This is a genomic window from Kineosporia succinea, assembly GCF_030811555.1.
Taxonomy (GTDB): Bacteria; Actinomycetota; Actinomycetes; order Actinomycetales; family Kineosporiaceae; genus Kineosporia; species Kineosporia succinea.
This window is the reverse complement of record NZ_JAUSQZ010000001.1, coordinates 5168384-5282579: the sequence shown is the minus strand read 5'-3', so window position 1 is coordinate 5282579 and position 114196 is coordinate 5168384. Positions and strand designations below refer to the sequence as shown.

Annotated in this window: 108 protein-coding genes, 1 pseudogene and 1 riboswitch (2 of these 110 cut by a window edge); of the genes and pseudogenes, 45 read left to right on the top strand and 64 right to left on the bottom strand. The window is 70.9% G+C overall.

From position 1 onward, the window contains the following. The 4 genes in view from J2S57_RS22970 to J2S57_RS22955 are tightly spaced (at most 15 nt apart) and all read left to right on the top strand, a layout consistent with a single transcriptional unit that may run on beyond the window. On the top strand, nt 1-18 hold the 3' portion of the coding sequence (locus J2S57_RS22970; protein ID WP_307246422.1) for a hypothetical protein. The gene continues 546 nt to the left of window position 1, outside the view; 18 of the gene's 564 nt are visible here — the last part of the coding sequence; the start codon falls outside the window, past its left edge; the stop codon is at nt 16-18. A gap of 4 nt (nt 19-22) precedes the next feature. Beyond that, nucleotides 23-1228 (top strand): cytochrome P450, encoded by a 1206-nt coding sequence (locus J2S57_RS22965; RefSeq protein ID WP_307246420.1) that lies wholly within the window; start codon nt 23-25, stop codon nt 1226-1228. Nucleotides 1229-1243: 15 nt separating this feature from the next. Beyond that, nucleotides 1244-2317: a cytochrome P450 family protein gene (locus J2S57_RS22960; RefSeq protein WP_307246418.1), complete on the top strand. Its 1074-nt coding sequence runs from the start codon at nt 1244-1246 to the stop codon at nt 2315-2317. 2 nt (nt 2318-2319) lie between these two features. Continuing rightward, complete coding sequence (locus J2S57_RS22955; protein ID WP_307246416.1) at nt 2320-3255, top strand: condensation domain-containing protein; 936 nt, start codon at nt 2320-2322, stop codon at nt 3253-3255. Nucleotides 3256-3348: 93 nt separating this feature from the next. Here J2S57_RS22955 and pflA read toward each other — a convergent pair whose 3' ends face one another. Continuing rightward, nucleotides 3349-4155, bottom strand: coding sequence for a pyruvate formate-lyase-activating protein (gene pflA, locus J2S57_RS22950; protein ID WP_307246414.1), 807 nt, complete (start codon nt 4153-4155; stop codon nt 3349-3351). Beyond that, the gene (gene pflB, locus J2S57_RS22945) at nt 4152-6410 is read right to left on the bottom strand and encodes a formate C-acetyltransferase (RefSeq protein ID WP_307246412.1); all 2259 of its coding nucleotides are present in this window, start codon (nt 6408-6410) and stop codon (nt 4152-4154) included. The genes pflA and pflB overlap by 4 nt, the downstream gene beginning before the upstream one ends. Nucleotides 6411-6608: 198 nt before the next feature. On the opposite strand from pflB, the gene J2S57_RS22940 reads away from it, so the two are divergent. After that, nucleotides 6609-6914 carry a hypothetical protein gene (locus tag J2S57_RS22940; protein WP_307246410.1) on the top strand — a complete coding sequence of 102 codons (306 nt, stop codon included), beginning with the start codon at nt 6609-6611 and terminating at the stop codon, nt 6912-6914. Between the two features lie 15 nt (nt 6915-6929). Here the strand turns inward: J2S57_RS22940 and J2S57_RS22935 are convergent, their stop codons facing one another. Next, complete coding sequence (locus tag J2S57_RS22935) at nt 6930-7640, bottom strand: VOC family protein (protein WP_307246408.1); 711 nt, start codon at nt 7638-7640, stop codon at nt 6930-6932. Between the two features lie 403 nt (nt 7641-8043). Between J2S57_RS22935 and J2S57_RS22930 the strand changes: the two genes are divergently transcribed. Next, on the top strand, nt 8044-8403 hold the full coding sequence (locus J2S57_RS22930; RefSeq protein ID WP_307246406.1) for a PRC-barrel domain-containing protein: 360 nt from the start codon (nt 8044-8046) through the stop codon (nt 8401-8403). Between the two features lie 38 nt (nt 8404-8441). Here J2S57_RS22930 and J2S57_RS35410 read toward each other — a convergent pair. Next, nucleotides 8442-8719, bottom strand: a pseudogene (locus J2S57_RS35410) (DUF4235 domain-containing protein). A gap of 230 nt (nt 8720-8949) precedes the next feature. Between J2S57_RS35410 and J2S57_RS22925 the strand changes: the two are divergent. Continuing rightward, the gene (locus J2S57_RS22925; RefSeq protein WP_307246404.1) at nt 8950-10176 is read left to right on the top strand and encodes an MFS transporter; all 1227 of its coding nucleotides are present in this window, start codon (nt 8950-8952) and stop codon (nt 10174-10176) included. Here the strand turns inward: J2S57_RS22925 and J2S57_RS22920 are convergent. The 3 genes from J2S57_RS22920 to J2S57_RS22910 form a co-directional block, all read right to left on the bottom strand. Then, nucleotides 10127-11614 (bottom strand): PepSY-associated TM helix domain-containing protein, encoded by a 1488-nt coding sequence (locus tag J2S57_RS22920; RefSeq protein WP_307246402.1) that lies wholly within the window; start codon nt 11612-11614, stop codon nt 10127-10129. The genes J2S57_RS22925 and J2S57_RS22920 overlap by 50 nt on opposite strands. An 87-nt stretch (nt 11615-11701) precedes the next feature. After that, a complete protein-coding gene (locus J2S57_RS22915) occupies nt 11702-12463 on the bottom strand; it encodes a M56 family metallopeptidase (RefSeq protein WP_307246401.1) in 762 nt (253 codons plus the stop codon). After that, nucleotides 12460-12825: a BlaI/MecI/CopY family transcriptional regulator gene (locus J2S57_RS22910; protein WP_307246399.1), complete on the bottom strand. Its 366-nt coding sequence runs from the start codon at nt 12823-12825 to the stop codon at nt 12460-12462. Before J2S57_RS22910 ends, J2S57_RS22915 begins: the two co-directional genes overlap by 4 nt. Nucleotides 12826-12984: 159 nt before the next feature. Further along, nucleotides 12985-13112: riboswitch (cobalamin riboswitch) on the top strand. Nucleotides 13113-13185: 73 nt separating this feature from the next. Between J2S57_RS22910 and J2S57_RS22905 the strand changes: the two genes are divergently transcribed. From J2S57_RS22905 to J2S57_RS22890, 4 genes are read left to right on the top strand one after another with little or no spacing between them, the layout of a single operon-like run. Further along, nucleotides 13186-13890 carry an energy-coupling factor ABC transporter permease gene (locus J2S57_RS22905; protein WP_307246397.1) on the top strand — a complete coding sequence of 235 codons (705 nt, stop codon included), beginning with the start codon at nt 13186-13188 and terminating at the stop codon, nt 13888-13890. A 1-nt stretch (nt 13891) separates the two neighbouring features. Continuing rightward, nucleotides 13892-14215 (top strand): energy-coupling factor ABC transporter substrate-binding protein, encoded by a 324-nt coding sequence (locus J2S57_RS22900; RefSeq protein ID WP_307246395.1) that lies wholly within the window; start codon nt 13892-13894, stop codon nt 14213-14215. Then, the gene (gene cbiQ / locus J2S57_RS22895; protein ID WP_307246393.1) at nt 14212-14958 is read left to right on the top strand and encodes a cobalt ECF transporter T component CbiQ; all 747 of its coding nucleotides are present in this window, start codon (nt 14212-14214) and stop codon (nt 14956-14958) included. Before J2S57_RS22900 ends, cbiQ begins: the two co-directional genes overlap by 4 nt. After that, nucleotides 14955-15770, top strand: coding sequence for an energy-coupling factor ABC transporter ATP-binding protein (locus J2S57_RS22890; RefSeq protein WP_307246391.1), 816 nt, complete (start codon nt 14955-14957; stop codon nt 15768-15770). The genes cbiQ and J2S57_RS22890 overlap by 4 nt, the downstream gene beginning before the upstream one ends. Here J2S57_RS22890 and J2S57_RS22885 read toward each other — a convergent pair. The 3 genes from J2S57_RS22885 to J2S57_RS22875 are packed head-to-tail and all read right to left on the bottom strand — an operon-like array spanning nt 15754 to nt 18630. Beyond that, complete coding sequence (locus tag J2S57_RS22885; RefSeq protein ID WP_307246389.1) at nt 15754-16512, bottom strand: ABC transporter ATP-binding protein; 759 nt, start codon at nt 16510-16512, stop codon at nt 15754-15756. The genes J2S57_RS22890 and J2S57_RS22885 overlap by 17 nt on opposite strands. Next, on the bottom strand, nt 16509-17480 hold the full coding sequence (locus tag J2S57_RS22880; RefSeq protein WP_307246387.1) for an ABC transporter substrate-binding protein: 972 nt from the start codon (nt 17478-17480) through the stop codon (nt 16509-16511). Before J2S57_RS22880 ends, J2S57_RS22885 begins: the two co-directional genes overlap by 4 nt. A 34-nt stretch (nt 17481-17514) precedes the next feature. Further along, nucleotides 17515-18630, bottom strand: a complete 1116-nt coding sequence (locus J2S57_RS22875; protein WP_307246385.1) for a FecCD family ABC transporter permease — start codon at nt 18628-18630, stop codon at nt 17515-17517. 177 nt (nt 18631-18807) lie between these two features. Between J2S57_RS22875 and J2S57_RS22870 the strand changes: the two genes are divergently transcribed. After that, on the top strand, nt 18808-21171 hold the full coding sequence (locus J2S57_RS22870; RefSeq protein WP_307246383.1) for an arylsulfatase: 2364 nt from the start codon (nt 18808-18810) through the stop codon (nt 21169-21171). A gap of 3 nt (nt 21172-21174) precedes the next feature. Here the strand turns inward: J2S57_RS22870 and J2S57_RS22865 are convergent, their stop codons facing one another. Both J2S57_RS22865 and J2S57_RS22860 read right to left on the bottom strand, forming a co-directional pair. After that, the gene (locus J2S57_RS22865; protein WP_307246382.1) at nt 21175-21594 is read right to left on the bottom strand and encodes a TlpA family protein disulfide reductase; all 420 of its coding nucleotides are present in this window, start codon (nt 21592-21594) and stop codon (nt 21175-21177) included. Nucleotides 21595-21626: 32 nt separating this feature from the next. Continuing rightward, complete coding sequence (locus J2S57_RS22860) at nt 21627-22496, bottom strand: hypothetical protein (RefSeq protein ID WP_307246380.1); 870 nt, start codon at nt 22494-22496, stop codon at nt 21627-21629. Between the two features lie 181 nt (nt 22497-22677). Between J2S57_RS22860 and J2S57_RS22855 the strand changes: the two genes are divergently transcribed. Beyond that, on the top strand, nt 22678-22935 hold the full coding sequence (locus J2S57_RS22855; protein ID WP_307246378.1) for a hypothetical protein: 258 nt from the start codon (nt 22678-22680) through the stop codon (nt 22933-22935). 168 nt (nt 22936-23103) lie between these two features. Continuing rightward, a complete protein-coding gene (locus tag J2S57_RS22850) occupies nt 23104-24132 on the top strand; it encodes an NAD(P)-dependent alcohol dehydrogenase (protein ID WP_370882501.1) in 1029 nt (342 codons plus the stop codon). Here J2S57_RS22850 and J2S57_RS22845 read toward each other — a convergent pair. Continuing rightward, nucleotides 24119-24655, bottom strand: a complete 537-nt coding sequence (locus J2S57_RS22845; protein ID WP_307246372.1) for a DUF4334 domain-containing protein — start codon at nt 24653-24655, stop codon at nt 24119-24121. The genes J2S57_RS22850 and J2S57_RS22845 overlap by 14 nt on opposite strands. A 158-nt stretch (nt 24656-24813) precedes the next feature. On the opposite strand from J2S57_RS22845, the gene J2S57_RS22840 reads away from it, so the two are divergent. Beyond that, nucleotides 24814-25254 carry a MerR family transcriptional regulator gene (locus J2S57_RS22840; protein ID WP_307246370.1) on the top strand — a complete coding sequence of 147 codons (441 nt, stop codon included), beginning with the start codon at nt 24814-24816 and terminating at the stop codon, nt 25252-25254. Between the two features lie 155 nt (nt 25255-25409). Here J2S57_RS22840 and J2S57_RS22835 read toward each other — a convergent pair whose 3' ends face one another. Beyond that, on the bottom strand, nt 25410-26246 hold the full coding sequence (locus J2S57_RS22835) for an oxygenase MpaB family protein (RefSeq protein WP_307246368.1): 837 nt from the start codon (nt 26244-26246) through the stop codon (nt 25410-25412). Nucleotides 26247-26366: 120 nt separating this feature from the next. On the opposite strand from J2S57_RS22835, the gene J2S57_RS22830 reads away from it, so the two are divergent. Beyond that, nucleotides 26367-26918: a GNAT family N-acetyltransferase gene (locus tag J2S57_RS22830; protein WP_307246366.1), complete on the top strand. Its 552-nt coding sequence runs from the start codon at nt 26367-26369 to the stop codon at nt 26916-26918. A 10-nt stretch (nt 26919-26928) separates the two neighbouring features. Here the strand turns inward: J2S57_RS22830 and J2S57_RS22825 are convergent, their stop codons facing one another. The 3 genes from J2S57_RS22825 to J2S57_RS22815 are packed head-to-tail and all read right to left on the bottom strand — an operon-like array spanning nt 26929 to nt 28837. After that, a complete protein-coding gene (locus tag J2S57_RS22825) occupies nt 26929-27342 on the bottom strand; it encodes a MarR family winged helix-turn-helix transcriptional regulator (RefSeq protein ID WP_307246365.1) in 414 nt (137 codons plus the stop codon). 35 nt (nt 27343-27377) lie between these two features. Next, on the bottom strand, nt 27378-27791 hold the full coding sequence (locus tag J2S57_RS22820; protein WP_307246363.1) for a hypothetical protein: 414 nt from the start codon (nt 27789-27791) through the stop codon (nt 27378-27380). A 44-nt stretch (nt 27792-27835) separates the two neighbouring features. Continuing rightward, entirely contained in the window at nt 27836-28837 is a 1002-nt protein-coding gene (locus J2S57_RS22815) for a nucleoside hydrolase (protein ID WP_307246361.1), read from the bottom strand. Between the two features lie 190 nt (nt 28838-29027). On the opposite strand from J2S57_RS22815, the gene J2S57_RS22810 reads away from it, so the two are divergent. Beyond that, nucleotides 29028-29411 (top strand): tautomerase family protein, encoded by a 384-nt coding sequence (locus J2S57_RS22810; protein ID WP_307246359.1) that lies wholly within the window; start codon nt 29028-29030, stop codon nt 29409-29411. A gap of 222 nt (nt 29412-29633) precedes the next feature. Here J2S57_RS22810 and J2S57_RS22805 read toward each other — a convergent pair whose 3' ends face one another. After that, nucleotides 29634-30332 carry a class I SAM-dependent methyltransferase gene (locus J2S57_RS22805; RefSeq protein WP_307246357.1) on the bottom strand — a complete coding sequence of 233 codons (699 nt, stop codon included), beginning with the start codon at nt 30330-30332 and terminating at the stop codon, nt 29634-29636. 39 nt (nt 30333-30371) lie between these two features. Continuing rightward, entirely contained in the window at nt 30372-30755 is a 384-nt protein-coding gene (locus J2S57_RS22800) for a YchJ family protein (protein WP_307246355.1), read from the bottom strand. Between the two features lie 116 nt (nt 30756-30871). Between J2S57_RS22800 and J2S57_RS22795 the strand changes: the two genes are divergently transcribed. Both J2S57_RS22795 and J2S57_RS22790 read left to right on the top strand, forming a co-directional pair. Then, nucleotides 30872-31699: an LLM class flavin-dependent oxidoreductase gene (locus J2S57_RS22795; RefSeq protein ID WP_307246353.1), complete on the top strand. Its 828-nt coding sequence runs from the start codon at nt 30872-30874 to the stop codon at nt 31697-31699. Between the two features lie 2 nt (nt 31700-31701). Then, a complete protein-coding gene (locus J2S57_RS22790) occupies nt 31702-31878 on the top strand; it encodes a hypothetical protein (protein ID WP_307246351.1) in 177 nt (58 codons plus the stop codon). 469 nt (nt 31879-32347) lie between these two features. Here J2S57_RS22790 and J2S57_RS22785 read toward each other — a convergent pair whose 3' ends face one another. Then, a complete protein-coding gene (locus J2S57_RS22785) occupies nt 32348-33253 on the bottom strand; it encodes a YwiC-like family protein (RefSeq protein ID WP_307246349.1) in 906 nt (301 codons plus the stop codon). A 114-nt stretch (nt 33254-33367) separates the two neighbouring features. Here J2S57_RS22785 and J2S57_RS22780 point away from each other — a divergent pair, with 114 nt between their 5' ends. From J2S57_RS22780 to J2S57_RS22750, 7 genes are all read left to right on the top strand, one after another. Then, entirely contained in the window at nt 33368-33778 is a 411-nt protein-coding gene (locus J2S57_RS22780) for a nucleotide triphosphate diphosphatase NUDT15 (RefSeq protein WP_307246346.1), read from the top strand. Between the two features lie 66 nt (nt 33779-33844). Beyond that, nucleotides 33845-34921 carry a lactonase family protein gene (locus J2S57_RS22775; protein WP_307246344.1) on the top strand — a complete coding sequence of 359 codons (1077 nt, stop codon included), beginning with the start codon at nt 33845-33847 and terminating at the stop codon, nt 34919-34921. Between the two features lie 199 nt (nt 34922-35120). Next, nucleotides 35121-36038 (top strand): helix-turn-helix transcriptional regulator, encoded by a 918-nt coding sequence (locus tag J2S57_RS22770; RefSeq protein WP_307246342.1) that lies wholly within the window; start codon nt 35121-35123, stop codon nt 36036-36038. 140 nt (nt 36039-36178) lie between these two features. Continuing rightward, complete coding sequence (locus J2S57_RS22765) at nt 36179-38233, top strand: serine/threonine protein kinase (protein WP_307246340.1); 2055 nt, start codon at nt 36179-36181, stop codon at nt 38231-38233. 307 nt (nt 38234-38540) lie between these two features. Beyond that, nucleotides 38541-39227, top strand: a complete 687-nt coding sequence (locus tag J2S57_RS22760) for a 7-carboxy-7-deazaguanine synthase QueE (RefSeq protein WP_307246338.1) — start codon at nt 38541-38543, stop codon at nt 39225-39227. 43 nt (nt 39228-39270) lie between these two features. Further along, entirely contained in the window at nt 39271-39906 is a 636-nt protein-coding gene (locus tag J2S57_RS22755; protein ID WP_307246336.1) for a hypothetical protein, read from the top strand. Between the two features lie 2 nt (nt 39907-39908). Continuing rightward, entirely contained in the window at nt 39909-40814 is a 906-nt protein-coding gene (locus J2S57_RS22750; RefSeq protein WP_307246334.1) for a metallophosphoesterase family protein, read from the top strand. A 176-nt stretch (nt 40815-40990) separates the two neighbouring features. On the opposite strand, the gene J2S57_RS22745 is transcribed toward J2S57_RS22750, so the two are convergent. The 3 genes from J2S57_RS22745 to J2S57_RS22735 form a co-directional block, all read right to left on the bottom strand. Next, the gene (locus tag J2S57_RS22745; RefSeq protein WP_307246331.1) at nt 40991-42076 is read right to left on the bottom strand and encodes a DNA glycosylase AlkZ-like family protein; all 1086 of its coding nucleotides are present in this window, start codon (nt 42074-42076) and stop codon (nt 40991-40993) included. A 21-nt stretch (nt 42077-42097) separates the two neighbouring features. After that, nucleotides 42098-43459: an FAD-binding oxidoreductase gene (locus J2S57_RS22740; protein WP_307246329.1), complete on the bottom strand. Its 1362-nt coding sequence runs from the start codon at nt 43457-43459 to the stop codon at nt 42098-42100. A 77-nt stretch (nt 43460-43536) separates the two neighbouring features. Then, nucleotides 43537-45732: a malate synthase G gene (locus tag J2S57_RS22735; RefSeq protein ID WP_307246327.1), complete on the bottom strand. Its 2196-nt coding sequence runs from the start codon at nt 45730-45732 to the stop codon at nt 43537-43539. A gap of 264 nt (nt 45733-45996) precedes the next feature. Here J2S57_RS22735 and J2S57_RS22730 point away from each other — a divergent pair, with 264 nt between their 5' ends. The 3 genes from J2S57_RS22730 to J2S57_RS22720 all read left to right on the top strand — a co-directional run bounded on the left by J2S57_RS22730 (nt 45997) and on the right by J2S57_RS22720 (nt 49358). Beyond that, entirely contained in the window at nt 45997-47337 is a 1341-nt protein-coding gene (locus J2S57_RS22730; protein ID WP_307246325.1) for a M15 family metallopeptidase, read from the top strand. A 72-nt stretch (nt 47338-47409) separates the two neighbouring features. After that, on the top strand, nt 47410-48786 hold the full coding sequence (locus J2S57_RS22725; protein ID WP_307246323.1) for an MFS transporter: 1377 nt from the start codon (nt 47410-47412) through the stop codon (nt 48784-48786). A gap of 221 nt (nt 48787-49007) precedes the next feature. Beyond that, a complete protein-coding gene (locus J2S57_RS22720) occupies nt 49008-49358 on the top strand; it encodes an RNA polymerase-binding protein RbpA (RefSeq protein WP_307246321.1) in 351 nt (116 codons plus the stop codon). A 1347-nt stretch (nt 49359-50705) separates the two neighbouring features. Here the strand turns inward: J2S57_RS22720 and J2S57_RS22715 are convergent. The 13 genes from J2S57_RS22715 to J2S57_RS22655 form a co-directional block, all read right to left on the bottom strand. Further along, entirely contained in the window at nt 50706-51254 is a 549-nt protein-coding gene (locus tag J2S57_RS22715) for an FxsA family protein (RefSeq protein WP_307246319.1), read from the bottom strand. Between the two features lie 53 nt (nt 51255-51307). After that, nucleotides 51308-52087, bottom strand: coding sequence for a polyprenol monophosphomannose synthase (locus tag J2S57_RS22710; protein WP_307246317.1), 780 nt, complete (start codon nt 52085-52087; stop codon nt 51308-51310). Between the two features lie 20 nt (nt 52088-52107). After that, nucleotides 52108-53796: an apolipoprotein N-acyltransferase gene (gene lnt, locus J2S57_RS22705; protein WP_307246315.1), complete on the bottom strand. Its 1689-nt coding sequence runs from the start codon at nt 53794-53796 to the stop codon at nt 52108-52110. Nucleotides 53797-54236: 440 nt separating this feature from the next. Next, nucleotides 54237-54728, bottom strand: coding sequence for a 3-aminobutyryl-CoA ammonia lyase (gene kal / locus J2S57_RS22700; protein ID WP_307246313.1), 492 nt, complete (start codon nt 54726-54728; stop codon nt 54237-54239). A 19-nt stretch (nt 54729-54747) separates the two neighbouring features. After that, entirely contained in the window at nt 54748-55482 is a 735-nt protein-coding gene (kamE, locus tag J2S57_RS22695) for a lysine 5,6-aminomutase subunit beta (protein WP_307246311.1), read from the bottom strand. Beyond that, nucleotides 55479-57050: a lysine 5,6-aminomutase subunit alpha gene (gene kamD / locus J2S57_RS22690; RefSeq protein ID WP_307246309.1), complete on the bottom strand. Its 1572-nt coding sequence runs from the start codon at nt 57048-57050 to the stop codon at nt 55479-55481. The genes kamE and kamD overlap by 4 nt, the downstream gene beginning before the upstream one ends. Nucleotides 57051-57776: 726 nt before the next feature. Continuing rightward, nucleotides 57777-58706, bottom strand: a complete 930-nt coding sequence (locus tag J2S57_RS22685; RefSeq protein ID WP_307246307.1) for an LLM class flavin-dependent oxidoreductase — start codon at nt 58704-58706, stop codon at nt 57777-57779. A gap of 279 nt (nt 58707-58985) precedes the next feature. Next, nucleotides 58986-59159 carry a hypothetical protein gene (locus J2S57_RS22680; protein WP_307246304.1) on the bottom strand — a complete coding sequence of 58 codons (174 nt, stop codon included), beginning with the start codon at nt 59157-59159 and terminating at the stop codon, nt 58986-58988. Between the two features lie 11 nt (nt 59160-59170). After that, nucleotides 59171-59764, bottom strand: coding sequence for an alpha/beta fold hydrolase (locus tag J2S57_RS22675; protein WP_307246302.1), 594 nt, complete (start codon nt 59762-59764; stop codon nt 59171-59173). Further along, on the bottom strand, nt 59764-61089 hold the full coding sequence (locus J2S57_RS22670) for an LLM class flavin-dependent oxidoreductase (RefSeq protein ID WP_307246300.1): 1326 nt from the start codon (nt 61087-61089) through the stop codon (nt 59764-59766). The genes J2S57_RS22675 and J2S57_RS22670 overlap by 1 nt, the downstream gene beginning before the upstream one ends. A 30-nt stretch (nt 61090-61119) precedes the next feature. Next, nucleotides 61120-62130, bottom strand: coding sequence for an LLM class flavin-dependent oxidoreductase (locus tag J2S57_RS22665; RefSeq protein ID WP_307246298.1), 1011 nt, complete (start codon nt 62128-62130; stop codon nt 61120-61122). A gap of 40 nt (nt 62131-62170) precedes the next feature. Continuing rightward, the gene (locus J2S57_RS22660) at nt 62171-62371 is read right to left on the bottom strand and encodes a hypothetical protein (protein WP_307246295.1); all 201 of its coding nucleotides are present in this window, start codon (nt 62369-62371) and stop codon (nt 62171-62173) included. After that, nucleotides 62368-62532 (bottom strand): nitroreductase family protein, encoded by a 165-nt coding sequence (locus J2S57_RS22655; RefSeq protein ID WP_307246293.1) that lies wholly within the window; start codon nt 62530-62532, stop codon nt 62368-62370. The genes J2S57_RS22660 and J2S57_RS22655 overlap by 4 nt, the downstream gene beginning before the upstream one ends. A 342-nt stretch (nt 62533-62874) precedes the next feature. On the opposite strand from J2S57_RS22655, the gene J2S57_RS22650 reads away from it, so the two are divergent. The 3 genes from J2S57_RS22650 to J2S57_RS22640 are packed head-to-tail and all read left to right on the top strand — an operon-like array spanning nt 62875 to nt 66181. Continuing rightward, complete coding sequence (locus J2S57_RS22650; protein WP_307246291.1) at nt 62875-64395, top strand: alpha/beta hydrolase; 1521 nt, start codon at nt 62875-62877, stop codon at nt 64393-64395. Beyond that, the gene (locus J2S57_RS22645) at nt 64392-65522 is read left to right on the top strand and encodes a sensor histidine kinase (protein ID WP_307246289.1); all 1131 of its coding nucleotides are present in this window, start codon (nt 64392-64394) and stop codon (nt 65520-65522) included. The genes J2S57_RS22650 and J2S57_RS22645 overlap by 4 nt, the downstream gene beginning before the upstream one ends. Continuing rightward, nucleotides 65519-66181: a response regulator gene (locus J2S57_RS22640; protein ID WP_307246287.1), complete on the top strand. Its 663-nt coding sequence runs from the start codon at nt 65519-65521 to the stop codon at nt 66179-66181. Before J2S57_RS22645 ends, J2S57_RS22640 begins: the two co-directional genes overlap by 4 nt. Here J2S57_RS22640 and J2S57_RS22635 read toward each other — a convergent pair. Together J2S57_RS22635 and J2S57_RS22630 are read right to left on the bottom strand one after the other, a co-directional pair. After that, nucleotides 66178-66501 carry a hypothetical protein gene (locus J2S57_RS22635; protein ID WP_307246285.1) on the bottom strand — a complete coding sequence of 108 codons (324 nt, stop codon included), beginning with the start codon at nt 66499-66501 and terminating at the stop codon, nt 66178-66180. The two genes, J2S57_RS22640 and J2S57_RS22635, sit on opposite strands and share 4 nt — an antisense overlap. Further along, a complete protein-coding gene (locus J2S57_RS22630; RefSeq protein ID WP_307246283.1) occupies nt 66498-67565 on the bottom strand; it encodes an SDR family oxidoreductase in 1068 nt (355 codons plus the stop codon). Before J2S57_RS22630 ends, J2S57_RS22635 begins: the two co-directional genes overlap by 4 nt. Before the next feature lie 133 nt (nt 67566-67698). Here J2S57_RS22630 and J2S57_RS22625 point away from each other — a divergent pair, with 133 nt between their 5' ends. After that, complete coding sequence (locus J2S57_RS22625) at nt 67699-68568, top strand: SDR family NAD(P)-dependent oxidoreductase (protein WP_307246281.1); 870 nt, start codon at nt 67699-67701, stop codon at nt 68566-68568. On the opposite strand, the gene J2S57_RS22620 is transcribed toward J2S57_RS22625, so the two are convergent. After that, nucleotides 68549-69577: a S66 family peptidase gene (locus J2S57_RS22620; protein WP_307246279.1), complete on the bottom strand. Its 1029-nt coding sequence runs from the start codon at nt 69575-69577 to the stop codon at nt 68549-68551. The genes J2S57_RS22625 and J2S57_RS22620 overlap by 20 nt on opposite strands. Before the next feature lie 54 nt (nt 69578-69631). After that, entirely contained in the window at nt 69632-71206 is a 1575-nt protein-coding gene (locus J2S57_RS22615) for an amidohydrolase (RefSeq protein WP_307246277.1), read from the bottom strand. A 137-nt stretch (nt 71207-71343) separates the two neighbouring features. Between J2S57_RS22615 and J2S57_RS22610 the strand changes: the two genes are divergently transcribed. From J2S57_RS22610 to J2S57_RS22580, 7 genes are all read left to right on the top strand, one after another. After that, nucleotides 71344-73959, top strand: a complete 2616-nt coding sequence (locus J2S57_RS22610) for an endo-beta-N-acetylglucosaminidase (RefSeq protein ID WP_307246275.1) — start codon at nt 71344-71346, stop codon at nt 73957-73959. A gap of 35 nt (nt 73960-73994) precedes the next feature. Beyond that, nucleotides 73995-75107: a LacI family DNA-binding transcriptional regulator gene (locus J2S57_RS22605; RefSeq protein WP_307246273.1), complete on the top strand. Its 1113-nt coding sequence runs from the start codon at nt 73995-73997 to the stop codon at nt 75105-75107. Nucleotides 75108-75246: 139 nt separating this feature from the next. Continuing rightward, entirely contained in the window at nt 75247-78345 is a 3099-nt protein-coding gene (locus J2S57_RS22600; RefSeq protein ID WP_307246270.1) for an alpha-mannosidase, read from the top strand. Continuing rightward, on the top strand, nt 78345-79634 hold the full coding sequence (locus tag J2S57_RS22595) for an ABC transporter substrate-binding protein (protein ID WP_307246268.1): 1290 nt from the start codon (nt 78345-78347) through the stop codon (nt 79632-79634). The genes J2S57_RS22600 and J2S57_RS22595 overlap by 1 nt, the downstream gene beginning before the upstream one ends. Continuing rightward, entirely contained in the window at nt 79631-80563 is a 933-nt protein-coding gene (locus J2S57_RS22590; protein ID WP_307246266.1) for a carbohydrate ABC transporter permease, read from the top strand. The genes J2S57_RS22595 and J2S57_RS22590 overlap by 4 nt, the downstream gene beginning before the upstream one ends. Further along, nucleotides 80560-81381: a carbohydrate ABC transporter permease gene (locus J2S57_RS22585; protein ID WP_307246264.1), complete on the top strand. Its 822-nt coding sequence runs from the start codon at nt 80560-80562 to the stop codon at nt 81379-81381. The genes J2S57_RS22590 and J2S57_RS22585 overlap by 4 nt, the downstream gene beginning before the upstream one ends. Continuing rightward, nucleotides 81378-82631, top strand: a complete 1254-nt coding sequence (locus J2S57_RS22580) for a glycoside hydrolase 5 family protein (RefSeq protein ID WP_442358341.1) — start codon at nt 81378-81380, stop codon at nt 82629-82631. Before J2S57_RS22585 ends, J2S57_RS22580 begins: the two co-directional genes overlap by 4 nt. 1 nt (nt 82632) lies before the next feature. Here J2S57_RS22580 and J2S57_RS22575 read toward each other — a convergent pair whose 3' ends face one another. The 4 genes from J2S57_RS22575 to J2S57_RS22560 all read right to left on the bottom strand — a co-directional run bounded on the left by J2S57_RS22575 (nt 82633) and on the right by J2S57_RS22560 (nt 87641). After that, complete coding sequence (locus J2S57_RS22575) at nt 82633-83880, bottom strand: serine hydrolase domain-containing protein (protein WP_307246260.1); 1248 nt, start codon at nt 83878-83880, stop codon at nt 82633-82635. A gap of 41 nt (nt 83881-83921) precedes the next feature. Then, a complete protein-coding gene (locus tag J2S57_RS22570) occupies nt 83922-86804 on the bottom strand; it encodes a GH92 family glycosyl hydrolase (protein ID WP_307246258.1) in 2883 nt (960 codons plus the stop codon). Nucleotides 86805-86901: 97 nt separating this feature from the next. Beyond that, nucleotides 86902-87201 carry a transcriptional regulator gene (locus J2S57_RS22565; protein WP_307246256.1) on the bottom strand — a complete coding sequence of 100 codons (300 nt, stop codon included), beginning with the start codon at nt 87199-87201 and terminating at the stop codon, nt 86902-86904. After that, nucleotides 87198-87641, bottom strand: coding sequence for a hypothetical protein (locus tag J2S57_RS22560; protein WP_307246254.1), 444 nt, complete (start codon nt 87639-87641; stop codon nt 87198-87200). The genes J2S57_RS22565 and J2S57_RS22560 overlap by 4 nt, the downstream gene beginning before the upstream one ends. Before the next feature lie 292 nt (nt 87642-87933). Between J2S57_RS22560 and J2S57_RS22555 the strand changes: the two genes are divergently transcribed. Beyond that, entirely contained in the window at nt 87934-88539 is a 606-nt protein-coding gene (locus J2S57_RS22555) for a hypothetical protein (RefSeq protein WP_307246252.1), read from the top strand. On the opposite strand, the gene J2S57_RS22550 is transcribed toward J2S57_RS22555, so the two are convergent. Next, the gene (locus J2S57_RS22550; RefSeq protein WP_307246249.1) at nt 88536-89492 is read right to left on the bottom strand and encodes a 5'-3' exonuclease; all 957 of its coding nucleotides are present in this window, start codon (nt 89490-89492) and stop codon (nt 88536-88538) included. The genes J2S57_RS22555 and J2S57_RS22550 overlap by 4 nt on opposite strands. A 124-nt stretch (nt 89493-89616) precedes the next feature. Between J2S57_RS22550 and J2S57_RS22545 the strand changes: the two genes are divergently transcribed. After that, nucleotides 89617-90057 (top strand): Lrp/AsnC family transcriptional regulator, encoded by a 441-nt coding sequence (locus J2S57_RS22545; protein WP_307246247.1) that lies wholly within the window; start codon nt 89617-89619, stop codon nt 90055-90057. Here the strand turns inward: J2S57_RS22545 and J2S57_RS22540 are convergent. Beyond that, nucleotides 90030-91319: a KamA family radical SAM protein gene (locus J2S57_RS22540; RefSeq protein WP_370882698.1), complete on the bottom strand. Its 1290-nt coding sequence runs from the start codon at nt 91317-91319 to the stop codon at nt 90030-90032. The two genes, J2S57_RS22545 and J2S57_RS22540, sit on opposite strands and share 28 nt — an antisense overlap. A gap of 149 nt (nt 91320-91468) precedes the next feature. Here J2S57_RS22540 and kdd point away from each other — a divergent pair, with 149 nt between their 5' ends. Next, the gene (gene kdd, locus J2S57_RS22535; RefSeq protein ID WP_307246243.1) at nt 91469-92620 is read left to right on the top strand and encodes an L-erythro-3,5-diaminohexanoate dehydrogenase; all 1152 of its coding nucleotides are present in this window, start codon (nt 91469-91471) and stop codon (nt 92618-92620) included. 95 nt (nt 92621-92715) lie between these two features. Here kdd and J2S57_RS22530 read toward each other — a convergent pair whose 3' ends face one another. The 8 genes from J2S57_RS22530 to J2S57_RS22495 form a co-directional block, all read right to left on the bottom strand. After that, nucleotides 92716-95514: a DEAD/DEAH box helicase gene (locus J2S57_RS22530; protein WP_307246241.1), complete on the bottom strand. Its 2799-nt coding sequence runs from the start codon at nt 95512-95514 to the stop codon at nt 92716-92718. Nucleotides 95515-95530: 16 nt separating this feature from the next. Continuing rightward, nucleotides 95531-96457, bottom strand: a complete 927-nt coding sequence (locus J2S57_RS22525) for a diacylglycerol kinase family protein (RefSeq protein ID WP_307251099.1) — start codon at nt 96455-96457, stop codon at nt 95531-95533. Between the two features lie 8 nt (nt 96458-96465). Next, complete coding sequence (tatC, locus tag J2S57_RS22520; protein WP_307246239.1) at nt 96466-97302, bottom strand: twin-arginine translocase subunit TatC; 837 nt, start codon at nt 97300-97302, stop codon at nt 96466-96468. Between the two features lie 98 nt (nt 97303-97400). Then, the gene (gene tatA, locus J2S57_RS22515) at nt 97401-97679 is read right to left on the bottom strand and encodes a Sec-independent protein translocase subunit TatA (RefSeq protein ID WP_307246237.1); all 279 of its coding nucleotides are present in this window, start codon (nt 97677-97679) and stop codon (nt 97401-97403) included. Nucleotides 97680-97752: 73 nt separating this feature from the next. Further along, nucleotides 97753-98052, bottom strand: a complete 300-nt coding sequence (locus tag J2S57_RS22510; RefSeq protein ID WP_307246235.1) for a hypothetical protein — start codon at nt 98050-98052, stop codon at nt 97753-97755. Nucleotides 98053-98155: 103 nt separating this feature from the next. Then, entirely contained in the window at nt 98156-98518 is a 363-nt protein-coding gene (locus tag J2S57_RS22505; protein ID WP_307246232.1) for a hypothetical protein, read from the bottom strand. A 286-nt stretch (nt 98519-98804) separates the two neighbouring features. Continuing rightward, nucleotides 98805-99815: a helix-turn-helix transcriptional regulator gene (locus tag J2S57_RS22500; RefSeq protein WP_307246230.1), complete on the bottom strand. Its 1011-nt coding sequence runs from the start codon at nt 99813-99815 to the stop codon at nt 98805-98807. Next, nucleotides 99812-100807, bottom strand: coding sequence for a helix-turn-helix transcriptional regulator (locus tag J2S57_RS22495; protein WP_307246227.1), 996 nt, complete (start codon nt 100805-100807; stop codon nt 99812-99814). Before J2S57_RS22495 ends, J2S57_RS22500 begins: the two co-directional genes overlap by 4 nt. A gap of 48 nt (nt 100808-100855) precedes the next feature. Here J2S57_RS22495 and J2S57_RS22490 point away from each other — a divergent pair, with 48 nt between their 5' ends. Further along, entirely contained in the window at nt 100856-102064 is a 1209-nt protein-coding gene (locus tag J2S57_RS22490; protein ID WP_307246225.1) for a DUF3866 family protein, read from the top strand. A gap of 443 nt (nt 102065-102507) precedes the next feature. On the opposite strand, the gene J2S57_RS22485 is transcribed toward J2S57_RS22490, so the two are convergent. The 7 genes from J2S57_RS22485 to dop all read right to left on the bottom strand — a co-directional run bounded on the left by J2S57_RS22485 (nt 102508) and on the right by dop (nt 109358). Beyond that, entirely contained in the window at nt 102508-102885 is a 378-nt protein-coding gene (locus J2S57_RS22485; protein ID WP_307246223.1) for an FKBP-type peptidyl-prolyl cis-trans isomerase, read from the bottom strand. A gap of 81 nt (nt 102886-102966) precedes the next feature. Next, nucleotides 102967-103947 (bottom strand): FKBP-type peptidyl-prolyl cis-trans isomerase, encoded by a 981-nt coding sequence (locus J2S57_RS22480; protein WP_307246221.1) that lies wholly within the window; start codon nt 103945-103947, stop codon nt 102967-102969. Between the two features lie 79 nt (nt 103948-104026). Beyond that, nucleotides 104027-105388 (bottom strand): Pup--protein ligase, encoded by a 1362-nt coding sequence (gene pafA / locus J2S57_RS22475; RefSeq protein WP_307246219.1) that lies wholly within the window; start codon nt 105386-105388, stop codon nt 104027-104029. A 230-nt stretch (nt 105389-105618) separates the two neighbouring features. After that, the gene (prcA, locus tag J2S57_RS22470; protein ID WP_307246217.1) at nt 105619-106512 is read right to left on the bottom strand and encodes a proteasome subunit alpha; all 894 of its coding nucleotides are present in this window, start codon (nt 106510-106512) and stop codon (nt 105619-105621) included. Beyond that, entirely contained in the window at nt 106509-107342 is an 834-nt protein-coding gene (prcB, locus tag J2S57_RS22465) for a proteasome subunit beta (RefSeq protein WP_307246215.1), read from the bottom strand. The genes prcA and prcB overlap by 4 nt, the downstream gene beginning before the upstream one ends. A 154-nt stretch (nt 107343-107496) precedes the next feature. Beyond that, nucleotides 107497-107697, bottom strand: a complete 201-nt coding sequence (locus tag J2S57_RS22460; protein ID WP_307246213.1) for a ubiquitin-like protein Pup — start codon at nt 107695-107697, stop codon at nt 107497-107499. Nucleotides 107698-107837: 140 nt separating this feature from the next. Next, nucleotides 107838-109358, bottom strand: a complete 1521-nt coding sequence (gene dop / locus J2S57_RS22455) for a depupylase/deamidase Dop (protein ID WP_370882500.1) — start codon at nt 109356-109358, stop codon at nt 107838-107840. 371 nt (nt 109359-109729) lie between these two features. Here dop and J2S57_RS22450 point away from each other — a divergent pair, with 371 nt between their 5' ends. Further along, on the top strand, nt 109730-110143 hold the full coding sequence (locus tag J2S57_RS22450; protein ID WP_307246208.1) for a DUF3054 domain-containing protein: 414 nt from the start codon (nt 109730-109732) through the stop codon (nt 110141-110143). Nucleotides 110144-110329: 186 nt separating this feature from the next. Here J2S57_RS22450 and arc read toward each other — a convergent pair whose 3' ends face one another. From arc to J2S57_RS22435, 3 genes are all read right to left on the bottom strand, one after another. Then, entirely contained in the window at nt 110330-112069 is a 1740-nt protein-coding gene (arc, locus tag J2S57_RS22445) for a proteasome ATPase (RefSeq protein WP_307246207.1), read from the bottom strand. A gap of 306 nt (nt 112070-112375) precedes the next feature. Continuing rightward, entirely contained in the window at nt 112376-113407 is a 1032-nt protein-coding gene (locus J2S57_RS22440) for a tRNA (adenine-N1)-methyltransferase (protein WP_307246204.1), read from the bottom strand. Nucleotides 113408-113541: 134 nt separating this feature from the next. After that, nucleotides 113542-114196: the 3' portion of a site-2 protease family protein gene (locus tag J2S57_RS22435; RefSeq protein WP_307246202.1), read on the bottom strand. 488 nt of this gene lie beyond the right edge of the window; the window shows 655 of its 1143 coding nt (coding positions 489-1143); its start codon lies beyond the right edge, outside the window; its stop codon occupies nt 113542-113544.

Genomic DNA, 114196 nt, shown 5'->3' with positions numbered 1-114196 from the left:
GTGCTCTACACGCCCTGACCGCATGACCCTGGAAACCGGCGCGGCCCAGGACATCCGGATCAGCACGACGAGCTGGTTCGACCCGTTCGACCCGACCCTGCACGCCGATCCGTACGCCCGGTACACCGCGGCCCGCGAGGCGGGCCCGGTGTGCGACGGGCCGTACGGCCTGACCGTGCTCACCCGCCACCACGACATCTCAGCGGCTCTGCGCGACAACCGGCTGGGCCACGGGCGGCCCACGGCCGAGAACCGGATCTTCTCGTTCCTCGGCCAGGACCCGCCGGCGCACGGCCCGCTGCGCCGGGTCGCCGCCCGGTTCTTCAGCCCGTCGGCCGTGGCCGCCCTCACGCCCCGGATCGGCGGGTACGTCGACGAACTCGTCGACCGGGCCCTGGACCTCGGGCACCTCGACCTGCTGGCCGACTTCGCGTACCCGCTGTCGCTGCGGGTGATCTGCGGGCTGTTCGCACTGCCGGAGGAGGACCATCCCTGGATCCGGGAGCGGACGCCGCCGATCGGGCGGCTTCTCGACCCGGCGTACTCGATCAGCGACGCCGACAAGAAGGCCGCCCGATCGGCCGCGGCGGGTTTCGTGGCCTACCTGCTGCAGCAGATCGAGCACCGCCGTCACCGGCCGGGTGACGACGTGCTGAGCGCCCTGATCGCCGACACCCCTGACGCGCTGACCCGTCGTGATCTGATCCCGATGTGCGCCCTGCTGCTCCTGGCCGGGTACGAGACCACCGCCAACATCATCGCCAACTCCGCCCTTTCGCTGCTGCGGCACCCGGACGAACTCGCCCGGGCCCGCACCCGCGTGCGACGGGGGCAGCTCGACCGGCGGGCCATGGACGAGCTGATCCGTTACGACTCGTCGGTGCAGATCACGTTCCGCACGGTGCAGGAAGAGGCCGAGCTGGCCGGGCGCCGGCTGGAACCCGGCCGTCCGGTGGCCCTGCTGCTCGGGTCGGCCAACCGTGATCCCCGCGTGTTCCCGGATCCCGGCCGGCTCGACCTCGACCGCTCGCCCAACCCGCACCTCTCGTTCGGCGCGGGCATCCACTACTGCCTGGGCGGTCCCCTGGCCCGGCTCGAGGCGGGGCTCGCGCTGGGCCGTCTCCTGCACCGGTCACGGGTTCTCGGGCTGACCGATCCGCAGCCCCGGCACAAGGACCTGACCGCGACCATCCGGGGGCTCGCGGCCCTGCCGGTGTCGGTGGCCTGAATCGATGGAGACCTGATGACGCTCCCCGCCGTCGAGCGCACGGCCCTGCCCGGCGGCCTGCCGGTGTTCACCGTGACCGGTTCGGCCCCGGCCCGCCGGGCCCTGAACCACCCCCGCCTCGCCAGCGATCCCCGCCGCCTCCCCGATCCGGCCCACGGATTCGGCGGCTGCCGTCATCAGGACGACATGTTCGCCGCCGAGGGACGGCACCTGCTCAACAGCGACGGCGCCGATCACCGGCGGCTGCGCGACGTGCTGGCCCCTCGCCTGTCCCAGGAGCAGGCCACGAGCCTGCGCGATCCTCTCGAAAAGGCCTGCCACGAGCTGCTGGACGCGGTGGGTGAGACCGCCGATCTGGTCGCCGGATACGCCCGTCCCCTCGCGGTCCGGGCCACCGCGGACGCCCTCGGCATCCCGCCCGCCGACCGGGAAGCCCTGACCGCCGCGACCCTGGCCCGGATCAACGGCGGGCATCCCGACGACCCGGAGGTGCGCGCCGCGCAGACCCGGCTGGAGCACCGGTGGATCCGTCTCCTCGCCCGCAAGCGCCGCGACCGCGATCCTCACGGCCTGCTGAACCATCTGCTGACGGCCCACGGCCAGGGCCGTCTCTCGGCCGAGGAACTGGTCTCGGTCGCACTGGGCCTGTTCTCGGGCGGCATCTCCCCCGTCACCGTGTTCGTGGTCTCCGGGGCGGTCGAGCTGCTCCGTGATCCGGAGCTGCGCGAGCGGCTCGGCGACGACCGCACCGTCGACGACCTGTTCCGCCGCACCGTTCCGTTCCCGGTCGCGTCCTGGCGTTTCGCCCTGGACGACGTGGAGGTCGACGGCACCGTGATCCCCTCCGGTTCGGTCGTTCTCGTGCGGCTGCGCACCGACGACGCCACCAACCTGGCGTTCGGCGCCGGCCCGCACTACTGCCCGGGCGCCCACCTGGCCCGGCTCGTCGGGTCCCTCGCCCTGCGCACCTTGTTCGGCCGGTTCCCGCACCTGCGCCTCGCCGTCGACGAACGCGAGCTGACCTGGCACGGCGATCTGGTGGAGCGCTGCTACGACAGCGTTCCCGTCCAGCTCACCCCCACGACCTGACCGTGCGGCAGATCCCCCTGTCGTCGGCCCGGATCCGGCCCGGCCGGGCATACGAGTGGCAGGTCGTGCTCACCGGGCCACCGACCGCCTCCGGCCCGGCGAGCTACAGCCAGGCCCGGCACCTCGCCGCCACGCGGACGGCCCTGGCGATGACGACCGTGCACGCCCCGAACACCCTCTTCATCGCCGGAACCTTCGAGATACCGGGCGCTGTCGACCTCACGGCCCTCGAAGCCTCGTTCCACCACGTCGTGCAGCGTCACGACGTTCTGCGCACCCGCTACCACGGCACCACCGGCGACGTGCACCACGCCGATCTGACCAGAACCGATCACGGGCAGCTGAAATCGACGGACGACGTGCGCACCTATCTGCACGAAAGATTCCGTCGGGTCTGTGGTTTCCGCGGGCCGACCGCCATTTTCGGCGTGGTGGTACGGAACGACGGCGCGAGCGTCTACCTCGCGCTCGATCACCTGATCGGCGACGTGGTGTCGATGGCCCTGGCGGCGCACGACATCACCTCGGCCTACGAGCAGATCCGGGCCGGCTCCCGGCCCGAGTTGCCACCCACCGGCAGCTGGCTCGCCTACACCGAGACCGAACGGGCGGACAACCAGTCACTGCACGCCGACAGGCCCGAACTTGCGCCCTGGCGCGACTTCGCCTCAGGCACCGGCTCTCTCCTGCCGTGGTTCCCGCTGGAGTCCGGCCGACGACCCGGAAACGGCCAGTCAGCTCTACGACCTCGCCCGCGCCCGGACCCGGGTCAGCTACCTGCGGGCCTGGGAGCTGCTGGCACCGGAGCTGGATCCGGCCACCGGATACCGCCCGGTGAACTTCCTTTCGTACCTGGACTTCCGCCGGCTGCCGGGCGACGTGACCGTGTACCTGTGGACCTCCGGGACCCAGGCGCTCTACCCCTGGTTCTACCGTGACGAGGCCGGGCTGCACGTGAACTGGCTGCACGCGGACACCCCGGAGGCGGCCGACGCGGTGCGCCGGCTCAACGCCGCGCTACGTCACCGGATTCAGCTCACCGTGAGCCCGCGCTCGGCGAACCGGCGACGGGTGTCCTCGACCTGGTCCCAGGTCGGGGGTTCGGTGCCCTCGAGCCGGTAGCGGATGCGCAGCCGGTCGTACTTGCCCACCCCGAGCCGGTGGTAGGCCAGCACGTCGACCCGCTCCACATTGCCCAGCCCGGCCACGAAGTCGGCCAGGCCCTCGATGTTCGCCGGGTCGTCGGTCAGGCCCGGCACCAGCACGAAGCGCAGGTTCACCGGTTTGCCGAGCCGGGCCAGACGCCGCGCGAAGCGCAGCGTCGGGGCCAGCTCCCGGCCGGTCACGACCTTGTAGGTGCCCGGGTCGAACGACTTGATGTCGAGCAGCACCAGGCTGACGTCGCCGAGCATCTCGTCGGTGGCCAGGTGCCCGAGAAAGCCGGCTGTGTCCAGCGCCGTGTGCAGGCCCATCTCCCGGGCGCCGCGCAGGACGCCGGCCACGAAGCGAGGCTGCGCCAGCGGCTCACCGCCGGACACGGTCACCCCGCCCTTTCCCGCCACCAGCGCCGCCCGGTAGCCGCGCACCCGGGCCAGCACGTCGTCCACCGGCGTGACCTGACCACCCAGAGGCGTCCAGGTGTCCGGGTTCTCGCAGTACTGGCACCGCAGCGGGCAGCCGGCGGTGAACATCACGAACCGGGTGCCCGGCCCGTCGACCCCCGTCGACATGTCCCACGAATGCACCCAGCCGGCCTCCCCGCGCCGCCAGACCTCCGGGTCGTAACCCGGCAGCGGAGGACGGGGAGCGGCCATCAGGGCGACGCCGACGGTGTTCATCGACCTGCGGGGTCGCCGTGGAAGGTGCGGTTGATGACGTCCATCTGCTGCTCCCTGGTGAGGCGGACGAAGTTCACCGCGTACCCCGAGACCCGGATGGTGAGGTTCGGGTAGTTCTCCGGGTGCGCCATGGCGTCGACGAGCGTCGCGCGCTCGAGCACGTTGACGTTCATGTGGTAGCCGCCGGAGATCATGTACGCGTCGAGAATGCCGACCAGGCTGTCGATCCGGTCCGCCCGGGTGCGGCCCAGGGCCTCGGGCACCGTGGTCGAGGTCAGCGAGATGCCGTCGCGGGCGTCCGCGTAGTCGATCTTGGCCACGCTGAGCGCCGAGGTGAGCAGGCCGTGCTTGTCGCGGCCGTTCATCGGGTTGGCGCCGGGGGCGAAGGGCTCCCCCGCACGACGTCCGTCGGGCGTGTTGCCGGTCTTCTTGCCGTAGACCACGTTCGAGGTGATGGTCAGCACCGACTGCGTGATCTCGGCGTTGCGGTAGGTCGAGTGCGTGCGCAGCTTCTCCATGAACCGGTGCACCAGGTCGGCCGCGATCTCGTCGGCGCGGTCGTCACCGTTGCCGTAGCAGGGGAACTCGCCCTCGACGGTGTAGTCGACGATCAGCCCGGTCTCGTCCCGCACGGGCTTCACCGAGGCGAACCTGATCGCCGACAGCGAGTCCGCCGCCACCGACAGGCCGGCGATGCCGCAGGCCAGCATGCGGTGCACCGGGTAGTCGTGCAGGGCCATCTGCACGGCCTCGTAGGCGTACTTGTCGTGCATGTAGTGGATGATGTTGAGAGCGTCCACGTAGGTGTCGGCAAGCCAGTCGAGCATCTCGTCGTAACGCTTCATCACGGTGTCGTAGTCGAGGGTTTCGCTCTCGAGAGGACCACCCGGAGAAGGTGCCACCTGCGCGCCCGACAGCTCGTCGCGTCCACCGTTGATGGCGTACAGAAGGGCTTTCGCGAGATTGGCCCGAGCTCCGAAGAACTGCATGGCCTTGCCCACGGCGGCGCCCGAGACACAGCAGGCGATAGCGGCGTCGTCACCGTTGAAAGGGCGCAGCAGTTCGTCGTTCTCGAACTGGATGGCGCTGGTGTCGATGCTGACCTGGGCGCAGAACTTCTTGAACCCCTCGGGCAGGCGGGGCGACCAGAGCACGGTCAGGTTCGGCTCGGGAGCGGGGCCCAGGTTGTAGAGGGTCTGCAGGAAGCGGAACGAGGTGCGGGTGACGAGCGGGACGCCCTCCGTCGTGACGCCGCCGATCGACTCGGTCACCCAGGTCGGGTCGCCGCTGAACAGGGCGTCGTAGTCGGGGGTGCGCAGGAAGCGGATGATGCGGAGCTTGATCACCAGGTCGTCGACGAGTTCCTGGGCCCGGGTCTCGGTGAGGAGACCATCGTCAAGGTCGCGCTGCACGTAGATGTCGATGAAACTCGACGTGCGGCCGAACGACATCGCTGCCCCGTTGCCCTCTTTCGCGCCGGCCAGGTAGGCCAGGTACAGCCACTGAACGGCTTCCTGCGCGGTGCGGGCAGGCCTGGCGACGTCGAAGCCGTAGGTCGCGGCCATCGTCTTCAGGTCCTTGAGGGCCTGGATCTGCTCGGAAAGTTCCTCGCGGTCGCGGATCACGTCCTCGCTCGACCGGAAACCGTTGAGCAGGCTCTTCTCCCGGCCCTTGTCGTCGATCAGGGCGTCGACGCCGTACAGGGCGACGCGGCGGAAGTCGCCGATGATGCGGCCGCGACCGTAGGCGTCGGGCAGGCCGGTGATGATGCCGGCCTTGCGGGCGGCCAGGATCTCCGGGGTGTAGGCGTCGAACACGCCCTGGTTGTGGGTCTTGCGATACTTGGTGAAGGTCTCCGTCACCAGCGGGTCGATCTCGTAACCGTACGCCGTCAGGCCGTTCTCGACCATGCGCAGGCCGCCCTTGGGCATGATCGCCCGCTTCAGCGGGGCATCGGTCTGCAGCCCGACGACGAGCTCGTTGTCCCGGTCGATGTAGCCCGGCGCGTGGCTGGTGATCGTCGAGGGGGTCGCGGCGTCGACGTCCAGGATGCCGCGTTCGCGCTCGGTCTTCGTCAGCGCGTCGATGCGCCGCCGGATGGCCTCGGTGCGCGGGGTCGCCGTCGCCAGAAAGCTCTCGTCGCCCGGGTAGGGCGTGACGTTGGCCTTGATGAAGGCGCTGACGTCGATCCGGTTCTGCCATTCCTGCCCGGCGAAACCACGCCAGGCGGACCGTTCCGTCTGCAGGGTGTCCATGGCTCGATGGTCCGCCCGCCGCCGCGGGACTCCCAGAGGCCAAGTGCCCCGGTTCAGAGCGGGCTTTGGCCCTCGGGCGGCCGGTCCTGCCCTTGGTCCTGCCCGTTGTCCTGCCCTTGGTCCCGAAAGGTGACGGCCGACCGGCCCGTGCGCACGTCGTCCCTCGTTGGGATCGTGGTGGTCGGCAGGAGGCGCTCAATGACTCACCGATCCTTGTCCAGCACCACCGTCACCCTCGAGATGACCCAGGTCGCGGCCCTCGAGGAGCACCTGAGGCGCAGACGTCACGCTCCGGTCACGGCGGGAGGCCTGCGTCTGCGGACCCTCCCGGAGAAGGCCGTCCTGCAGAGCGTGACGGCCGGCGGCCCACCCTCGTACCCGTTCGTGTACGGGCATTTCCGGATGCCCGGCGGGGAGACCCGCTTCGACGTGGAGCTGCACACCGAGCAGCTGCTCCGGCTGTGCGACCGGATGGGGCTGCGTCAGCACTGGGGACTCCGCTGAACCCTGATCAGCGGCTCACGGCCTCAGCAGGCAGAACTCGTGACCGTCCGGGTCGGCGAGCACCTCCCAGGGCACGTCCCCCTGCCCGATGTCGACCTTCTCGGCGCCGAGGGCGAGCAGCCGGTCGAGCTCGGTCGCGAAGTCGGTGCCGGCGGCGGGCGCGAGGTCGAAATGCCAGCGTTCCTTGCCGGTCCTGGCCTTCACCGGCGGCCCGCCCCAGGTCAGCTTCGGCCCGCCGTGCGGAGAGCGGATCGCGGTCTCCTCGTCCTGGTCCCAGACCAGCGGCCAGCCCAGCACTTCGCTCCAGAAGCAGCCCTTGGCCCGGCTTCCGTCGCCGGACACCGCACCGACGAAACCGCACCCGGCCAGGAACCGGTTGCCCGGCGCGATCACACAGAACTCGTTGCCGTCCGGGTCGGCCATCACCACATGGTCGACCTCGCCCTGCCCGATGTCGAGATGCCCGCCCCCCAGCTCGAGCACCCTGGCGACCTTGGCCTCCTGATCGGCCAGGTCCTCGCTGGTGAGGTCGAAGTGCGCTACGTTCGGGCCGTTCCGGGGTTGCGTGCTCGGCTCGAAGTGCAGCAGGAAGCCGGTGTCGTCGGTGGGGCGCAGCGTCGTCTCGGCCCCCTTCTCGAACTCCCATCCCAGCAGCCCCGCCCAGAACCGCGCCGCACGCTGCGGGTTCTCCACGTCGATCGTCAGCGCCACCAGTTCGGCCGCCATGAACGCCATCCCCTCGTCTCGCCCGACGGGCCCGGCCTGACCACGGCACGACCCGGCCCCGCCGGGATTCTCCCGCCACCGTCCCGGTCACCGCACCCGATTTGTCTCACCGCCCGGCATCGGGTGACACCCGCGCGGTCCTGTCGCACTTCGCCACCGCTCACGGCAACCACACAGGGGCCGCTTGAGGACGCCCCGGTCACCCGGGCCGCGCCCGGGCACCCAGGGCTGCGGCCGGGACAGGAGGGGACATCTGATCTTGCGTTTCTGCTGAGGCGGGGTGGACTGGATGTCGCACGGAGGTTTCAAGCCGGTTTCCACCGGATGACACCCGTTGCGTGGGCGTCGACCACAAGTTGACGTCGGCGCACCGCAAAACGTCTGCCGCAAGGAGGCTTTCACCATGAGCACGAACAGCTGGGACCCGTGGAACTACCGCACCGACGCTGGCGTCGGCACCGGCCGTGACCTGGCCGGTCTGTCCGTGCAGGCAACGGACGGCCACATCGGCAAGGTCGACGAGGCCACGTACGAGACCGACGGCAGCTACATCGTCGTCGACACCGGTCCGTGGATCTTCGGCAAGAAGGTGCTGCTGCCCGCCGCGGTGATCCGCTCGGTCGACGTGGAGAAGAAGGACATCCACGTCGACCTGACCAAGGACCAGATCAAGGACTCGCCCAAGTTCGAGCAGGGCGGCACCTGGTCGGACACGACGCACCGCGACGACGTCGGCACGTACTACGGGCGCGGGTTCATGTAGGCCCCATCAGCCGGAGCGCGCCGGGCGAGGCACCCCTCCTACTCCTCGCCCGGCCACTCCCCCGTCCACCGCTCGAACAGCACCGCACCGCCACGATCGACCGCGGCCTTGACCCCGGCGAAGATCGCACCCTGGATCGTGGCGGCCAGCAGGATCTGGCCCCAGCCGAAGCGGCGGTCATTGGCTCGGGCGTGTCCTCGGCATCGGACACGTGCTTCCAGACCTGCTTGAACAGGACACCGGCCACCAGACCGGCACCGACGCTCCCGGCCAGGCCGAAGGGCTTGTAGAGGATGCGGGCCGAGGTGTTCGCCATTAGGGTCTCCTTGCTGGTCAGGGACATTCAGTGCCCTCCCACGGTGGCCCGGCCCCGGAGATCGGCAACCGCAGCAGACCCCTTCTCCTAAAAGTGACACGATTCGGTGTAACACTTTCGGCCTGGATGCCGTTAGAGACACAGGAAACTGCAGGGCGGCAGTTGACCGCGTCCTCTGTTCGTCCTCGTCTGTCTTTGAGGTCTTCGTGTTTCACCGTGTGCGCCAGCACATGCCCCTGGCGCTTGTGTTCCTGTGTGTCGGTCTTGCCGCAGCAATGGCCGCTCCCTTTCTCACCCTCTTCCTCACCGACGCGGTGCACGCCTCCGGGCTGCAGGTCACCGCGTTCCTGGTGGCCGCACCGCTCTCGTCCGTCGTGGTCTCTCTCACCATGGGCCACTGGTCGGACAAGCTCCCCTCCCGCCGCGGCCTGATCATCGGCGCGGCGGTCACCGGTGCCGTCGGCTCCCTGCTGACCGCCTGGCTGCGCGACTACTGGCTCCTGCTCGGCCTGACCGTCACCATGACGGCCGCCGCCAGTGCCCTTGTACCGCAGGTCTTCGCCCACGCCCGGGTCAGCCTCGCCGGCTCCCCGCAGGCCGTGATGACGATGACCAGCCTGCGCACCGTGCTGTCGCTGTCCTGGGTCGGCGGCCCGTTCCTGGCCACGATGCTGCTGGCCGCCGGTGACTTCACCGCCGTCTACAGCTTCGCCGCCGCGATGTACCTGATCGCCGCCGTGGTCGCGTACCGGATGTTCCCCGCCGGGGCCCCCGTCCCGCCGCCCACCATCGGGGGGACGAGTGATTCGGTCGAGTCCGTCGCCGGTCGCGACGAGTCCCGCCTCGTCATCGGCCTCACCCTCGCCGCCCTGGTACTGCTGAACTGCACCGGGCACATGTCGTTGCAGGCACTGCCCCTGTTCCTGAAGAGCGAGCTCGACGCCGGCCTCGGGGACGCCGGGCTGATCCTCGGTCTGTGCGCCGGTCTCGAGATCCCGCTCATGCTCGGATTCGGCCTGCTGGCAGCCCGTTACAAGCTACGCATGCTGATCCTGGCCGGTCCGGTGCTGACCCTCGGCTACCTGCTGGTGATGGCGTTCTCCACGGCCACCTGGCAGATCGCGGCGGCCCAGCTGCTCAACGCCTCGGCCATCGCCCTGCTCCAGGGCCTGGGCATCACCTACGTGCAGGACATGGTGCCGAGCCGTCCCGGTCACGCCTCCACCCTGTTCACCAGCGCGGGACCGGTCGGTGCGATGCTGGCCGGCCCGGTGCTGGGCATCGCGGCCGGCACCGGGTACCGCGACGTCTACTGGATCGGCGCCGCGCTCGCCGCCCTGGCGTTCGTGCTGATGCTGGCGGCCCGGCCGACCCTCACCGGCGCCCGCATCACCCGCACCACCCGGATCACGCGCCGGGCCGCGAAGAGCGAGCAGGCCGCACTCGTCGAGGCCTGACTCCCCGCACCACCCGGGCCCGCGTTCCTCCTGCCGATGAGGGACGCGGGCCCGCACCTTCGCCGGGTACGCGCCCGGTCTCCCGACGCACGCGGACGACCACCACGTCCACCATCAGGAAGAGCAGCACGCCGACCCCGATCGTGGGCATGACCCAGCCCACCACCAGGGCCGCGATGATCGGGACCGGTCTCCAGCCGGCGGATCTCGGCGCCGGGCCGACCGCGAGACGGGTGCCGGTGGGGCGCCGCTGCCACCACATGCGATAGCCCCAGACGATCACGCAGACCAGGCCCACCGCCAGACCGGCCAGCAGCACCTGGTTCACGAGCCCGAACAGCAGGCCCATGTGCGCCGCGACGCCCAGCGTGGTGAGCTGGGCCAGCAGCGGCCAGTCCCCGAAACGGCTCACGGTCACAGTATTTCCGGTTCCGTCGATCACGGCCCGGTCGAGGTGCACGGGCACACTGCGGTCCTTCTCGATCACGGTCCAGCCTTCCCCCGCACCCGCGGGTGGGGTCAGGCGGATCGAGTTCTCCAGGCCCGCCGCCGCGGCCTCCGCGATCACGGCGTCGACCTCTTCCAGAGCATGGCCCACACCCGTGTGCGCCGTGTGCTCGGAATGCTGCGTGACCGTGGGCAGCTGGGGCGTGCGGCTGTCGAGCGCCGTCAGGGCATCACCGAAATGCCCTCCCGCCCAGCGCGACCAGGTCAGACCGGTCACCGACAGGAAGAGCAGCCCCACCGCCAGCCACACCCCGAGCGACGCGTGCCACGACCGGGTGCGACGAACTCCCCTGCGCGCCGCCAGGTCCGGGGTCAGGGCCCGGCGCAGGAATCCCGGCCGCGGGCGCAACCGCTGCCACCAGAGCACCAGCCCGCCGAGCACCATCACCCAGAGCCAGCTCGCGGCGGTCTCGCTGTACCAGCGCCCCCAGTCACCGAGCAGGAGGTTGCGGTGCAGGTCGTCGAGCCACGACCGCACCGGCGTGTACCCGGCCCAGGTCGTGAGCTCACCTGTCACCCCGGCCGTGTACGGATCCACGTAAACCGTGTGCTGCCGGTCGTTCTCGAGTCCGCCGACGGCGAACGTCACCTGCGTGGTGTCACGCGGCGCGTCACCGGGCACGATCTGCACGACCGTTCCCTCCGGATGTGCCGCCCGCGCGGCGGCCACCTGCTCGGCCACCGGCAGCGCCACCCGGCCGCCCGGGTCGACCCGCAGCTCTTCGCCGTGGACGACACCCTCGAGCTGCGGGCTGAACACGTAGCCCAGCCCGGTCAGTGCCGCGACCACCAGGAACGGGGCCACGAAAACCCCGGCGTAGAAGTGCAACCGGAGCAGGAGAGGACGCCAGGGCCGGGTCGCCGCGACGCTCACCTCGTCGGCCCGGAGGATCAGCGACGCGTCGTGCGTGCGGTCGGCGGGCAGGGTCATGAGAACTCCTCGAGCACGGTCGAGAGCGGCAACGCTTCTACGTCACGTAGAAACGAACCCTAGCCACCTTCTACTCCCGGTAGAAAATTACCGCCCGGTCAGGGCGGGTCCCGGGCTCAGGCGTCCCTCGGCCATCTGCCCCATCAACCGCCGAACCCGCGACAACGTCGCCGGATCGGGTTCCCAGCCGAGATGATCCAGCCCGCCCGGCACTCCCGACCCCAGACGCATGATCGCCCGCAGCGTCACCGCATGACTGACCTCGGCGGCCGCCTGGTCGTCGGCCCAGGCCTCGGTCACCGCCCCCACCGCCTCCGCCGCCGCCCGGCACGAGGGGACGAACGGGAAGATCCTCTGCCAGGCCAGGAATCCGGTCACCAGCAGGTCATGACGGTTGCGGGCGTGACAACGCTCGTGGGCCAGGATCGCCCGCATCTCGGCGCTGTCGGCCAGCTCCAGGGCACCTCGGGTGACCACGACCATCGGCCGGGCCCCGTTCGGCAGGCAGTAGGCCAGCGGCCGGTCGTCGTTCAGCACGTGCACCCGCAGCAGCGGGTCGTAGTCGGCCACCAGCGCCAGCGCCTCCTGGTGCCGCCGCTGCGAACGGCGCAGCCCCCGCACGGTCTGGGTCAAACGCACCAGCATCCACAGCAGGAAGAGCCCGGCCGGCCACAGCGACCCCACCGCCAGCGCCAGCGCGAGCAGCAGCAGGTAAGCCGTGACGAGCGCGTAGACCACCCAGACGACGGCGGCCTCGCGCGGGCGGCGCTGGGCCCAGCGGGCCCGGGAGAGCGGCCGCGGCACCAGCGTGAGCAGCACCCCGACCAGCGCCGGCAGCAGCAGGCTCACGAGCGCCTGCGCCGTTCCTCGGCCCCCAGCGCCCGGCGCAGCGCGTCGGCGTCGGCCTTCGACACCGCCCGCACGAACATCGACAGCGCCAGGGGGTGATCGGCGCTGTCCTGCAGCACCGCCACCATCGCCTCGGCCGTCAGCTCCTCCCGGCTGCGCACGGCCCGGTGCCGGAACACCCGCCCGTCCCGCTCACGGCGCACCAGGTCCTTGGCCCGCAGCCGGTCGAGCACGGTGTGCACCGTCGTCAGGGCCAGCTGCCGGTCGGCCAGCAGCTCGACCACCTCGGGCGCGGTCAGCCCGTCCGGACAGTCCCAGAGTGCCTCGAGAACAGCCCGTTCCAGATGATCCCGCCGTACCACCGCACGCCTCCTCCAACCCTCAGCACACTTCTACGTGTCGTAGAGAAAGTGAGTGTAGGGCCGGGGACTGTTCTCCTGCGGATCGGGACGTGGTTAGATCCTGGCACGGCGTGTCCCCCATATCGCCGCCACAACCACATACCGTCCGCGACGGCAGTGAAGGAAGCCGGTGAGAATCCGGCGCGGTCCCGCCACTGTCACCGGGGAGCAGACCCTATGCCGTGCCACGGCCGCACTCGCGGACCGGAAGGCCGGGGCGAGTGCTGATCCGGGAAGCCAGGAGACTTCGGCCGTCGCAGCGATCCAGGGCGAGGACCCGAGGAGATCCGATGACACACGCTGCAACGAGCGAGGTGCCCCGTGCACATCGCTGAGGGCTATCTGCCCCCGCTCCACGCCGCCGCCTGGACGGTCGCGGCCGCCCCCTTCGTGGTGCACGGCGCCCGCTGCGTGGTGCGCGAGGTGCGCGAACGCCCCGAGTCCCGGCTGTTGCTGGGCGCGGCCGGGGCTTTCACCTTCGTGCTCTCCGCCATCAAACTGCCCTCCGTGACCGGCAGTTCGAGCCATCCCACCGGAACCGGCCTGGGTGCGGTGCTGTTCCGGCCCCCGGTGATGGCGGTGCTCGGCGCCATCGTGCTGCTGTTCCAGGCCCTGCTGCTGGCCCACGGCGGCATCACGACCCTCGGTGCGAACGTGTTCTCCATGGCCGTGGTCGGCCCCTGGGTCGGCTACGGTGCCTACCGCGCCTGCCTCAGGCTCGGGCTAGCCTTCCCGGTGGGCGTTTTCGCGGCACTGTCGCTGTCCGACCTGTCGACCTACGTGGTCACGTCGGTACAGCTCGGTCTCGCCCACCCCGACCCCACGGGCGGCGTCCTCGGCTCCGTCGGCGAGTTCCTCGGCATCTTCGCCCTGACCCAGATCCCCCTGGCCGTCGCCGAGGGCCTTCTCGGCGTGCTGGTCTTCCGCGTCCTGGCCCGCATCGCACCGGACGAGCTGAGTTCCCTGGGACTGAAGCAGGCCCTCCCGGGCGAGGCGACCACCACCGCTGTTCAGGAGCGTGGCTGACATGACCCGCACCCCCCGCCGCCTCGCGATCGATCTGGCCCTGCTCCTTCTCGTGGTCGCCATTTTCGCGATTCCCCTGGCCCTGCGCCTGAACACCGACGGTCAGGCCGAGGGCGAGTCCTACGCGGGCAGCGACTCCTCCGCCGCCACCAAGGTCGAGGAGATCAACCCCGACTACGACGTCTGGTTCACCCCGTTCTTCGAACCCTCGTCGGGTGAGATCGAGTCCGGCCTGTTCGCCCTCCAGGCCGCCGCCGGCGCCGGTGCGCTCGGCTTCGTGCTGGGCCGCCTGTCCGGAAAGCGGCAGCGCCCGCGGGAATCGTGAGCGCACCCGCCCTCGATGTCGCCGCCTGGGCAAGTCCCTGGCGGCGGCACTCGCCCGGGGACAAGGTGCTGCTCAGCCTCGGCCTCGTGATCAGCGCGCTGGTCCTGCCCCCGTGGCCGGCCTCGCTCCTCGTCACGCTCGTGGCCCTCGGCCTGATGCTGGGCCCCGGCCGCACCCCTGCCCACCTCCTGCGCCGCGCCGCCCGCGGCCCGGCCGCCTTCATCGTGCTCGGCACCGTGACCATCGCGATCACCTGGCGCACGGACGGTTTCGGGCCGACCGTCACCGACGAGAGCCTGGGCAACGCCGCGCAGACCCTGGCCCACGCGATTGCGGGCACCAGTTCGGTGATGCTGCTGGCCGCCACCACCCCGATGACCGACCTGCTGGCCTGGGCCCGGCGCCGGGGCGTGCCCGAGGCGGTCGTCGACGTCGCCGGCCTGACCTACCGTCTGCTGTTCGTCCTGCTGGAGTCGATCGGCGAGGTCCGCGCCGCCCAGACCGCCCGGCTCGGCTACACCACCCGGCGCGCCACCCTGCGTTCGGCCACCACCCTGACGGCGGCCACGCTGACGCGGGCGTTCGACCGCTCGCGGCGGCTCGAGGCCGGGCTGGCCGGCCGGGGTTTCGAGGGAGTCATGCGCACACTGGCCGACCAGCGACCGTCGTCGAGAACCTTCGTCGCCGCCACCCTCGCGATGCTCGCCGCCGTGAGCGCGATCTCCCTGGCCCTGCCGTGGTGAGCGGCGAGATCGAGGTCACCGGCCTGAGTTTCGCCTACACCGGCGGCCCGCCCGTGCTCCACCAGGTCGACCTGAAGGTGGCCACCGGCTCCCGCCTGGCCGTGCTCGGCGCCAACGGCTCGGGCAAGAGCACCCTGCTGCGCTGCCTGTCCGGGGCCCTGAGACCCACCGGAGGGCAGATCGTCATCGGCGGCAACGAGCTGAGCCACACCCGGGCCGGGCTGCGCGAGCACCGGCACCGCCTGCAGCTCATCACCCAGGACCCGGACGACCAGCTCTTCTCGGCCTCGGTGCGCGAGGACGTCTCGTTCGGCCCGGTCAACCAGGGCCTGACCGACGACGAGGTGCGGGCCCGCTGCGACGAGGCCCTGGACCTGCTGGCCGCCACTCACCTGGCCGAGCGTCCCACCCACCAGCTGTCTTTCGGTGAACGCAAACGGGTGGCGATCGCGGGAGCCGTGGCAATGCGTCCGTCGGTGCTGGTTCTCGACGAGCCCACCGCCGGGCTCGACCCGGCCGCCGGCCAGGAGGCCACCGCCGCCCTCGACCGGCTGCACGCGGCGGGTACCACGCTGGTGATGGCCACGCACGACGTCGACCTGGCGCTGGCCTGGGCCGACGAGATCGCGGTCCTGACAGCGGGTTCCGTCACGCAGGGGGCACCCGCGGTGCTGCTCGACGACGACCACACCCTGGCCACCGCGCGACTGCGGCGCCCGTGGGTGCTGGCGGTCGCGGCCCGGCTGGGCCTCCCCCCGGACACGGTCAGGGACGAGGCCTCGCTCCTCGCCGCCCTCAGCCCCGGGGCGTGAAGATCAGGTGCGACTGCCCGGCGTGCTCGATGCGCTGCACGCCGATGCCGTAGACCCGTTCGATCAGGTCGCCCTCGACCACCTGGGCGGCCGGTCCCGAGCCCACCAGCCGGCCGTTCTCGAGCAGCACCAGGTCGTCGCAGTAGCGCAGCGCGAGGTTGAGGTCGTGCAGCACGACGACCACGGTGGTCTCGAGAGCGGCCACCAGCGAGAGGATCTCGTGCTGGTAGCGGATGTCGAGGTGGTTCGTCGGCTCGTCGAGCAGGAGGTGCGAGGCCCGCTGGGCGAGCGCGCGGGCGATGAGCACGCGCTGCTTCTCACCACCCGAGAGCCCGGCGAAACTGCGCGCGGCCAGGTGCAACCCGCCCACCCGGCGCAGCGACGTCCAGGCGATCTCCTCGTCCTCGGTCCTGACCCGCGCGAACGACCCCTGGTGCGGCGTGCGCCCGAGCAGCACCATCTCGGCCACCGTCATGGTGGTCTCGGCGGCGTTCTCCTGCACGACGACGGCCAGGTGCCGGGCGGACTCCCGGGCCCCCAGCCGGGGCAGCGGCCGCTCGTCGACCACCACCGAGCCGGAGGCGGGCCTCAGCGACCCGTACAGCAACCGCAGCAGCGTCGTCTTGCCGCTGCCGTTCGGCCCGATCAGCCCGAGAACCCTTCCGCTGCGGGCGGTCAGCGAGACATCGCTCACCACCTCGGTCTTGCCGTACGAGAAGTGCAGCCCGTTCGCCTCGATCACTGGCCGAACCGCTCCTCGATGCGCTCCAGCCCGGTGACGGCCAGCGGACCGGGCGGCTCGGTGAAGTTGAACAGCTGCGGCATCACGTCGCCGTTCTTCACCGCGGTCAGCTTCTCGGCGCCGGGCAGTTGCGTGATCGACTCGGTGACCTTCTGCGCGTCACCGTCGGAGTAGAGCAGGATCAGCACGTCGGGGTTCAGCCCGATCAGCTTCTCGAGCGTCACCTCGAACACCCGCTCGTCCACGTCGCCGAACACGTTGGTGAAACCGGCCGCCTCGAGCTGGGGTTCGGCCATGCTGCGCCTGCCGTAGGCGTAGGTCACCCCGCCGCCGACGGTCGGGTAGAGCACGGCCGCGGTGCGCCCGGCGCCGTCGGCGTTCTCCGAAACCTCGGCCAGGCGGGCCTTCAGCTCGGTGACGGCGGCCGTGGCCTCAGCGGTCTTGCCGAAAACGCGACCGTACATCTCCATCTGGTCGTACACGTCGTCGAACCCCGGGTCGTCCAGACCGTTGTCGCACAGTCCGGGTTCTTCGAGCAGCGGGATGCCCACCGTCACCAGGGTCTCGCGGTTGAGGTTCTCCACCTCGCCCAGCACCAGGTCGGGCTCCTGGCTGATCACGACCTCCTTGGAGATCTGCAGGTGCCCGGTGGTGTCGAGTTTGTCGGTCAGCAGCGGGATCCTGGCCAGCTCGGCGTTCGTGGCGTCGTCGTAGTAGTCGGCCGGATACTGCCCCGCGCGGGCTTTCACGTCACCGAGCACACCGAGGGCCTGCAGGTAGGGCACCGAGGCGCTCTTCAGCAGCACCACGTTCTGCGGCGCGGCGGTGAACGTCACGTCGTCACCGCAGTTCGAGACGGTCAGCGGGTATTCGCCGTCACCGCCACTGCTTGCGGACGTGGTGGTCGACTGGCCGCCGCAGGCGGCTACCAGCAGCACGGCGGAGAGGGCGATGACGGGGCGGCGCATGGTCTTTCGTGCTCCCAAGTTCTAGGCGCTGGGTCTAGGCGCTGGTGGCGTGCAGACGGCGGATGAGCACGAGCAGGAACGGCGCCCCGACGAGCGAGGTGATGATGCCGATCGGGAGTTCCTGGGGCTGGAGCAGGGTGCGGGCGATGGCGTCGGCCCAGATGATGAAGATGCCCCCGAGCAGCGCCGCGACCGGCACCACCCGGGCGTGGGTCGCGCCGACCAGACGGCGGGCCAGGTGCGGCACCACCAGCCCGACGAACCCGATGCTGCCCGAGGCCGCGACCAGCACGCCGATGCACAGCGACACCACGAGCAGCAGCACCGTGCGGAACCGGTCGGGTGAGATGCCGAGCGTCAGGGCCGTCTCGTCACCGATCGACAGTGCGTCGAGGCGGCGGCCCCACAGCGTGAGCAGGCCCACGGTCAGGGCGACCACGGCCATCACGACGTTGAGCGAGAAGCCCCAGTGCGCCAGGCCGAGCGAGCCGAGCAGCCAGAACATCACCGAGCGGGCGCCCTCGGCCGAGTCCGAGGCGAAGATCAGGAAGCTGGTCAGCGCGTACAGGGCGTACCCGACGGCGACCCCGGCGAGCAGCAGCCGTACCGACGTCACCCGTCCGCCGGAGCGGGCGATGAGGAAGACCAGGAACGACGCGGCCAGCGCCCCGAGGAACGCGGTGAAGGGCAGCGTGTTCTCGCCGGCCCCCACGCCGATCCCGAACAGGATCGCGGCGGCCGCACCGCTGGAGGCGCCGGAGTTGATGCCGAGCAGGTAGGGGTCGGCCAGCATGTTGCGCACCATCGCCTGCAGGGCCGTGCCGCACACGGCCAGCCCGGCGCCGACGAAGGCCCCGAGCAGCACACGGGGCAGGCGCACCTGCCAGACGATGGCATCCTGGGGCAGGCTCCAGGTGACCGTACCGGGCGTGCCGAGCAGGTGGTGGCCGATGATGCGGGCGACGGAGCCCGGGCCGATCGCCACCGCTCCCACGCCGACCCCGAGCACCACGCTCAGCACCAGCAGCACCGCGAGCCCGCTGATCCACGCGACCGCCCGGCGGCGCTGCCCACCGAGGCCGAGGTCGGAGACCACGGGCCGCAGGGACCGGGCCTCCCCCGTCACCTCATCCACCGTCACGTCGTTCATTATTGCGAACTATATGCAATAGAAGGTGACCGGCGTACGCGCGGTCACCACGTCGTCCCATAGCTCACATCTCTGGCCTGCATGGCCAACCGGTATCGGACGCTCGTTGAACGGCCCGCGGCGCCCGTGCCAGTCTGGGCTCTTCGACCTTCTCTGTACGACAACTGGAGTTTGCCCGTGGCGGGTTTCGAAGCCGGGCGGCACGTACTGCCGGAGCCGGAACGCAAGCAGTCGGTGGTGACCGCGGTCGGCATCCACGACCAGCACGAGCCGTTCCGGGCGATCGCCCCGGTCACCCCGCCGCCGGCCGCGCCCAACGTCGTCGTGGTGGTGCTCGACGACCTGGGTTTCGGCAGCTCCAGCGCCTTCGGGGGCCCGATCCGGATGCCCACGGCCGAGCGCCTGGCGGGCCACGGCCTGCGCTACAACCGCTTCCACGTCAACGCCCTGTGCTCCCCCACCCGCCAGTCCCTGATGACCGGGCGCAACTGCCACTCCGTGGGCATGGGCGGGACCACCGAGATGGCCACGGCCGCCCCCGGCTACAGCGGCTTCCGCCCGGCCAGCGCCGCCACCCTCGCCCAGATCCTGCAGGGCAACGGCTACAGCACGGCCGCGTTCGGCAAGTGGCACCAGACCCCGCCGCGCGAGATCAGCGCCGTCGGCCCGTTCGACCGCTGGCCCACCGGTGAGGGCTTCGACACCTTCTACGGCTTCATGGGCGCCGAGATGAACCACTGGTACCCGCAGCTGTACCGGGGCACCACGCCGTTCGAGCCCACGCGCCGCCCGGAAGACGGCTACCACCTCTCCGAGGATCTGGTCGACCAGAGCATCGACTGGATCCGCACCCAGCGCTCTCTCACGCCCGGCCGCCCCTTCTTCACCTACCTGGCGATGGGCGCCTCGCACGCTCCCCTGCACGTCGCACCCTCGTGGCCGGAGAGATACCAGGGCCAGTTCGACGAGGGCTGGGACGTGGCCCGCTCACGGATCCTCGAGCGGCAGAAGGAGCTGGGCGTGATCCCGCCCGACGCCGCGCTGGCGCCGTGGGCGGAGGGGCTGCCGCACTGGTCCGAGCTGACCGACACGCAGAAACAGCTCTCGGCGCGGTTCATGGAGACCTTCGCGGGGTTCACCGAGCACTGCGACACCCAGATCGGCCGCCTCGTCGACGCCCTGGAGAGGCTCGGCGAGATCGAGAACACCATCTTCGTCTACCTTCTGGGCGACAACGGTGCCTCCGGTGAGGGCGGGGTCGACGGCACGTTCAACGAGCACCGTCTCGGGCACGGCATCGCCGACGACCCGGAGCAGATGATCGAGGACATCGACCTGCTGGGCACGGCCGACAGCTACCCCATCGGGCCGGCCGGGTGGGCGATGGCCCTAAACACCCCCTACCAGTGGACGAAGCAGGTCGCCTCCCACTTCGGCGGCACCCGCGACGGCCTGATCATCCACTGGCCGGGCGGTATCTCCGGGGCCGACCGAGGGGGGATCCGGCCCCAGTTCCACCACGTGATCGATGTGCTGCCGACGATTCTCGACTGCGTGGGCGTTCCCGCTCCCACGCTCGTGAACGGCGTGCACCAGCAGCCGATCGAGGGCACGTCGATGCGGTACTCGTTCGCCGACCCGGAGGCCGCCGACCGCCGCACCACGCAGTACTTCGAGATGTGCGGCAACCGCGGCATCTACCACGAGGGCTGGATGGCGGTCACCCGTCACGGCATCCCGTGGCAGATGATTCCCGACCCGGAGCGGCGTTTCGAGAACGACGTGTGGGAGCTGTACGACCTGACGACCGACTGGACGCAGTCGAACGACCTGGCCGCGCGACATCCCTCCCGGTTGCGCCAGCTGCAGGACCTCTTCCTGGTGGAAGCGGCCAAGCACCAGGTGTTCCCGCTCGACGACCGGGTCACCGAACGCGAGAACCCCACGCTGGCAGGCCGTATCGACCTGCTGGCCGGGCGTCGCTCGGTCACCTACCACGGCGGGATGCGGCGTCTCACCGAGGAGACCACACCGAACATCAAGAACCGCTCGCACTCGATCACGGCCGACATCGAGGTCAGCGGGGACGCGAACGGTGTGGTGATCGCGCAGGGCGGCGCCTTCGGTGGGTGGAGCCTCTACCTGATGGACGGTGTGGTCACCTACCACTACAACTATTTCGCGCTGCAGCGGTTCACCGTTCGCAGCGAGAGCGTGGTGCCGGCCGGGCGTCACACGGTGCGGGTCGAGTTCGAGTACGACGGTGAGGGCGCCGGGCTGGGTGGCGCGGTGTCGGTGTTCGTGGACGGGGTGCTCGACGGCAAGGGACGCGTCGAGGCCACCATCCCCTACTACTTCTCGTTCGACGAGACCCTCAACCTGGGCGTCGATCTCGGCACGCCGGTGAGCCCGGACTACCCACGGCTCGACAACGCGCTGACCGGGCTGGTGCACGAGGTCCGCATCGACCTGGGTGAAGACCAGAGCGGTCTGGCCGGGCCGGACGGCGGTAAGTACGCGCGGGTGATGAGCGCCCAGTAACGCCTACAGCTTCGCGAACCTCTTGCGCAGCGCCTCTTGCGGCGGGACCCCGAAGAGGCGCTCGCGGATCGCGCCCTTCCGGCTGACGGACACGATGCTCGGTGTGCCCATCAGCAGGAGGCGCCGCATGGTGACCGGCGCGTCGTCGGTGCCGTCGTGCCGGTCGACGCCGACCGGGAACCGGATGCCGGCCCGCGCCACGTAACCGGCCAGGGCGGAAGGGGTCTGCGCCTCGTGGTTCTCGAACACGGTGTGCAGCCCGACCACCGTGACACCGCTCGCGTGCAGTGTGTTCATCATCGGGGTGCCCTCCTCGACGCACAGCGGGCACAGCATCTGGAACGCGTAGAGGAACAGCGGCCGCCCCGCGAGCAGGGGCGGCGGGCCGTTGAGCCACTGGCTGACGGAGAGCTCGAGGGACACCCGGTTCTGATCGGCAGGAACCGGCCGGACCTTCAGGGCCGCAGGATCGGGTCCAGCTCCTCGCCGGTCCAGCTGCGGACCTCGTTCGGCCCGGTCACGAACGGCTGCACGGCCTCGCGGGTCAGTGTGCGCACCGTGACGCCGTCGTCGAGGCCGCGGTGGAAGCAGCCGCCGTGGCGCAGGTCGACCACCTTGTCCGGGCTCGCCTCGATCTGCAGCACGATGTGCTCCATCACCAGGATCTCGTCGGGCACGCAGTCGCTGACGATCGAGTTCGGGCCACCGCCGACCGGGGCCCGGGTGATCGCCCCGACCGCCGCAGCCGCCTCGGCGCCGGTCAGACGCGTCGAGGAGCGCAGCACCGCGTTCGAGTAACTGCAGGCGGAGACCGCGGTGACGTCGGTGAGTTCGGTGACGGCCGGCCCGTCGGGCCGCCAGTCCACGTCACCGTCGTCAGGGGCCTCGGCCGCGCAGCCGTGGTGGTCGGTGTCGGTGAGCTCGACGCTGTCGATGATCGCGCGGCGCACCGCCGGCGGCGCCTGCACCTCCACGGTGACCAGCCCGGCCCGGAACATCTCACTGTCCGGCCCGGTGGAGAACGGGTCGCCGAGCAGGTCTTCGTCGTAGACCCAGTCGACGGCCGGTGTCGCGACGTCGAACCAGAGGTACTCCCCGCCCACCGCGATCGTGTGCGCGTCCTCACCCGTGCACCCGATCGTTCGCACCGGGCCCGGACGCCCGACAAAGGGCTCCTCGTCGTCGGGCCGCAGGCACCAGGGCCGCGAGGTGATGCCGTGCCCCCAGGCCTCCGGCACGGCCAGGCGCACGTTCTGATAGCTCTCCCACCGCCATCCGGACGGCGGGGCGTCACCGGCGGCGGCCTCGACGAGGCCCACCTCCACCGGCGACCCCGAAGAAGCCGGGGCCCCGCAACCGGCCAGTGCCAGAAACAGGACGGATACGACGAAGCGGCGCACCAACATGGCTGTCCTCCAGCGGTTCTCGCGGGTGGGTCGCTGGTTCGACGCCGCTCGTCCCCACCTGGTTCCCCCACCCGGCCACCGAGTCGGAAAGAATGGCCGGGTGCTCTCCTCCTTCGTCACCCTGGTCGCCGCGGCGCTCGCCGGTCACGCCGCCTGGATCCTGGTGCGCAACCCCAAGGACTGGCCCTCCTGGCAGCGCAACGCCTACGCCTTCGGTGTGCTCGCGGCCGCCACCGGCGCCACGCTCTGGTCGTGGGGCTGGCGCTCCGGAAACACCCGGGTGGCCGGGCTGATCGGGGGCGTTCTGGGCGTTCTGGGCTGCCTCGCCGCGAGTTTCGTGGCCCGGCGCAAAGACTGAGGCTCAGGCGGCTTCGGGCAGCATCTCCCCGATACTCCGCATCAGGGCCGGGATGTGCCCCTCGTCCCCCGATCATCCGGCCGGGCACGGCGTTCACCCCTGAGCACGCCTGCCTGAGGGACGTGGCGTGGCGGGCTTGCGCTGGAGTGCGCTCCAGTTCCTAACGTCGTGCTCATGACAACTGGTTACGCCCTCCTGACCCCGGGCGGGAAACTCGAGCCCTGGACCTTCCCGCGCCGCGACCTGCGCGACGACGACGTGCGCATCCGCATCACCTACTGCGGCGTGTGCCACAGCGACCTGGACGCGATCGAGCACGCCACCGAGGTGCTGGTGCCCGGGCACGAGTTCACCGGCGAGGTGCTCGCGGTCGGCCCGGCGGTGACCGCCCTCGCGGTGGGCGACCCGGTGGCCGTGGGCAACATCGTCGACTCGTGCGGTGTGTGCGCGGCCTGTCTCGACGAGGAGGAGACGTACTGCCTGGAGTTCCCGACACTGACCTACGGCGGGGTGGACCGGGTCGACGGCACACCGCGGTACGGCGCGTACTCCCGCGAGATGGTGGTGCGGGACCGGTTCGTGTACCCGCTGCCGGACGGGCTCGATCCGGCCGGGGTGGCGCCGTTGATGTGCGCGGGCGTCACGGTGTGGCAGCCGCTGAACCGGCTCGGGGTCGGGCCGGGCACCCGCGTCGGCGTGGTGGGTCTGGGTGGGCTCGGCCATCTGGCCGTGAAGTTCGCGAAGGCCCTGGGGGCCTCGGTCGCCGTGTTCACCACGTCGTCCGCCAAGGCCCCTCTGGCGTTGGAGCTGGGGGCGGACGAGGTGGTCGTGTCCACGTCGGACGACGACATGGCCTCGCACGCGCACGCTTTCGACGTGATCATCGACACCGCGTCGGCGCCGCACGACATCACGCCGTACGTGCTCACGCTCGACTTCGACGGCACGATCTGCATGCTCGGGATCCCGCCGCGTTACGACGTGGACTCGATGGCCCTGCTGCGGGGACGCCGCCGGCTCACCGCCTCGGGCTCGGCGGGGGTGCGCGACACCCGGGAGATGCTGGCCTTCGCGGGCCGGCACGGCATCACGGCGGACGTGGAGGTCCTGCCGGCGGCTCGGGTGCAGGAGGCACTCGACCGGCTGGCCCGGAATGAGGCACGGTGGCGGTTCGTGCTGGACCTCAGCCTCCGTTGATGTCCTCACGCCTCAGCACGAACAGGTACGGGACCACCGCGTTCCGCTGGTCCATGGCACCCAGGACCGTTCGTGCGTCCACCCTTCGGAAGTGATCGTTGACCGGCTTGGTGTCGTAGACCATCGTGGCGCTGACGACCCCGCGGTACTCGGCCATGCGCAGGCGGGCGGCGGGCCTCTTCGTGCGCAGGAGCGGCAGGGCGCGGCGCATGACTCTCTGCACCCCGGTCCGCCGGAAGAGCGTGGGATACCTGAGGTCGAGTTCGAGCGGAACCAGGCTGGGGTTGAGGCTGAACGGGCCGTGAGGGCCGTCCATCACCAGTGGGTGCACCTCTTCGGGGTTGACGAACTGCTTGCCCCACCAGCCCAGCCCCTCGAGCTGACCGTCGAACGGATGCCCGGTGACCAGGCCGTTCCCCCGCCACGAGCCGATCATCTGCTCGACGGTGACGGGTTGCAGGGTGTCGAAGTAGGCCAGGGCCCGCTCGACGGTGGTGGCCGGCTCGAGTTCCTGCAGCGTCATCGGTGACTCCCCCGGCTCTGTGGGCGCTCGGTCGGTTCTGTGCTCTGTGGGCGCTCGGTCGGTTCTGCGGGCGCTCGGTCGGTTCTGCGGGCGCTCGGTGGGCCTCGTCCCGGTCACGGTAGCCCGCGCGGCGCCGCCCGGACACTTATCGTGGCCGGATGACGACGACAGCGATCGGTATCCGGGAGGTCTCCGAGCTCACCGGCATCAGCGTGGACGCGCTGCGCTGGTACGAGAAGGAGGGCCTGATCCCCGACGTGGAGCGCGGGCCGGACGGGCGCCGCCGCTACTCGCCGATGATCATGCGCTGGGTGCGCACGGTGCAGGCGCTGCGGCGCACCGGGATGCCGGTGGCCGAGGTGCGTGAGTTCATCCAGGCCGGGCCGGAGCCCCTGGAGAAGCACGAGCGACGTCTCGACCTGCTGGAACGGCAGGCCGAGGCGATCGATGCGCAGCTCGAGCAGCTCCGGCAGGACCGGGCCGTGATCCAGTACAAGCTGGAGAGTTACCGGCTCATGATCGCGTCGGGACTGGACTGCGAGGACCCGGAGTCGGACCGGCTGGCGGCCGAGGTGTTCGAACGGCACGTGCCGGGCTGACGTCCGGCGCTCTCTGGCCGGGTTTTCGGTCCGGTCGACCTTTTCGGTCCGGCTTCCGGTCCGGCTTCCGGTCCGGCTTCCGGTCCGGCTTCCGGTCCGGCTTCCAGTCCGGCTTCCAGTCCGGTCGACCTTACGGCCCGGCTTGAACTTTCGGTCTAGCCCCGCTTTCGGGGCCCGCTGAGGTCTCGGGGGCCGAGGTCCTCGATCGTCCACCCGGCGGGGTACGTGCCGTTGGGCGCACCCAGCGTGAAGAACGCCGGCGGCGGGCCGTTGCGGCGGCGACGCCAGGCCCGGAACCGGAGCAGCACGGACACCGTGGCCCGCGCGGTCAGGCCGGGCGGGGCGAAACCGAGAGCGCTGCGGGCCGGTTCGTCGATCAGCACCGGCGCCAGAGCCATCGTGGGACGACGCAGCCGGGGCGGGATCTGCGACCCGACCACCTCGAGTGCCAGCTTCAGCAGTTCCTGCCCGGCCGCGCTCCGGCGCAGCATGCGGGCCTCGTAGGCGGTGAACCAGGCGTCGAACGAGGCGAAGTCACCCGGCACGTCGGTGATGCCCAGGCGGGCGCCGAGTTCCGCGTGCCAGTCGATGACCAGCTGTTTCTCCGCCTCGGTGATCGGCCGCCAGCCCGTGCGCACGATCATGCGCACACTCATCACCGCGAAAGTGCCGAGGACGTAGGTGTAGTCGTCGTTGGTGATACGCCAGCGGCGGTGCATCTCATTGAGCCGGGAGATGGCGTAGCTGCCGGTCTCTGAGTCGAGCCCGGCGTCGATCAGCGAGTACATCAGCAGGCCGGTGTCGTGCGCACGGCGGCCCGGCTCGGCCTGCATCTGGCCGGTGTGCTTCAGCAGACCCGCGATGCGGGGCGAGGCGAACACCCGGAAGTAGCTGAGCCGGTGGGCGAGTCGCGTCTCGAACACGAACGTGGACATGGCGAGCTCGCGGTACCTCTGGTCGAGGTCCTTCGAACGGTCCGCATCGTGCCCCATTGGCGCAATGTAGTCCAAAACCATCCCCCGATAGCAAAATGCCCGAATTGTGGACGCCCCGGTCGGCTGCGCCGCCCATCTCCCCTCCGGTGCCGCACGGCTCGGGCACCATGGTCCAGCATGACGCAGGCCACGCTCCGGACGCACCGGCTCACCCTGGTTCCGCTGGCGGAGAGTCACCTCGACCACGAGCTCGAACTGGACTCCGACCCGCAGGTCATGCGGTACCTCTTCAACGGTCGCCCGCGGCCGCGGGAGGACATCGTGACGTCTCACCAGCGGCGGCTCCAGGTGGCCAGATCGTCGTCCGGGCTGGGCTTCTGGGCCGGTTTCACCGAGGGTGCGTTCGTGGGCTGGTGGCTGCTGGAACCGTCGCCGCGTGAGGGTGACGTGGAGATCGGCTACCGGTTGCTGCCCCGGTTCTGGCGTCGGGGCCTGGCGTCGGAAGGCAGTGCCGAACTGCTGCGGCACGCGTTCGAGGACCTCCGGGTGCAGCGTGTGTTCGGCGAGACGATGGCCGTGAACGCGGGGTCGAGGGCGACGATGACGAAGATCGGCCTGCGTCATGTGCGCACGTTCCACCAGACCTGGGACGAGCCCATCGCCGGGCACGAACACGGCGAGGTGGAGTACGCAATCACCCGCGAGGAGTGGACGCTCACCCGGCCCTGACCCGGCCCGTTCACCCGTGATCCCGCACGGTGCGTCCCAGAGCCTCCTCGTAGCCGAGCAGGGTGCGCACCACCACGGCCCGGTGCTCGGCGGACAGCTCCCTCATCACCGCGCCCCACGCGTCCGCACTGCCGGCCAGCCAGTCGTCGACCGCCCGCACGTACGGCGGCGCGACCGCGACGATCCGGCGCCGCCGGTCGTCCGGATCCTCCTCGCGCACCAGCAGCCCGCCGCGTGACAGGTCACCGACCATCAGGCTGACCGTGGTCGGGGCGAGTTCGAGCCGCTCCGAGAGCTCGCCCACGGTGAGACGGCCCTCGTGCTGCAGGTAGGCCAGCAGCGACAGGTGCCGGGGCGCCAGGTCGAAGTCACGCAGCACCTCCGGCATCGGCAGCCGCTTGGCCCGGCCGACCAGCCGGGGCATCAGCAGGAGCAGGGTGCGAACGGCCTCGTCGGTGCTCAGCCCGGCCCGCCCGTCGCCTTCCCCGTCGCCCCTCCCCGTTTCTCGCCCGCGGCTGCCCTCGCCAGCTCGTTCGCCATCTCCCTCGTCGGCCCCTTCGCCGGCTCGCGTGCTGACTCGCCTGCCGGTCCCCTCACCGACTCGCTCGCCGACCCCGTCACCGGCCCCGTCACCGGCCCCGTCACCGGCCCCGTCGCCAGCCCCTCCGCCAGCCCCTCCGCCAGCCCCTCCGCCAGCCCCTCCGCCAGCCCCTCCGCCAGCCCCTCCGCCAGCCCCTCCGCCAGCCCCTCCGCCAGCCCCTCCGCCAGCCCCTCCGCCAGCCCCTTCGCCGGCCCCTTCGCCGGCCCCTTCGCCGGCCCCTGTGCTGCCTCCCTCACCGAATCGCTCGCCAGCCCCCGTGCCACCTCCCTCACCGACTCGCTCGCCAGCCCCCTTGCTGCCTCCCTCGCCGACGGTCTCAGCCGACGGCAAGGGGCTCACCGATCCGGGTCAGCGCATCGACGACCAGCGCCCAGAAGCGATGGGTGTCCAGCCCGACGGCGACGCGGGTGCGGCACGACTCCGGCGCCGGTTTCCGCAGATCGACGACGGTCATGCCCCGCGTCGGCCCCTCGGCCAGCGAGACGTCGATCGGGGCCCGGCGGAACTCGAGCACGGACGCGTCGATGATCGCGGCGACCGCGACCGGGTCGTGCACCGGCGGGCAGGCGAAGCCCTGGCTGGTGACGTAGGCCGCGCCGTAGAAGTCGAGCATCTCGCCCACGATGCGGGCCGGGGTGGTGCCGACCGCGTCGAGGTGGCCGCGCACCTGCGTGGTGGCGAGCGCGAGGTGGGTGACATCGAGGCCGATCATCGTGACCTCCCAGTTCTCGTGGACGACGACATGGGCGGCCTCCGGGTCGACGGCAATGTTGAACTCGGCTGTCGGCGTGAGGTTTCCGCCCTGGATCGCGCCGCCCATGAAGACCACCTCGCGCACGCGCTCCACGATGCGGGGCTCCAGGCGGGCGGCGAGCGCGAGATTCGTCAGCGGCCCGGTGGCGATGATGGTGACGGTGCCGGCGGGGCGGGTCATGACGGTGTCGATGATGAGCTGGACGCCGTGGCGCGGGTCGAGGGGCGCGACGGGCTCGGGCAGGTGCGGTCCGTCGAGCCCGCTCTCGCCGTGGATGTCGGCGGCGACGAACGGTGCGGTGACCAGGCCGCGGGTGGCGCCGGCGGCGATCGGGACGTGGCTGAACCCGCCGGCTGCGGCGATCGACTGCGCGTTGCGCGTGATCTTGGCCAGGGTCTGGTTGCCCGCGACCGTGCTGACGCCGACCAGGTCGATCGCCGGGCTGCCGTGGGCCAGCAGCAGGGCGATCGCGTCGTCGTGCCCCGGGTCGCAGTCGATCAGCACCGTACGAGCCCGCGATGCGGTCGGGCTCCCGGCGATGTCCCCGGTCGTGTCGTCGAGCATGTCATTCCCCTCAATCCATGAAGAAGCCGACGCTACCTCCGGCATCCCCGTTCCCCTCCCCGCAGCCACCCCGACACGGTGATCGTCGCCGCGCGTACCGGAAATGTTCACGCGCGCCGCCCTCTTCCGAGTTATGTTTGCTGTCAAAGCTATTTGGAGCCGCCCCGGAACCACGACGAGAGGTGCCACCGTGCCCCACTTAACCGCCCGCGTCCTCGAGCCCCAGCTGGCCGGCCGGGAGCCGGAGCTCATCGCCGCCCTGACCGACGCCGTGGTGAAGGTGTACGGCGACTGGGCCCGTCCCCTGGCCGTGGTGCACCTCGAGGGAGTGCCACCGGGCCGTTGGGGTGTGGGAGGTGTGCCCGTGCCGACGGCCGCGCCGGCCGTCACCTTCGGCATCCGCGAGGGTGCGCTGACCGGCCCCGAGGGCGCCGAACACGCTTCTGCCCTGGTCGCTTCGATCACGGACGCGGTGGTGGCCGTCTTCGGTCCTGACGTCCGCCCCGGCGTGTCCGTCGAGTTGGTCGCAACCCCACCGGGACGCAGCGGGAGCGGCGGCGTCATCGACTACTGACCCGAACCTCCCGGCCCACTCACCTCCCGGCCCACTCACCTCCCGGCCCACTCACCTCCCGGCCCACTCACCTCCCGGCCCACTCACCTCCCGGCCCACTCACCTCCCGGCCCACTCACCTCCCGGCCCACTCACCTCCCGGCCCACTCACCTCCCGGCCCACTCACCTCCCGGCCCACTCACCTCCCGGCCTCGCCTGCGGCGGGCCGCCCCGTGGCCGGCTCAGGCGGCCACGGGGCCGTCTTTCGGTTCGGCCCTGGCGATCAGGTAGGCCTGAGGCTCTTTCTCACGATCGCCCGGAGCCACGACCATGCTGCTGAAGATCGTGAAACCCGCTTTCCGCAGCCAGGGTTCGTAGTCGGCGATGCGGCGGCGGTGCAGATCGAGCGAGATCTCGTGACCGTAGGCGGCGGCGATGTGCCGCACCTGCTCGCCCTCCTGGAACGCGAGCAGGAGATGGCCGCCGGGCACGATCACGCGGCGGTACTCGGCGAGCGCGACCGGGATCAGGTGATCGGGCAGGTGGATGAGCGAGTACCAGCCGAGAGCCCCGGCCAGCGAGGAGGTGGGCAGGTCGAGTGCGGTCATGGTGCCGACCTCGAACCGAAGGTCGGGGTGCTCGCGGCGGGCCACCTCGATCATGCCCGGTGACAGGTCGATGCCGAACACGTCGAGCCCCAGCGCGGCCAGGTGCCCGGTGATCCGCCCCGGACCGCAACCGATGTCGGCGACCGTACCGACGCGTCCGCCATCGTGCCCCTCATCGGGGTGAAGGACGAGATCGGCGAACAGCTTCAGCATCGCCTGGTCGGTCCAGCTCGTGGCCAGGTGATCACGCAGGAGGTCGGTGTAGTCGACGGCGACCTGGTCGTAGGTGGCCTGGACGGAACGCAGCGCGGGGTCGAGGTCGGTGATCGGCACGGTCGCTCCCGAGGGTCGTCTGTCTACGTGCGACGAACCCTAGACGCGGGGTGCGACATAAACCCATTGCCCCTGCTCACGGCGGAAATACGAGTCCTCCCGCTGGACCTCGCGCACGCCCTGGTGCCGGTAGTGGGCCTCGAACTCGACGGTGCCCTCGGTGTCGAACGGGCCACCGGCCGTGCGGTCGAGCACGACCAGCCGGAGCCAGGTGATGTCGTCGTCGAGATACATCTCCTCGGGCCGGTTCTCGGGCGCCCAGGTGCGCAGGAGGTAGTCCCCGTCCTGCACCACGAACGCCGAGTAGCGGCTGCGCATCAGGGCTTCGGCGGTCGGGGCCGGTTCACCCCCGTGGTAGCGGCCGCAGCACTCGGCGTACGGGTCGCCCCAGCCGCAGGGGCAGCGGTCGGACGGCTTGCTCATCGGTGCACCTCGGGACGACGTAGGAACCACCCGGTTTCCGGACGGCGGCCGGACCATCCCATCACGGTGAGCGGCTCGTTCCCAAGACTGTCGGTGGTCGCTGGTAGGTGTTGGACATGACCAGCTACGGGTTCATTCTTCCGGGTGGCTCCGCGAGCCAGCAGCTCGAGCAGGCGGTCCTGGCCGAGCAGGCCGGGTGGGACGGCATCTTCGTCTGGGAGGCGGCGTACGGTGTCGATGCCTGGGGCCTGCTCAGTGCCGTCGCTGCGTCCACGTCACGCATCCGGCTCGGCACGATGCTCACGCCGCTGCCGTGGCGCCGGCCCTGGAAGCTCGCGTCGCAGGTGGCCACGCTCGACGACCTGTCCGGCGGCCGGGCGGTCGTGGGGCTCGGCCTCGGGGCGATCGATCCGGCCCTGCCGAGTGCGAGCGGCGAGGTCACCGACCGGAGGCAGCGCGCGGCGATGCTCGACGAGGGCATCGACCTGATGCGGGCACTCTGGCGGGGCGACAACGTCTACGAGGGCGAGCACTACCGGATCCAGACGGGTGCGGCCGAGGTGGTCACGGGCGGCCTGAAAACGACGCAGAACCCGATCCCGATCTGGACGGTGGGGGCCTGGCCCCGCCCCAAGTCGATGAACCGCATCCTGCGCTGTGACGGCGTGATCCCGGAGTACCACCTGGGCGAAGGCCGCGAGGCCACTCCCTCCGATCTGCGTGAGCTCGTCGCCTGGCTGGCCGAACGCGGGCGCACCGGGCTCGATGTGGTGCACGAGGGCCAGACGCCGGCAGACGACAGGTCCGCCGCACTCGCGATGGTCACTCCGTGGGTCGAGGCCGGCGCCACCTGGTGGCTGGAGTCGCGCTGGGGCGGTGACCAGCACGGCGAGGAGAAGATGCGCGAGGTCATGACCCGAATCGAGGCAGGACCACCGCGCTGAGTGTGCCCGCCCGAGACAGCGTCGCGGTCACCGATCCGGCCCGAGGCAGCACCACCCTGACCGCCCCCGCCCGAGGCAGCACCACCCTGACCGACCCCACCCGACCCAGCACCACCCTGACCGACCCGGCCCGAGGGGGCACCACCCTGATGAGCGAGCCGCCCCACCCCGGAAAGTGAGTCGCCCCGAGGCCGCGCCACCCTGGACAGTGAGTCGGCCCGCGCTCGAGCCGCCATGCTGAGCAACCCGGCTCAGGTCGGACCGCCCCGGTGAGCAGGTCAGCTCGAGGCTGGGCTGCCCGCGGTGATCGGCGTGCTCACGGCCACGGCGCAAGCGCCTCAATCGGCCCGGGTCGCGCTGGATCTGGGCACACGTTCTGGACACGAGGTGCCGCTTTCATCGGGGCGCGCGAAACTCTGATGCTTTCGATAATCGATAATCGAAAGCATCAGAGTTGCGGTTGCCCACCAGGTTGAGCCCGCCAGGTTGAACCCACCAGGTTGAACCCACCAGGTTGAACCCACCGGGTTGAACCCACCAGGTTGAACCCACCAGGTTGAACCCACCAGGCTGAGCCCCCGCGCCACCGCCTGAAGCAGCACTGCCGCGAGTGCCCGGACGCCTCGACGGCCCACCCGGGACGCCGAGTCAGATCACGACCAGCGACGTGCCCGCCACCACCAGGAATCCGGCCAGTTCGCCCATCCCGATGAGCGACGGACGCAGCGCGGGGTCGTGCCACAGCCACGCCCTCACCGCGATCAGCACGAACGGGACCGTCAGCAGCAAAGGCTGATCGGTCACCAGAGTGGTCACGGCCATGAGCGGGACGCAAGCCACGGCGAACGCCTGGGAGAGACGGGTGAAGGTGGGGTTGTTGCGTTCCCGGATCAGGGATTTCACGTGCAGGGTGCTGCCGATCAGGGTCAGGGCGCAGGCGATCAGGGCAGTGATGACGGGGGCGGTGGTCATGGCGTCGAGGGGCAGGTCCGCCGGGGACGAGGCGACCAGGGACGAGGCGGCCGGGGACGAGGCGGCCGGGGACGAGGCGGCCAGGCCGGCCACGACCGGGACCAGCAGCACGCACTCGCCGATGAGCACGAGGTCGTTGAACACCGAACGCTCCCGCCGGGCCCGGGCCTGCTGGAGATTGACCAGGAACAGGAGCAGGTAGGCGAGCAGCACCCAGCTCAGCCACAGGTGCGTCAGCAGCAGCGGTACTCCGGCGACGAGGCAGAGCGGGATCCAGATGAGGGCCGCGCGGCGGAATCTCGCGGGACGGCGCGCTGTCAGCAGACCGGTCACCGCCCAGCTGCTCGGATAGGCCGCCACCCACGCGACCGTCAGCAGGAGCACCCACCACGACCAGTCCGAGGCGGCGCCCCCCAGCACCAGGGGCAGGGCGAGGAATCCCCAGGCGCCGTGCTGGTTCGGGACGACCGGGGGACGCCGGGTCCGTCCGGTTCGCCGGGGAACGGCGGCCGGGACTGCGCCCGGCGATCGTCCGCGTCCCACGGCGCTCGGATCGGATCCGGGGGTCTGCGTCGTGCTCACGGTTCCACCCTTGGCATCCTGGGGCAGGATCGGCAAGGGCCGGAGGGCCCTGGTGAACAGACCGCTCACGAGACCGGTCACCGCCGACCGTCCTCACGAAGACAGGAGCGACACGTGTCACCTCTGAAAGGCCCGTTCGTCGGGGTCAGCGCCGTGGTGGTCCGCGACGGCGCGGTGCTGCTCGGACGCCGGCTGGGCGCGCACGGGGCCGGTACCTGGAGCTTTCCCGGCGGCAAGATGTCCGCCGGTGAGGAGCCCGCGCAGACCGTGGCCCGGGAGCTGGCGGAGGAGACCGGGCTGGTAGCCGTCGAGGTGCGTCCGCTGCTGTGGACCAGCGACGTCTTCGCCGACGACGGTCTGCACTACATCACCCTTCACCACCTGGTCGTGGCCGAGGGCGAACCGCGGGTCCTCGAGCCCGACAAGGCCGCCGAATGGGTCTGGTGGAGCACCCGGACCCCCTGGCCGGCACCGATGTTCGGCCCGGCCGCGCGACTCCTGGATCGATGGACGGGCTTCCCCTGAGGGCACCCGGGCATACTCCTCCCCATGTCAGCGAACGAGCCAGTGAACGAACCAGCGAACGAACGAGTGAACGAACCGGGCGGCCGGCAGCCGGACCTCTTCGTCGGCACCTACACCGAGCGACTCCCCCACGTCGACGGGCAGGCTCCCGGCATCATGCGGGCCCACTACTCCGGCCGCGGCGAGCTCGGCGACGCGACCCTGGCCACCGTCTTCCGGAACCCCTCCTGGGTGACAGCTTTCGAGGGCGTCCTGTACGCCGTCTCCGAAACTCGTTCTGACGGCGGCGAGGGTGACGTGAGCGCCTACCGCATCGACCCGGACTCGCACACCCTCGTCCTGCTCGGCATGCAGCCCTCCGGCGGCGCCGACCCGGCCCATCTCGCCGTCTCCCCCGACGGCCGTTACCTGGCCGCGGCCAACTACAGCGGCGGCTCGGTCGCGTTGTTCGGCCTCCAGGACGGCACCGGCCGCATCGGCGAGCGCCTCGCCGTGGTGAAACACGAGGGCGAGGGCGCCGATCCGCAGCGTCAGGAGGGCCCGCACCCGCACATGGTGGCGTTCGACCCCTCGCGGCCCGAGCTCTTCGTGCCCGATCTGGGTCTCGACGCGGTCGTCGTGTACGGATTCGGCCCCGAGGGCCTGAAGGAGTCCGGCCGGATCGGCCTGCCGCCCGGCACCGGCCCGCGGCACCTGGCCTTCCATCCCTCGGGCGACGTGTTCTTCCTGGTGGGCGAGCTCGACAACAGCTTGCGGACGTTCCGGCGCACCGAATCCGGTTTCGTCCCGGTCGGTTCGGTGTCCCTTCTGCCGGAGGGGACGGACGCGGCCAGCACCGCTGCCGCGGTGCGCGTGCATTCCTCGGGAGAACTGGTGTTCGCGAGCAACAGGGGGCACGACAGCATCAGCGTGTTCCGGTTCGGCCCCGGCGCTGCACTCGAGCTGATCGCCAACGTGCCCGTGCGCGGCCAGGCCCCGCGCGACATCGTGCTCACCCCCGACGAACGCCATCTGCTCGCCGCCAACCAGGACAGCAGCTCGGTGACCGTGTTCTCCCTGGATCCCCAGGCCACCGGCGAAAATACGCTGGTCTATGTGCGGGAATACTGGGTTCCTACACCCGTGTGCCTGGCCTGGGCCTGACCGGCTTCGCTACCTTCTGAATACGGTCGCTCACCCGGCGCATTCCCTCGGCGCCCGGCACCGCATTCGTCCCGATCTTCGGTGCCCCACATGTATCTCAGCCGATCCCTGCGTCTCCTACCACTGGGGCCCCGCCGGACGGCATCATCACCTCAACGTTCCCGGGCGGGGGATGCCCGGCAGCGACGGAGGAGTCTCGATGCAGACCGGCAACAGCACGGGGATCAGTCTGGCAACCGGCACGTCCCGGCCCAGGGTTCTCACCCAGCACGGAAAGCAGCGCCCGGACGAGTACCCGAACCGGTACCCGGCCGGCCCGGCCACGCCCAACGGCCAGCCGGGCCCCGGCCGGGGGACCGCCGGCTCACTGCCCGGCTCAGTGCCCGGCTCAGTGCCCGGCTCAGCGCCCGGCCCGGGCCCGCAGCAGCAGATCACGCAGCACAGCCCGCACCAGGCCAACGGCGCCCGCTCGACCAAGGTGTTCGTCTTCGGCTGCGACCGGCTCTCGCAGGCCGGCATGGTCGCCTATCTGCGCGACTGCCCCGGCATCGAGCTGGTGCCCGAGGCCGGCATGGCCACGGCCGACGTCACCGTGGTCGCGGCCGAGGCGATGGACGAGCCGAGCCTGCTCGCCCTGCGCGCCGTCCAGCAGTCCGGCACCCGTCGCACCCTGCTGGTCGTCGGCGAGATCGACGCCCGCGGCATGGCCGACGCGTTCGACGCCGGGGTCATCGGCATCCTGCGCCGCTCGGCCATCACCACCCGCTCACTGATGCGCGCGATCGCCTCGGCCCAGGCCGGCGAGAGCGTGCTGCCCACCGAGCTGCTGACCCGGCTCGTGCGCCAGGTGCGCGCACCCCGCCCGCGGGCCTCGAACCTCACCGACGTCCCCGCCGGCACCCAGACCGTGCAGGTGCCGCCCGCCCAGCACCACACCGAGCGCGAGCTCCAGGTGCTGCGCATGCTCGGCGAGGGCTGCGACACCCGGGAGATCGCCCGCCGTCTGGCCTACTCCGAGCGCACCGTGAAAACCGTCATCCAGGACCTGTCACAGCGCCTCGGCCTGCGCAACCGCTCGCACGCCGTGGCCTACGCGGTGCGCAACGGCCTGATCTGAACGACGTCGGGGGGCGTCCGCAGGCAGCGAGGGGATAACGAAACCGTGACCGCTCCAGGGGGCTTTCATCGTGCTCTCATCCGGTCCGGGTAGATTCGCCGGTCACTACGGGAGCAAGGCCGACGATCCAGGAGAGTGCTGTGCCGCTGTCACCCCTTCGGGCCGGTGACCCGGCGACGATCGGCACCTTCCGGCTCGTGGCCCGCCTCGGCACCGGGGGCATGGGCGTCGTCTACGTCGGCACCGACTCCGCAGGACGTCCCGCGGCGGTGAAGACGGTCAAGGCCGAGCACGCCGCCGACCCGAGGTTCCGGGCCCGGTTCCGGCGGGAGGTCGCGGCGGCCAGCGCGGTGACGGGCGCCTGCACCGCGCGGGTGCTGGGTGCCGACCCGGACGCCGACGAACCGTGGCTGGCCACCGAGTACGTGGGCGGCGCGAGCCTGCACGACGTGGTCGGTGCCGACGGCCCTCTCACCCCCGAACTGCTGCACGCGCTCGCCTCCGGCCTGGCCGAGGCCCTCGTCGCGATCCACACGGCCGGCGTGGTGCACCGCGACCTGAAACCCGCGAACGTGCTGCTGGCCCCGGACGGCCCGAAGGTCATCGACTTCGGCATCGCCGCGCTGGAGACGGCCACGCTGGCCACCCGTACCGGCGTCGGCCTCGGCTCCCCCGGCTACATGGCCCCGGAGCAGATCACCGGCACCACCACGATCGGACCGCCCGCCGACGTCTACGCGTGGGGCCTGACCATGGTCTACGCCGCGACCGGGCACTCTCCCTTCGGCTCCGGCCCAGCCCCGGCGCTGATGTACCGCGCCGTGCACGCCGAGGTCGACCTCACCGGCCTGCCCGACTGGCTCGAGCCGATCGTGCGCGCCGCGCTGACCCGCGAGCCGGAGTCGCGGCCCACGGCCACCCAGGTGCTGGGCGGCCTGGTCGACGAGGAGCAACGGACGCGTCCCCTCACCCGGGGCGCGCAGGCCCCGGTCGAGGGTGGCCGGCGGGCACGGCGCGCGGAACGTGAGGCGCAGCAACGCAACCCGGCCGCCGCCCCGCCTGCCGGAGCAGACCCGAACGCCGCGACGGGCAACGGCCGAGCCGGCAGAGCGAGCACCCCCGGCCCGGAGAACCCGGCCCACGACCCCCGACCCGCCGAAACCGCTCTCCACCCGGAAGGCGCGGCGTACGCCGCCGCCACCGAGCAGATCCTGCACCGCGAGTGGCACCAGCCCTCCGCCGCCCAGGCCCCCAGCCTCCCCGCGGAACCTCTCTGGGCCACACCGACGCCGGGCCACCCGGCACCAGGCCCGCACACCTCCGGCCACCCGACACCGAGTCACGCGACACCGAGTCACGCGACCCCGGGTCACGCCACCCCGGGCCACGCGACCCCGGGCCGGCTCAGCCCCGGCGTCCCGGCCTACGGAACGCCACCCGACGCAAGCCCCGCCGGCCCCGGCACCCGGGCGACGGCCCCCGGGACCGGCCCCGGCGCGTCCACGCTTCGCGCCCGACTGCCCCTGATCCTCACCAGCGCCGCCGCTTTCGTTCTGGCCGGCGCCCTGGCCTGGGTGCTCTTCCTCGCCCCGGACGATCCCGGGCAGCCCACCACCACCGCAGACCCGACCACGCGAGCGACGCCGGCGACCGAGCCCGACGCGTCCGCAAGCCCTGCTCCCGACACCACGACGGCGACGCCGGACCCGACCGGGACCACCGCGTCCCCCAGCGCCACCGCCCAGAGCGGGATCACGTTCGACGCCAACGGAATCCCCTCGTACGGCGGTGAACTCGGCGATCTTGCGCTCGCGACCGGCTTCAACAACTTCATCGCCTCGCACAACGGCGACACCGTGCGGATCGACTCCGGCGCCCCCAACTCCGAGCACATCGACAAGAACTTCGTCGAGCGTCCCGGCGACGACGAGGAGTTCGACGACCCACACTTCACCGTGTTCGAGTGCAACGACCTGCCCGAGGGCCAGGAACCCGACTTCGCCCCCGAAGCCCCCTGCTCCGCCGCGACTTACGTGATGGACCTGGACGACGACGGCGAGGCCCGCTTCTTCTTCAGCAAGGGCGCCTACCGCCTCGAGGGCTACTTCGAGGTCGAGATCGACGACGACCCCAGCGACCAGGGCGCGACCGTGGTGCGATTGAAGGGCCGTGACACGGACGACGTCGTCAACTGACCGCCCGAGGTGGCACGGCCTGCCTGGCACCGGACAGCCCGCGACCACCACCCCGAACGGCCCAGGATGATCACCCCGAGTAAGTGCGCGATCACGCTCGTGCAGAACGAAAAACAATGTGCATGAACGGATCTGAGCATTTGGGAAGACATGGCGCAGCAGACGGGGGAATTTCCGCAGTCCAGCGTTAAGAGGTGCTTACCCGTGTGATGATGCTCCCCGGAGGGCCGCGCATCGTCACAGGAGGGTCACCATCAGTACCGCCAGCGAGTACCCGCTGACCACGGCCCGGGCACGACCACAACTCGTGGTCGCGGGCGTCGTCGGGCCGACCGTGCATCCCCAGGGCCGCTCTGCCGGGCGCCGCTGCGTCGTCGTGCAGATGGGCGGCTGCAATCTTTCCTGTTCGTGGTGCGACTCGGCCTTCACCTGGGACACCTCCCGCTACGACCTGCAGCGCGAGGTCGGCTACTGGCGCATCGAGGAGATCGCCGAGACGGCCCGCTCGGCCAACACGCCCCTGATCGTGATCAGCGGCGGCGAGCCCCTGCAGCAGCAGAAGGCCCCGGCCTGGCCCCAGTTCCTCGAACTGCTCGGCGGCTACGAGATCGGCCTGGAGACCAACGGCACCTTCCCGCCCACCGAGACCACGCTGCACCGGGTGAGCTGGGTGACCGTCTCCCCGAAACTGGCGCACTCCGGCGACCCGGCCTGGGCCCGCATCAACCGCGAGGCCCTCGTCGCCTGGGGCCTCGCCGCCCGCCAGTTCGACATCGACTTCTCCTTCGCCGTGCGGGATCTCAGCGACGTCGAGTCCGCCATCCAGATCACCAAGCTGCACGAGCTGCCGTTCGACCGGATCTGGATCGTGCCCGAGGCCACCACCGCGGCGCTGTCGGCGAGCCGGCTGGCCGAGGTGTCCGAGGCGGCGATCCAGGCCGGCTTCAACCTCTCCGCCCGGCTGAGCGCCCTCACCAACACGCGCAACGCGTGAGAACGCACGTGCAGTCCTGTTCATCCCATTAAAGTTCTCTCTCGTGAGTTCGAACCAGGCCGTCAGCTACCTCCGCACCCGTGAATGGCATCTCAACCTCGGGGTCGGAGGTGGCGGCCGTGGGCAACTCGAGCTCGTGGCCGAAGACCATGAACGCTGGTGCGCCGCCGACGGCCGGATGCGGGTGCTGGAGGTGCGTCCCGACACCCCGCCGCACGACCACTCCTCCACCGCACAGGTCGAGTGGGCGTCCGCGCTGCCCACCGACACCGCCTCGCTGCGCGCCTACCTGCTGAAGGGTGCCCCCTCCCCCGAGCACAACGTCCCCGAGACGCTCGTGCTCATCGCCGCCGTGCAGCGCCTGCACAACCAGGCCATCCCGTCCGCGCTGGCCGCCGCGTTCCACGAGATCCTCACCGCCCAGCCCGATCTCACGGCGGTCGGGACCACCACCGACCGGGCCGGGCGCACCGGTGAGGGATACTCGTTCGAGTTCTCCTTCGGCCCCGCCCGGCGCCTCACCCTGATCTTCGACCCGGCCTCGAAAGCGCTGCTGGCCAGCGAGGAAATGCTGATCGAGCCCGGTCGCCTGGCCGTCGAGGTGCCCGCCGTGGCCAGTTACGTGCTCTACCTCCAGCAGGCCTGGGTCACCGGCCTCGACGAGCGGCCGGGAGCCTGAGCATGCCGAGACTTCTCGCCGTCAGCGACCTGCACATCGGCTACCAGGAGAACCGCGCGATCACCGAGTCGCTGCACCCGACCGGTGCGGACGACTGGCTGATCGTCGCCGGTGACGTCGCCGAGAAGGTCGAGGACGTCGAGTGGACGCTCCGGCTCCTCTCGGAGCGGTTCGCGAAGGTGATCTGGGTGCCGGGCAACCACGAACTGTGGACGCATCCGAGCGACCCGGTCACGCTGCGCGGACTCGAGCGGTACGAACGACTGGTCGAGATCTGCCGCGGGCTGGGCGTCGTCACGCCGGAGGACGAGTTCGTGGTCTGGACCGGCGAGGGCGGCCCGCTCACGATCGTGCCGATGTTCCTGCTGTACGACTACTCGTTCCTGGCACCGGGCACGACCACCAAGGAGGAGTCGCTCAAGGTCTCCTACGACACCGGCGTGGTCTGCTCCGACGAGCGCTTCCTGCACCCCGATCCGTACGCCACCCGCGAGGACTGGTGCCGGGCCCGCATCGCGTACACCCAGGAGCGTCTGGACGCCCTCGGGCCCGACGTGCGCACGCTGCTGATCAACCACTGGCCGGTCGAGCGGCACCCCAACGACATCCTGCGCTACCCGCAGTTCGCGGTCTGGTGCGGTACCTCCCTGAGCGCCGACTGGCACACCCGCTACCGGGCCGACGTGGTGGTCTACGGGCACCTGCACATCCCGCGGCGCACCTGGAAGGACGGCACCCGGTTCGAGGAGGTGTCGGTCGGCTACCCGCGCGAGTGGAAGATGTGGGGCCACGGCTCGTGGCTGCGGCAGGTGCTGCCGGCGCCGGACGGTGTGGAGGCTCCGGAGGGCGGCACCGACGTGTCGTTCCAGCGTATGTGGCCCAAGCCGGAACAGGCCCCGAAGAAGTGAGCCTGGCCCTGAAGAGGTGAGCTGGTCCGCCGACGGGAGATTGGCCCCGGCGGCGGTGACGGCGGCTCTCGCCGCACCCTGACATACGGCGACCGCTCCCGCACACCACCACCGGGTACTCATTCAGACTCATGACCGGGCCGATCGGTTCCCCGGTTCCTCAAGAATCTTTTGAGCTAGAGGAAACGAACCGCGGCCTCATCGGCACCGCGGGCCGACGCGACGACCCGGGCCTCGTCGGCGACCTGCTGCCGCACCCCCGCGGGCAGCGGCGAGAAGGCCGTGACCTCGATCGACAGCACCTTCCGGGCCAGCTTCGCACGCCAGGTCGCCACCACGTCACCGTCGGCGAGCACCACCCCGGGATTGCTCAGCGCCTTGTAGACCTCCTTGTGCCGCACCGGGTCCGGCACCACCAGCTCCCGGTCGCGCACCGTCAGCCAGGGGTCACCGCCGGGCAGCAGCCGCACCAGTTCGGGCCGGGCGGCCGAGGCCAGCTCCTCCACGAGCCCGGCCGGCATCCAGGCCTTCCCGGCCGGGGTCACGACCTCCTCGAGCCCGTCCGGCAGGCACCGCTTCACCGCCGTCGCCGACATCCCCGCGTACGCCGCGAGCGCCGCCGTCGAGGCCGGGCCGTTGACCCGGAGATAACGCATGATCATCTCGTCGAGCCCCGTGGCCACGGCCGGGACCGGTCCGCGCAGCGCGGCGGGCAGCGGCTTCAGGAACGTGGACCGCCCCTCGGTCACGACCTCGACCCCGGCGGCCGCCCCGACGAGCTGGAACAGCCCGCCGCTGATGTGCCGCGACTCGCAGGTGGGGCAGTCGAAGTTCAGGTCGTCGGGCACGGCCGCGCTCACGCGGCGGCTCACCTCGCCCTTGGGCAGTTTCTCGGTGACGGCCTCGCGCAGGGCGGTGGCGGCCGCGGTGAAGGCCTCGATCCCCCGCCGGGCGCCGTCTTTGATGCGGGGGTTGCTGATGCGGCGGGTGGCGTCGGCGTCGTCCACCGGCCAGGTCGCCGCGGCGATCCGCTTCAGGTCTTTCTCCGGGTGCACGTGCGGCGCTCCGCGCCAGCTCCAGACGATCCGGGTGGCGTGCGGACGCGGTGCCCGGCGAACGGCGAGAGCCGTCACCGAGGTGCCGGCGGGGGTGTCCTGCACCCCGGTCGCGAGCAGCCCGGCGACGTCGTCCTGGCCGGTCAGGCCCTGCGCGCGGGCCCGGTGTCCGAGCACGTTGTCCCGGGTGACGGTGACGGCAGCCATACCTGCCGTTCTACCAGGGCCTCACAGCACCGCGCCCGGATTCATGATGCCCAGCGGGTCGATCGCGGCCTTGATGCGCCGGCTCAGGTCGATCACGTCGTCGCCCACCTGCGCGGCCAGCCACGGCTGCTTCAGCCGCCCGACGCCGTGCTCGCCGGTGATCGTGCCGTCGAGCTCGATGGCCAGGTCCATCACCTCGCCGAACGCCGTCTGCGCGCGCTGCGCGGCCCGCGCGTCGGCCGGGTCGAACACGATGAGCGGATGGGTGTTCCCGTCACCGGCGTGCGCGATCAGCGCGATCGTCACGTCCCGCGCGGCCGCGATTGCCTCGATCCCCGAGACCAGGGCGGGCAGCCGGGGAACGGCGACCCCCACGTCCTCCAGCAGCAGTTTGCCCTTCTTCTCCATCGCCGGGATCGCCTGGCGCCGGGCGAGGGTGAACGCCTCCCCCTCGGCCGGGTCGTCGGTGGACACCACCTCGCCCGCCCCGCACCGTTCGAAAGCGGCCACCATCTGCGCCAGTTCACGATCGGCGGTGCTGCCCTCGGTGTCGGTCCGGGCCACGATCAGCGCGGCCGCCGACCGGTCGAGCCCCATGCGCAGGTGGTCTTCGACCGCGTTGACGGTGGTGCGGTCCATGTACTCGAGCATCGCCGGGCGCAGGGTCGAGGTGATCGCGACGATCGCCTCGGTCGCGGCGTGGGTGTCGGCGAAGGTGGCCACGACCGTGCGCGGCGGGGGCTGCGGCGGCATCAGGCGCAGCGTGACCTCGGTGACGACGCCGAGGGTGCCCTCGCTGCCGACGAAGAGCTTGGTCAGCGAGAGCCCGGCCGAGTCCTTGAGCCGCGGGCCGCCCAGCCGCAGCGCGCGGCCGTCGGCCAGCACGACCTCCAGGGCGAGCACGTAGTCGCTGGTCACGCCGTACTTCACGCAGCACAGGCCACCGGCGTTGGTGGCGACGTTGCCTCCGATGGAACAGATCTCGAACGATGACGGGTCGGGCGGGTACCAGAGCCCGGCCTCGGCGGCGGCCTGCTTGACCTCGGCGTTGAGCAGGCCCGGCTGCACCACCGCGACCCGGCTGAGGCGGTCGATCGCGATGTCACGCATGCGCTCGGTGGACAGCACGATGCCGCCGGTCAGCGCGGTGCTCCCGCCGGAGAGGCCGGTGCCGGCGCCGCGCGGCACCACGGCGACGCGGTGCTCCGAGGCCCACCGCAGGGCGGTCTGCACCTGCTCGGTGCTCATGGCCCGCACCACCGCCAGCGGGGTGCCCGCGCCGGGATCGGCCGCCCGGTCGAAGCGGTACTTGTCGGTGAGCACGGGATCGGTGACGACCACCCCGTCGGGCAGCGAGGCGGTCAACTCGTCGAGAACGCTCATCCGGCCCGCACTCCTCATCGTCGAGGCACCTTTCGTTCACCTTAGGCGAGTGCGGCCCCGACGACGAGGGCGAATCCCTACCCCACCGGCAGGCCCTGCGGGTGCGTCGAGGAGATCACGGCTTTCGCCGCCCGGCGCCGCGCGTGCAGGATCGGCTCGGTGTAGCCGTTGGGCTGCTCGGCGCCGAGGAAGACCAGGTCGCTCGCGGCCAGGAACGCCTGGCTGCTGTCCGGGTCGGCGGCCATCGGCAGGTAGCCGGGCGTACCCTCGTTCTGCCGGTCGACCACGGCCGCCATCCGCCGCAGGCTCTCGCGCACCTGGTCCGGCGAGATCACGTCGTGCCGCAGCCAGTTCGCCAGCAGCTGACTCGAGATCCGCAGAGTGGCGCGGTCTTCCATCAGGCCGACGTCGTGGATGTCGGGGACCTTGGAACACCCGACCCCGGCGTCGACCCAGCGCACCACGTAGCCCAGGATCGACTGGCAGTTGTTGTCGACCTGCTCGGCGCGCACCGCCTCGTCCCAGTCGCCCGGTGTACCGAGCGGGATGTGCAGCAGGTCCGAGACCGTCGTGCGACGCCCGTGAGCCGCCAGTTCCGCCTGCACCGCAGCCACATCCACGTCGTGGTAGTGCAGGGCGTGCAGCGTCGCGGCGGTCGGTGAGGGCACCCAGGCGGTGGTGGCGCCGGCCCGGGGCTGGGCGATCTTCTGCTCGAGCATGTCGGCCATCAGGTCGGGCATGGCCCACATGCCCTTGCCGATCTGGGCACGGCCGGAGAAGCCGAAAGCCAGCCCGATGTCGACGTTCTGGGTCTCGTACGAGGAGAGCCAGGCCTGGGCCTTCATGTCTTCCTTGCGCACCAGCGGCCCGGCCTCGAGCGAGGTGTGGATCTCGTCGCCCGAGCGGTCGAGGAAACCGGTGTTGACGAACACGATCCGGTCGCGCGCGGCGGCGATGCAGGCGGCCAGGTTCAGCGAGGTGCGGCGCTCCTCGTCCATCAGTCCGAGCTTGACGGTGTTGCTGGGCAGCCGCAGCAGTTCTTCGGTGCGCTCGAAAAGCGTGACGGCGAAGGCCACCTCGTCGGGCCCGTGCATCTTCGGCTTGACGATGTAGACCGAGCGGGTGCGGCTGTTGGCCCCGGAGTGCAGGCCCGGCAGGGCGGCCAGCGTGGTGACGACCGCGTCGAGGATGCCCTCGGGAACCTGGTGGCCGTCGGCGTCGAGCACGGCGTCGGTCGTCATCAGGTGGCCGACGTTGCGCACGAACATCAGCGAGCGCCCCGAAAGGGTGAGCTGCTCACCGTGATTGCGGGGAACGGCGTAGGCACGGTCGGTGTTCAGGGTGCGCTCGAAGGTGCGGCCGCCCTTGGTCACGGGGGCCGTGAGGTCGCCCCGGCTGAGGCCCAGCCAGGTGCGGTAGTCGCGAACCTTGTCCCCCGCGTCCACCGCCGCGACGGAGTCCTCGAAGTCGACGATCGTGGTGACGGCCGACTCCAGCACGATGTCCTGCACGCCGGCGCCGTCGGTGCGGCCGATCGGGCCGGTGCGGTCGAAGACGATCTCGACGTGCAGCCCGTGGTGCTTCAGCAGGACGCTGGAGGGCTCGGTGGCGGTGCCGGTGTACCCGGCGAACAGGGCCGGATCGGACAAGGTTGTCTTGCCGGACGGCACGTGCACGACGAGCTCGCCCCCGGCCACGGCGTAGCCGCCGGCGTCGGCGTGGCTGCCGTCGGCGAGCGGGGCGATCCGGTCGAGGAACGCGCGGCCGTAGGCGATCACGCGGGCGCCGCGCACCGGGTTGTAGTCGCCGGAACGGGTGGCGCCCTCGTCCTCGGCGATCGCGTCGGTGCCGTAGAGCGCGTCGTAGAGCGAGCCCCAGCGGGCGTTGGCGGCGTTGAGCGAGTAGCGGGCGTTCGACACCGGCACCACGAGCTGGGGGCCGGCGGTGCGGGCGATCTCCTCGTCGACGCCGGTGGTGCCGATCGGCACCGGCTCCGGTTCGGGCACGAGATAGCCGATCTCGCGCAGGAAGGCCTCGTAGGCGACGGGATCGAACGAGGTGTGGGCGCGGTGCCACTCGTCGATCGCGGCCTGCAGGCGGTCGCGCTCGACCAGCAGCTCGCGGTTGCGGGGAGCCAGATCGGTGACGAGTCTCTCGAAGCCGGACCAGAAGGCCTCGGGCTTCACGCCGCTGGCGGGCAGCGCCTCGGCCTCCACGAAGTCCTTCAGGACGGTGGCGACCTGCAGTGATCCCAGGGAGGTGTACTCGGTCATGCAATCCGCTCCACGCGAGGGGTTTATCCGGCCGCACACCACCTTATGTCGTGATCAGATCCTGTCGAGGGCTTGAGTCCATCGCTCGTCCGGCCATCGGTCACCGGTTCGGTGCGAGGGGTACCGAGGGGGTGCCGGGGGTGCCGTAGGCCGGGCGGGTGAGCCTGCTCGCCGTCACCGTCTCCCCCGTTCAGGCCGCCGTCGATCGGGTCGACCCCTTTCCGGACAGCAGATCCACGGGGGACGCGAGGAGAGACGGCACACGTGAGTTCCGGACGCCGGAGGGCCGCCTTCCTGTTCACGGGCCTGGCCCTGATCACTCCGCTCGGGGTGACCACCGCCCAGGCGGGTGTGGGCGCGAGCGCGACCACGACGTCCTCAAGCCCGCGGCCTGGGACCACCGGGCTCGGGAACGCCGGACCCGGGGACCTGGGGCTCGCGAGCGCTCGGCTCGCGAACCCGGCGCCCGCGGACCCCTCGGTCGAACGGGAGCCCACGCAGGCCGAGATCGACGCCCAGGCCGCCACGGTCGAGGCCCTGCGGCAGCAGGCCGAGGCCGACGCGGGTGACGTGCAGGACGCGCGCCGGGCCACCCGGGCCGCCGCGGTGATCGCGGGGCAGGCGCTGGAGGCGTACACCGGGGCGCAACGCGCGCTGCAGGAGGCGCAGGAGACCGAGGACCAGCTCGACGACGAACTGCGCAGCGCCACCGCGGCCGCCCAGGAGGCGGGCCGCCGGGTGGGTCGCTGGGCCCGTCAGGCCTATCAGGGAGGCAGCGGGCTGAACGCCAGCCCGCTGCTCAACGCACTGCTGGGTACCGACGGCGGCGACGCCCTGGCCTTCGGCAGCACCGTGCACACGCTGCGCCGGATCGGCGACGACCGGTCCCGGGACCTGGAGGAGGGCCGGCGCACGCGGGCCCGGGCCGAGCAGGCGGCGGCGGACGCGGCGGTCGCCACCGAGAAGGCGGTGTCGGCGGCGAGGGTGGCCGACGAGGCCCGCTCCGCGGCCGATGCCGCGGTGGCCCGGCAGCGGCGGATTCTGGACGACGCGGAGGCTTCGCTGGACATCTCCAGCGGGCAGGTGCGCAGTGCGGAGCAGAAGGAGCAGCAGCTGCGGGCAGCGTTGCAGTCCTCGCCGGGACCGTCGTCGGGCTCCAACTCGGTGACGGGCCCGACGGGTTCCTGCACGGGGTCGAGCGACCTGTCGGCCTATCCCAACGGCCAGATCCCGCGCGTCGCCCTGTGCGCCCTGAACAGCGCGCCCGGGCACTACCTGCGGGCCGACGCGGCCTATGCGTTCGACCGGCTGAGCGCCGCCTACGCCGCACGGTTCGGCAGCCCGATCTGCGTCACCGACTCCTACCGCGACTACGACACGCAGGTGCGGCTGTACGCCACCAAGCCGAACCTGGCCGCGCGGCCGGGTACGAGCAACCACGGCTGGGGCACGGCCACCGACCTGTGCGGCGGGGTGCAGACGTTCGGCTCGGCGCAGCACGAGTGGCTCTTCTCGAACGCCCCGCAGTACGGCTGGTTCCACCCCGCCTGGGCGCAGCGCACCGGGTCGCGGCCGGAGGCCTGGCACTGGGAGTTCGGCGGCTGACCAGCCGTTTCGATAGGTAACCGTTTCATCCCCGTTCGCCCATGACGCCCGGCCCGGCGCCATGATGACCGGGTGACGAACGACGTGGCCGCGGAACGGCGGGCCGAGCAACGCGCCTGGTACGTGTACGACTGGGCGAACAGCGCCTTCCTGACCACCACGCTGACCGTGCTGCTCGGGCCGTACCTGACCGTGCTGGCCAAGCGGGACGCCTGCCCCGGCCAGGACACCGATCTGGCGTGCCACACCGACCTGCACGTGCTCGGCGTCCCGGTCGCACCGGGCTCGCTGTCGCTGTACGTCGTGACCTTCGCGACGCTGGTCTCGGCCCTGCTGCTGCCCCTCGTGGGTGCGCTGGCCGACCGCACGGGCCGCAAGCGCTCGATGCTGGCCTGGTTCGCCTGGGCCGGGTCGGCCGCGGGCGTCTCGATGGTGTTCCTCGGCGGCGACAACTGGGAGCTCGGCGTCGTGCTGCAGCTGATCGCGACGCTGGCGTTCGCCTGCTCGATCGTGGTCTACGACTCGCTGCTCGTCGACGTGGCCGGGCCGGACGAGCGTGACCGGGTCTCCAGCCGGGGATGGGCCGCGGGGTACATCGGCGGCACGGTGCTGCTGGTGATCAACCTGGCGCTGGTGTCGGGGCACGACGCGGTGGGGCTGTCGACCGAGGGTGCGGTGCGGCTGAACCTGCTGCTGGCCGGTCTGTGGTGGGGCCTGTTCACGATCGTCCCGTACCGCCGGCTGCGAGACCGGCCGCCGGTCGACCCGGTCGAGACCGCGGCCGGGGGCGGGCTGCTGAGCATGGCGCGGGCGTCGTTCGGCCAGCTCGCGGACACGCTGCGGCACCTGCGCGGCTACCCGCAGACGATGGCCTTCCTGATCGCCTACCTGGTGTTCAACGACGGCATCCAGACGATCATCTACGCCTCGAGCATCTACGCCCAGGAGCAGCTCGGCCTGAGTTCCGACCAGCTCATCCTGGCGATCCTCATCGTGCAGTTCGTGGCCGTGTTCGGGGCCCTGTCGTTCGGGCGGATCGCGGCCCGGGCCGGTGCCTACCGCACCGTGTTCGGCAGTCTCTTCGTCTGGTGCGGCGTGATCGGCATCGGCTACTTCCTGCCCCACGGGCAGTTCGCGCCGTTCGCGTTCCTGGCGGCGCTGATCGGGCTCACCCTGGGCGGCACGCAGGCGCTGTCCCGATCGCTCTACAGCCACCTGATCCCGAGGGGACGGGAGGCGGAGTACTTCAGCCTCTACGCGGCCTGCGAGCGCGGCACGAGCTGGCTCGGCACGCTGGCGTTCGGGCTCACGTTCCAGCTGACGCACTCCTACCGGTACGCCATCATCATCCTGATCGTCTTCTTCGTCGTCGGGGCTCTGCTGCTCAGACGGGTGAATGTGCGGGCCGGTATCACCCAGGCCGGGAACCCGGTACCCGCAGTCATCTGAGGTCACGACCTGCAAGAATGTGACGTGGCGTGATCGGTCATTGACTACATGCTGAGAAAATTCGCCCAACCTCTATCTCGATGGAATAACGCTCTGTACGCTCTGGTTGACGTAATGAGTCGTCCGATGAGCGGATCACGACGACACATCACAGGAACATCTCGTCGATCCTCGGCGTTGTGCGCTTGTGAGACTGGCCGTCAGTCGCGGAGGGAGCCGTCATGGGTGAGCGGAGCATGCGCGGGACGCGCCTTGGAGCCTCGAGTCTGGAGAGCGAGTCGGGAATTCAGCCGGCCGCCCGTCAGGACATCACGTACCACTGCAAGAACGGGCATTCCATCGTCGTCCCGATGTCGATGGAAGCAGACGTGCCCCCGCTCTGGGAGTGCCGTTGCGGTGAATTCGCCCTGCGCGAAGATGCCGAACTGCCGGAGCCGAAGGCCACCAAGCCTGCCCGTACGCACTGGGACATGCTGATGGAACGTCGCACCACGGCCGAACTGGAGACCCTGCTGGAAGAGCGTCTGGCGCTGCTGCGCTCGGGCCGCTTCCACGGTCGTCGTTCGGCATAACGCGCGCCGAGCGCCACACGAGCAGAGCCCGGATCTCCCCACGGGGAGGCCGGGCTTTCTCACGTCCACGGCAGCTTGACCGACCCGAGCGACTGCTTGAGGACGCGCCGGTCACCACCACCCGGAACGCACCTCCCAGAACGTCCCCGCCCAAGCACGAATGCGCCCGACCGGGAAACACAGCTCGCCGCCCGCCCCGCCTGACCTGGCCTGACCCGTCTGGCCCGCCCCCGCCCCGCCTGCCCCTGCTGGCCTGCCCCCGCCCCGCGTGCCTCTGTGACCCTGTGGGTCTGCCCCCGCCCCGGCTCACCCTGCTGGCTGGCCTGCCCCGCCTGACCCTGCTGGCCTAACCCCGCCCCCGCCTGCCCCTGCTGGCCTGGCCCCGCCTGCCCCTGCCCGGCCCCGACTGGCACCGCCCGGCCTGACCTGGCCCCGCCCGGACCCACCCGCCCGGACCCACCTGGCCGGCCCCGCCTGGCCCGCCCCGCCTGGCCGGCCTCGCCTGGCCGGCCTCGCCTGGCCGGCCCCGCCTGGCCCGCCTCACCTGGCCCGCCTCACCTGGCCCGCCCACCTGGCCCGGGGTGCCTAGCAGCCCCACCTGGCCTACCACTGGCCTGGCCCCACCTGACTTGGGCCACCTGACCTCACCCACCCGACCTGGCCTACCACCGGGTGCTCGGCCCCGCCTGGCCCCCTCCCGGCCCCCTCCCGGCCCCGCCCGGCCCCCGCGGTCCCCTGGCTGCTCGGGGCACCCTGGAGCCACTCAGCTGGGGAGCACTGAACTGCAGATCCTGGCCCGGGTGGGCAAACTCGCTGCTTTCGATTATCGATAATCGAAAGCAGCGACGTCCCGCGCCCGGCCTCCGTGGGACACGGGCGACGCGAGGGGCACCTGGCCGGCGAGCGTCACAGGCACATCACTCGTGGAAACGGCGACGCAGGAGGCAGCCGGACGGCGAGCGTCAGAGGCACGTCTCTGTGGGAAGCAGCGACACGAGAGGCACCCGGACGGCGAACGCACAGGCACGTCACGTGTGGGAAACAGCGACACGAGAGGCACCCGGACGGCGAACGCACAGGCACGTCACGTGTGGGAAACAGCGACACGAGAGGCACCCGGACGGCGAACGCACAGGCACGTCACGTGTGGAGAACAGCGACACGAGGGGCACCTGAGCGGCGATCGTCGACAGGCGCGTCCCTCGTTCAGCAACGGCAGCCGAGGGCAACAGCGACACCCGACCGCAGCGTCCTCTGTCGCCCTCGAGTACTGCACCCGTCAGCGGGGCTTGACCCCAGAGTCCTCATCAACCACGGCGACCGCCACAGACCCGAGCCTCGGCGAGGTCAGCGGCGGTCGTCGGGGGTGCCGTCGACGACCTCGCCCTCGATCACGTCCTCGCGGCCGAAGCCCGGGCCGAAACGGCTCGGGCCCCGCCCCTGGGACGGGCCGGCCGTCGTCTGCCCCGGGGCCGGACCCGACGCGGACTGCGGGCCGCCCGGGCCGAACTGCACGGTGCGGATGTACGCACCCCGCATGTTCGCCTGGTCGGCCGCGGCCCGGCGGAACCAGCCCTCGAGCGGGCGGCGGGCCAGCGGACGCGTGAACGGCAGCACCAGCAGCAGGGCCACCACGTCGGTGACGAAACCCGGGAAGATGAACAGCACTCCCGCGAGCATCAGCACTGTCGCGTCGGCCAGATCGCGGCTCGGCGGGGTGCCCGTGCGCACCGACGCGTTCAGCGCTCGCCAGGCCGCGCTGCCCTGCCGCCGCACCACCGTCATGCCGACGACCGAGCCGAGCACCAGCAGCCCGAACACCGGCAGGCCGCCGATGACGGTGCCGACCTCGATCGACACGACCAGCTCGAGCAGCGGCAGCAACAGGGCCGCCACCAGGATCCACCGCAGCTTGCCGGCCTTGCGGCGCTGCGGCCCGACATTGCCCGCTACTGGGCGGCCGGTCGCCCCGTCACCCTGCGGACCAGCTGGCCCACCTGGGCGCTCCGGTACCGAACGCCCCACCGTGTCACTTGCCACAACGCCTCCACCACGATCGCCTGGTCCATCTTGCTCGTCCCGTGCTCTCGTTCAACGAACGTGATGGGCACTTCGTCCACGCGGAATCCCCGCCGAATCGCGCGCTGCGTCAGATCGACCTGGAAGCAGTACCCCTGCGACTCGACGTCGTGCAGGTCCAGCTTCTCCAGCGTGGTGCGGCGGAACGCCCGGAAACCGGCCGTCGAGTCGCGCACGTGCAGGCTGAGGGCGATCGCGACGTACAGGTTGGCGCCCTTGCTCAGCAGCTGGCGGCGCTTGGGCCAGTTCACCGAGCGGCCACCGGCCACGTACCGGGAACCGATCGCCAGGTCGGCGCCGGCGTCGATGCGGTCGAGCAGATCGGGCAGCTGCTCCGGCGGGTGCGACCCGTCGGCGTCCATCTCGACGAGCACGTCGTACCCCTGATCCAGGCCCCAGTCGAAGCCCGCGATGTAGGCGGCGCCCAGGCCCTGTTTGCCGGCCCGGTGCATCACGTGCACGTTCTCGTCGGCCTCGGCCAGCCGGTCGGCGAGCTCGCCGGTGCCGTCGGGGCTGTTGTCGTCGGCGATGAGCACGTGCGCGCCGGGCTCGGCGGCCCGCACTCGGCGCAGGATCAGGGGGAGGTTCTCGAGCTCGTTGTAGGTGGGGATGATCACCAGCACCCGGCCGGACCGGGACTGCGTAGTCATTTCGGGGAAGGTCGCCTCTCTCAGCTGATCTGGGTACGCCGCGCGATCAGTGCGGTGCCCAGCACCAGGCCGATCGCGAGCGCGGACAGGATCCATTCCGGCCACTCGCCCACCCGGGTCGCGATCGTCTGCTCGGTCCGCAGCGGGACCGTTGCCTCGAGGACGTCCTGGGTGAAGTGTCCGGAACGTTCCACCACCGTTCCGTCCGGGAGAATGATGCCACTGACACCGACCGTGCTGATGTTCACCACCGAGCGGCCTGATTCCACGGCCCGGATCCGCGACTGGGCGAGCTGCTGGACGCTCTCGTCGGTGAGGCCGAACGTGGCGTTGTTGGTCTGCACCGCGAGCATCGTGGCGCCTGCCCGCACCGAGTCGCGCACCAGCCCGTCGTAGGCGACCTCGAAGCAGATCACGTCGCCGACCTTCACGTCGCCCATGCGCATCACGCCGACCGGGTTGTCGCGCAGTTCGTCACCGGAGACGAAGTCCTTGGAGATCAGGTCGACCTTGTCGCTGAACAGCCGGAAGAAGCTGCGGTAGGGCATGTACTCACCGAACGGCGCCGGGTGACGCTTGACGTAGGTGCTGTCGTCGCCGGTGCCCGCACCCTCACCGGGCCGCCAGACGATTCCGGTGTTGGACACGTAGTCGCCCGGGCCCTGCACCACGGCGCCGACCAGCAGCGGGGCGTCGATCGCGTCGGCGGCGTCACTGATCTCACCGGCCGCGTCGGCGTTGATGTACGGGTCGATGTCACTGGCGTTCTCCGGCCAGAGCACGATGTCGGGCTGCTCGCTCTCGCCGGTGGCCACCCGCTGGGCCAGGGCCCTCGTGGCGCTGACGTGGTTGTCGAGCACGGCCCGGCGCTGGGAGTTGAAGTCCAGGCCGGCCCGGGGCACGTTGCCCTGCACGGCGGCGACCCGGGTGGTGCTGTCACCGTCGGTGGGCAGCGGGATCAGGGCGCCGAGACCCATCACACCGAGCGCGAGGGCCACCCCCACGGCCGGGAGCAGCGCGCCGGGCAGGGCCCGCGAGCGCAGGGCCGTGAAACCGGTCACCAGCCCCCAGGCCAGCAGGGTGCCCGACACGGCGACCGCGAACGAGACCAGCGGGGCGCCGCCGATCGAGGCCAGGGCCGCGGTCGGGGCGTCGGCCTGGGAGAACGCCAGACGGCCCCAGGGGAAGCCACCGAACGGCCAGCGACCTCGCACCGCCTCCTGCGCCACCCAGAGCCCACCGGAGACGAGCAGGAGCCCGGGGACGCCTCCGCGCACCTTCCAGGCGCGCGGCAGCAGGGCGCCCATCCCGGCCAGGTACAGCGCCTCGGTGATGCTGAGCGCGATCCAGGGCAGTGCGCCGACGTAGATGCCGATCCAGGGGATCAGCCGCAGGAAGAAGACCAGGCCGAAGACGAAGCCGAGCAGCGCCCCGAACTTCTTGGAGACGCCGCGGGTGGCGATGGCCAGACCGGCGACACCGACCGGGGCCAGGGGCCAGATGTCGATACCGGGGAAGGCCAGGTGGAGCACGAAGCCGCTGACGCCCGCGAGCACGAGCCGGGCCCAGGCCAGGCGGCCGGAGGGGGTGCGGAAGGACCCCCGCAGCCGACGCAGACGCCCGGGCGGTGGAGGAGCGATTCCGGCCTGGTCGGCCTCGCGGCTGGTACTGGTGCCGACGCCTGGCTCGACCACGGCCGAATCGCTCATCCCGCAAGACTACGGGAGCCCTACCGGCCGGAAGGAACGGGCGCTGGCCAGGGTCAGGGCCGCCTGGCGTGACGGCCAACCCCGGACCAGCGGTACCGAACCACTGGAACCGCTGTGGTTCCGAACCGGCAGGTTGCCCGGCCGGGCCCGCGCCACCCTTCGGACCGCCATCGCCCGCGCTGGATGCGTGGACAACACCGTTGTCTACTGAGCGGCGCCGGACCCGGCCGACGTCCCTGACGATCGCAGTGATCCCAGCGATCGCGCCGACGAGGCTAGTGAAGTCCAGCCCTGTCGACAATTCGACTCACTGACCTGCGGGTTCTTGCTATATCCGCAGGTCAACGCGTTACAGCTGAGACTAACGGTGAGATCGGCCGAACGGACCGTTTCTCGATGTCACGGCGTGTCGACCTAAAGTAATGACACCGGTGGGGTTTTCACGCCCCAGGAACCACCACGGTCCCCTTTGCCCGGATCACCACGATCGGCTTAGCCAGCACTTCAGCTGCAGACACGCCCATATCCGGGCGAAGTCGGCAGACAACAGTAGCAATGAAGTCGATCTCCCTCGAACGCCGCCCCAGGCGTGTCACCGTGCCCTTTGTCTCCAAAACATCCCCGGCCCGGATCGGCGCCAGGAACTGGACATCGGAGTACGAGGCGAACAACCCCTCGTCGCCGTCGGTGCGGATGCAGATCTCGGTGGCCACGTCGCCGAAGCAGGCCAGCCCGAACGCGCCGTCCACCAGATTTCCGGCGTAGTGGGCGTGTGCGGCAGAGATGTACCGCTTGTGGACGACGTGGAGCCCCAGCCGCGGATCGGCGGCCGGAGTGCCGTCCCCGGCCCCGGCGACGCCGGTTGTCCCGTCCGCGGCGGCCGCACCGCCCGAGCCGCCGCTGTCCCGCTCGCCCGTCACGTCGTCCCCCATCTGCTGCTGCCCATGACTCTCACCCGGCCGGCACCAGCGCGTGGGCCAGGTACGACGCGACCTCGCCGGGCGTGGTGCCCCGGCCGAAGATCCGGTCCACCCCGAGCGACGTCGCCGCCCCCTCGTCGAAGCGCGGTCCCCCGGCCACCAGCAGCGGACGCTCCCCCGCCGGATAGGCCTCGGAGAACGCCGCCGCGACCTCGCGCGTGGTGGTGAGGTGCGCGTCCTTCTGGGTCACGACCTGAGAGATCAGCACCGCGTCGGCCCGCTCGGCCCGGGCCCGGGCGACCAGCTGCGGCACGGCCACCTGCGCCCCCAGGTTCACGACCCGCATCTCCCGGTAGTACTCCAGGCCCTTCTCACCGGCGAACCCCTTGATGTTCAGGATCGCGTCGATGCCCACCGTGTGCGCGTCGGTGCCGACGCAGGCGCCCAGCACCACCAGCTTGCGGCGAAGCCCCCGGCGGATGCCCGCGTTCACGTCCTTCGGCGTCAGCAGCGGGTATTCACGCTCCACCACGGACACCGCGGACAGGTCGACGAGATGCCGCACCGGGCCGTAGACCACGAAGAAGGTGTGCTCCGGCCCCAGCGCCTTGGAGTGCACCACCATCGCCGGATCGATGCCCATCGACGCCGCGAGCTGGGCCGCCGCCCCCTCGGCCCGTTTTCCGGCCGCGACCGGCAGCGTGAACGACACCTGCACCATGCCGTCGCCCGTCGTGTCGCCGTAAGGCCGCACCAGCTCACTCATACCGGCACCTCCAGCGCCTCGATCGCCGGGTTCACATAGCCGTCGGCTCGTTTCACCACGCCGTCGAGTCCCCGCCCACCGTCCGGCGGCCTCCGCATTCCGGCGAAGGTGCCGTCGGCGATGGCGGCGAGCATCCCCTCGTCCACAATTCTCTCGAGCAGTTCGAGGGCCTCGCCCAGCACGTGCCGGGCCCGGGTGGCGATGAAACCCTCGGGCGGGGGCCGGAAGTCCTCGGTGAGACCGGAACACGCGTCGAGCACGTACCGCACGTTGTCGAGCGCCAGGTCGCGGTCGGACAGCCAGGGCGTCACCACCGCCTCGGTCATCATGCCGACCAGCAGAATGCCCTGCCCCGTCAGCACTCCCGCGAGATTGAAGAACCCGTCGAGCAGATGGCCGCGGAACACGTCGCCGGTCATGTGACGGGTCGGTGGCATCCACTTCAGCGGCGCCTTCGGGAACAGCGTGCGGGCCAGCAGGGCGTGCGCCAGCTCGAGCCGGAACGACTGCGGCACCGCGGGGTCGATCTCGAAAGCGTGCCCCAGGCCCATCAACTCGTCGGGCAGGCCGGCTTCCTTCGCGAAGAACTCGTTGAGCAGCTGCGACACCGTGACGGTGTGCGCGGCCTCGATCGCGTCGGCCGTGGTGAGGTAGTTGTCTTCGCCAGTGTTGATGACAATGCCCGCGCGGGCGTGGATCTGGCGGCTGAACCGCTGGTCGACGAACGTGCGCACGGGGTTGATGTCGCGGAACAGAATGCCGTACATCGAGTCGTTGAGCATCATGTCCAGCCGCTCCATGCCCGCCAGTGCGGCGATCTCGGGCATGCACAGGCCGGACGCGTAGTTGGTCAGGCGCACGTAACGGCCCAGCTCACGGCTCACCTCGTCGAGAGCGGCCCGCATCAGCCGGAAGTTCTCACCGGTGGCGTAGGTTCCGGCGTAGCCCTCGCGGGTCGCCCCCTCGGGCACGTAGTCGAGCAGGCTCTGACCGGTCGAGCGGATCACCGCGATCACGTCGGCCCCGGCCCGGGCGGCGGCACAGGCCTGCGGGATGTCCTCGTAGATGTCGCCGGTGGCCACGATCAGATAGATCCAGGGGCGCCGCGGGGCGTCACCGTGTCTGCGGATGAGCCGTTCGCGCTGCTTGCGGCTGCTGTCGATGCGCCGGATGCCCAGGCCCACGGCCTTTTTCGCGGCCGACCGGGCTCGCACCGCGTCACGGCCCGCCGGGATCCGGAAGCCTCCCCCACCGGTGGACGCCTTCTGCGCCAGGGTGAGCAGGTCGGGTGCCTGCCCGCGCACCAGGGCGTCCCACACCGGCAGGGCCACGCCGTGCTCCAGCCCGACCTCGGCGCGCACCGCGTCGACCAGGCGGTTCACCCAGGGCACGCGCTCGCTGTCGGCCCCCTCGAGACCGGCGAGACGGACCGTCGCCCGCTCGACCGAGACCGTGGTGTGCGTGGTCGCGAGCTGCACGATCGGGCGCCCGGCCCGTCTCGCCAGCATCCGGGCCCGCCGGACCTGCGCCGGATCCAGGCGAATCAGCGCGCTCTGACTCGATTCCACGGAAGAATCATCGCATCAGGGCTCCGAAACAGGAAGACTTGCGGAGAATGAGTGCTGGGTCGGGCGGCTGCGCAGCCTGGGCATGGCCGTGGCCTTGGCCGTCGCCTTGGCCGTCGCCTTGGCCGTCGCCTTGGCCGTCGCCTTGGCCGTCGCCTTGGCCGTCGCCTTGGCACAGACGGAGACGCAGGCCCGGCCCGGGTAGGCCCGGCCCGGGTGGACAGACCCGGGGGACAGCGACCGGGAGCCACGACGGTGGACGCCAACCGGGAGCCACCGACCTGAGCCACCAACCTGAGTCACCCACCTGGGCCACCGATCGGGAGCCACCCACCAAGGCCGCCATCCGGAGCCACCGCCCAGACACCGCGACCAGGAGCCACCCACCAAGCCCACCCCCGAATCCACCGCCAGACACCGCGACCAGAAGCCACCCACCAAGCCCACCCCCGGAACCACCACCCAGACACCACGACCAGAAGCCACCCACCAAGCCCACCCCCGGAACCACCACCCAGACACCACGACCAGAAGCCACCCACCAAGCCCACCCCCGGAACCACCACCCAGACACCACGACCAGAAGCCACCCACCAAGCCCACCTCCCGGAGCCCGCTCGGGCACCGCGACCGGGGGCGCCGACCAGGCCTGGGCGTCCGAGGCTTCCCAGAAACGGGCGGACGACGCGTAAGGTCAGAGGGCTCGGGCTTTACCGATCGTCCGAAGGTTCAGTCGGGGCAACTCGGACGCCGGATGCCGATGAACGCGCTGCGCCGAGCCGGATGACTCGGATCGAGCCGGAGGTTCCCGCTGCCGTAGATCCGCTCGCGGAGGGTGGGGCCGGTGTCGGCGTCACGCATCCGGCCGCGGGCCCGCAGTTCGGGGATGACCTGATCGATGAACGCGTCCAGGGTCGGCGAGGTGATCACGAACCCGTCGAGACGGTTCTCACGAGCCAGACGCTGCAGCTCGTCGGCCACGAAGACCGGATCACCAGCAATCGCGGCCTCACCGGAACGGCCGGCCCCCTTCGCGACGGCAGTCTCCCCGGGGACGGCAACCTCGCCAGGCACGGCCACACTCACGGCCACATCCACGGCCACATCCACGGCCACATCCACGGCCATGACGAAACGCAGCCCCGACGCCCGGCGGCCGTGATCGGCGGCCAGTTCCCGGATCCGCTCGACCGCCCAACGATTGGCGGCCGCCGTCTCCCCCGCCAGGTGCAGGATCTCGGCGTGACGGGCGGCGAAGTCCTGCTCGGCCCGGGAGAAGGCGGGATGGAACAGGACGGGCGTGCCGGACCCCGGCGCGTCTTCGCACAGCTTGTACACCGTGGCGGCGAAATCCTCGGCCCCCGCGTGATCCTGGGCCAGATCCGGCGCGAACCATCCGGCGCGGCCGGCCGTCTGCGCACTGAGCGTGGTGAGGGTCGCGGCCAGCTGCTCGGGCGCGACCCCGGCCACCGAGGCGCTGAGCACGAACCCGAGCCGGGGTGCGACCGCCGCCATCTCGGCGATCGGGACATCAGCGTCAGACAGCACCAGCGCGTCGAAACCGGCCTCGCCCAGCCGGCGAGCCAGGCCGATCCAGCCCTGCGGCGTCCGGTCGGCCGGCGCGACTGAAGCACCGAGGAGCCAGGGAGTTCCGCTCATGCCCGAGGCTAACCGGAGCCGACCGGCCGCCGGAAGGGCGTGTCCACATGGCAGAACTCTCCCTGCCGCCGTTCGGCCGCCCCGGCCGGGCGCGACCCGGCCACGACCGGCTCGCCCTGCCCGGCTCGCCCAGCCGCGGCCGTCTCCGCGGTGTCCGGCCCGACCGGGGACGCCTTCGAGATGGCCGCGCACTGCCGAAAGAGTGCACCGATAGCAATCTTTCGCGTCGCAACGTCCACCCCGACGACCATAACGCAAAGTCTACTGAATCGCTAGACTTTACGAGCGTCCCGGTACGAAGGGCTTCAGGAAGTCCTCGACCACGGGCCCCCAGGCCTTCAGGTCGCGGGGTGTGGCGGCCGCCGGGTGCAGGGTGGCGTTCGGGAGCAGCTCGGCCAGCCGCCGGGCCGTGCTCAGCGGATGCCCGGGGTCGTCGGCCCAGGGCAGGATCAACGCGGGATGCGTCAGTGTGCGCAGTCTTTCGGGATCCGGCAGGTCGGTCTGCGCGGCCCCCGGAAAACCGCGGGCAGCAGCTCGAGGGGAACCTCCGGCTCGAACGACCAGGTGGTACCCGCCAGCGCCGGGGGCAGGAAATCGTCTGGCTGCCCGGCGACCTCCTCCCGCTCGATCCGGGCGGCCGCCTCCTCGTTGCGCAGCGAGTTCGCCGCCCGCGTCTCCCAGGCGGTCGGCGGGATCACCAGCACCAGCCGCCGGAACGCCGACGGCTCCCGGAGCGCCGCGTGCAGGATGGTGCCCGTTCCCATCGACGAGCCGATCACGTCCACCGGATCCGCCGGTGAGACGTGCGACTTCACCGTCAGCAGGTCGAGAGCGAGGTTCTCCCAGGTGTAGAGCTCCGGCACCGCGGTGCCGGTGGACTCGCCGTGAGCCCGCGCGTCGTAGCGCACGAACGTGTGATGTTCGGCCAGGGAGCGAAAATCGACCCCGATGGCCGTCTCGGCACGGCGGCTCATGGTGTTGCCGTGCAGCTGGATCACGGCCGGGCCGGTGCCGAAGGAGTCCAGGGCCAGCGTGGCCCCGTCGACGTGAACGCTCATCACGGCACCCTAGGCAGGGCCAGGTGCTCACGCAACGTCGTGCCTTCGTAGGCCGTGCGGTAGGCGCCACGCTCCTGCAGTTCGGGCACCAGCAGCTCGACGATGTCGGTGAGCGAGTCGGGCAGCAGGTGCGGCGTGATGTTGAAACCGTCGACGGCCCGGGTGCGCACGTAGTGCACCCACTGCTCCGCGATCTGGCCGGGCGTGCCCACGAACCAGCGCTCGCGGGGCGAGACCTCGCGGTACAGCTCGAGAATCGACAGGCTCTTCTGCTCGGCCAGCTCGCGCCAGGCCGCGATGCGCTCGAGCTTGCCGGTGCGCTGCTCGAGCGGGATCGTGCCCCGCGAGGGGTCGAGCTCGCCCTGACTGGGCTCGATGCCGGGCAGCGGGCCGTGCGGGTCGTAGGCCGACAGGTCGGCGCCCCAGTACTGCTCGAAGAACGCCATGGCCCGCGGCGCCGACAGCTGCTCCTCGCGCACCCATCGCGCCTTCTCGCGGGCCTGCGCCTCGGTCGGCGCCAGCAGCACCGCAGCCCCGGGCAGGATCCGCAGCGAGTCGGCCGAGCGGCGGTGCCGGTTCAGACGGGCACGCAGATCGGCGGCGTAGGCCACGGCCTGGTCGAACTGGGTGTTGGCCGAGAACACCACGTCGGCGTGGGCGGCGGCGAGTTCGCGGCCCCCGTCGGAGTCACCGGCCTGGAAGAGCACGGGACGCCCCTGGCGGCTCGCCGGGACCGTGGCCGTCGCGCGGGTGCTGACCAGGTCGGTCTGCCGCTCCACCGCCGGGCCCCCGAACGAGGCCCACAGATCCTTCGCCGTCTGCACGAACTGCGTGGCCCGCTCGTAGCGGCGCTCGTGCGCCAGCCAGCCACCGTGGCGGAAATTGGCCCCGGTCCAGGCATTGTCGGTGGTGACGATGTTCCAGCCGGCGCGGCCGTCGGAGAGCAGGTCGAGACTGGCCAGACGGCGAGCGAGGTCGGCCGGGTAGTTGTAGGTGGTGTTCTGGGTGGCGACCAGACCGATCCGCCCGGTGACCGCGGCCAGCGCGGAGAGCTGCGTGATCGCGTCGGGACGCCCGGCCACGTCGAGTTCCAGCACCCGACCGCGGTTCTCGCGCAGGCGCAGGCCCTCGCCCAGGAAGAACGCGTCGAACAGGCCGCGTTCGAGCAGCTGGGCGACCTCGACGAAGCTCTCGATCGCGGTGTGCGGGCGCTCGGTGGGCCTCGACCAGACCAGCTGGGGGCCGACGCCGGTGTAGAAGACGCCGAGATGCACCTGGGCGTTCGGATCGTACGGCGCTCCGGTGTCGGGGGTTTCGCCGGTCATGTTCTCCTCGTCTCGTTGCGCGAACCCGGATCAGGCCGTGACGTAGCGGTTGGCCGGGCGGACCAGGCCCAGGCGCTCGCGCAGGGTCGACCCCGGCGGCGCGGGCGGCACCAGCGGTGCGATCAGTGGCAGGTCGACGGTCTGCACCGCGGGCAGCAGCCGCACGCCATCGGCAACGCGGGCCAGCGAGACCAGGAGATCGGCCAGCCCGGCGGCCGGTCCCACGTACCGCTGCCGGTCACCGGTTGGCCAAGGAGTGAATGCGTCGAGCCGGGAGAGTCTTTCGGCCGCCGACTCGTCCGGCGCGTCGAGCACGACCTCGAGATCCACGAAGACCAGCGGCCCTTCACCTCGCCCCCGCTCGCTCGAGGGCGTCAGCACGATGTCGGCGTGCTCGTCGATCCCCAGCCCTGCCGGCGCGATCACGACGACCTGCCCCTGAGGCGGACGTGGCGTGATCAGAGGTCCTTTCACGCTGAACGTGGCTCCGGTGAAGTCGATGTGGTGCACGCGCGCGGCGTCCAGGTAGCGGCCCGAGGCCACGTCGCGGATCACGGCGTCGTCCTGCCAGGAATCCCAGAGGGACCGCGCCGCAACCACCACGTCCGCGATTTCGGTGCTCAACGCGTCTTCAGGCAGGAGAGGCTCACCCACCGTGGCGAGAGCCGAGGCATCCGCGGCCGCCCCGACCAGCCAGGCCGCGCGGCCCTTGCTCGCGTGGTCGAGACTCGCGAGCTGGGTGGCGAGGTGGAAGGGCTCGGTGGTCGTCGTGTGCAGTACGGGCGCCAGGCCCAGGTTTTGGGTGATGGTGGACGCATAGGCGGCCCGGGTGCCCGCCTCGAGTCGGCCTGCGGCTCCGGTGGTGGGTGGGGTGGGCGCGTCGTCGAAGGTCGCGAAGACGAATCCGGCGTGATCGGCGGCGGTCACGGCCTGGCGCAAGGCCTGAGCGTCGAGCCCGGCTCCCGCGGAACGGCCGGCGGCAGGATGGGCGCCCTCGCCGTCCAGATCGACGGCGACGAAGAAGGGCCGGGTGTCACTCATGCTCGGGTCGCTCCCTGATGCGGTGAAAACGGGAATTGCCTCAGTGCCGCTGCTCGTACGTGGTGCGCAGGCCCCGCTTCTGGCGCTGGTCGATTTTCACGCCGGAGGTGCTGTCGGCGGTGACCGCGCGCATGATGTCGCCGCGGCCGAACAGCAGGATGTCTTCGTCGCAGCCGACGTGCACCACGGGTGCGGGTCGGGGGGCATCGTCGCGCTGCCGCCGGAAGGGCCTCAGGTTCATGACGTCACCACCACGACCAGGTCCCGGTGCTGGCGATTGCCGACGGACGGGGTGCGCCGCGCACCCTCGCAGATTCGCTCCAGATCCGTCTCAGAGATGGGCTGTTCGGTGAAACTGCGCACGTTGCGCCGGGAGGTGATGGCCTCCCAGGTCTCCGTCATGCCTGCCTCCAGCGTCGGGTTGCCCTGGAGTCATACTCTACTAATTGACTAGAGATTACTAGATCGGGTTTTCCCGTACCGTCGAGGGTCAGGTTTTGGAGCTGGGTCGCCTCCGGGCCCGGGCGGAACTGGGTGGCGGGGTGACGCCGGTGACCAGGTCGAGCACCCGGCCGCAGTGGCCCCCTCGGCCAGCTCGTCGGCGGCACGACGCACCAGCGGCTGATTGCGCGGTCTCGGCGAGCCCGGCGGTGGTTGACAGGGCCATGTCCCCCGGGCGAGCTACGCGCAGGTGTCCACGCCGAGGTGACGACCGGGAACCTCCGTTTCCCTAGCGTTTTCGCCATGAAGAAGAGGATCACGTTCGCCGTCACCGCGGCCGCCCTGGCAGCCGGCGCCCTCACGGCGGTACAGACCGGTGCCGTCGCCCAGGCCGAGAGCCTGCTGCCGGTGCGCACCCCACGCATCACCTGGGGTGCCTGCCCGGAACCGCCGGCCGGCCTCACCGTGGACGAGCGCCAGCAGTGCGGCACCCTCACGGTCCCGCTCGACTACGACCACCCGTGGGGCCGCACGATCACGCTCGCGGTGTCCAGGCTGCCCGCGAAGAAGGCCACGCACGGCGTGCTCTTCACCAACCCGGGCGGACCTGGCGGTGAGGGGCTGAACATGCCCAGCACCCTGACCGCCGAGGTGAGGTCGAGGGCCCTGGACGGCTACGACGTGATCGGCCTCGACCCGCGCGGGGTGGGCCACAGCAGCCCGGTGACCTGCGACCTGACGCTCGAGGAGATGTTGCCGCCCGCGCAGTACGGATCCGTCAAGGAGAGCACGGCCTTCGCGAGGTCGGCCGCCCGGCGCTGCCAGGCCTGCAACGGCGACCTGCTGCGGCACGTGACCACCGCCGACACCGCCCGGGACATGGACCAGCTGCGCAAGGCCCTGGGCGCGGAGAGGATCACCTACCTCGGCCGCTCGTACGGCACCTACCTGGGCGCGGTCTACGCCTCGCTGTTCCCGTCACACACCGAGAAGATGCTGCTCGACAGCGCGAGCGACCCGGCGCAGGTCTGGTACGAGCAGCTGCGCCGGCAGAGCGAGGCCACGGCCACGCGCTTCCCCGACGCCGCGAGACTGGCCGTCACGACGGGGTGGGGCCGCTCGGAGAAGGCCGTCACCCGGCGCTACCTGCGTCTGGTGGGACAGCTGGACCGGCGTCCCGTGGAGCTGCCCGGCAGCGAGACCGCGTTGAGCGGCAACGTGCTGCGCTTCCTCACCTTCGGCCTGCTCTCCGACGATGCCTACCTGCCCACGCTCGTCGACTCCTGGACGACCGCCGCCGACCTGGCCGACGGCACGGCCACCGCCGAGCAGGCCTCGAACCTGGCCGGGCTCCTCGGGGCCGTCTCGCCCAGCAGCTCCCCCGGGGTGCCCCGGGACAACTCGGTGGCCGCCGCCTACGCGGTGCTGTGCGGCGACGGGGGCTGGCCGGGCGACGTGAAGACCTACGCCGCCAACGTGGCCCGGGACCGCGAGGCCTATCCCCTGTCGAACGGCGCCCCGGCCAACGTGCTGCCCTGCGCCTTCTGGCCGACCCGGCCCGGGAAGCCGGTGAAGATCAGTGCCGCCGGCGCCCGCGACATCCTCATCCTGCAGAACGAGCGCGACCCGAACCTCACCGTCGGCACGGCCCGGGGCCTGCAGAAGGCTCTGGGGAACCGGGCCGCACTGGTCACGGTGGACGCGGGTGGCCACGTCGTCTACGGCCCCGGCACCAACGCCTGCGCCACCGAGGCGGCCGAGACGTTCCTGACCGAGGGCACCGTGCCCGGCCACGACGTCCGTTGCTCTACGGTTGCCGGATGATCGACACGGGTGCCTGGTCGTCGCGCTGGCGGGCCCTGCCCGTCACCGTTCGCGATCTCCCCGTCGCCGTCGGTGTTTTCGTGCTCTGCCTGCCCGCCCTCGGCAACGCCGGCACCCAGTTCGGCGATCTGCCCACCCGCCCCTTCGACGGGTGGGCACTCGTCGCGGTGGTGCTGGAATGCCTGCCCCTGGCGACGCGCCGACGTTGGCCGGCCGCGAGCATCCTGGTCGCGGCAACCGGTTTCGGCCTCGACCAGGGCCTGGCCTACCACACGGTGGGTGGCACGGCCTTCGCGCTCGGACTGGTCAGTGCGGGAGCATACGTCGAACGGTGGCGCGCGGGTGTCATGACGGCGCTGTCCGTGAGTTTCGTTGCGCTGGCCGTACTCCTGAACCATCGCGGCGTCACGGACGGGCCGGTCGAGTGGGTCGTCACCTACGTGGTGCTGGCGGCGGCGTGGGTGATGGGCTCGTGGTTGCGCTCGGCCCGGGCCCTGGAGGCCGAGCGCCGGCAGCACCTGGCCCGGGCGGTGCGTGAGGCCGAGCGCACCCGCATCGCCCGCGAACTGCACGACGTGGTCACGCATCACGTGACCGCAATGGTCTACCAGGCCGAGGCGGCGCGGTACCTGGCCGCCGATCCGGCCCGGCTCGACGAAACTCTCGGCGCCGTCACCGGAACCGGACGGCAGGCGATCACCGACCTGCGGCACCTGCTCGATCTGCTGAACCCCGAACACCACTCGTCCGGGCGGGAGCCGACGATCGGGGCTCTGGACGTGCTGGTCGGGCAGACGCGAGATGCCGGGCAGCCGGTCGATCTCGTGATCGACGGGGTGGAGGCGTCGTCGACGGGCAGCGGGGAGTTCGTCACCTACCGGGTTGTTCAGGAGGCGCTGACGAACGCACTCAAGTACGCGCACGGGTGCCCGACGGTGGTGCGGGTGTCGTACGGGGAGAAGAGGATCGCGGTGGATGTACGGACGACGGGGACGGGTTCGGAGGCAGCGTCCGGGTCGGGTCGGGGACTGAACGGCCTGCGCGACCGGGTCGAGATGCTCGGCGGAACTTTCGAGTCCGGGCCCTCGGACCAGGGTTTCGTGGTGCGGGCGGTGATCCCGGCGTGATCGGGCCGGTGAAGGTCCTGATCGCGGACGACCAGGTGCTGGTGCGCACCGGCATGGCGACGATCATCGACGCCCAGCCTGATCTGGAGGTGGTCGGGGCCTGCGGCGACGGTGAGGCGGTGGTCGCGCTGGCCGCTCGGCTACGTCCGGACGTGGTGGTCATGGACGTGAGGATGCCTCGCCTCGACGGGATCGAGGCCACCCGGCGGCTGGCCGGCGCCGGGGTCACCGATCCCGTGAAGGTGCTCGTGGTCACCACTTTCAATCTCGACGAGTACGTCTACGAGGCCCTGCGGGCGGGCGCGAGCGGGTTCCTGCTGAAAGACGCTCCGCCGGGACAGTTGCTGCAGGGCATCCGCACCGTGGCTCTGGGCGCCTCCCTGCTCGACCCGGAGGTGACCCGCACGCTCGTGGGGAGGTACGCGTCCCGCATTCGCCCGACCGCAGGAACCCCGGTGCCCGGGATCCGCCTCACACCGCGCGAACTCGAGGTGCTGCGGCTGATCGCCGACGGGCGCTCGAACAACGAGATCGCGGCGGCGCTGGTGATCAGCCCGGAGACCGTGAAGACCTTCGTGTCACGCATCCTGAGCAAGCTGGGTCTGCGTGACCGGGTGCAGGCCGTGGTCTACGCCTACCGCAACGGCCTGGTCACCTAGGGCCTGGGCCGGCTGCCCGCTCCCAGAGCACCCGCGACCCCGGCGCTGACCAGGGCCACGCGGCGGTACGAGGGCGAGATCGCCGCCAGGGCGACCATACTCGTGGCGTGCAGCCCGTCGATCAGCGAGGCGGGCGTCGAGACCAGCCCGGGCTTCACGGTCAGGCCCACCGCCTGCACCACGTGCCGGGCCCCCAGCACCCGGGCGGCGACCACCAGACCGGGCAGCTCCGGATCGGCGCCGACCGCCCGGATCACCTCGCGGGGCCGCAGCAGCAGCGCCGCACCGAAGGCGGCACCGGCCACCGCAGTCGTCCTCATGCCCGCGATCCTAGACGCTTGATGCCACCCACCAGGGGCTTGGCCTTGTCGCTGAGCGCGATCAGGCCCGCGCCCGCCCCGGACAGCCCGGCGCCGACCGAGGGCAGCGCCCCCAGACGCTGGGCCAGCCACTGCTGCTTGCTGAAGCTGCGGGCCTGGTCGTCGAAGATGCCGTGCGACCCGAAGTCCCGGCCCCCGGCGCCGTCGGCCGGCTCCCACAGGTTCGAGGGCTGATCGGCCGGACGCGGGTCGGGGGTCTGCTGCGACGTCAGGCCGGTGCGCGCGAGGTAGCGGTCGAGCACGGCGGGCAGCAGCGCGTTGCCGAGAATGGTTTTCGCGGCACCGGTCCCGACCCAGTACTCACGGCGGCCCGGGTGGTCGGCCGCGTACAGCACGGCCTTCGCCGCGACCTCGGGCTGGTAGATCGGGGGCACCGGCTGGGCCTGCTTCGGCAGCCGCGACAGCACCCAGGAGAACTGCGGCGTGTTCACGGCGGGCATCTGCACCATCGTCACGCTGATGCCGCTGCCGGAGTTCAGCAGCTCCACGCGCAGCGACTCGTTGAAGCCCTGCACCGCGTGTTTGGCGCCGCAGTAGGCACTCTGCAACGGGATACCGCGGTAGGCCAGGGCCGAGCCGACCTGGATGATCGCGCCCCGGTCCCGCAGCCGCATCAGCTTCAGGGCCGCCTGGGTGCCGTGCACCGTGCCCAGGTAGGTGACGTCGGTGACCCGCCGGAACTCCTCGGCCGCAATCTCCCCGAACGGCGCGAACACCGAGGTGAACGCCGAGTTCACCCACACGTCGACCGGCCCGAGCTCGGCCTCGGCGCGGTCGGCCGCGCGCTGCACCGCCTCGGCGTCGGCGACGTCCACCGGGATCGTCAGCGCCACGCCGCCCGCGTCGCGCACCTCGCGGGCCGCCCCTTCGAGCCCCACCTCACCCCGGGCCAGCAGGGCGACCTTGGCCCCGCGCTCGGCGAAGGCAACCGCCGTCGCGCGGCCGATCCCCGCGCTCGCTCCGGTCACGACCACGACTGGGGGCTTCCCCGTTGCGTCAACCATGACGATCAGTCACTCAGCGGGCGCCGGGCTGTGCAACTCGATGTGACACCCCCCTCTCGAATCGCTGAGGCGACCGTTCGTTGTCAGGCTGACCAGCGTCCTCAAGCACTTTCAGGCATCCGGAAGGACACCCATGCCCGAGTCACCCGTCGTCCTGATCACCGGCGCCAGCGGCGGGATCGGCACCGCCGTCGCCCTCGCCTATGCCGATCGGGGCGCCCGCCTGGTGCTCACGGCGAGGTCGGGCGGAATGCTGGACGACCTGGTCACCTCCTGCGAGCAACGCGGCGGGAGGGCGGTGGCCCAGGTCGCCGACGTCAGCGACGCGGAGGCGGTGCGGGCGGCCGTCCGCCGGGCGGTCGAGGAGTTCGGAACGCTGGACGTGGTGGTGCACACGGCGGCCGTCGTCGCCTACGGGCGGCTCACGCAGGTGCCCGAGCACGTCTGGGACCGGGTGGTGGACGTGGGGGTGCGGGGAACGGCGAACGTCGCCCGGGAGTCCCTGCGGGTGTTCGAGGACGCCCGGAAGGGGCACCTGGTGATCATCGGCTCGGTGCTGGGCCAGATCACGGCGCCCCGGATGGGCGCGTACGCGACGTCGAAGTGGGCGGTGCACGGCCTGGCCCGCACGCTGCAGCAGGAGGCCCGCAAGACCCCGGGCGTGCACGTGGCCCTGGTGTCACCCGGCGGCATCGACACCCGGATCTACCGGATGGCCGCGACCTACGTCGGGAGGGCCGGCTCCCCTCCCCCGCCCGTGCTCAGCCCCGAGGCCGTGGCCCGCACGGTGCTGAGGGTCGTGGACAAGCGCCGCCGCACCGCTGCCGTCGGCCCCCTGAACCCGCTGATGCGGCTCGGTTTCAGCGCACTGCCAAGGGTTTACGACATCCTGGTCGGGCCGCTGTTCAACCTCCTGGCCCTGGCCCGCAAGCCGTCCCCGGAGAACGAGGGCAACGTGTTCCGGTCCTCCGAAGACGTTGCCGCTAGTCGAGGGTCTGAGTGATCTCGCTGCGCTCCGCCGTGTGAACGAGCCGGGCCCGGGCCCCGTTCACGAGGGGGAGGAAGGGCTGGACGTGGCCGCACTCCACGTCGGCGACGATGGGCACGCCCAGGCCGCCGAGCGCGTCGATCACGGCGTCGCGCTGGGTCAGGTTGCCGTTGTCGGGCGCCGAGGTGCGGCCCACGAGAACGGCGTTGGCGCGGTCGAAGAAGCCGGCCAGGCGCAGGCCGTGCAGGTTGCGGCAGATGGTGCCCGCGTCGTCGCCCGCCGCTTCGACGTAGACCAGCAGGCCCTCCGGGGCGTGCTGGTCGGCGAAGGCGGTGGCGTCGAGAAAGCCGGTTCCGGTCAGGTTGCAGAGGGTCTCGATGCAGCCGCCGATGAGACGGCCCTCGACGTCGAGGTCCTCGGCGCTGTCGAGGCGGGTCCAGGCCCCCGGGGTGTCGAGCGTGAACTCGCTGACCTCCGGGTGCTCGCGGTAGTCGTCCCAGCCCTGCGCCCGGTAGCGGCCGGGCGGGGTCTGGGCGAACGACGCGCCGGCCTCCAGGGTGACGAGGTCGAGCCAGGTCAGCAGGCCCTCGGGCGCCCGGTAGGGGGTGTCCATCAGGTTGTTGCCGTGCACCGTGGCCGTGCCGGTCAGCAGGGTGAGAGGCGTGATGATCGTGGAGATGTCGGAGAACCCGACCATCCAGGTCGGTTCGCCCTCGCGCAGCCGCGTCCAGTCGAGCCGGGGCAGCAGGTCGATCGCGGTCTCGCCGCCCCACGGCGGCACCACCGCGCGGATGGACGGGTCGGTCAGCATCGCCGTCAGCTCCGCCGCCCGGTCGGCCGCCGGGGCGCTGACGTGACCGGAGGCGTCCATGCACTCCCCGACCACGACCTCGTACCCCCGCGCCTCCACGGCCCGGACACCGGCCTGCAGCCTCGGCCGTAGTTCCGGCGGCACGCCGAGGGACGGTGAGGTGACGCCCACCCGGTCACCGGGACGCAGGGGGCGGGGGTATCGCACGGACATGACCGGGAGTCTCGCACGAGGCGACAATCCCGGCGAAACCCTTTCGGGCCGGGCTCAGCGCCGGCGGGTGAGCACCAGCTCGGGAACGGCATCGCCGCCGAAGAGCTCCTCGGTCAGGGCGGCCAGGGGCACCGAGTGCTCGGCGACGCCGGCGACCCGGATACCGGGGGACGTCCAGGCGGCGAACGTCGCCCGGTCACCTTCGCCGAGGCGGATGGTGGCGGGGCCGGGACGGCGCGACGCCCGCAGACCCCCGAGGGTGTGCGCCTCGATGGCATCGCGGAGGTCCAGGCGCTGGACGCGGTTGTGGTGGCGCAGGGCCGCGCGCACACCCTCCCAGGGGGCGAACGGGGTCACCGGGCTGTCGGAGCCGAACGCCAGCACGACGCCCGCCCTCAGCATGCTGAGGAACGGGTTCTGCGCCAGGGCCCGGTCGGGCCCCACCCGCCGGGCGTACATGCCGCTGTAGCCACCCCAGTGCGCGTCGAAAGCGGGCTGCACGCTGGCGATCACGTCGAGGTCGGCGAGCACGGCGGCCCCGGAGACGTCGATGCCCTCGACGTGCTCGAAGCGGTGCCGGGCGGCCGCGACCGCGTCGTCGCCCAGGGTCTCGGCCGCGCGGGACAGGCCCTCGAGCAGCTCCTCGACCGCGGCGTCACCGATGACGTGGAAGCCGCCCTGCACACCGGCCCGGGTGCACGCGACCAGGTGCTCGTGGGCCTGCTCGGCGGTGGAGTAGAGGTAACCGTGGTGGCCGGGGGCGTCGGTGTAGCCGCTCTTCAGGCGGGCGGTGCGGGAGCCGAAGGCGCCGTCCATCATCAGGTCTCCGGCCAGACCGGCCAGGCGGCCCCCGAAACGCTCGAGCACCTGCCGGGCCTCGGCCTCCGAGGCCACGAGCTCACCGCGGTAGGCGACGACGTCGGGCAGATCCTCCCCGGTGAGCTCCAGCAGGGCGAGCAGGTCTTCGTCGGGGGCGATGTGGGGCGCGGACATCTCGTGCACCTCGATGACGCCCCGCGCGGCCGCCCGGCGCAGTGCCCGGAGCTGCAGCTCGCGGCGCTCGGCGGCGGGGATCTCGAAGCGGGTGGTGTGACGGGCCGCGTGGTGGGCGTCCCGTTCGACGCGTCCGTCCGCGCTCCAGCCCTCGCGGCCCGCCAGCCCGGCCCGTTCGGCGAGGGCCGAGGAGACGACGGCCGAGTGCACGTCGACCCGGGACAGGTAGACCACGGCCCCGCCACCGGCGTTGTCCAGCTCCTGAGCCGTCGGCGGGCGGCCCTCGGCCAGCTCGAGTTCGTCCCAGCCGTGGCCGAGGATCTGCCGGCCGGGCCGGTTCCGCGCCAGATCGGCCACCCGGTCGAGGATCTCGGTGACCGACCGGGCGCCGGTGCAGTCGACGCCGGTCAGGAGCAGCCCGGTGTCGGTGACGTGGGCGTGCGCGTCGACGAAGCCGGGCAGCAGCAGGGCACCGGCCAGGTCGACGGTCTCGTCGGCGTCGTCGGACGCCGTGCCCTCGGGGGTGACGCGCACGATGACGCCGTCGTGGACCAGCACCTCCCAGCGCCGGGGCAGCTCCTCGTGGAACCCGGGTGGTTCGGGCAGCTGGACGCGGCGGTAGAGAGTCGAGCGCACCGGGTCAGTCTGTCATCAACGGGCCAGCCGCCCGGTCGCCACTCTGCGTCCGGAGCCCCTTGCTGTCGGCGAGGACACGTCCATACACTGCCGTGAAGACTAAAGCGCATTAGTTGCACCTCACGGAAGAGGTACACGTGTCTCGCAGAAGAACCCTCATCATCGCCGCCACCGCGGCGACCGCGGTTCTGGTCGCCGCGGCCCTCCCCGCCACCGCGTCGGACACCCTGCCCTGGACCGGAGCCGCGGCCAAGGGCGCCAACCAGCCGTTCCAGCACGGCTACACCGCGGCCGACCTGCTGCGCTGGACGCCGGGGTCCGACCTGTTCGGCGACCTGACCCGGTCGAGAGTGCCCCTGCAGCAACGTATCGACACCGGCGAGAAGGGGGCCGAGCACCTCACGCTGGCCGGTGACTACGGCAACGCGTTCTTCGAGAGCTACCCCTACAACAACGAGTTCAGCGCCTACACGTTCAACTTCTGGCAGTACACCGACTATTACGCGTCGTGGCACGGCATGGCCGGGGAGGGCGTGCCCGAGGAGCTCTACGACCCGAACCTGGACTGGAAGGAGAAGTGGTTCGAGTTCGGCATGCTCAACCTGCCGAACTCCGGCTACACCAACGCCGCGCACAAGAACGGCGTGAAGTCGCTCGGCACCGTGTTCCTCTCCGAGAACGACCGGGGCACACAGACCTACACCGAGCTGCTGAAGCAGGACGCCGAGGGCGGCTACCCGGTGGCCCGCAAGCTGATCGAGCTGGCGCAGTGGTACGGGTTCGACGGTTACTTCATCAACCAGGAGGAACCGAAGGTCGCTCCGGCCGACATCCCGCGCTACAAGCAGTTTCTCAAGACCATCAAGGATGCCGGGCTGTACGTGCAGTTCTACGACTCGGTGGACAACACCACCGGCGCCCGCGTGTACCAGAACGAATTCACCGCGCTCAACAGCCCGTTCGTGCGTGACCCGGAGATCGGCGATGTCAGCGACTCGATGTTCCTGAACTACTGGTGGAACAAGACCAAGCTGACCAACTCGGCGCAGCACGCGACGTCGATCGGCCTCGATCCGCTCACCACCTCGTTCGCGGGCCTCGAGGCGGGGATGTACCAGTTCGACCAGCCGTACGATCTCGACGACAACTTGGGCGCCGACGGCAGACCGATGAACGCGATCGCCACGCTGGGCAGCGATTTCGTGCACGCAGAACTGCCCGGCAAGGAAGACGACGCCAACCAGTGGAAGGCGTACGACCGGGAACGGCGCTGGTGGACGGGAAGCTCGACCGGGGGCGCCGTCGACGCGGGCACCTGGAAGGGCATCTCGAACTACATCACCGAGCGATCGACGATCGACGGGTCGGTGTTCGACACGACCTTCAACACCGGCCACGGACTGGAATACGTTCACCAGGGCCGGAGTTCGAGCCCGGACGAGTGGTCGAACATCAACGTCCAAGACCAGCCGGCGACCTGGCAGTGGGACATCACCTCCACCGGCGCGCCCCTGGGCGTCGACTACGACTACGGCACCCGGGCCACGAAGGCCGACCGCTTCACCTACCGGCCGGTGGGTGGCTACGAGGGTGGCAGCTCGCTCGTGCTGAGCGGCGACCTCGAGGCCGACAACTACCTGAAGCTCTACCGCACGGATCTGGCCGTGGGCAAGAAGTCCGAGGCCGAGGTGACCTACCGCAAGGTCTCCCCCACCGACGCGTCCCACATCGATGTCGCGGTGACCTTCGCCGACGAACCCGACCGGGTCGTCCGTCTGCCCCTGACGAACTCGGGCAGGCAGAGCAAGCAGTGGACGACGGGCACCGTGGACCTGGGTGACCACGCCGGCCGGACGATCGCGACGCTGGGACTGGGCGTCTCGGGCGCTTCGGTCGAGAACTACCAGCTCAACGTCGGCCGGATCACCGTGACTGACGGAAGGAACCACACCCCGTCCACCCCGCGCGGCTTCCACGTCACGTCCGCCCTCACCGGCACCGACGAGCTCGAACTGGGCTGGGATCTGGGCGATTACGACGATGTGGCCGAGTACGCGGTCTACGACGGCGGAAAGTACCTCGGCGGCATCTACGACGACGTGCTCTACGTCAAGCATTTCACCGCGGGCAAGGGCACTCTCGAGCTGCGGGCGGTCGGGCACGACGGCAGCCTGAGCAAGCCGGCGAAGCTGACGTACGACTTCACCAAGGGCACCGGCGACGTCACGGCGTCGGTGTCGGACGACGGCTCGGTCGACGTCAGCTGGCCCACTCCCACCAACAACACGAGGGTCACGCTCACATCCGCCTACACCGACGAACCGGTCAGCCGGTCGGTGCGGGTGACGGGCAGAGCCACCTCGGCCCGGCTCACCGGGCTGCCCACCGAGGGCGGGCACTTCAAGGTGACGGTGGACGCGGGGAAGGGCACCGAGGTCTCGGCCCGCGGGGAGTTCGCCGACACGGTGGTCGAGCCCTACGCCCGCGATCTGGTCGACATCGACTCCACCACCGCCCGGTTCAGCACCCCGGCGACCGACGACTGGTACAAGATCCACGTCGAGGAGGACGGCGTGGCCAGGACGTTCGCGACCACGTACTCGTCGGGGGCCAAGCCGTACATCATCCGGGGCCGCACCACGACGGCCGCACTCACCCTGCGGTTGTCGAGCGCCACGTCCCGGGTGACGGCCACGATCGAGGACTACTCGGGCAATAAGGCCACGACCGTGATCAGGGAGGTTGTACCGTGATCAGCCCCTGCCGCACCGAAGCCTCCTGAGGACCCATGTCGCCGCGACGGCCCCGCCCGACGTTGAAGGATCTCGCCACGCGTCTGGGCATCTCCGAGACGGCGGCGTCGTTCGCGCTGAACGGCCGTCCCGGGGTCTCCGAGCAGACCCGCGAGCGGGTGCTGGCGCTGGCCGAGGAACTGCAGTTCGCGCCGAACCACGCGGCCCGCACGCTGTCCGGGATCACCTCGATGACGGTCGGGTTCGTGCTCACGCGCGACGTGCAGGAGTTCGGCATGGAGAGCTTCTACCTACGGCTGCTGACCGGGGCCCAGTCCGTGCTCTCCAGCCGTGGGTACGGGCTGCTGTTCCAGATGACGCGGTCGGTCGACGACGAGCTGGCCGTTCTGCGCCGCTGGAACCGGGAACGCCGGGTCGAGGGGGTCATCATCAGCGACCTGCGCCGGGGTGACCCGCGTCCGGCGTTCCTGCGTGATCTGGGCCTGCCGGCCGTGCTGGCCGGCGGGCCCGATCCCAAGCGGCTGCTGCCCGCGGTCACGGTCGACGACGGGGCGGCCATGCGGCTGCTGGTCGAGCACCTGCAGGAGACCGGTTGCCGCCGGCTGGCCTACGTCAGCGGGCCGGCCGAGCTGCTGCACGTGCACCGGCGCATCGGGGCGTTCCGCAAGGCGGCGGCCGGGGTGCTGGCCTCGCCGGGGGTCGTGCACACCGACTACAGCGAGAGTGACGGGCTGGAGGCCACGCGCCGGCTGATCGCGTCGGCCGACCGTCCGGACGCGCTGGTGTTCGACAACGAGGTGCTCGCGGTGGCCGGGGTGCGGGCGTTGCGCACGGCCGGGCTGCTCGACGAGATCTCGGTGGTGAGCTGCGAGGACTCGGCGATCTGCGTGGCGCTGCAGCCGTCGCTGACGGCGGTGCGGCGGGATCCGACGGTGTTCGGCGAGGCGGTGGCGCGCAGGCTGCTGCAACTGGTGGACGGGCCGGACCGGTCTGCCCCGGCGGACGGGGCCGAGCGCTCGGCCGGCTCGGCTCGTTCGGATCGTTCGGATCGTTCGGCTCGTTCGGATCGTTCGGCTCGTTCGGTGAAGGCCGACATCGAGGCGCAGCAGCCGACCCTCGTGGTGCGCGAGAGTTCGCCGCAGCGCTGAGGTTCGGCCTCGACGTCGAGGTGCCGGCGCACCGGGTTCGTCGCGGCACCGAAGGTCCCGATTAGCACTCTTGTCGCGCTGATCCATTGACGACGGCGACTAAAGCGCTTTAGCGTTCGGAGAGATCGGAGGTCGCCCCGTGCACCTGAATCCGTCCCACGTCATCGACCGCCTTCCCCGGGCGGTGCGAGAGCGCATCGTTCCTCTTCTGCACCAGCCGGTTTCCGACGTCACCGTGGCGGCCTGGCGGGTCGGCGGCGAACCGGTCCCGCCCGCGCTCGCGATCAATCTCGACCCGGCGCTCTACCAGCCCCTGGCCCTGGGTGAGACCTGGGGGCCGGCCTGGGGCACCACCTGGCTGCGGATCGAGGGCCGGGTACCCCACGCGCTCCTGCCGGCAGGGCCCGGCGAACCCGCACCGCCCACAGAGCCCACACAGCCCACCCGACCCGCACAGCCCGCCCGACCCGCACAGCTCACTCGACCCGCACAGCCCACCCAACCACCGCGGCCCGTCGAACGCGCGCACCCCGCTCAGTTCCCGCTGCCCGTCGAACTGGTTCTCGACCTCGGCTGGTTCGACCACTCGGTGGGCGGGCACTGCGAGGGTCTGGTGTTCCGGCCCGACGGGGTTCCGGTGAAAGCCCTTCACCCACGCAACGGCTGGGTCCGGCTGACCGGTCCGGGGGCCGCACCCGGTGTCCTCGCCGACGACGGGTCGTTCACCCTCTTCGTCGAGGCGGCCGCGAACCCGCTGCTGCTCGGCCTGCCTCCGTTCGTCGCGACCACCCTCGGCGAGAAACCAGGACCCGGCGAACCCGAGCCCTACCGCCTGATCTCGGCCGGCCTGTTCACCTTCTCCCCCGAGATCTTCGAGCTCCTGCGCGATCTCGAGGCCACGGGCGACCTCCTGCCCACCCTCGACAGCACCGAGCCCCGGTACTGGCAGATGCTGCGCGCGGTCGAGAACGCCCTCGACGCAGCCACTCCCGCCCAGGCCCGCGCCGCCCTGCAACCGGCCCTGGCCAGGCCCGCCCACGCCAGCGCCCACCGGATGACCGCCGTCGGCCACGCCCACATCGACTCGGCCTGGCTCTGGCCCCTGCGCGAGACCCGCCGCAAGGTCGCCCGCACCCTCACCAACGTGCTCACCCTGATGGAGACCGACGACGAGTTCGTCTACGCGATGTCGTCGGCCCAGCAGTACCAGTGGGTGCGCGAAGACCATCCGGAGCTGTTCGAGCGGGTGCGGCAGCGGGTGGCCGAGGGCCGTATCGTGCCGGTCGGCGGGATGTGGGTCGAGTCCGACGCGGTGATGCCGACCGGCGAGTCCCTGGTCCGGCAGATCACGTTCGGCAAGCGCTGGTTCGCCGAGGCCTTCGGCCACGAGTCGCAGCTGGTGTGGCTGCCCGACAGCTTCGGCTACTCCGGCGCCTGGCCGCAGATCGCCCGGCGGGCCGGCTACCGGTACTTCCTCACCCAGAAGATCTCCTGGAACGACACCACGACCTTCCCGCACCACACGTTCAGCTGGGAAGGTCTCGACGGCTCGCGGATCCTCACCCACTTCCCGCCCGCCGACACCTACGCCGCCGAGGTCACGGCCGCCGAGCTCAAGCACGCGGTGAGCAACTTCCGCGACAAGGCCATCTCGTCGCAGTCCCTGCTGCTGTTCGGCTACGGTGACGGCGGTGGCGGCCCGAACCGCGAGATGCTCTCCCGCACGCACCGTTTCGCCGATCTCGAAGGAGCGGCCCGCGTCGGGCTGGGGCATCCGGAGCAGTTCTTCCGCGAGGTCGAGGCCGAGCTCGGCGACGAGGCCCCGCTCTGGTCGGGCGAACTCTACCTCGAGCTGCACCGCGGCACGCTCACCTCTCAGATCGCGATGAAGCAGGGCAACCGCCGGGCCGAGGCACTGCTGCGCACGGTCGAGTACCTGGCCACCGTCGGAGCCGTTCGGCGCGGGCGTTCCTACCCCTACGACGAACTCGAGCAGGCCTGGCACACCGTGCTGCTGCACCAGTTCCACGACATCCTGCCCGGCTCGTCGATCTCCTGGGTGCATCGCGAGGCCCGCGACACCTATCAATCCCTCGAAGCATCGCTGCGCTCGCTCCTGCCGACCGAGGGCGAATCCGGGCGGGTTGCCGACTTCTCCGTCGTCCGGGTCTCCTCCGCAGTGCCACCGACGGCGGACGCGGTGGTCGACAACGGGGTTCTGCGTGCCGAGATCGGTGCGAACGGCACGGTCACGGCTCTGGTCGACGTGCACACCGGTCGCAGCCTCCTCGTGCCCGGCCAGGAGCTCGGCGCGCTCCAGCTCTTCCGCGATCAGCCGGCCCGCTGGGACGCCTGGGATCTCGATCGTCACGTGCTGCGCAACCCCGGCAATCGGATCACGATGGACGCCCCGGTCACCGTGACGGTCGGCGAACGGGACGTCGTGGTCACCCGGGTGCACGGCGCCTCGACCTACGTCACGAGATACTCGCTGCAGCCGGGAGTTCCACGGCTGGACATCACCGTGGAGGTGGACTGGCAGGAGCGCGAGCACCTGCTCAAGCTCTCGCTGCCGGTGGCCGTGCACACCCGCAGCGCCCGCTTCGAGGCGCAGTACGGCGCTCTCGATCGGCCGACCCACGAGAACACGGCCGCCGACGAGGCCCAGTTCGAGGTCTGCTCACACCGCTGGGTCCACGTCACGGAGCCCGGCTTCGGCGTGGGCGTGGCCAACGACTCCACCTACGGCTGCGACGTGCGCCGTGTGCCGGGCGGCACCGAGATCCGCCCGACCCTGCTCCGCGCACCCCACTTTCCCGATCCGGACACCGATCGCGGGCAGCACGTCTTCCGCTTCGCCGTCGTCGCCGGCGACGAGTCCCTGACCCGCGCCGTCGCCGACGACCTCAACGCCCCCGAACTCGGGCACCTGCCCGACACCGCTCCCCTGGTGTCGCTCGAACTGGCCTCCGGGGCCGCCGTCGTCGACTGGATCAAACTGGCCGACGACCGCAGCGGTGACGTCGTGGTGCGCATCCACGAGACTCTCGGTGGCCGGGCGACCGGCCGCCTCGTCCCCCATTTCGAGACCGACGCGACGATCGAGACCGACGTGCTCGAGCGTCCGTTCACCCGTGAACCCGACCTGCCCGCCGCGCTTCTCGACGGACACCTGACGCTCGGCCCGTACCAGCTCACCACCCTCCGCCTCACCCGCCCAGCTGCTAGGGAGCAATGATGCCGTCCCGTAAGCGCACCACCCTCGCCCTGCCCGCCGTACTCGCCCTCTCGATCAGCGCCTGCGGGGTCGCGGGCGGATCGTCCGACGACACCGACGCCCGGTCCACCGTCAGCGGTGAGGTCACGGGCGAGATCAGCTTTCAGACCTGGAACTTGAAAGGCGGCTACGAGGAGTACTTCACCGGCCTCGTCGACGCCTTCGAGGCCGCCCACCCCGGCACCACGGTGAAGTGGATCGACCAGCCGGCCGAGGGCTACCAGGACAAGCTCTCCGCCGACGCCGCGGCCGGGTCCCTGCCCGACGTGGTCGACGTCGGCCCCGAGGCCGCGTTCACGCTGGCCGGCGCGGGGATGCTGCTCGACCTGTCGAAGACCGACGCGGCCGCGCAGAGCGACTACCTGCCGAAGGCCTGGGACGCCAACCACTTCCCGTCCCTGGGGGGAACCTACGCCTACCCGTGGTACCTCAACACCGGGCCTTCGTTCTTCAACACCGCGGTGCTCGAGAAGTGCGGTGTGACGGGCGATCTGCCCACCACCTACGACGCGCTCTTCACCGCCGGGCTGAGGATGGCCACGGAGTGCAAGGCTGACGCGTCGATGGTCGGGCGACTGCCGGCGATCGAGAACTTCGGTTCCTACGGCGTCCCCCTGATGGACTCCGGCGGCACCACGTTCACCTTCAACGACGCCAAGGGCGTGGAGCTGGTGAACCACTACAAGGAACTCTTCACGGCGGGCGGCCTGACCGAGGCGACCCTGAACGAGCTGCAGACCGGTGAGGTCGACGCGTTCAAGGCCGGGCAGGTCGGCTGGCTCCCCGGAAGCTCCTACACGCTCAAGGATCTGAAGGAAACCGCTCCGAAGGTGGCGAAGACGGTGGAGATCTCGCCGCAGATCACCAACGACAAGCCCAACATGTACATCGAGTCGCTGGCCGTGAACGCGAAGTCGGAGAACACGGCCACGGCCGTCGCCTTCGCGAAGTTCGCCACCGACAAGGAGAACCAGCTCGCGTTCAGCCAGAAGGCCGCCATCTTCCCCTCGGCCACGGGCGCTCTCGACGACGAGTACTTCACCCAGGACGACGGCACCGACGAGACGGCACTACGGCTGGAGTCGGCCAAGGCCGTGTCCGAGGCGATCGTTTACTGGCCGGCCGCTTTCAGCTCCAAGAGCGTCGACCACCTGCGCGAGCAGATCGCGCTGGCGGTGCTGGGCAAGAAGGACGTGCAGGAGGCTCTCGACGAGGCCGTGGAGTACGCCAACGGGAACCTGAACCAGTGAGCCTGGCCCTGACGCCGCGCCCCCTGACGGGGCGCGGCGCTGGTGCCGGTCGCACCCATGACCGCTGGTGGGCTCCCTGGTTGTTCCTGGCCCCCGCGCTGGCGATCGTGATCACGTTCATCCTGTTCCCGTTCGTCAACACGCTGGCGCTCTCGGTCACCGACGCGACCCTGCTCAGACAGGGGCATTTCATCGGCCTGGACAACTTCACCCGGCTCGCCGCGGACGAGCGGTTCCGGATCGCGATGACCAACTCGCTGCTCTACGTGGTCTGCGTGGTGCCGGTCATGGTCGTGGCGCCGCTCGTTCTGGCGGCACTGGTCAACGGAAGCACCCGGATCCTGGGCTTTTTCCGCACCGCCTATTACCTGCCGGTGATCATGTCGTCGGTCGTCGTCGGCCTGATCTGGACCAACCTGCTCGACCAGCGCGGCCTGGTGAACGAGCTGCTGCGCTGGCTGAACCTGGTCGACGAGCCGATCGGGTTCCTCAGCGACCGCTGGCTCACGCTGTTCAGCGCCATGCTGGTGACGATCTGGAGCGGGCTCGGCTATTACATGGTCATCTATCTGGCCGCGATGGCGAACATCGACCAGGACCTCTACGACGCCGCGTCCATGGACGGCGCCGGGCCGATCCGCCGCTTCCTGCACGTGACCGCGCCGGGGGTGCGCTCGACATCCGCTCTCATCGGCCTGTTCTCGTCGGTCGCCGCCTTCCGGGTGTTCGGCGAGGTGTACGTGCTCACCGGCGGCACCGGAGGACTTGGCGGGCAGAACGTCACGGTGACCATGTTGATCCAGCAGGAGGGCACCGGGCTGCAGGCCGAAACCGGTTACGCGGGAGCGATCAGCGTGGTGATGTTCGTCGTCCTCGGGCTCCTGCTCGCCGGCCAGCTCTGGTACCAGAACCGGGGTGCGCGCTCATGACCCGCTCGTCCGTCGTCGTCCGCCATCTGATTCTGCTGGGGTTCTTCCTGCTCCTGGCCGGACCGCTCCTCTGGCAGCTGTCCCTGTCGCTGAAGGGTGCCGGCGACGATCTGTACGCCCAGCCGCCGCACCTGGTTCCGGCTGACCCGACGCTGGGCAACTACGGAGACGTGCTCGACCGGGTGCCGGTGCTGCGCTACGTGCTGAACTCCGCCCTGGTCGCCGTGATGGTGGTCGGCGGCAACGTGGTCGGGGCCACGCTCGCCGGGTACGCACTGGCCCGCCTGAGGTTTCGCCTGCGCGGTCTGGTCACCGGGCTCTTCGTGGTGGCCCTGCTGGTGCCGATCGAGTCGATCATCATCGCCCAGTTCCTGCTGGTGCGCTCGAGCGGCCTGGCCGACACGCTGCTCGGCGTCGCCCTGCCCACGAGCGTCGCCGCCCTGAACGTCCTGCTGATGCGTAACGCCTTTCAGGCCATCCCGCCCGAGCTCGAGGAGGCCGCGAAGGTCGACGGGGCCGGCGTGTGGCGGCGGTTCTGGTACATCTGCGCACCCCAGGTGCGCGGTGTGATGACCGTCGTGGCGATCTTCTCGTTCGTCGGGGCCTGGAACGACTTCCTGTGGCCCCTGATCGTGCTCTCCTCCGAGGAGAACTACACCCTCACCCTGGGTCTCAACCGGTTGCGGGGCACGTTCTTCTCCGACCCACGGCTGATCGCGGCCGGCACCATCATCGCGCTGGCGCCGATCGTCGCCGTGTTCGCCCTTCTCCAGCGCTACTTCTTCCGCGGTCTGCAGGCCGGCGGCATCAAGGGATGACATCTGTGCACACACCCCCTCGGTTCGGCGTCAACTACGTGCCCTCCGGCGACTGGTTCTACTCCTGGCTGTCGCCGCGGTGGGACGCGATCCGCCGGGACCTCGACGCGATCGCCGCCCTCGGCCTCGACCACGTGCGGATCCTGCCGCTGTGGCCGGTGCTCCAGCCGAACCGCACGTGGATCCGCCCCGAGGCCCTGGCCGACGTGCGCCGGGTCGCGGAGCTGGCCGGGGCCGCCGGGCTGGGGTTCAGTGTGGACGCGGTGCAGGGCCACCTCTCGAGTTTCGACTTCGTGCCGTCGTGGCTGACGAGCTGGCACCGGCGCAACCTGTTCACCGATCCTTCGGTCGTCGACGCCCAGGCCGAGCTGGTGGCCTCGCTGCACGGGGCGGTCGGCGACCTGCCCGGCTACCTGGGGCTGACGCTGGGCAACGAGGTGAACCAGTTCTCGTCGCGGCCGCACCCGTCGCCGATGCCGGCCACGCCGGCCGAGGCGGGGGCCTGGATCACGAGACTGATGGACGCGGTGCCCGACGGCCCGAGGGTGCACGCGGCCTACGACGCGTTGTGGTACCAGGACTCTCACCCGTTCGAGCCGGAGCACGCCAGCCGCTACGGCGACCTCACGGCCGTCCACTCCTGGATCTTCAACGGCACCGCGCAGCACTACGGGGCGATGTCCGGGCCGAGCGTGCGGCACGCCGAGTACCTGATGGAGCTGTCACGGGCCTTCGCCCTCGATCGTTCGCGGCCGGTCTGGTTGCAGGAGATCGGGGCCCCGCTGAATGTGCTCACCCCGGACCAGGCCCCGGCCTTCTGCCGGGAGTCGGTGCTGGCGGCGGCCTCGTGCGACGCGTTGTGGGGCGTGACCTGGTGGTGCTCGCACGACGTGCCCCGTCACCTGGCCGACTTCCCCGAGCTCGAGCACACCCTGGGGCTCTTCGACGCCGACGGGGTGGTCAAGCCGATCGGCAAGGCCTTCGCGGCCGTGGCCCGGGAGGTGCGGGCCTCCCCGCCCCCGCCCACGCGCACGGTGGCCGTCGAGATCGCCCAGCCCCTGCGGCGTTCCACGCTGGCGCCGGGTGGTTCGGTGTTCACGGCCTGGATGGAGGCGGCGGACCGTGGCGAGCGCCCGGCCCTGACGCTGGCCGGTTCGGGGGACGTGTTCGACACGGTGCTGCCGGCCTCCGCCCAGGGCGTGCCGGGGGTCTACAGCGCGGTCAGTGACAGTGAGATGTTCGACGGGTGATTCACAGCGGTGGGGAGGGCGTCCTGCCGGTCAGGGAGTCGGTGACCTCGCGCGGGACCGGCTGGTCGAGCATCGTGCAGACGGCGGTGTCCTGAGCCGCCTGCGCGAGCTGGTACCAGCGCTCGACGTCTTCGTCACCGGCGTCCGGCCCGGGAACGGCGGTGAGGGCGCTGACCGCCGTGCGCCCGCCGTCTTCGGTGGCCAGGGCGGTGGTGCGGTGCCCGGTGGTCTGACCGTCGTGGCCCCAGACCTTGCCGCACGGGCTCTTGAACCACATCAGCCCGAGCCCGTACCCACCGGTGACCAGGTAGCCCCGCCGCTGCTCGACGGTCGTCCTCATCTCGCCGAGCTGCTGCGCCGAGAAGAGCCGGGCCTGGAGCACGGCGGGGAGGAAGACGGCCAGGTCGCCGGCCGTGGAGATGATGCCGCCGTCGGCCCCGCCCCCGCCGTTGACGACCGACCAGGCCGCCTCGGCGTAGGAACTCACGCCGTCGAAGGCGTATCCCTGGGCGTACGTGTCCCCGGCTTCGACGGTGCCCGGATCGGGCAGGTGGGTGTGTTTCAGACCCAGCGGTTCGGTGATGCGCTCACGCACCAGGCGGGACAGGGTCTCGCCGGTGACCGAGGTGAGCAGCCGCCCGATGACGATGTAGCCGGTGTTCGAGTACGACCAGTTGGTGCCGGGCGGGAAGTTCGGGTCGTACCTGAAAGCCAGCTCCAGGATCTCCTTCTCGGACCAGACCCGCTCCGGGTCGGTGAACACCGACCGCCGGAACACCTCGTCGTCCGTGTAGTTGTAGATGCCGCTGGTGTGGTTGAGCAGCATCCGCACCGTGATGTCGCGACCGTCGGGCACGACCCCGGGCAGATAGTCCTCGATCGGACGGTCCAGCTCGACCCTCCCCTCGTCCACCAGTTGCAGGGTCAGCGACGCCATGAAGGTCTTGGTGACGCTGCCGATCTCGAACTGGTCGTCGACGGTCAGCCGGCGCCCGGTCTCCCGGTCGGCGACCCCCTCGGCGGTGAGCTCGACGCGGTCGCCGTGGTCGATGCGCGCCAGGTAGCCGGGAGCACCGTCGGCCAGCTCGTAGTGGGCGACGGTGCTCATGCCGGTGGACGCGGTGGGCCGGGGCGGCGGGACGGGTGCGGTGGGCCTGATCACCAGAACCCCCACGACCAGTGCCACGATCCCCAGGACGGCACCCGCCCCGGCCCGGCGGCCGGAGCGGGTGCCGGTCTGCTCGCTCATGTGTGCGCCCCCTCCTGGCCCCGGCCTCACCCTGGAAGCGGTCAGTTCACCGCAACGTCGAAGATGTGCATGATCCCCTTGTCCGTGCTCTCCGGGAGCGTCACCGAGGCAACCGTCCTCGACGCGTCCAGAGGCACCGGCGCCGATGCGAACACCCGGAAGGTACCGGTACCCGCCGTGCCGTTCACGTTGTTCCGCCCGTTCAGGGTGATCGCCGTCGTCTCCCCCGCCGCCGGGTTCGCCGCCCAGTCGCTCAGCGAGAAGGGGACGTCCTGCGTGGTGCCGTCGGTGTAGGTCACGACCGCCGTGCCGGTGGCCGGGCCGTTGGTGGACAGCCCCAGGAACGACAGCGAACCGGAGCCGGAGACCGCGACCTTCTGGCCGTGCGGGATCCAGTGGTCGGGCTCGCCCGGCTCGGCGTCGGGCCAGGTGAAGCCCCCCACGGCCGCACCCGGCGTCACGCCGGCGGCCGCGAGCGAGGTCCGGGACAGCGACCAGTCGCTCAGGTCGAGGGAGCCCAGGTTGCCCTGGCCGTCGGGCGTGGTGCCGATGCTGTTGAGGGCGTCGGAACCGGCCGTGTACGAGGGCGGTACGTCCTGGGCGCCCGTGCCCCAGGTGCCGGCCGTGGCCTTCATGGTGAAGTCGAGCGTGCCGCCGGAGCGCACGAACGACGACGGGATCCACGACTGAGTACGCCGGGAACCGTTCATCGTCAGCGCATTCACGTACCGGAGACCGCGAGAGACGCCGGAGGCCCTGATCGTGATGTCCCGCGATCCACCGGCCGGCTCGATCTCGATGCGATCGAACATCGGCGCGCTGACGACCAGGTCGCCCGTGCCGTAGATCGCCGGGTAGAAGCCGAGGTTCGCGAACACGTACCAGGCGCTGAGCGCGCCCTGGTCGTCGTTGCCCGGCAGACCGGTCGGCGTGGTGTCGTACATTTCCTCGACGGCCCGGTAGAGCACGTCCGTGCCCTTCGACGGCGCCTGCAGCCAGTTGTAGACCCACGGCGTGCCGAAGGCGGGCTGGTTGGACAGGTAGTTGCCGGTCTGGGTGTAGGCACCGGCGTCGAGCTGGGCCATCAGCGTGTCCAGCGAGGTCGTGGCCTTCGAGACCCCGCCGCGCCGGGCGATCAGCGTCGACAGGTTGTGCGGCACCAGCCAGCCGTACTGGTAGCCGGTCGACTGGTTGAACTGGCCGCGACCGGCCGGGTCGTCACGCACCCGCAGGTCGAACGAGCGGTCGAAACCGCTGCGCGAGCGCGGCATCACGTGCTGGCTCTGCGGGTCGAAGACGTTCATCCAGTTCTGCGAGCGCGCCGAGAAGAACGCGTACGCGTCCTGGTCACCGAGGCGGGAGGCGAGCTGGGCGATGGCGAAGTCGTCGATCGAGTACTCCAGCACCCGCGAGGTCGCGAAGTCGCCCTTGGCGTTCTCGATCAGGCCGGTGGCGAAGTACTGGTAGCCGTCGCTGCGGGTGGTCTTCGTGGCCGGCAGCACCTGGGTCGCCGTCATCGAGTCGAGCGCGGCCCGGCGGTCGTAGTCGGTCGCCCCCATGTCGTCGAGGGTGGCCAGGATGACCTGGTAGTTGTCGCCCTGCATGCGGGCGGCGCCCGGGGCCCAGGTGCCCTTCTGCTCGGTCATCTTCAGGATCGAGCGGTTGATGTCGTTGGCCACCTGCGGGTGGGTCAGCGCGATCAGCTGCACCTGGCTGCGGTAACCGTCCCAGCCGGAGCCCGCCCAGTTGATGTTGCGGTAGAAGTGGTGGCCCTTCTCGACGGTGTACTGCTTGCCGTCGAAGCCGATGTACTGGCGGTTCACGTCCTCGCGCACGTTCGGGTTGCCGAGCACGTGGTAGAGCGCGGTGTAGAACTTGGTGCGCTGCTCGGCCGTGCCACCGTCGATGTCGATCGTGCCGAGGGCCTCTTTCCAGGCCTTCCTGGCGTCACCGCGGACGTCGTTGAAACCGTCTCTGCCGACCTCGGTCTCGCGATTGCGTGCGGCGTTCTCGACGCTCACGTAACTGAGACCGGTCTTGGCGACGACCTTGGCGCCCTGCTGGAAGGTCAGCCAGGCGCCGGTGTCGTGGCGGTAGTCGACCCCCACGTCCTCACTGCTCTTGATCGCGTGCGTGGACCCGGCGGTCATCGCGTCGTCGGTCCAGGTGCCGTACGACGCGAAGTCGTGGTCGTACGTGGTGGAGAAGTAGGCCTTGTAGTAGTTGCCGTTGTCGCAGACGTCGGCGCCGTACATCCAGCCCGAGACCGTGCGGGTCTTCGGGTCGATCGTCACCTCGCTGCCGAAGGTGCGGTTGTTCGGGCCGGAGACGTCGAGAATGAGGGACGAGCTGCCCGACTTCGGGAAGTCGTAGCGGCTCACGGCGGTGCGGGAGGAAGCGGTGAGCTCGGCCTCCACGCCGTTGTCGAGCTTCACGCCGTAGTAGCCGGGCTGTGAGGTCTCGTTGTCGTGACGGAAGGGCAGGTAGTAGTCCTGCACGTGGGCGGCCGGGCTCTTCGGCAGCGTCCCGTCGGTCAGGTCACCGGCGTACGGGATGGTCGGGAACTCGTAGCCACCGAAACGGCCCGTGCAGCCGGTGCCCTCGTAGCGGGTCAGGCCGAACCCGCGGATCAGTGAGGCGCTGTACTCGTACCCGCCCTTCTGGCTGACGTTGGTGTTGCCGTCGCCCCAGGTGGTGGGGCTGGGCTGGACCATGCCGAACGGCACCGACGCGCCGGGGTAGGTGTTGCCGTAGGCGTCGTTGCTCTTGTTCTGGGTCTGGTCGAGCTCGGTGCCGATGAACTGGTTCACCGCGTCGAAGGCCGAGATCTCCTGGGCCTGAGCGGTTGCCGGGGCCAGGGGGGCCAGGCTGAGGGCGAGGACGGCGGCGGGGAGCCAGCGACGCCCAGAACTCCACAGAGTCATGCGATCCCTTACGAAGAGGACAGATGGGGCGGCGTCACTGTTGCCCCCACGAACCGTCCTAACATGGCGATCACACGTCCGGGCGGCGTCCGGAAGATCAAATCTGTGTGCGGTCCTGCTCGATCAACCCCTGCAGCGCCGTGACGTGCCCGCGGTAGGCCGTTCTCCCGGCCGGCGTGAGCTTCACCCACGTCTTCACCCGCCCCCGGCCGGTGGGCTTGGTGACCGTGAGGTACCCCGCGTCCTGCAGCACCTTCAGGTGTTTGCTGAGCACCGAGTCGGCCACCCCGAGAAGGTCACGCAGCACGGCGAACTCGGCCTCGGAGGTGGCGGCCAGGAAGGCGCAGATCCGCAGCCGGTTGGGGGCGTGGATCACCTCGTCGAACTGCCCACTCATACGCCGCTCCGCAACTGCTCACGCACCGCCTCGTCGAACCGGCGCCCCATCAGCACGACGGCCACCACCGCGAACGGCTGGAGAACCAGCACCGGCCAGACCAGGCCGGTCGTGAAGTGCAGACCCCAGGAGCCCGCGAGATCCACCGCCATCACCAGCCCCACCAGCTTGCTCCAGCGCGAGGCCCGGCCGGCCTCGAGCCCGTTGATCCACACCCCGGTGATGCGCCGGTAGGTGCTCGCCAGGCGGGTGGCCGCCAGCACGAACACAGCGGCCGCGACCAGCTTCACGACGGTGCCGCCGAGGGCGAAAGCCGTCACGTAGACCGCGATCATGACCCCCAGCACCGGGTGGTACCACCACGGCGTGATGTATCGCTCGGCCACCGCCGCCCGGGCCTCGGCAATGATCGTCAGGTCGTCCGCCGCGTTTCTTTCCATGTCGGAAACTCAATCACATTCCATTTCGGAAAGTCAACGGCGAACGGGGGACGCGGTGGTCGCCCGGGCCTGGCCGGGCCGGTGCCGCGGTGGCCGGGGAACGCCCGCCGTGCACCGCATACCGCCAGGTCACGGGTAGCCTCGGAGGAGGAGGCCGATCGACGTGACCGGGAGCAGCGGCGCACCGGTCCGGACGGCCGAGCCGTCTCGACCCGACCGGCGTCCGGTCCTGATCGAGCGCAGCCCCGTCTGACCCAGAGCAGGTCCGACCCGAGCCGACCGGAGCCCTCAGGTGCACGAATCCAGCCTGTCCGAGCGTCATCTCAACGTCGTCCGCAGCTCGTCCGGGGCGCTGCTGTCGGAACGGTCGGAGGCCATGCAGGCCGCAGCCGGCAATCTGCTGGTCAAGGCCGCCGACCGGTTGCGCGACGGCGACGAGGCCGGGGCCCGCGGTTTCGTGGAACGGGCACTGCACCTGCCCTACGACGAGTTCGAGGACATCCGACCCGCCGTCTGGTGGCTGCAGATGGAGGTCTCGGCCCAGTTCGGCGACGAGATCGAGATCGCCGAAGTGGGCGACACCGGCTGGCTCGACCGGGCCGCGCGGCTGCTGTCCGAGACCACCGACCCCACGGTCACCGCCGTCGTCCGCACCGCCCTGAACGAGATCGGCGCCGACTACCAGCTCCCCGCCCGCGAGGCCCGGCGCCTCGAGGCGCTCACGGCCGGCGAGCGCTTCGGCCGCGAGCCCCTGACCGAGATCGACGACCCGGCACAGCTCGCGGCCGCCGTGCTCGGGGTGCTGGGCATGCTGAACCGTCAGACCGAGCTGCTCGACCTGACGCCCCTGACGTCCCCTCCGGGTGAGCCTGATCAGCCCGGCCAGGAAAGGGCCTAGCCGGCGGCCTTCGTCATCGCCTGCACCATCCGGGCCACGCTGCTCTCCACGCCCCACTTCTCCGCGAACGCCACCAGCGCGGCGTGGTCGGGCGGGGTGCCGGGCAGGGCGTCGTCGAGGTCCGGCACCGGTGCGTCGGGCGCCACCGTGACCACCCGGGGTGCGGCGTCGAGGTAGTCCGAGGCCTCCGCCAGCTTCTTGCGCTGCCCCGGCGACAGGTCCGACGACGGGTCGGCCGCGGCCTCGCGCAGGGCGGTGAGGGTGCCGAACCGGTTCAGCATCCCGGCCGCGGTCTTCTCGCCGATGCCCGCCACCCCGGGCAGCCCGTCGCTCGGGTCTCCACGCAGGGTGGCCATCTCGGCGTACATCTGGCCGCTGGTGACGCCGTACTTCCCGAGAAGCCAGGCCTCGTCCACGATTTCCAGCTTGCGCACACCCCGCCCGACATACAGCACCCGCACCGCCGCGGAGTCGTCGGCGAGCTGGAACAGGTCGCGGTCACCGGTGACCACGTCGACCTGCCCGCGACCGGCCGCGAGCTGGCGGGCGGTGAGCGTGCCGATCACGTCGTCGGCCTCGTAACCGGCGGCCCCGGCCCGGCAGACCCCCAGCAGCGACAGCGCCTCGATGATCAGCGGCACCTGGGGCGTGAGCAGGTCGGGCACCTCCTCGGCGTTGGTGCGCGGGTTCGCCACCCGGTGCGCCTTGTACGAGGGGATGGCCTCGACCCGGAAGGCGGGCCGCCAGTCCTCGTCCCAGCAGGCCACCACCCGGCCCGGCCCGCGCAGGGTGATCAGGTAGGCGACCGAGTCCAGGAATCCCCGCAGCGCGTTCACCACGGTGCCGTCGGGCGCCGTGAACGAGTCGGGCACACCGTGGAACGAGCGGAAGTAGAGCGACGCGGCGTCGAGCAGCATCAACTCGGGGCGGGGGTCGGGGAACGAGGGCGCCATGCGGGTGATCCTGCCACCTGTGGGGCGCTCGCGAGGGTCACCACCGGCACACGCTGAGCGATGTGGCGGTCACGACGGGCAATCCCGGTGCCACCAGGTAGTTCGGGGCTGTAACGTTCGCCGGATGGAGGAGATCGACCGACACATTTTACGGTTGCTGTCGAAGGACGGCCGGATGAGTTTCACCGATCTGGGCCGCGCGACGGGATTGTCCACATCAGCTGTGCACCAGCGTGTGCGCCGGCTCGAGCAGAAGGGCATCATCCGCGGCTACACCGCCGTGGTGCAGTCCGAGGCCGTCGATCTCCCGCTCACCGCGTTCGTGTCGGTCACGCCGCTCGACCACTCGGCGCCCGACGACGTGCCGGAGCGCCTGGCCCCGATCGCTGAGATCGAGGCCTGCTACTCGGTCGCCGGTGACGAGAACTACCTGCTGAAGGTGCGGGTGGCCACCCCGTCCGCGCTCGAGGCGCTGCTCGCGCGCATCCGCGCCGAGGGCGACGTGCGCACCCGCACCACGATCGTGCTCTCCACCCCCTACGAGGCGCGCCCGCTCGGCATCTGACCCGTCTGGTCGGCCCACCACTCCTGCCCGGCCGGGGGCAGGGTGTCGATCGGGTCGTAGTACGGATGGTCGCGGGTGAGGTCGTCCGCGTCCGTCTCGATCGAGGTCCGGTAGTTCTTGGTCCAGGTGCTGATGCCCCGCACCTGGTCGTACCCGGCCGCCTGGTGCACCCAGCGCTTGCCCACGAACGGCACGTCGCACACGATGCGCGGAGTCGCGAAACCCGGCAGGTAGCCCATGATCGCGTGCTGCAGCTCCTGCGCCCGGGACAGCGGCACCCGCCAGTGCTCCGACGCCGGGATCATGTCGCACATGTAGAAGTAGTACGGCGTGATCATGGCCTCGTCGAGCAGCCCGAACGACAGGTCGAGCAGCTGCTCCGGGGAGTCGTTCACGCCCCGCATCAGCACGCCCTGGTTGCGCACGTCGCGAACCCCGGCCTCCAGCAGGGCCTTCGACGCCTTCGCCACCAGCGGGGTCAGCGACTGCACGGCGTTCACGTGGGTGTGCACGGCCAGGCTCACCCCCCGGCCCCGCGCCCGACGGGCCACGCGCTCCACGCCCGCCACCACGTCTTCCTGCAACCAGTGCTGAGGCAGCCCCATGAGAGCCTTGGTGGCCAGGCGGATGTCGCGGATCGACTCGATCTCGAGCAGGCCGCCCAGGAACGACTCCAGTTGCCGCCAGGGAACGTTCGCGACGTCTCCCCCGGAGACCACCACGTCCCGGATTCCCGGGTGGGCCCGCAGGTACTCGAGAATCGCGCCGTAACGGTCGGCCGGCTTACCGGCCAGGCGCAGTTTGGTGACGGACGGCGTGGACGTGCCGACCAGGTCCATGCGGGTGCAGTGCCCGCAGTACTGCGGGCAGGTCGACACCAGCTCGGCCAGCACCTTCGTGGGATAGCGGTGGGTCAGACCCTCGGCCACCCACATGTCGTGCTCGTGCAGTGAATCCCGGCTCGCCCGGGGATGACTCGGCCAGAGCGGGTGCCGGTCGCTCGCCAGCGGCAGCATGTAGCGGCGCACCGGGTCGGCCCGCAGGTCGCCGGTGTCCATCGTGTTGAGCATCTGCGGCGGCAGCAGCATCGACATCGTCGAGTGCTGCTCCTGGTCGCGGGCCAGGTCGTCGTAGAACGACTCCGGGGCCAGGTCCCCCAGCACCTCGCGCAGCTGCCGGATGTTCTTCACGCAGTGCGCACGTTGCCACTGGGCGCTCGCCCACTCCGGCGGCGTGACCGTGCGCCACCCTGGGAAGCGCATCCAGTCGGGCTCAACGAGCTCACGCCGCCGGTACTCGTACGGCTGGGCCGTCCGGGCGATGGAGGGTTTCACCGCTATGAGTTCCGTCACCCCACGAGAGTAAGCAAGAATTTCCTTGTTCGGGAGTCTTTCACGGGAGGATTTACGGCATGACCCATGAACTGACGGACGGCGTGCACACCGACCAGGGTCCGGTCACCCCGGTCTCGCCCTACGGTCTGCACCGGGTGATCGAGCCGGAGGGGGTGCTCCCCCAGGCCGCGTGGAAGCTCGACCCGCACGCGCCGCTCGCCGGCGACGAGGTCCGGATCGCGGTGGAGCGGCTCAACCTCGACGCGGCGAGCTTCCGGCAGTTGCTCGAGGAGCACGAGGGCGACGGGGCGGCGGTGCGCGAGGCGGTCGGCGCGATCGTGGCCGAGCGGGGCAAGATGCACAATCCGGTGACCGGTTCCGGAGGCATGCTGATCGGCACCGTGACCGAGGTGGGCACCGCGTCCCCCCTCGGCCTGAAGCCGGGACAGCGCGTGGCGACCCTGGTCTCGCTCACCTGCACACCGCTCGTGCTCACCGACATCAGTGACTGGAACGGGCTTTCGGAGCAGGTGCCGTGCACCGGGAGCGCCGTGCTGTTCGGCCGCTCGATCGCCGCGGTGCTGCCCGGTGACCTGCCCGACGAACAGGCCCTGGCGGTCTTCGACGTGTGCGGGGCGCCGGCCCTGACCGCCCGGGTGGTGGCCACGGTCGCCGCCAAAGGAATGACGATCGGTTACCCGCAACGGGTTTCACCCGAGAAGACGCCGAACCCCCCGGGGCCCAGCGTGGTCTGCGTGATCGGGGCCGCGGGCAAGAGCGGCAGTCTGTCGCTGGCCGCGGCCCGTTCCGCCGGGGCCACGCACCGGATCGGCGTGGTCCGCTCCCCCGAGGAACGTCAGGCACTGCTGGCCGCCGGCCGCCTCGACGCCCAGCCCCTGGCCACGTCCGTGGTCGTGGCCGACGCCCGCAACCCGGTGCTCCTGGCCGAAAAGGTCCGGGCCGCGGGCGGTCCCGCCGACGTCACGGTGGTCTGCGTGGACGTGCCCGGCTGCGAGCACGGCGCGGTGCTGGCCACGGCCGAGGGCGGCACGATCGTGTTCTTCTCGATGGCCACCTCGTTCAGCGCGGCCGCCCTGGGCGCCGAGGCCCTGGCGGCCGACGTCACGATGCTGGTGGGCAACGGGTACTCGGCCGGGCACGCCGAACTGGCCCTTCGGGAGTTCCGCGGATCTCGCGGCGTGCAGTCACTTTTCGCGGCCCGCACCTGATCCGCGCGGACCGGTCCGCACCGGATCTGCGCGGACCGGTCCGGGCTGAGGCTGGGGCCGGCACTGGGGCTGAGACTGGGGCTGGGTCTTTGGGGTCAGGCCCGCGCCGGGCCCGCCGCCACCACGCCCCGGCTGATCGCGTCGACCGCCGCCCGGGCCGTGCGCACCAGCGCCGGGTCGTCACTGGCCTGCGCGATCTGCCCGAGCAGGTCGATCACCTGCTTGCACCAGCGCACGAAGTCACCCGCGGCCAGGTCGGCGTCACGCAGCACGGCCTGCAGCGGCTGCCCGCTCGCCCAGCGGTGGATCGCCCAGGCCAGACCCAGGTCGGGCTCGGGCGTCACGTCGAGCTTGTGCGCCCGCTCCTCGTCGTCGAGCACCGACCAGATCCGCGTCATGGTGTCGAGGGCCAGCACCGGCGCCCCCTTGGGAATGCGCGGTGAGAGCCCCTTCTCGTCACGCCGCGACTCGTACACCACGGCGCTCACGACCGCGGTCAGGCCGGGCACGTCGAGCTCCTTCCAGACCCCGCCGCGCAGGCACTCCGACACCAGCAGGTCGCTCTCGGAGTAGATGCGCCGCAGCTGTTCCCCGGCCGGCGTCACCTTGTCACCGGCCAGGTAACCGCGCTCGGTGAGCAGGTCACACACCCGGTCGAAGACCCGCGCGATCGTGTTGGTGCGGCCCTCGATCCGCCGCACCAGCGCGTCCGTCTCCCGCTTGAGCCGGAAGTAGCGCTCCGCCCAGCGGGCGTGGTCCTCACGCTCGGCGCAGCCGTGGCACGGGTGCGAACGCATCTGCCGGCGCAGCCGGTTCAGCTCCTCGTCCTCGTGCGCGGCCGCCTTCTTGCCCTTGGGCCGGTTCCTGGCGAAATCCTCCGGGTGGTGCTCCAGCGACCCCAGCGCGTTGCGCACCGACGAGGCCAGGTCGCGGCGGTTGGTGGCGTCGCGCCCGTTGAAGTTCTTCGGCACCGTGACGCGCGTGGCCGCCTCGACCGGCGTCGGCACGTCGAGCAGCGACAGCCGCCGCACCTGGCGCTCGATGGTGAGGATCGACGGACGCGGTCCCTCGAGACTGTCTCCCCCGGCCACTCCCGGGTCGAGAACGACCGCCCAGCCGGGCTTGCGACCGCCCGGGACCCGGATCACGTCACCGCGGCGCAGCTTCTCCAGCGAGCCGATCACCTCGGAACGACGGTCACGCGAGGCCGTGCGGGACAGCTGGGTCTCCCGCTCGCCGATCTTGCGCCGCAGGCCGGCGTACTCGCGGAAGTCGCCGAGGTGGCAGTCCATCGCCCCGGCGTAGCCCTCGAGCGCCTCTTCCTGCTTGCGCGCCTGCTTGGCCAGCCCGACCACCGCGCGGTCGGCCTGGAACTGGGCGAACGAGGTCTCCAGGATCTCCCGGGCGCGGGCCCGGCCGACCTGCCCCACCAGGTTCACCGCCATGTTGTAGGTGGGCCGGAAACTGGAGCGCAGCGGGAAGGTTCGCGTCGAAGCGAGACCGCCGACCACCTCCGGGTCGAGGCCCGGCTGCCAGAGCACCACCGCGTGGCCCTCGACGTCGATGCCACGGCGCCCGGCCCGGCCGGTCAGCTGGGTGTACTCCCCCGGCGTGACGTCGGCGTGGGTCTCACCGTTCCACTTGACCAGTTTCTCCAGCACCACGCTGCGGGCCGGCATGTTGATGCCCAGCGCCAGGGTCTCGGTGGCGAACACGGCCTTCACCAGGCCGCGGGTGAAGAGCTCCTCGACGACCTGCTTGAAGGCCGGCAGCAGACCGGCGTGGTGCGCGGCCACTCCCCGCGAGAGCGCCTCGGCCCACTCGTAGTAGCCCAGCACCGACAGGTCTTCGTCGGGGATGTCCGCGGTGCGCGACTCCACGATGTGCCGGATCTCGGTGCGCTCCTCCGGCGAGGTCAGGCGGATGCCCGAGTACAGGCACTGCTGCACCGCGGCGTCACAACCGGCCCGGCTGAAGATGAACGTGATCGCCGGGAGCAGCCCGGCGCTGTCGAGGGCGTTGATGACCTCGGTGCGGCTGGGCGTGGCTCCCGTGCGGCGGCTGCCGCCCCGCGCGTAGGTGCCCCGCGACTTCGAGCCGCGGGCAGCGGTCGTGCCCCCGCGGCGTCCACCCGAGCCCTGCATCTGGCGCTCGCGGCGGTTCGCGTCGCGGGTGATCTGCAGCAGCTCGGGGTTCACACCGTCACCGGTGGTGCCCTCGGCGAACAGGTCGTAGAGCTGGCGATTGGCCATCACGTGCTGCCACAGCGGCACCGGGCGGTCTTCGGAGACCACGACCTCGGTGTTGCCGCGCACGGTGTCGAGCCAGGCGCCGAACTCCTCGGCGTTGCTGACGGTCGCCGACAGGCTGACCAGCAGCACGTCGTCGGGGAGGTGGATGATCACCTCTTCCCAGACCGCGCCGCGGAAACGGTCGGCGAGGTAGTGCACCTCGTCCATGACCACGTAGGCCAGGCCGTTCAGGGCGTCCGAGTCGGCGTACAGCATGTTGCGCAGCACCTCGGTGGTCATCACGACCACCGGCGCGTCAGCGTTGATCGAGGTGTCACCGGTGAGCAGGCCGACGTTCTCGGCCCCGTGCATGCGGGCCAGGTCGGCGTACTTCTGGTTGCTCAGCGCCTTGATCGGCGTGGTGTAGAACGCCTTCCGACCGGCCTCCAGGGCCAGGTACACGGCGAACTCACCGACCACGGTCTTGCCCGAGCCGGTCGGCGCGGCCACGAGCACACCGCGCCCGTCGGCGAGCGCCTCGCAGGCCTCGAGCTGGAACCCGTCCAGGTCGAAGGGGTACTTCGACCGGAAGCGGGAGAGCGGGGTCTGAGCCTCCTCGTTGCGCTTGCGTGCCGCGGCAAAACGTTCGGCGGGCGACGTCACAGGCCCACGCTACCCGTCAGTGGTCGGGTGCGAGAACTCGCACCGCACCAGGTACTGCCTCACATTCCACCGGAAGGGGCCCGATCCGCTCGCCGTCGGCGTACGCGACGAGGCCGGGGGCGTCGATACGCAGACGCCGGACGCGGCGCACAGCCACCTTCTCGTGGTGCACGTGGGTGCCCCGGTACAGGCGCGGGAGCAGGGCCAGCAGCCGGGAGGGGTGCATCGGGTCGACGGTGAGCACGTCGAGCAGGCCGTCGTCGGGCCGGGCGTCCGGGCAGATCCGCATGCCGCCCCCGTAGGCGGCACAGTTCGCGGCGGTGAGCAGGAGGGACGTGCGCCGCTCGGGTTCGCCGTCGAGGTGCAGGCGGTAGTCGCGGGCCTTGAACGTGGGGAGCTCGCGCAGGGCGGCGAGCAGGTAACGAGCCCGGCCCAGGCCCGGCGCACGGTTGGCGCGCTCGTTGACGGCAGCGTCCAGGCCGGCCGCGAGCACGCCCATGAACCAGCGGGTTTCGCCGGACGAGGTGGTCACCCGGGCGGCGTCCCGCAGCACGGGCCGGTGCAGATGGTGGACGACGGACTGGGCCGCCCTCTCCGCGTCCCGGACCGGGAGCCCGAGTTCGCGGGCGATGTCGTTCCCGGTGCCGGCCGCGACGACGCCCAGCGGGATCGGGGTGCCGGCGACCAGGTTCAGGCCCAGGTTGACCATGCCGTCACCGCCGACGACCACGAGGGCGTCGGGGGCCGGGACGAGCGCGGCGGCCACGGCCCGGCGCAGACCGGCCGCGTCGTCACCCCCGACCTCGAGCACGGTCAGCCCGGCGCGCCGCAGGGTGGTGGCCGCGAGCACCCCCGCGACGAATCCCCGCCCCGCCCCGGCGACCGGGTTGACGGCGAGTACGACGGTGCCGCTCCCACGGGGTGGCTCCGGAACCGGGTGCAGGTGGTTCGTCAGGTGCGGTCGAGCCGTTCCGGGGAGTCGATCGACGAATTGCCGATCGGGTCGTCGTCACTGGTGAGCGGGCTGGACTCGTCGTCGCCGAGGCCGAAGACCGGGTCGTCAGCGCGTTTACGGGCCTTGCGGCGGTCGTTGAACAGGGCCACGAACACCGAGATCGCGTAGAGGCCGACCAGCGGCAGCGCCATGATGATCATCTGCGTGGCGTCGGGCGACGGCGAGACGATCGCGGCGAACAGGAAGGCGATGAACACCGCGACGCGCCAGTGCTTGCCCATGACCTTGCCGCTGAGGATGCCCATCATGTTGAGCCCGATGAGGAACAGCGGGGTCAGGAAGGCCACGCCCAGGGCGATGATGAGCCGGCTGGCGAAGGTGATGACCGTGCCCGCGTCGGGCTGGTTGAGCGAGCCCTCGAGGGCGAACTCGGCACCGAAGGCGACGGCCTTGGGCAGCACCAGGATGGCGAGCCAGACGCCGGACAGGAACAGCGGCACCGCGAACGCGATGAACCACAGGGAGGTGCGGCGCTCTTTCTTGGTCAGGCCGGGCGTGATGAAGGCCCAGATCTCGTACAGCCAGACCGGGCTCGAGAACACGATGCCGGTGTAGACCGCGACCTTGACCTTGATGTTAAACGCGTCGGCGATGGCCCGGTAGGTCAGGGTGACTTCCTGACCGTGCGAGGACGCGTCGGCGAGCGGGCCGATGATGACGGCCTGCATGACCCGGTCGTAGAGCACCCAGCCGACGACCGCGCCCAGCACGATCGCGATCACGCTGATCACCAGCCGGCGACGCAGCTCGGCCAGGTGTTCCTTGAGGGCCATCCTGCCCTCGGGGTTCTTGGGTCGCCGTTGTGGCTTCCGCACCGCCACCGACGGTCAGTTCCTCTCGAGAAAGGGGGTGGGACAGACCCGCAGGTCGGTCAGATGTCGTTGCGGTTCTGGTAGCCGGGCTGTTCGCGCTGCTGCTGCGGCGAGTAGACGCGGCCCTCGATCGGCTCCTCGTCGACGGACGACGCCGAGTTCTGCCGGCGGTTCGAGGTGTCCTTGTCGTCGTCCTGCATCTGCTTGATCTCGGACTTGAAGATCCGCATCGAGCGACCCAGGCCGCGCGCGGCGTCGGGAAGGCGACGGCTGCCGAAGAGGATCACCACCACGAGGATGACGATGATGATGTGCGAAGGCTCTTTCAGAAAGCCCATGAGCTGCCCTTTCCACTGAACCCGCAGCGCACCATTTGCCCAACGGTCGAAGTCATCGTACGCGCAACCCGCTCTACCGGGCAGACCCCTGGCCCGCCCGGCGGATCGGTCGCGCCGCCCGGCCCTGCCGGTCGAGATACCGCTCCTGCCTCAGCTCCAACGGATCGGTGAACACCGCTGGTTCCCGGGACTGGGCCTGTTCCGCGACCTGTTCCATCGCCGCACTGATCTCGGAGAACCGGTCGGAGGCGGTGCCGAGCTCGGAGAGCAGGGCCTTGGCCTTGCGCCACAGGTCGAGCCCGATCATCGCGAACAGGCCGAGCGCGGCCAGCACCATAACGACCCAGATCAGGACCCACCACCACACCGACACGGCGGCAAGCCTAGGGCATAGGAGGGGGCAAACGCCGAAACCGGGGCTCCCGTCATGGGATACCCCGGTCGCGGCGTCGGGAACCCGCGGGTTCCCGGTGTACCTAGGCGGCCGTCTCGGGAGCCTGGGCCCGTGGCCGCGGCCCCTGCGCCGCGGCTGCGGCGGCCAGCAGGTCCGCCTGCTCCAGCCAGAGAGCGAAGTCCAGCACGTCGTCGTAGTTCAGAGTCGGCCCCTCGTGCTCCTCGAGCACCTCGGCCGGCACGTTCCACGGCTCTGCGACCACGCCGCCGGAGATGAGCAGCGCGACCACGTCACGTCCGGCCGGCTTACGCACCTCCTCATGGCAGGTGGTGCACATGAAGGCGTAGTAGGACCAGCTCTTCACGGAGCAGACGACGAGCCGTACCTGGTGCGGGGTCAACTCGACATCACCGCAGCTCGGGCACGACGCCTTGATCGTCGTCATTTGCGATCCACCTCCAGCAGAGCCGCCATTCATCGTCGACCAGTTCTTCGGCCACGGTCCGCGACTCCTTAACAGCCGACAGTAATGCCTAGGCCGGGCCGGTGACGCGGGGTGGATCATTCACGCAGGGCGTGTCGCTTTGGGCCGGATCCACGTCAGCCGTACGGCGCAACCGTCCGGACCGGAACGGGTTCCGACAAAGCGGCACAACCCGTCGCCGCGAAATGACGGGCTGGTTACGGCGTCCCACCGCCCGGTCCCCGGCTGTTCGGGGGCGGGGCGTGACTCAATGTGACGGGTCGTGCTGCGCCGGCAGGGCCGTCTCCTGGTAGGCGGCGAGGGCTACGGAGGCCGTGTCGACCACGTCCTGGGCCAGCCCCGGCGGATCGACGATGCGTCCCGCCCCGCCGAGGCGGAGCACCAGGCCCGGGATCCAGCCGGGCGAGGCGACCCGCATCACCACACGCATCCGCCCGCCGGGCAGCTCCTCGGTCTCCTCGACCGGGTAGTACTCGGCCACCCAGCGCCCGCGAGGCTCGACCTCGAGGGTCACCACCAGGTCGTCGGGCGAGGGCGTGAACAGCTGGTCGTCCACGGCCCGGGAGACGGCCTCGGCCGGTGGGGTGCCGTCGACGTCGAGCACCCGCAGCCCGGCGACCCGGTCGAAGCGGAAGAGCCGCACCCCCTCGGCCCGGTGGCACCAGGCCTCCAGGTACCAGCGGCCGTCGATGCTGGTGACCTGCATCGGGTCGACGTCCCGCTCGGTGATCTCGTCGCGGGCGGGCACCAGGTACTGCAGGCGCAGGCGGCGGTGCCCCCGCAGAGCCTCACGGGCGGTGCGCAGCGCGTCTTCCACGCCGCTCTGGCCCGGGCTGAGGTCGATGTCCAGGCGCCCGGCGGCGGCCACCGCGTCCTGTGCGGCGGCGGAGAGCTTGACCAGGGCCGAGTCCACCGCCCGGCGCTCGCCCACCTCCCCCGTCTCGGGCAGGTCGGCGAGCGTGCGCAGCCCGGCGATCAGCGCGATCGCCTCGTCGGCGTCCAGGCGCAGCGGCCGGGCGATCGCCTCGGCGTTGTCGAGGTAGATCCGGCCGGTGTCCCACTCGGCCGCGATCAGGTCGTCGGGCATGTGCCCGGGGGTGCCGCAGACGAACAGCAGCTCCAGGTCTTTCACCAGCTGCGGCTCGGTGATCTTGAAGTGCCGGGCGGCCTCCCGCAGCTCCACCCCGGGCCGGTTGAGCAGCCAGGGCACCATGGTCAGCAGCCGCGACAGGCGCGCGGTGGCGGCGACGGCGCTCATACCGGGCGCACCGCGTCGTCGAGACTCTCGGCCTGGGAAGCCAGCGCCCCCTTGAGCCGCCGGATCACCTCGCCCCGCAGGTCTTTGGGCTGCACGGCGATCGCGTCCGGCCCGTGCCCGGCGATCGTCTGGGCGAGCATCCCCGCGTCCCCGATCCGGATCTGCAGTTCGTCCCACCCGGCGCGCTCCGCGGACGGGGTGACGGCCGAGGCCAGCCGCCGCAGCCCGGCCCCGCGGCCGGCGCGCAGCAGCACGGTGGCCACCCGCTCGTCGGCCGGGGGAACATGCTTACCGATCATGGCCTGGGCGTCGAGGTTCTCCGGGATCTCGTAGGCCCCGGCCCGGCCCTTGCGCTTCACGTCGCTCTCGATCCGCGACAGCCGGAACACCCGGGCCGCCCCCCGGCCGCGGTCGTGCCCGATCAGGTACCAGCGGCCGTTGCGGCTGGCCACGGCCCACGGCTCGAGCTCGCGCAGGCCCAGCTCACCGTTGGGCTTGCGGTAGGAGAAGGTCACCGCCTGCCGGTCGCGGGTGGCCGCGTAGAGCGGGCCGAACGCAGGCTCGGCCGTGCGGATGCGGGGTTCCAGACCGGCCGTGCCGTCGTCGATGTCGACGCCGAGCGCGGTGAGCTTGGTCAGGGCGCGCGCCGCCGGGCCGGCCAGGCTGGCCTGCTGCCACACCCGGCTGGCGAGACCGACCACGGCCAGCTCCTGGGCGTCGAGCTCGATCGGGGGCAGGGCGTAGGCGTCACTGTCGACGCGGTAGCCCGGCTCGTCGTCGAACCACCGCTCGTCGGTGCCGGTGGCCACCGGGATGCCGAGATCGCGCAGGTCTTCCTTGTCGCGCTCGAACATCCGGTCGAAGGCCTCGGCCGTGTCGCAGTCGGCGTACTGGGGCACAGCAGCCCGGATCTGCTCCTTCGTCAGCCACCGACGGGTAGCCGCGAGGCAGATCACCAGATTGAGCAGCCGCTCGGTACGCCGCGAGGACACCGCCCTAAGCTACCCGAGGCGCGGACCGCCCGAGATAGGGTCTGCCGCGTGATTCTGTGGCGAGAGGGCCGTGTCACGTCCGAACGACGCGAATGGGACGGGGCGGTCGAGTACGAGGTCGAGCTCGAGGGGCAGACCCGGCGCGCGCTGGCCTACCCCGCGCTGGTCGGCCGGCCGAGCGTGGGGCAGCGCGTCCTGCTCAACGTCACCGCCCTGCAGCGGGGTCTCGGCACGGGAGGGTACGCCCTGGTCGTCGCGATTCTCGACACCCTGCCGGCCGATCCCCCGGCCGGCCCGGGTCACCTGGTCAAGGCCCGCTACACGCCGCTGCAGGCGATGGTGCTGGGCGTGGACGAGCAGGAGTCCCAGCACCACGCCGTGCTCGAGGACGCGGACGACCTGCGGGGGCTGCCGGTCGTCGTCGCCGACCTGCACAGCGCGCTGCCCGCGATCGTGGCCGGGCTGCGTCAGGCCGCGCCCCGGGCCCGCGTCGCCTACGTGATGACCGACGGCGGCGCCCTGCCCGCCTGGTTCTCCCGTACCGTCGCCGGTCTGCGGCACGCGGGCTGGCTCGACACCTGCATCACGGTCGGCCAGGCCTTCGGCGGTGACCTCGAGGCGGTCAGCGTGCACTCCGGTCTGCTCGCGGCGAGGCACGTGGCCCAGGTCGACGTGGCGATCGTCAGCCAGGGGCCGGGCAACCTGGGTACCGGCACACGCTGGGGGTTCTCGGGAGTGCAGGCCGGTGAGGTGGTCAACGCCGCCGCCACGCTGAACGGCCGTCCGATTGCCTCGCTGCGGGTCTCCGGCGCCGACGCCCGTGAGCGTCACCGGGGCGTCTCGCACCACTCGCTGACCGCCTACGGCCGGGTCGCGCTCGCGCCCGCCGATGTCGTCGTGCCCGACTTCACCACGTCACTGCCGGAGGTCCCCCTGACCCTTCGGGCTGGGGAGGTGCCCCCAGCGTCGGCACCGGTCCCGCTGCCGGGCGGCAATCCCGAGTCGGCGGCCGTGGGCGACAACCCCCCGATCCCCCTGCCCGAACTCGCCCGCCTGATCGACCGCCAGGTGCGGGCGATCGTGGCCCCGGCCGGCCGGCACCGCGAGGTCCGGGTCGGCGTCGAGGGCCTGCTCGAGGCCCTGAGGGAGAGCCCGGTGGGCCTGTCCACGATGGGACGCAACCTCGCGGCCGACCCGGCGGCCTTCCTGACCGCCGCCGCAGCCGGGCGACACGCGGCGTCCCTGCTGTCAGACTGAAGGGGCCCCTGAGGGAGAAGGAGCGCGCCGGCCCGGCCACACGCTTCGGGACGGGCGGTCTCGACCGGCTCGCGAGTCAGCCGGCGCCGAGTCAGCCGGCGCCGAGTCAGGCGGCGCCGAGTCAGGCGGCGCCGAGTCGCCCGGTGGGATGTGGGCGCACACCCGCGGATGCTGTCACCAGCCTCAGGGGCACGTACTTTTTCGGCCGCAAGGGCCTGTTATCGCTCCTCAGGTGAAGAGCGCGCCTCATCGCGTGAGGTCGCCTCCGCGCGAGCGGCCGGAACCGGCGCGCTCAGGCCGCCACCGCGTCCGCCATTGCCCGGCCACCTCGGGAGGGTGAGGCCGAACGTCGAGAGGACCACCACGTCCCTCATCGACCCAGGCCCCCCAAAGACGAGCGCCCCCACCCCCGAGGGGTGAGGGCGCCGCTGAGAGTGCTGTGATCAGCGGGCGTCGACCAGGTCGACGACGAAGATCAGGGTCTCGTTCGGGCCGATCGCGCCACCGGCACCGCGGGAGCCGTAGGCCAGCTCCGGCGGGATCACCAGACGACGGCGGCCACCGACGCGCATGCCGGCGATGCCCTGGTCCCAGCCCGCGATGACCTGGCCGACGCCGAGGCGGAACTTCAGCGGCTCGCCGCGGTTCCAGGAGGCGTCGAACTCGTCGCCGCTGGAGTAGGCCACGCCCACGTAGTGCGCGGTGACGGTGTTGCCGGCCTGGGCCTCGGCGCCCTCGCCGACGACCTCATCGGTGATCGTGAGCGCGGTGGGCGGCTCCCCTTCGGGGAAGTCGATCTCCGGACGCTGGCGCTCGGTCATGCGTGTCTCCTTGGTGGTTGCTCGTTCGTCAGGGCGCCGTAAGCCTGCTTCAGCTCGGCCCACGGCTCAAATCGAGGGGGGTTACGAGGCGTCCTGCGCGTCGAGGATGTCGACGACGAAGACGAGCGTGTCGGTGCCCTTGATGCCGGCCTCGGTCTTGCCCTCGGCGCCGTAGCCCTCGTCGGGCGGGATCACCAGCAGGATCTGGCTGCCGACGGTCTTGCCGACGAGGCCCTTGTCCCAGCCGCTGATGACCTGGCCGCGGCCGATCGGGAAGGTCGCCGTGGTCTTCTTGGTCCAGGTGGAGTCGAACACCTTGCCGCCCGGCCAGGTCACCCCGGTGTAGTTGACGGTGATGTTCTGGCCCTTCTCGACCTTCTTGCCGCTGCCCTGGATCAGGGGCTGCACGACGAGCGAGTCACCGGCCTTGGAGTCGGGCAGGGTGATCGCGGGCTCACCGGTCTTGGAGTCGAGCTTGACCGTGGGAAGGCCCTTCTTGGGGGTGACCTTCTTGCCGGAGGCCCGCTTCAGCACCTCGGCGGAGCTCTGCACGTCGACCACGAAGACCAGCGTGTCGGTCGGGCCGATGCCGACCGAGGTGACGCCGGAGGTGCCGTAGCCGTCGGCCGGCGGGATCGCGATCAGCACGCGGGAACCGACCGGGGCGCCCTCGAGGCCGGTGACCAGGCCCTTGATGACGCTGCCCTCGTCGAGCGTGAACGCGGCGGTGGACCCGTTGTCGTACGAGCTGTCGAACTTCTTGCCGTCGGCACCGTTGATGCCCACGTAGTCGATGCCGACCCGCTGGCCCGCCTCGACCTTCTCGCCGTCGCCCTCGGAAATGATCTTCCGGGTCGTCTTCTCGGCGGAGTACGGCGTGGGTACATCGACCTTCGGCGCCTCGCCGAACTTGCCGGAGACCTTGATGGCCTCGATGTCTGTCGTCGTAGCGCTCGACGTGCCGGCATCGCCGCCGGAGGAGGCACTGGAGCAGCCGGAGACCACGGCCGCAGCGGCTACGAGAACCGCGCCGGCCCGCAGGAGGGCTTTGCGTGAGAGCACGTTCGACCTTTGTCGTGGGAACGGGACGCCGAACACCCTAGGGCATTTTGCTGGGGGTGCCCGGCACCCACCCCACCCGTCACATGCTCTGGATCAGCCGCTCCACCCGCTCGTCGACCGACCGGAACGGGTCTTTGCACAGAACCGTGCGCTGCGCCTGGTCGTTCAGCTTCAGGTGCACCCAGTCGACCGTGAAGTCGCGCCGCCGTTCCTGGGCCCGCCGCACGAAGTCGCCGCGCAGCTTGGCCCGGGTGGTCTGCGGCGGCACCGATGTCGCCTCGAACACCTCGATGTCGGCCCCGACCCGTTCCACCAGGCCCTTTTTCATGAGCAGGTAGTGCAGGCCGCGGTTGCGGTGGATGTCGTGGTAGGCCAGGTCGATCCGCGCGATGCGGGGCGAGCTCAGCGGGAGGCTGTGCTTGGCCCGGTAGCGCTCGATCAGGCGGTGCTTGATCACCCAGTCGAGCTCGCGGTCGACCAGCGACAGGTCGCCGCTCGAGATGGCCCGCAGACCGCGCTCCCAGAGGTCGAGAACCCGCTTCACGGTGTCGGTCTGGAGTCCGCGGCTCTCGACGAAGTCCTTGGCCCGGGCCAGGTACTCCTCCTGGATCTCGAGCGCCGTGGCCTCGCGGCCGTTGGCCAGGCGCACCTTGCGCCGGCCGGTGAGGTCGTGACTGATCTCGCGGATCGCCCGGATCGGGTTCTCCAGGGTGTGGTCACGCAGCACCACGCCCGCCTCGATCATGCGCAGCACCAGGTCGGTGGCGCCGACCTTGAGCATCGTGGTGGTCTCGGACATGTTCGAGTCGCCGACGATGACGTGCAGACGGCGGTAACGCTCGGCGTCGGAGTGGGGTTCGTCGCGGGTGTTGATGATCGGCCGCGACCGGGTGGTAGCGCTGGAGACGCCCTCCCAGATGTGGTCGGCCCGCTGTGAGAGGCAGAACACCGCACCGCGCGGGGTCTGCAGCACCTTGCCCGCCCCGACCAGGATCTGCCGGGTGACCAGGAACGGGATCAGGATGTCGGACATCCGGCCGAACTCGCCGTGCCGCGAGACCAGGTAGTTCTCGTGACAGCCGTAGGAGTTGCCGGCCGAGTCGGTGTTGTTCTTGAAGAGGAAGACGTCGCCCTGGATGCCCTCCTCGTGGAGCCGGCGCTCGGCGTCCACCAGCAGGCCCTCGAGGATGCGCTCACCCGCGCGGTCGTGAACGACCAGGTGGCGGACGTCGTCGCACTCGGGGGTGGCGTACTCGGGGTGCGAACCGACATCGAGGTACAGCCGGGCACCGTTGCGGAGGAACACATTGCTGGAGCGGCCCCAGGAGACGACCTTGCGGAAGAGGTAACGGGCGACCTCGTCGGGCGACAGCTTGCGCTGCCCCTCGAAGGCGCACGTGACCCCGTATTCCGTCTCCAGCCCGAAGATTCGGCGGTCCATTCCCTTACTGTAGGTGCCTTCTCGCCCAATGGCACCAGTGTGCGGCATTGCGTTCACGCCGGAGTCACCTCCCGGTGAGTCTGCCGATGGGCGGACCTGTGCGTCAGCCGTGGCGTCAGCCGTTGCCTCTGCCGTTACGCCGGCCTCTGGACGCCCTGAATCGTGCGGTGCCGGGACGCCGCCGCCGGGCCCGGTGGCGGAACCACCCGGCCCGAACGGCAGCGATCCGGTCATGCGCCTTCGCCCTCCGGGTGCCCGGGCTGCTGGTCGGGCTCGCTGGACACCGGGTCGCCCGGTGCCGGCGCGGGCGGCACCGGCGTCTCGGGAGCCTGCTCGCCGGTGAGGGTGTCGTGCTTGCCGGGCCGCGAGTCGTCGCTGCTGGGGACGTCGGTGGTGGGGTCGTCGGGCGCCAGGAGCGCCTCGAGCAGCTGCCCGCCGAGACGGCGGAACGCCCGCCGGGGCCGGGCCCGGTCGAGCACCGCCACCTCGAGCCGGTCGGACGTCAGTGTGCGCCCGCCGGGGGTGTCGGTGCCGTTGCCACCGCTGCCGTTACCGCTGTCGCGCGAGAGCATCTCGACGGCCAGGGTGAGCGCCGCCGACAGGGTCAGGCCGGGCCGCCACCGCTCCTGCATGCCGGTGGCGATGGCGTCGGCCTGGCCGCCCATCACCACGAAACCCTGCTCGTCGGCGACGGATCCGTCGTAGGTGAGGCGGTAGATCTGGTCGGTCTCGGGGGTCTCCCCCACCTGCGCGACCGCCAGCTCCACCTCCATCGGCTTGGAGTCCTGGGTGAACACGTTGCCCAGGATCTGGGCGTACGCGTTGGCCAGGCCGCGGGCCGTGACGTCGCTGCGGTCGTAGGAGTAGCCGCGCAGGTCGGCGTAGCGCACGCCGGCCACCCGCAGGTTCTCGAACTCGTTGTAGCGCCCGGCCGCGGCGAAGGCGATGCGGTCGTAGATCTCGCTGATCTTGTGCAGCGAGCGCGAGGCGTTCTCGGCGACGAAGGCGATGCCGTTGTCGTAGCCGAGCACGATGACCGGGCGGCCGCGGGCGATGTTGCGCCGGGCGTAGTCGGCCCGGTCTTTCATCTGCTGCTCGGGCGGGACGTAGAACGGCATGCTCATCGTGCGTCACCCCGCTCGGTCAGGGCCCGGAACGCGGCCTCGGTCTCGTCTTGTGTGAGGCGGCGGTAGCCCTCGGCGGTGACCACCACGATCACCGGGTAGATGCGCCGGCCGGCGTCGGAACCGCCGGTGGCGGAGTCGTCGTCGGCCGCGTCCTGCAGCGACTCCAGCACCACGGAGACGGTCTCGTCGGCACTCAGGCCCGGACGCCAGCGCTTCTTGAGCGAGCCCTTGGCGAACAGCGACCCGGAGCCGGTGCTGTGGTAGCTGTGCTCCTCGTAGCGGGCACCGCTGATGTCGTAGGAGAAGATGCGCCCGACGTTGCGGTCGAGGTCGTAGCCCGCGTAGAGCGGCACGACGGCGAGACCCTGCATGGCCATCGGCAGGTTGCCCCGCAGCATGGTGGCCAGGCGGTTGGCCTTGCCCTCGAGGGACATCAGGGCGCCCTCGATCTTCTCGTAGTGCTCCAGCTCGACCTGGAAGAGCCGGATCATCTCGATGGCGGGCCCGACGGTGCCGGAGATGCCGACGGCCGAGTAGTCGTCGGCCGGGTAGACCTTTTCCATCTCGCGGTGGGCGATGTAGTTGCCCATCGTGGCGCGCCGGTCGCCTCCCATGACGACCCCGCCGTCGAACGTGGCGGCGACGATCGTGGTCGCGTGCGGCAGCTCGGGCACGGCGGCTCCGGCGACTCCGGCAGCTCCGGTGGGGAGGCTACGGCCGGGCAGTAGGTGGGCGGCGTGGGCGGCGAGGAAGTCCGTGAACGAGGAGTTGCCCGGAGCGAAGAACGCCTCCGGCAACCGCCCTTCACGGAAGGGATCGGCAGTCACGGCTGAAACCCTATCCAGACGGACGGCGTTCGCTCACCGGGAAGACGTGAAAAGTTTTCCCCGGACGGCGAAATGGCCGTGGTGGCGGCGGGGCGAGGGCAGCGTCGGGAGCGGAACCGGACCCGGGGGCCCGGTCCGCACCAGGGGGCTGCCGTCACTGGCCGCCCTTCTGCACGAAGCCCTTGACGAACTCCTCGGCGTTGCTCTCCAGGACGTCGTCGATCTCGTCGAGGATCGCGTCCACGTCGGCGTCGGTGGACTGCGCCGCACCACCCGCGGGCGGCGCCGCGGGAGCGGCGTCGTCGGCCGGCTCGTCGTCGCGTCGGGTCGGGCGCTGCTGTTCCTGACCGGCCATGACTGCCTCCTGCGCTCAGTTGCGAGCTTCCTTGCAGTGATCCTAGGCATGGGATCGCGTTTTCGGCGCGTGCCGTAGCCCACTGTCCGGGAAGAATTACGTGATCGACAACGCGTACCGGAGCGAAAACACTCCGCTGTCTACTCCGCCGCCAGGGCGTCCACCAGATCGGCGGCCGTCTCGCAGCGTTGCAGAAGACTCTCGACGTGCTCCTTCGTGCCCCGGGAGGGGTCGAGCGTGGGCACCCGCTGCAGGGCGCCCCGGCCCGGGATGTCGAAGATCACCGAGTCCCAGCTGGCCGCGGCCACGTGCTCGCCGTAGCGGGCCAGGCAGCGACCGCGGAAGTAGGCCCGGGTGTCGTGCGGCGGCTCGTGCACGGCCTCGGTGATCTCCTCGTCGGTGACCACCCGCTCGACCTGACCGCGCGAGGCCAGACGGTGGTACAGGCCCTTCTCCGGGCGCACGTCGGCGTACTGCAGGTCGATGGCCTGCAGGCGGTGGGCGTCCCAGTTGAGGCCCTCGCGGTTGCGGAAACCCTCGAGCAGGCGCAGTTTCGCCACCCAGTCGAGCTCGCGGGCGCAGAGCATCGGGTCTTCGCCGAGACGGCTGAGCACGCTCTCCCAGCGGTGCATCACCTCGACGGTGGCCTCGTCGGCGTCGTCACCGTAGCGGTCGGACACGTAGGCGCTGACCTGCTCGAAGAACAGCCACTGCAGTTCGAGGGCGGTCATCGAGCGGCCGTCGCGCAGGGTCACCTGCTGCTTGAGCGTGGGGTCGTGCGAGATGTCGTGCAGCGTGCCGACGGGGCGCTCGATCGACAGGTCACGGGTGAACGCCGCGTCTTCGATCATCGCCAGCACCAGGTTGGTGGTGCCGAGCTTGAGCAGCGTGGCCGGCTCGCAGAGGTTCGCGTCGCCGATGATGACGTGGAGGCGGCGGTACTTGTCGGCGCTGGCGTGCGGCTCGTCGCGGGTGTTGATGATGGGCCGCTTGAGGGTGGTCTCGAGCCCCACCTCGACCTCGAAGAAGTCGGCACGCTGGGAGATCTGGAAGCCGGTGCCGGTGCCGTCCTGCCCGCGCCCGACCCGGCCCGCGCCCGTGAACACCTGCCGGGTGACGAAGAACGGCGTGAGGTACTTGACCACGTCGGCGAACGGCGTGGACCGGCGCATCAGGTAGTTCTCGTGGGTGCCGTAGGAGGCGCCCTTGTTGTCGGTGTTGTTCTTGTAGAGGTTGACGTCGCCCAGGCCCGGGTTGGCCGCGATCCGCCGCACCGCCTCGAGCATGACCCGCTCACCGGCCTTGTCCCACAGCACCACGTCACGCGGGCTCATGACCTCGGGCGAGGAGTACTCCGGGTGCGCGTGGTCGACGTACAGCCGGGCGCCGTTGGTGAGGATGACGTTGGCCAGGCCCGGGTCTTCGGGGGCGTCGGTGAGCTGGCTGGCGTGCGCGCTGTCGCGGCTGATCTCCCAGCCCCGGGCGTCGCGCAGCGGCGCCTCGTCCTCGTAGTCCCAGCGGGCCCGCCCGGCGCGGCTGCCCAGCGGCGCCGCATAGGCGTTCACCACCTGCGACGACATCAGCATCGCGTTGGCGGCGGGGTCGCCCGGGGCGGAGACCCCGTACTCGGTCTCGATTCCCATCACCCGGCGGGCGGTCACCGGAGCCCCGCCGTCTGCCCCGCCGTTTGCCCCGCGGTCTGCCCCGTGGTCGGCCCAGCCATCGTCGCGCTCATGGAGCCAGCCTAGGCGCCGGGTCCGACAACCACCCGGGCACCTCGCGTGACGCCTCGCCCGAGGCCCCCCATGAGGCGCTCCGTGAGGCGCTCCGTGACGCGCTCCGTGACGCCCTCCGTGACGCCCTCCGTGACGCCCTCCGTGACGCCCTCCGTGACGCCCTCCGTGACGCCCTCCGTGACGCCCTCCGTGACGCCTCGGACGAGGTGGCCGGTTCGGCCCGGTCGAACCCGGCTCGGTGGCTACGCTGGCACCCCCGCGGAACCGCGCCGGGCACCCCGGAAGGATTGTCGGTCATGAGCTCATCCCCCACCCGCCTGGACGGTCGTGCCCTGGGCGTCGCCGCCCTCGCCGACGTGGTCTGCGTGCTGGTCTTCGTCGCCGTCGGCCGCAACTCCCACGAGGAGGGCATCACCCTCGCGGGGCTGCTCACCACCGGCTGGCCGTTCTGGCTCGGCGTGGCCGGTGGCTACGTCGGGGTGGTCGCGTTCCGGCTGGCCCCGGCGAGCCTGTCCGGCTGCGCCATGGTGCTGGTGAAAACCCTTCTCATCGGCATGATCCTGCGCAGCGCGGTGCAGAACGACGGCACCCCGGTCTCGTTCGTGGTCGTCGCCACCGTGTTCCTGGCCGTCACCACCGCCGGCTGGCGCATCGCCGCCCGGTTCGCCGCCCTGCGCGCGGCCTCGAAAGGCCCTGTCGCCGTACGGTGACCCGACCGCCCGACATGACCGGCACGTCCACCGTGACCAGGCACCCAGGGCCTCATCGACGGCCGGCGACCAGCAGAACCCAGCCACCCCCGGACGCCTTCCGGACCGCGGCCGGCGACCACGTCGTCCTTCATCCGGAAGAACGAGACCGGTCGGCCCCCGCGAACGGGAGCCGACCGGAACCGCTTACAGGTACTGCCCGGTGTTGGCCACCGTGTCGATCGAACGGCCCGGCTCGGTGCCCTGCTTGCCCTGGATGATCGTGCGGATGTAGACGATCCGCTCACCCTTCTTGCCCGAGATCCGCGCCCAGTCGTCGGGGTTGGTGGTGTTGGGCAGGTCTTCGGACTCCTTGAACTCGTCGACGCAGGCGTCCAGCAGGTGCTGCAGCCGGATGCCCCGCTGACCGAAGTCCAGGAAGTTCTTGATCGCGCCCTTCTTGGCCCGGTCGACGATGTTCTGGATCACCGCGCCGGAGTTGAAGTCCTTGAAGTAGAGGATCTCCTTGTCACCGTTGGCGTAGGTGACCTCCAGGAACTGGTTCTCCTCGGTCTCGGCGTACATCCGCTCGACCGTGCGCTGGATCATCGCGTCGACCGTGCCGCTGCGCGAGCCGCCGTTGGCGTCGAGGTCGTCGGGGTGCAGCGGGAGATCCTCGGTCAGGTACTTGGTGAAGATGTCCTTGGCGCCCTCGGCGTCGGGCCTCTGCACCTTGATCTTCACGTCGAGCCGGCCGGGCCGCAGGATGGCCGGGTCGATCATGTCCTCCCGGTTGGAGGCACCGATCACGATGACGTTCTCGAGCCGCTCGACACCGTCGATCTCACTGAGCAGCTGCGGCACGATGGTGGTCTCGACGTCACTGGAGACACCCGAGCCACGGGTGCGGAAGAGTGACTCCATCTCGTCGAAGAACACCACCACGGGCGTGCCCTCGGAGGCCTTCTCGCGGGCCCGGCTGAAGATCAGCCGGATGTGCCGCTCGGTCTCACCGACGTACTTGTTGAGCAGCTCCGGGCCCTTGACGTTGAGGAAGTAGCTCTTGGAGTCCTTCAGGCCCCGCGCCTCGGCCGCCTTCTTGGCCAGCGAGCGCGCCACCGCCTTGGCGATCAGCGTCTTGCCGCAGCCGGGAGGACCGTAGAGCAGCACGCCCTTGGGGGCCTTCAGGCCGTGCTCGCGGTACAGCTCGGGGTGCAGGAACGGCAGCTCCACGGCGTCGCGGATGTTGGCGATCTGCGGCCCCAGGCCACCGATGTCGGAGTAGTCGATGTCCGGGACCTCTTCGAGGACGAGCTCCTCGACCTCGGCGCGCGGCACCCGCTCGAACGCGAAACCCGCCCGCGGGTCCATCGTCAGCGCGTCGCCGATCTTCAGCTTGACGGTGCCGTCGCGCAGCTCCCCGGCCAGGTGCACGACGCGTTCCTCGTCGGCGTGCGCGACCACCAGGGCGCGCTCGCCGTCGTCGAGGATCTCCTTGAGGATGACGATCTCGCCGGTCTTCTCGAACTGCCGGGCCGCGACCACGTTGAAGGCCTCGTTGAGCATGACCTCCTGGCCCGCCCGCAGCTCCTCGACCTCGATCGAGGGGCTCACCGACACCCGCATCTTGCGGCCGGAGCTGATGACCTCGACCGTTCCGTCCTCGGCCGGCGCGAGGAAGACCGCGAAGGTGTTGGGCGGCTGCGCCAGCCGGTCCACCTCGGCCTTGAGCTGGACGATCTGCTCACGCGCGTCGCGGAGGGTGCCCGCGAGGCGCTCGTTCTGGGACCCGAGCTGATTGACCTGGGCCCGGAGACGGTCGATCTCGTCGCCCGCCGCCCCTGGAATCCGCGCCGCCGAGAGTCGCTCGACCTCCTGCTGGAGGCGAACGATCTCGCGCCGTAGCGCGGCCTCGTCAAGGCCGTACCCGCTGCTGTGGTCGGTCATGGCGGTAACCCTCCCGTCCGGCGCAAGGTCGACGCTGCCGACCTTTGCTCGTCATCGCGTCCAACGACCCGACGACGTAAATCCATCCACGAGATGAAATCTCGCGCCCGGTGACTCCGTCGTCAGCCGGGAAAGCAGTCATCCTGGCACGTATGGCGTCACCTTGGGTGAACCCATGGTCACTTGACTGTTCGTAGCTGAACAAGCAACGTGACCGAGATCTCTCCACCGTTCGGCCCATGCCAGGCATCCCGTTGGCTCAGAACCATTACCCGCCGGACGCGAAAAAGCCAGAGCAGACGGGCATCAATTAGCGGGATCGAAACCTGGGGCGGTCTCTTCCTCGGGGTTCTCCCGGGTCGCGGTGACGTCACGCCGCACCTTGCGGACCTTCTTGTCGGACACCGCGCGCTCGCCGAGGTCCTCGGCCGTCCACTCGCTCCAGGCCTCGGCCACGCCCGCCTCGTTCTCCGAGGCGGCCTTCGCGGGGCGGCGACGGCGGGCGGGGGCGGTGAGGCCGTCGGCCATCCGCCGGGTGGTCAGCAGGAAGCCGGTGTGGCCCACCATGCGGTGCTGCGGGCGCACGGCCAGACCCTCGAGGTGCCAGCCGCGCACCATCGACTCCCAGGCCGTGGGCTCGGTGAAGCGGCCGTCGGCCTTGAGCGCCTCGGCGGTGCGGGACAGCTGGGTGGCGGTGGCCACGTAGCAGATCAGCACGCCGCCGGGCACGAGCGCCTTGGCCACCGCCTCGAGGCAGTCCCAGGGCGCCAGCAGGTCGAGCACGAAACGGTCGGCGTCGGTCTCCACCACGTCGGTGGCGACGTCACCCACGGTGATCTGCCAGGCCGGGTGCGGACCGCCGAAGAACGTCTCGATGTTGGCCCGGGCGATGTCGGCGAAGTCTTCGCGGCGCTCGTAGGAGTGCACCAGGCCGGTGTCGCCCACGGCCCTGAGCAGGGACATCGTGAGGGCACCGGACCCCACGCCGGCCTCGATCACCCGGGCGCCGGGGAAGATGTCGGCCATCTGCACGATCTGGCCCGAGTCTTTCGGGTAGACCACGGCGGCACCGCGCGGCATCGACAGCACGTAGTCGGCGAGCAGCGGGCGCAGCGCCAGGTACTCGACGCCGGCGGTGTTGCGCACGACCGAGCCGTCGGGCTCGCCGATCAGCTCCTCGTGGCGGAAGAACCCGCGGTGGGTGTGGAACTGCTTGCCCGGGTCGAGGGTGATCGTGTGCAGCCGGCCCTTGGGGTCGGTGAGCTGCACCCGGTCACCGGCCCGGAACGGGCCCCGGCGGTGATCGGCGCCGGTGGGGGCGGGGGGTGCTTCGGTCATGAGGAGCGAGTCTATGGGCGGCGCGGGGGTGGGTCGCGCGGGGTCGGTGCTTCCGGGCCTGCTCGGGCTTCTCAGGGCTCAGGTGCTTTTGGACGCGTCGGTGCGGCTGTCGCTGCCGGGTCGCGGTTTTGTTCTCAGGGGGCCACGAAGCGGGCCACGTCCTCCCAGTCGAGGACCCCGATCACGGCGTCGTCGTCGCCCAGCACGGCGTAACGGGCGGTCGGCACGTCCTGCAGCGCCTGGATCAGGGACTGCCCGGCCAGCCCGGTGCTGAGCACGGCCCCGGCGGGCAGGGCCTCGGCGACGGTGCCGGCCCGGACCTCCTCGGCGCGGGCGGCGGGCACCCCGGCGGCGGCGCGCTCGTCGACGATGGCGGAGGGCCGGCCGTAGACGTCGAGGACCACCACGGCGGTGGCCCCGGCGCCGGCGGCGGACATCAGGGCGCCGGCCACGGTGGCGTTGGAGGGCACGGACACGGCGGGCTGGAGCAGGTCGTCGACCAGCACGGCGTCGGCGCGGATGTTCCAGCGCGCCACCTCGACCGCCTGCCCGGCGGCACGCCACAGCAGCACGCCGACCAGCACCAGCCAGAACGCGCTGGCGGGCCTGTGCTCACCGGTCAGGACGGCGAAGCCGGCGTAGACCAGGGTGCCGACCGCCACCACCCGCCCGGCGTGCCCGGCGAAGACGGCCGCGGTCAGGCGGTCGCCGCTGATGCGCCAGACGATGCCCTCGAGCACCCGGCCGCCGTCGAGCGGCAGACCCGGCAGCGCGTTGAAGACGGCGACC

Bases quoted from the DNA above. Each gene is read 5' to 3' on its own strand.
- J2S57_RS22965 (WP_307246420.1), top strand. From the start codon at position 23: ATGACCCTGGAAACCGGCGCGGCCCAGGACATCCGGATCAGCACGACG.
- J2S57_RS22960 (WP_307246418.1), top strand. From the start codon at position 1,244: ATGACGCTCCCCGCCGTCGAGCGCACGGCCCTGCCCGGCGGCCTGCCG.
- pflA (WP_307246414.1), bottom strand. From the start codon at position 4,155: ATGAACACCGTCGGCGTCGCCCTGATGGCCGCTCCCCGTCCTCCGCTG.
- pflB (WP_307246412.1), bottom strand. From the start codon at position 6,410: ATGGACACCCTGCAGACGGAACGGTCCGCCTGGCGTGGTTTCGCCGGG.
- J2S57_RS22940 (WP_307246410.1), top strand. From the start codon at position 6,609: ATGACTCACCGATCCTTGTCCAGCACCACCGTCACCCTCGAGATGACC.
- J2S57_RS22935 (WP_307246408.1), bottom strand. From the start codon at position 7,640: ATGGCGGCCGAACTGGTGGCGCTGACGATCGACGTGGAGAACCCGCAG.
- J2S57_RS22930 (WP_307246406.1), top strand. From the start codon at position 8,044: ATGAGCACGAACAGCTGGGACCCGTGGAACTACCGCACCGACGCTGGC.
- J2S57_RS22925 (WP_307246404.1), top strand. From the start codon at position 8,950: ATGCCCCTGGCGCTTGTGTTCCTGTGTGTCGGTCTTGCCGCAGCAATG.
- J2S57_RS22920 (WP_307246402.1), bottom strand. From the start codon at position 11,614: ATGACCCTGCCCGCCGACCGCACGCACGACGCGTCGCTGATCCTCCGG.
- J2S57_RS22900 (WP_307246395.1), top strand. From the start codon at position 13,892: ATGACCCGCACCCCCCGCCGCCTCGCGATCGATCTGGCCCTGCTCCTT.
- J2S57_RS22880 (WP_307246387.1), bottom strand. From the start codon at position 17,480: ATGCGCCGCCCCGTCATCGCCCTCTCCGCCGTGCTGCTGGTAGCCGCC.
- J2S57_RS22875 (WP_307246385.1), bottom strand. From the start codon at position 18,630: ATGAACGACGTGACGGTGGATGAGGTGACGGGGGAGGCCCGGTCCCTG.
- J2S57_RS22845 (WP_307246372.1), bottom strand. From the start codon at position 24,655: ATGACGCTGCAGGAACTCGAGCCGGCCACCACCGTCGAGCGGGCCCTG.
- J2S57_RS22840 (WP_307246370.1), top strand. From the start codon at position 24,814: ATGACGACGACAGCGATCGGTATCCGGGAGGTCTCCGAGCTCACCGGC.
- J2S57_RS22835 (WP_307246368.1), bottom strand. From the start codon at position 26,246: ATGGGGCACGATGCGGACCGTTCGAAGGACCTCGACCAGAGGTACCGC.
- J2S57_RS22830 (WP_307246366.1), top strand. From the start codon at position 26,367: ATGACGCAGGCCACGCTCCGGACGCACCGGCTCACCCTGGTTCCGCTG.
- J2S57_RS22825 (WP_307246365.1), bottom strand. From the start codon at position 27,342: ATGCCCCGGCTGGTCGGCCGGGCCAAGCGGCTGCCGATGCCGGAGGTG.
- J2S57_RS22815 (WP_307246361.1), bottom strand. From the start codon at position 28,837: ATGCTCGACGACACGACCGGGGACATCGCCGGGAGCCCGACCGCATCG.
- J2S57_RS22800 (WP_307246355.1), bottom strand. From the start codon at position 30,755: ATGAGCAAGCCGTCCGACCGCTGCCCCTGCGGCTGGGGCGACCCGTAC.
- J2S57_RS22795 (WP_307246353.1), top strand. From the start codon at position 30,872: ATGACCAGCTACGGGTTCATTCTTCCGGGTGGCTCCGCGAGCCAGCAG.
- J2S57_RS22770 (WP_307246342.1), top strand. From the start codon at position 35,121: ATGCAGACCGGCAACAGCACGGGGATCAGTCTGGCAACCGGCACGTCC.
- J2S57_RS22750 (WP_307246334.1), top strand. From the start codon at position 39,909: ATGCCGAGACTTCTCGCCGTCAGCGACCTGCACATCGGCTACCAGGAG.
- J2S57_RS22745 (WP_307246331.1), bottom strand. From the start codon at position 42,076: ATGGCTGCCGTCACCGTCACCCGGGACAACGTGCTCGGACACCGGGCC.
- J2S57_RS22740 (WP_307246329.1), bottom strand. From the start codon at position 43,459: ATGAGCGTTCTCGACGAGTTGACCGCCTCGCTGCCCGACGGGGTGGTC.
- J2S57_RS22735 (WP_307246327.1), bottom strand. From the start codon at position 45,732: ATGACCGAGTACACCTCCCTGGGATCACTGCAGGTCGCCACCGTCCTG.
- J2S57_RS22720 (WP_307246321.1), top strand. From the start codon at position 49,008: ATGGGTGAGCGGAGCATGCGCGGGACGCGCCTTGGAGCCTCGAGTCTG.
- J2S57_RS22710 (WP_307246317.1), bottom strand. From the start codon at position 52,087: ATGACTACGCAGTCCCGGTCCGGCCGGGTGCTGGTGATCATCCCCACC.
- lnt (WP_307246315.1), bottom strand. From the start codon at position 53,796: ATGAGCGATTCGGCCGTGGTCGAGCCAGGCGTCGGCACCAGTACCAGC.
- kal (WP_307246313.1), bottom strand. From the start codon at position 54,728: ATGGGGGACGACGTGACGGGCGAGCGGGACAGCGGCGGCTCGGGCGGT.
- kamE (WP_307246311.1), bottom strand. From the start codon at position 55,482: ATGAGTGAGCTGGTGCGGCCTTACGGCGACACGACGGGCGACGGCATG.
- J2S57_RS22685 (WP_307246307.1), bottom strand. From the start codon at position 58,706: ATGAGCGGAACTCCCTGGCTCCTCGGTGCTTCAGTCGCGCCGGCCGAC.
- J2S57_RS22675 (WP_307246302.1), bottom strand. From the start codon at position 59,764: ATGAGCGTTCACGTCGACGGGGCCACGCTGGCCCTGGACTCCTTCGGC.
- J2S57_RS22670 (WP_307246300.1), bottom strand. From the start codon at position 61,089: ATGACCGGCGAAACCCCCGACACCGGAGCGCCGTACGATCCGAACGCC.
- J2S57_RS22665 (WP_307246298.1), bottom strand. From the start codon at position 62,130: ATGAGTGACACCCGGCCCTTCTTCGTCGCCGTCGATCTGGACGGCGAG.
- J2S57_RS22660 (WP_307246295.1), bottom strand. From the start codon at position 62,371: ATGAACCTGAGGCCCTTCCGGCGGCAGCGCGACGATGCCCCCCGACCC.
- J2S57_RS22655 (WP_307246293.1), bottom strand. From the start codon at position 62,532: ATGACGGAGACCTGGGAGGCCATCACCTCCCGGCGCAACGTGCGCAGT.
- J2S57_RS22650 (WP_307246291.1), top strand. From the start codon at position 62,875: ATGAAGAAGAGGATCACGTTCGCCGTCACCGCGGCCGCCCTGGCAGCC.
- J2S57_RS22645 (WP_307246289.1), top strand. From the start codon at position 64,392: ATGATCGACACGGGTGCCTGGTCGTCGCGCTGGCGGGCCCTGCCCGTC.
- J2S57_RS22635 (WP_307246285.1), bottom strand. From the start codon at position 66,501: ATGAGGACGACTGCGGTGGCCGGTGCCGCCTTCGGTGCGGCGCTGCTG.
- J2S57_RS22630 (WP_307246283.1), bottom strand. From the start codon at position 67,565: ATGGTTGACGCAACGGGGAAGCCCCCAGTCGTGGTCGTGACCGGAGCG.
- J2S57_RS22625 (WP_307246281.1), top strand. From the start codon at position 67,699: ATGCCCGAGTCACCCGTCGTCCTGATCACCGGCGCCAGCGGCGGGATC.
- J2S57_RS22620 (WP_307246279.1), bottom strand. From the start codon at position 69,577: ATGTCCGTGCGATACCCCCGCCCCCTGCGTCCCGGTGACCGGGTGGGC.
- J2S57_RS22605 (WP_307246273.1), top strand. From the start codon at position 73,995: ATGTCGCCGCGACGGCCCCGCCCGACGTTGAAGGATCTCGCCACGCGT.
- J2S57_RS22595 (WP_307246268.1), top strand. From the start codon at position 78,345: ATGCCGTCCCGTAAGCGCACCACCCTCGCCCTGCCCGCCGTACTCGCC.
- J2S57_RS22585 (WP_307246264.1), top strand. From the start codon at position 80,560: ATGACCCGCTCGTCCGTCGTCGTCCGCCATCTGATTCTGCTGGGGTTC.
- J2S57_RS22580 (WP_442358341.1), top strand. From the start codon at position 81,378: ATGACATCTGTGCACACACCCCCTCGGTTCGGCGTCAACTACGTGCCC.
- J2S57_RS22575 (WP_307246260.1), bottom strand. From the start codon at position 83,880: ATGAGCGAGCAGACCGGCACCCGCTCCGGCCGCCGGGCCGGGGCGGGT.
- J2S57_RS22570 (WP_307246258.1), bottom strand. From the start codon at position 86,804: ATGACTCTGTGGAGTTCTGGGCGTCGCTGGCTCCCCGCCGCCGTCCTC.
- J2S57_RS22565 (WP_307246256.1), bottom strand. From the start codon at position 87,201: ATGAGTGGGCAGTTCGACGAGGTGATCCACGCCCCCAACCGGCTGCGG.
- J2S57_RS22560 (WP_307246254.1), bottom strand. From the start codon at position 87,641: ATGGAAAGAAACGCGGCGGACGACCTGACGATCATTGCCGAGGCCCGG.
- J2S57_RS22550 (WP_307246249.1), bottom strand. From the start codon at position 89,492: ATGGCGCCCTCGTTCCCCGACCCCCGCCCCGAGTTGATGCTGCTCGAC.
- J2S57_RS22545 (WP_307246247.1), top strand. From the start codon at position 89,617: ATGGAGGAGATCGACCGACACATTTTACGGTTGCTGTCGAAGGACGGC.
- J2S57_RS22540 (WP_370882698.1), bottom strand. From the start codon at position 91,319: ATGCGCTTCCCAGGGTGGCGCACGGTCACGCCGCCGGAGTGGGCGAGC.
- kdd (WP_307246243.1), top strand. From the start codon at position 91,469: ATGACCCATGAACTGACGGACGGCGTGCACACCGACCAGGGTCCGGTC.
- tatC (WP_307246239.1), bottom strand. From the start codon at position 97,302: ATGGCCCTCAAGGAACACCTGGCCGAGCTGCGTCGCCGGCTGGTGATC.
- tatA (WP_307246237.1), bottom strand. From the start codon at position 97,679: ATGGGCTTTCTGAAAGAGCCTTCGCACATCATCATCGTCATCCTCGTG.
- J2S57_RS22505 (WP_307246232.1), bottom strand. From the start codon at position 98,518: ATGACGACGATCAAGGCGTCGTGCCCGAGCTGCGGTGATGTCGAGTTG.
- J2S57_RS22500 (WP_307246230.1), bottom strand. From the start codon at position 99,815: ATGAGCGCCGTCGCCGCCACCGCGCGCCTGTCGCGGCTGCTGACCATG.
- J2S57_RS22485 (WP_307246223.1), bottom strand. From the start codon at position 102,885: ATGACCGAGCGCCAGCGTCCGGAGATCGACTTCCCCGAAGGGGAGCCG.
- pafA (WP_307246219.1), bottom strand. From the start codon at position 105,388: ATGGACCGCCGAATCTTCGGGCTGGAGACGGAATACGGGGTCACGTGC.
- prcA (WP_307246217.1), bottom strand. From the start codon at position 106,512: ATGAGCATGCCGTTCTACGTCCCGCCCGAGCAGCAGATGAAAGACCGG.
- J2S57_RS22460 (WP_307246213.1), bottom strand. From the start codon at position 107,697: ATGGCCGGTCAGGAACAGCAGCGCCCGACCCGACGCGACGACGAGCCG.
- J2S57_RS22450 (WP_307246208.1), top strand. From the start codon at position 109,730: ATGAGCTCATCCCCCACCCGCCTGGACGGTCGTGCCCTGGGCGTCGCC.
- arc (WP_307246207.1), bottom strand. From the start codon at position 112,069: ATGACCGACCACAGCAGCGGGTACGGCCTTGACGAGGCCGCGCTACGG.
- J2S57_RS22440 (WP_307246204.1), bottom strand. From the start codon at position 113,407: ATGACCGAAGCACCCCCCGCCCCCACCGGCGCCGATCACCGCCGGGGC.